Genomic DNA, 115343 nt, shown 5'->3' with positions numbered 1-115343 from the left:
GGCTGGGTGTCGTTGAGGGCCAGGATGCCCTGCACGCGCTGCGGCAGCACCCCGAGGGTGGTGTCCACGTCCCAGTGCAGCTCGATGTCGAATCCCTCGTCGGTCGGCGCGATGAGGGAGCGTGAACGGCTGCCCCGGTTGGGCGGGTTGAGGTTCAGCCGGTCGAGCGTGACCCACAGCTCCTCGCAGTCCCACACGTCGGCGAAGGCGTCGTGGACCCGCTGTGTCTGCCGGTTGTCCCACATCAGCTGATGGTGGTAGGCCTCGACGAAGCCGTAGACGTGCAGGTCGCGGTCGAGGTCCGAGCGGAACTCGCGTTCGCGGTACCAGGTCTCGGGCCGGTCGGGGTCGAGCCCCGCGAACTCCCAGGCGAACTCGTACAGGCTCTTCGCCGCGCCCGGCGAGACGGCGTTGCGCACCACGACATAGCCGTACGTCTGCCAGAAGGCGAAATCCTGTTCCGACAGGACGCGCAGCGACCGTGGCTTCTCGATCTCTATGTCTCTCAGCTGGGTCTGGGCGAGGTACGTCTCGCCGTCGGCGCTGAAATACGGGCGCCGTGTCGGGGCGCGGTACAAGTAGGGGTCGGGCGTCGGCATGCGATCACTCCAAGGCGCGATTCCTCAGTGACCCAGGGGAACTCAAGGCCGTCACTGATCGAACTGAGGTTCCTGCCAAAGTGGACTGGACCAATTCGCGGCGTCAATCGCGGCCCGGTGAAGTTGCCGAGAGTTGCCTGCCAGTTGCCTGTTACCCGCCGGACCGGCCCCGGTGATCGCGGGCTGGGGAGTTCGACTGGTTCGCCGGCGGTGCACCTCGGGGACGCAGGCCACATCCAGTCGACCCGGGCGGCCGGGTGAGGCGAGGGTGCCGGTCCGCAGCGCGCTGAACTGGACCCTTCTCGGCCCGGGGACAGTCCGGACCATCACCCTGCCCCACCCGGCCGGTCGCGGGGCCGCTCCCGGCTCGCCCACACACTCCCTGGATGGACTAGACCAACGGCGAGTTCGCGGGCTATAACGAAGCACCTGCGAGTGCGCCCGGAAGGCGGGTCATGACCACCGACGTGAGCGTCGTCCGAGACGGCACCGGAATGCCCGGTGCCGTCGCACGGGTGCCGAAGTACCACCGAGTGAAGCAACAGGTCGTCGAGATCACCGAGTCGCTGACGCCGGGTGAACGCCTGCCCGCGGAGCGACTGCTCGCGCTCCGGCTCGACACCTCGCGCACCACGGTCCTGCAGGCCCTGCAACAGCTCGTGGGCGAAGGCAGGTCGGACCGGATCCAGGGAAAGGGCACGTTCATTGCACGGCCGAAGCTCCACCGCACGGCTGCACCTCACCTCCTGCACCGAGGCCCTGCTCGCTCAGGGACTGCAGCCTGCCTCACGCATCATCGACACGCGTCACATCAACGCCGACGAGGAGTTGTCGAGACGGCTCACCATCGGCATCGGTGAGGAGGTCGTGCTCATCGGGCGACTTCGGCTGACCGATGACGAGCCCATGGCCATCGAGTCGACCCACCCGCGCGGCGCTTCCCCGGTCCGCTCGAAGCGCCGGCCAGGTACAGCTCTTTGTACACGGCACTCGCCGAGGTGTACGGAGTTCGCCTCTCGGATGCCGAGGAGGGCGTCGAGACCACGCTCGCGAACCCGTGCGAGGCCGAGCTGCTCTCGACGGTCGCCTGTCTGCCCATGACGCAGCTGTCCCGGCGCTCCCACGACACGGACGGCAGACCGGTGGAGTGGATCGGCTCGGTCCACCACGGCTCGCGCCACAAGTTCGCGGCGACCCTCCCCACCGCGGATCGGCCCTCCGGCTGAACCCTCGTCCACCCCGGCCGCCCCGCTCTCGATGCTCTGGGCGGCCCTCACGCCCACGCTGCCGACCGCCGATCGCGCCACCGGTTCCCGGCGGCCTTCATTCCCTTGCGGTCCACCCTCACCGTACGCAAAGAGCTGGTCCCTCCAGGCCGGTCGCCCGGCCCGATTCCCGCGGACCAGTCCCGCCCCCGCCAAACCTGGGAAAGTCGTGACACGACAGGGTGTTCTTACCAACCGAAACGAAACCTTCCCGACGTCGCCCGGAGCCGGCCGACCACCGGTCGCCGAGACATGTGGAGGCGGGGACCGGCTTCGGGTTCCGGACCGCTCGCCGTCCGCGCCCCCGCCAGGGGAAGTTTCCCGTCCGATGCCCCTGACATCGTTATCGTCAACGCTCGCGGAAACACTGACCACTGCACGCGAGGCCGCCTGTCTGACCCAGGAAGATCTCGCGGAACGCTCCGGGGTGAGCGTGAGAGCCATCCGCAACCTCGAAACCGGCCATACCGCCCGCCCCCGCAAGCAGTCGCTCCTGCTGATCGCCAAGGCCCTCGGACTGCCGTCGGGCGAGATCGGCCGGCTGATGCGCCGGCCGGGCGCCGGACATCACCCCGCACCGCCCGGCCTCGCACCCGCCGAGCTGCCGGCGGCTCCTCACCACAGGCTGGTCGGGCGGTCCACGCACCTGCGGTCCCTGCAAGCGCACCTCTCGGCCGCGCAGGACGGCTCCACAGGCCGGCCCGCGGTCGTCGTCGGACCGCCCGGTGCGGGGAAGACCGCGCTGGTTCTCAAGGCGGCACACGGTGTGCGTGACCGGTTCCCCGACGGTCAGGTCTTCGTGGATCTCCATCCGAACATGTCCACCGCGCCGTTGACGCCGGACGAGATCGTCCCCCGGGTCCTGCGCTCGCTCGGCGCCGGCCCGGTGGCGGTCCACCCGGAGGAGGCGGCCGCCCGGCTACGGGACGCGCTGAGCAGGCGGTGTGTCCTCGTCGTCCTGGACAACGTCGACAGCGAGGCGCAGGTACGGCCCCTGCTGATGGACGGATCCTGCAACGCCGTGCTGGTGGCTGCCCGCCGTGAACTCTCGGCCCTCACAGGGCAGTTCCGTCAGCACATCGACGTTCTCGATGACGGGGAGGCCCTTCGGATGCTGGAGGACCTGCTCGGCGCGGCGCGCACGGCCGCGGAGCGGCCGGCCGCGTCCAGGGTCCTGCGCCTCTGCGGGGGTCTGCCGCTGGCGCTGCACATCGCCGGGCTGTGGTTGTCGGGGCGCCCCCACCGGTCGCTGCGTGATCTCGCCGACCGGTTGACGAACGAGCAGGACCGGCTCCGCTTCCTGCGCGTCGGCGACCTGTCGCTGGAGGCCAGTGTGGCGGCCTGCTACAGCTCCCTGCCCTCTTCGGTCAGGGCCGCACTGCTGCGGCTCAGGAGGATGAGCGGCGACTTCGGTGTGGACGACATGCTGCCCGAGGTGACCGCGTCACCGGGAATGGCCGCGGATCTCCTCGATGAACTGATCGACCGCCAACTGGCGCACGCGGTCGGAACGGTCACGGACGGCCGGCGGCTGTACCGGCTCCACGACCCCGTGCGTCAGTACGTGACGTACGGCCCGGTCGGGTCCTGGCACCCGGAGCGCATCACGGGCCAGGTCTGGCTCCCCCGGCAGGCTGCCCACAGCGGTTGAGCAAAACCTGACGAATCCGTGGCGGCCGGTCGGTCCAGGCCTCACGCCGACTGGATAGATCGTTTGGTCGTCCGCCGCTGTCCCCACTGGTATCGGCACATCACCCTGGCCAGGGACTGCTGCATGATCGGGTGACAGCGGGGTTGACGCAGCAAAGGCTGCGGGTGGGGTCACGATGGTCTCGCACTCAACGGGGGGGCAATCGGGCCCGGCGTTTCTGCCTCCGGCGTCGGTGGTAGGTGCGCTCGATCCAGGTGATGATCGCGATCCGCAGCTCCTGGCGGGTGGCCCAGGTACGGCGGTCGAGGACGTTCTTCTGCAGCAGCCCGAAGAAGCTCTCCATGGCCGCGTTGTCGCCGGCCGCACCGACCCGGCCCGTGGAGCCGACCAGGTCATGACGTGCGAGCACGGACACGAACTTCAGCACGGGCACCCCGGGCACGACCGGCGGCACCGGCTCCTCGACCACGGGCGGCACGTCGACGGACCTCGACAGCGGCAGCCTCGCCTCGACCGGCACCGGTGGCATCGGCCTCCTCCTCGCCGCGGCCGCGGCCCTGGCCGCGGTGAGCTTCGCGACGTTCCGCCCCGCCTTGCGCCTGAAGCCCCGCTCGCGCGACAGCGCATGACGTGGCGTCACCGCGACTGACACCAGACGTCACCGCGACTGACGCCACGCGTCACCGCGACTGCCCGTACCCGATCACCGGGTGCGGGCAATCGCCGTTTCGCGCGCCGGAGAAACAGGTGATGAGAGAGGTGCGCGTTTTACGGAACCTTTGCCCGGGGGCGGGCGTTGGGCCAGTGAGCGCGCGGGAGCGGGTTCGCGAGATGACTTCCGACGATTACCGAGGTGACTCAATGGCAGTCTGGGACAAGCTCAAGGACCAGGCCAAGGCTCTCCAGCAGAATCAGGGCGGGCGTGGCGCCACCAGTGCGCAGAGCGGGGGGACGAGGTCCGGCGGTGGCAGCAAGGCCCAGCTGATCGGTGTGCTGAAGACGCAGCTCGGCTCCTTGAAGACCGAGTTGAAGAGCGGTGCCTACCGGGACGCGAGCATGGCGGTGTGCGCGCTGGTCGCGGCGGCCGACGGGCAGGTGGATCCGGCCGAGCGGCAGCAGGTCGAGTCGATGATCCTCAGCAACGACGTGCTCCAGAACTTCCCGCCGGAGCAGCTGCGGCAGCGTTTCAACAAGCACGTCGACCAGCTCACGATGAACTTCCAGCACGGCAAGGCCGAGGCCATGCAGGAGATCGCCAAGGCCGCCAAGAAGCCCACCGAGGCCCGCGCCGTGATCCAGACCGGCATGGTCATCGCCGGTGCCGACGGCCACTTCTCCCAGGCAGAGGCGACGGCCCTGCGTGAGGCCTGCGCGACGCTGGGGCTGTCGCCGGCCGAATTCCAGCTCTGAGTCCCGGCTCCGATTCGACCCCGCGCAGGCAACGGCGGCTCCAGGGCATCCGTGCGGTGCCCCACCGCGCTGTACTCAGCTGGGGGGAGAGTCCGCACACCACCACACGGGGCCGCCTGCGGCATAGTCGCGCACGTGTCTACCCTCATCACGGCGTACGCCGGCGTTGGAGCCGTTCTCGCATGCGCCGTCGTATGCCGTCATCGCCCTGGGCGGTCGGCACCGGAGGCGCCGGCCTACTTGGCTGGGCTCGGAGCTGGGCACCGTAGTGGCCGGATTGCCTGTGGATCTGGTCCGGTTGACGATCTGTCGGCCAGACGATGAGCAAGTATTCCTCGACGGGTTCGTCAACAGCTCCATCGGGGACGGTGTCGCGGCCTCGCGCATGCACCCGGACCCGGTAGGTCCCTGGCCCCTGCGGTGTAAGTACAGGCAGGTCCGGGGTATCGCTCATGACGCTTGCGACACGTAGGGCACCATTGGTCGTCTCTACGCTGCGGTCGACGATCTCGTCCCATGCGTCGGTGTCCACCCGCTCGGGTGGATACCGACGCACCTCAACACTGACAGTGACCCAGCCTGCGCTGATGCCAGTACAGATCACAACCTGGCCGGGCAGAGAAAAGACCAGCCCGTTCGACGTGTCGAACCCGGTCGGGACGCGCTTGTCGGAGTCGGCCAGTTCGAACGTGTGGTAGTCCACGCGGACGAGACTGGAGGCCGTTGTGGGCGCTGGCTCCGTCATGCGCCCACGTTAGAGGCTGTTACTGGACGATCCACACGTGAAACTTGTCATCCTTCAGGACGCGGTTCTCGTTGTAGAAAATGCGTAGATCGTCACGCGCGGCGGCGGTGTTTTCATCACCGGGGATCGTGCATGCGCTCCAGCCGGGGCCGGTGCGGCGGGTGAGGGAATTGATCTGGCACCAGCTGAACGTTCGTCCGAGCTGAGGGTTGCTGGTGGCGCCCTCATTGGTCGAGGCGAAACCGACCGCATCGCCGCCGACGAGCCGTACTACTCGATGAAGCACCGCAAGCACGGCATGAACGTGCAGGTCATCACCCGCCCCGACGGCACACCGCTCTGGTTCTCCCGCGCGACACCCGGCCGCACCCATGACCTGACCGCAGCCCGCGCCCACGGCATCGTCCAAGCCTGTCTCACCCGGCAGATCCTCGTCCTCGCCGACCGCGCCTACCAGGGCGCCGGCGCCACCTTCCGCACCCCCTACTACCACCACCGCGAACAGCCGCCCCACTACGAGCAGTTCAACCGCGACCACGCCAGACTCCGGGCACCTGGCGAACGCGCCTTCGCTCAGCTCAAGTCCTGGCGCGTCATGCGCAGAGCACGCTGCTCGACCCGACGCATCAGCCGCACCGTCCGAGCCATCCACACCCTGCTGACCTGGAACTATTCAAGATGAAAGAGGCTCACTCATGAGACTAGGGGGCCTGCGACGCCCCGGCGTGGGCGAGGGCGCTGGGGGTCAGGCAGCCGACGATCGCCGGGGCTTCCCGGACGAGCGTGTCGTCGGTGAGCGCTTCCACCATGAACAGCGCGAAGTCCACCCGCCGCGTCAGGTTGCCGGCAAGTACCGGGTCGCCCACGTGCCGGCTCCACACGGGCAGGCCCTGGCTCTCGCCCTCCTCCAGGGAGCTGCCGCGCACCACGGTCCACCGGGTGTCGCTGGCGAACACCCGTCGGCACGCCTCGACCTGGTCGTCGATCTCGACAGCGCGGACGAGCTTGCCCAGCACGGCGGCGATCCGGACGCCCAAGGTGAACAGCCGTGAGTACCTGTCCTTGCCGTCGCGCGTGATATGCCAGCCGCAGGAGAAGACCAGGCGCGCTCCCGGCCGTGCGTGGTCGAGCACCGCCTGCGCGGTGCCCGACGCGTACTGCCGGACCCCCCACGGCACCAGCACCGTCAGCACGCCGTCGCATCCGGCGACCGCCCGCCGGATCACCTCCGGGTCGTTGGTGGCTCCGGGGACGACGGTCATCCGGCCCTCGAACGCGGCCAGCTTCGGCACGCTGCGCTCCCGGCACACCCCCACCACCTCGTAGCCGCGCTCCAGCGCGTGCCCGACCATGTACTGCCCGAGCTTCCCCGAGGCCCCGATGATGCAGACCTTCTTCACGCGATCCGTGCCCATGGTGCGGCCCCTTTCAACGGGATGCCTACCTTATGTTGTAAGGCAAGCTAGCCTTATGCTGTAAGACAGTCAAGGGAAGCACCGAGGGACGCCAGAAGGAGGGCCTGGATGCGCGAGAGAAACACGGGCCGGCGGGGGGCGTCGGCGCGCACTCCGCTCAGTCGCGAGCGCGTGATCGGCACGGCGATGGCAGTGGCGGACGAGAAAGGAGCGGCCGCGCTCACCATGCGGGCCATCGCCGAACCGCTGGGCGTCGAGGCCATGTCGCTCTACCACCACGTCGCGAGCCGGGAGGACATCCTCGACGGCATGGTGGACGCGGTGTTCGGCGAGATCGACCTACCGCCGCGCGGCACGGACTGGAAGAGTGCCCTGCGCCACCGCGCGGACTCCGCACGCGCCGTCCTCCTGCGCCACCCTTGGGCCGTCGGCCTCATGGATTCCCGATCCCAGCCCGGCCCGGCGACCCTGCGCCATCACGACGCCGTCATCGGAACGCTGCGCGCCGGAGGGTTCTCCGTCCCCATGACCGCGCACGCCGTCTCGCTGATCGACAGCTATCTGTACGGGTTCGTGCTCCAGGAGCTGAGCCTGCCGTTCAGGGGCGCGTCGGAGCTGGACGAGGTAGCGGGTGCCATCCTGCGCGACATGCCCGCCGACACCTACCCCCACCTCACCGAACTGGCCACCGAGCACGTCCTCAAGCCCGGCTACGACTACGCCGGCGAGTTCGCCTTCGGGCTCACCCTCATCCTCGACGCCCTCCACCCGGACGAGGCCGCGAGCGCATGACGAGTAGAACGAGTACGCGGGATGGGATTCGAAAGTCCCGCACAGCACCCACGGCGCCCGGCACGCACTCTCGCCGCACCGGCCAAAACCCCAAGTACGTCCCGTACGATGGCTTTCATCCGGCACTCCCCCAGCCTTCGGCCGAGGGGGGGACAGAACACGCACCGGACACCGCGGGCACCGCACAGGACTTTCGAAACACCCCCTAAGTCCCGCTGGATCAGCGCTGCCCGGATACGGTGAGCGCCGTATCCGGGCAGCTATGCCTGAAGGCGTATCCTTCTGATCGTTTGTCTTGGCTTGCCGGTTTCAGCTGGTCGGTCCACGCCGGTTGGCGGGGAGCCGATGCCACTGTGCCGCGGCGGGGTAGGCGAGCGCCCCGACCACTGCTCCCCATATGACGAGCCAGAGCGTGCCAGCCGTGCCCCAGTCCACCCGAGGTAGTTCGAAGGGTCCTGTGAGGACCAGGAGAATGAGGCCGACTACCAGCCTGGTCTGGGCCTTGCTGTCCAGCACTACGTCACTCCTCACGGCTGCGCGTCATTGCAGCTCCTCGTAGGTCCCTTGCACAGCTCCGCCTACAGCACCGGCGAAACCTCCGATCGTCGCCCCCGCGACACAACCGGTGGCCAAGGACGCGATGCATCCGGTTACGCCTCCGCCGACGGCGGTCGCCATGGACTTCTTCCCGACCCTCTTGACTGCGTTCAAGAAGAAGGCGCCTGGCGTGTGGGCGCGTCAGGAGCGTTGACGAGAATTGAGGTCAGTGCGCAGGGGGATGGGCCGGAGCGAGTCGCCCCAGCTGAGAACGCTGACCGGTGTGAGCGTGCTGCGTCTACTACAGTGCGGTGTGGGCCGTGACTGGCGCTGAGGTGGAGCACCACCGGGGAGCGGTCTGACGAGACGTCGTTGCCGTGCGCCTGGGCGAGTGGTCGGCAACGCCTGGAGGCAACGATGTCCGCGGCTCAGACTGCCCAGCTCATGGATGGCACCGGCCTCGCCCATCGCATCATCGAAGAGGCTGCTGCCAAGGCGGCAGAGATTTCACGGCGTGGGGGGACCAGTCCCTGTCTGGCGACGGTGCTGGTGGGAGAGGACCCGGCGTCGGTCACGTATGTCCGCATGAAGCGGGCGCGGTGCGCGAAGGCGGGCATCCAGTCCCGGCACATCGCTTTGCCCGCCACCACCACGACCGCCGAACTGATCGACACCCTCGCCGGCCTGTCCGGCGATCCGGACGTGCACGGCATCCTGCTCCAGCACCCCTGCGGCCCGCATATCGACGAGCGGCGGCGTTCGAGGCCATCGCCCCGGAGAAGGACGTCGACGGGGTCACGACGCATTCGTTCGCCGCGATGAGCTTCGCACTGCCGGGCTTCGTGTCCTGCACTCCAGGCGGAATCATGCGGCTGCTGGAAGCGTACGACGTCGACCTCGCCGGCAAGCACGCCGTCGTGGTGGGTCGCAGCGCGATTCTCGGCAAGCCGGCCGGGATGCTCCTGCTCGCCAGGAACGCAACGGTGACGTACTGCCACTCGCGCACGGCGGACTTGTCGGCGGTCGTCCGGGAAGCAGACGTCGTGGTAGCGGCCGTTGGACGGCCTCGGCTGATCCGGGGTGAGGACGTCAAGCCCGGCGCGGTGGTGATCGACGCCGGATACAACCCGGGCAACGTCGGCGACGTGGACTTCGATACCGCCCGCACCCGTGCCCGTTTGATCACTCCGGTGCCTGGCGGCGTCGGGCCAATGACCATCGCCGTCCTGCTGGCGCAGACCGTGGACGCCGCAGCGAACCAGCTCGGATTCCAGCACCACTGACGTCCTGACCAGCAGCCCCTCGGCACCAAGCCAGAAAGATTCCCGCTCAGAACGGGGACCCCGTATCGGGCTGGCTGGCAGTTCGTTCTGATAGCGGGCCGCGGCCGGGCGGGCTGGTCACCATGTCGCCTTGCGGTCGGGTGCCCACGATCTGGAACTGGTGGCCGGTCGCGCGCGGGACCAGGTCCAGGACGTCCAACCGATCGTTTCAGAATGGGCCCGGCCGAGAACAGCACTCCCGTTGGCACAGGTGCAGCTGAGCTGGAGCCTTGGCCCATGGCCTGGCGCATGCGGCCTGAGCAGCAGAAGCAGATTCGGACCGGTCGGACGTAGGAGTGGGTGGATGGGCGGGGACGCGGAGCGGGAGCGCTGGGAGCTGCGGCCGGGAGTCGGTGTGGGGCCGTTGCAGTTCGGGATGTCTCCGGCCGAGGTCGCACGGGCGCTTTCGGTCCCTGGACCGCAGGTACAGGTTGGCGGTCCGTATGCGCAGGAGGACTTCCAGGATGGGGTGAAAGCGTTCTACGACGTGGGCGAACTGGCCTGCGTTGCGCTGGATGCGGTCACCGGTCCGCAGGTCTTTTTGTCCGGCTTCCCGCTGGCGGGCAGCGATCCGGAGCAGGGCCAGCAGTTTCTGCTGGACCACGCTGCGGAGCATGGGAACTGCCTGCTCTACACGTCTGATGACTCGCTTTCCCTGGCTGATCTCGGGGTTCTTCTCCGCTCTCAGCAGGTTGGGGCAGCGCGCCTGACCCGTCCGCTCTTCGTGAAGGAGGAGTGGTTGGACTCGGAGTGCTTCCGAGACCGACTTCCGCTGGAGGGCGCCTCAGGTTGAGCGCTCGATCTGGCGAACTGACGCCAGAGTCTGCTTGCAAGTCGCGATGAGATGCCGCGGGTCTTGTACTCGACGATCTCGGTCGGCAAGGTGTCCCGGTGCATGCTGGTCTTGTACTCGACGACCTGGGAGCGGGTGGCCCCGTTGCTGCCACATCCGTGGACGGGGCGGATGTTCTCCGCCTTGTGGGGACCAGCGAGACGCTGCACGCGACCCTCGTGGAACCGGAGCTGGTGGTGGAGGTCGGCGTCGACGTGGCCCGCGAAACCGCGGACGGTGGAGGCACGCCGCGCGTCGGCATCGGCATCGGCATCGGCATCAAATCCGAGCGGAGTTGCACCCGGTGCAAGTGCCGAAGTTCGACGGAGGGGGCGAACCACCCGCTGACGGCAATCGGCACGAGCAGCCCTGGACCAGGTCAGGCGCCCGGTCCGGGGTCCGGCTCCACCGGCGTACGGATGCCCGCCCGGGCCGCCTCCAACTGGGCCGCGAACGCGATGCCGAGGAAGAGCGCCACGGCGGTCAGGTTGGCCCACAGCAGCAGGGCGATGAAGGCCGTGAGCGGACCGTACACGGCGCCGAAGGCCCCGCTCCGTCCGACGTACAGCGCGAGCAGCCAGGTCGCCGAGATCCACAGCACCAGGTGGACCGCCGAGCCGAAGGCCAGCCACGTGTAGCCGGGCTGGTCGCGGCGGGGCGACCAGCGCAGGATCACCGCCGACGCCATCCAGGCCAGCAGCAGTCCGGCCGGTACGTCCAGCACGGCCCACCACGCGGCCCCGCCCGTCCCGTGGCCGAGGGTGCGGGCCACGGCGTCGCCGACCGTCTCACCCGCGACGAGCACCAGGAACCCCAGGACCATCGGCAGGCCGGCCGTGAAGGCGAGCGCCAGGGCCCGGCCGTACTTGCGGACGAAGGGGCGGTCGCGCTCGATGCCGTAGATGCGGTTGGCGCCCCGCTCGATCTGCGCCATGGCCGAGGCGAGGTTCAGCACCGCGAACCCGAGGCCCAGCCAGAGCGCGACCGTGCTCCACACGTCGCTGCCGGCGCTGCGCCGGGTGCCCTCGAAGGCCTCCTCGACGACGTCCGCGCTTGCGCCCGGCACGATCCGGCCGAGGGTCAGCTCGATGACCCGGCCCACGCTCTCCGTGTGCACCGACGTGGCGAGACCCACGAGCACGACGGTGAAGGGGACCAGGCCGAGCACGACCTGGAAGGCGAGGGCCCGGGCGTTGGTGAAGCCGTCCGCGTAGCGGAACCGGGTGAAGGAGTCGGCCAGCAGCCTGAGGCCCCCGTACCGCCGCAGGGCGGTGAAAGCTTCGTCGCCGGAGAGTTCGTCTCCGAGCATGTCCCGGGTCTGCGGAACGTGGACGGCGGTTCCCACGATGCGGCTGCTCCTCGTGTCGGGGCGGGCGAGGACGTCGTCCTCCACCCGTGCGCATGCCCCGTGAACGGGACCGCAGCGCGCAGGGGACGGCCTTGTGAGCCGGGGCGTGCCAAGCCGGCAAGGCGACGCCACGATGTTGCACCGGATGCGGCACATGCAGGAGCGAGTCGACCTGTCGGGGCACACGCGACTGGAACGCCTGCTTCACCAGCAGGTCCGCGAGACCACCGAGGCCATCGTCGGCGCGGTCACCGGTTCGCTCACCACGCCGCGCAGTCTGCTGCTCGGCAGGTACGACGACCATGGCCGCCTGCAGTACACCGGCCGCACCACCACTCTCGCCCGGGCGGCGAGCAGCGCGGTCGCCGGGCTGCTCGCTTCCGCTCGGCGCGGTCATCCGTGGACAGGCCGGCCGTTCTGCGGCCGGGAGACACTGGACGTCACGCTGGTGGAACCCGAGCTGGTGGTGGAAGTAGGCGTCGGTGTCGTCCGCGACACCTCCGGCCGGTGGCGCCACCCCGCACGCCTGCACCGTGCCCGCCTTTACCTCTCCCCCGGCGGTGTCCCCCGCATAACGGCGCTGCCGCGCCGACACCCGAGCTCGACTGCGTCCACGTCGCCCGGCTGACTGCCGGCGAGGCTTCAGCGGGTCTGCGGTGAGTGAGCCTGCGGTGGGCCCTGGGACGGTGCACGGCGATCGGGCGCGTCGGGCGCGCGGGCGCGTCGTGGGCAGGCGCACCGGGCGTCGGCCGTCGGGCGGGCCTGTGTCCGCGCGGGGGCCGCAGGCCCGCTGGTGGAGGGTGAGGGCGGGTGGGGCGTGGCTCAGGCGGCGCCGTCCGAGGTCGTCCCGGACGTGAGGTGCTCGGGCTCGGTGCGCTCGGGCTTGGTGTAGAGGACGTCGCGGGCCTGTTCCGCGGCGCGGGCGGTGCTCTCGGAGACGAAGTCCAGGAAGCGGGCGATGTTCTCCAGGCGGGCGCCGGCCGGGGTGTGGGAGCCGAGGACGCCGACGCCCTGCCGTGCGGTCTCGACGACCTGGGCGATGGACCGGGCGCTGGCCATCATCGACTGGTACCAGACGTCGTCGTCGACGACGTAGCGCTCGCGGCGGCGTTCGTCGCGTTCGCGGCGGACGAAGCCCTGACTCTCCAGGAACGCGATCGCCTTGGACACGGACGCCGGGCTGACCTGGAGGCGCTGGGCGAGGTCGGAGGCGGTGAGGCTGCCCGAGTCGGTGAGGCAGAGGCAGGCCAGCACGCGGGCCATCATCTTGGGCATGCCCGAGGCCATGACGACGGTGGTGAACACCTCCTCGTACTCGCGCACCGCCTCGGCGTCGCGCCCGTGGGGCTGCGCGGGCGTCCTGGGGTCGCGGGGCGCGGTCTGCCGGCGGCGGTGGGCGCGGTGTTCGGCGGCGCGGTGGGCCAGGTCGGCGCGGTAGGAGGTGGGGCCGCCGTTGCGCATCACCTCGCGCGTGATCGTCGAGGTGGGGCGGTCCAGGCGCCTGGCGATCTCGGCGTAGGCGAGGCCGTCGGCCAGTCCCAGCGCGATCTGCTGGCGTTCCTGCTGGGTGAGCCTGCCTCCCGGCATCGCGGTCTCCTCACGTGGTTCGGGGTGCGGTTGGTGGTGTCTGCCGCCGTCGCGGTTTCCATCATAGCGTTCAATCTCAATCCATTGCAACGAAGGATGGAGAGTTGGTTGCATTAGCTTTGTAGTCATTGCAACGTTTTCTAGCCTTGCACCTGCACTAATGCCAGCTCCATGCGACGAACGAGTTGCCAGAACCATGAACGCAACGTAGCGTTTCCATCATCAGAAACAACGGGACGAAGGACGAAGGAGCGCACCATGCGACTGGACAAGAACGCGACACGGAAGTTCGACACCCCCGCCCCCGTCGCGGCCGTCCTCGACGTCCCCGCCGGGCACCTGCGGTTCATCGCCGCCGACCGGACCGACACCACCGTCGAGATCCTGCCCGCCAACGCCTCCAAGAGCCGCGACGTGAAGGCGGCGGAGCAGACCACGGTCACCTACGCCGACGGTGTCCTGCGCATCGACGCCCCGCCGGCCAAGAACCGGCTCCTCGGCGCTACGGGTGCCCTCGAGGTGACCGTCCAGCTGCCCGTCGGCTCCCGCGTCGAGGCGAAGGCCGCCAGCGCCGAACTCAGGGGCGTCGGACGCCTCGGCGACGTGGTCTTCGAGGGGGCGCAGGGCGCGGTCAAGCTCGACGAGGCCGCGACCGTCCGCCTCTCCCTCCTCGCCGGCGACATCACCGTCCACCGCCTCAACGGCCCCGCCGAAATCACCACCCAGAAGGGCGACCTCCGCGTCACCGAGGCCGTCAGCGGCAGCGTCACCCTGCGCACCGAGCACGGCGACATCACCGTCGGCGCCGCCCGCGGCACCTCCGCCACCCTCGACGCCGGCACCGCCTACGGACGCATCGACAACACCCTCACCAACACCGACGGCCCCGACGCCGCACTCACCCTCCACGCCACCACCGGCTACGGCGACGTCACCGCCCGCAGCCTGTAGCAGCCCTCGACACCAGGAAGGACACCGCCATGAAGCCGCTGCCCGGAAAGAGGTGCGAGGTGGCGGCTTCGGCCGGTCCCGGGCCGGTCACCTCGTTCGTACGGTTCGTGCTCTCCGGCGGCGGTGTCGGAGTCCTCTCCAGCTTCGCGGTACCGCTGCTGGCCGTGACGATGCCCTGGGCGGTCTCGAACGCCATCGTCACCATCGTCTCCACCCTGCTGTGCACGGAGCTCCACGCCCGCTTCACCTTCGCCAAGGGGCGCGGCGCCGGATGGCGGGAGCACTGGCAGTCGGCGGGCTCGGCGACCGCCGCCTTCCTCGCGACCGGCATCGCCGTTCACGTCCTGCACCTGGTGCAGCCCTCCGCCGGCCCGCCGGCCGAGCAGCTCGTCTATCTCGGCGCCGCGGGCCTCGCCGGCGCGGGCCGCTTCCTCGTCCTGCGCCTGTACGTCTTCGCCGGCCGCCCCGCCCGTGCCGTACACCCCTCGGCGCCGCAGGCGTCGGCCTCCCGCGTCCTCGCGGCGGCGTAGGCGCGTACGCCCCCCTCCCCCGTACGGCGGGCCTCCCCCGTACGGCGGGCCGGCCCCGTACGGCGGGCCCCGTACCGCGGAGCCGCGTACCGCGAAGTCCCGTGCGGCGGACGGCCGGAACCGGTTCGTCCGCTCGGCGTCCGCTCGAGGATCAGTCCTTCTTCCGTGGAGGATCCAGCCTCGCGGTTCCCGGCTGGGTCAACGTGTCCGTGTGGCGGAGCCGTCCGCCCGGTCGTCATGTCCGTACGACAAAACGGCCGGCCGCACGCGTTCCCCGTCACGCTCCTCATCACCCTGCTCATCACCCCCCTCATCCGATGGAAGTGCGGTTTCCCGTGGCTACCTTCCTGTACGCACTCGGCCGCTTCGCCTTCCGGCGTCGCGGCCTCGTCACCCTGCTGTGGGTACTGATCGTCTGCGGCGTCGGTGCCGCGGCCGCGTCCGCGCCCGCACCGCCCACCGACCGGTTCTCGATGCCGGGCACCGAGTCGCAGAGGGCGTTCGACCTGCTCGAGGAGAAGTTCCCGGACTCCGGTACCGACGGTGCCACCGCCCGTGTGGTGCTCCGCGTGCCCGAGGGCGGGAGCGTCGACGCCGAGAAGGCGGCGATCGGCGCGCTCGTCGGCGAACTCGGCAAGGCCCCCCAGGTGGCGGGCGTCGCCGACCCGTTCACGGCCGGCTCGGTCAGCGAGGACGGTCGTACCGCCTACACCGTGGTGACCTACGAGGTCGCCGCGCCCGACCTCACCGACGAGGCCCGTGACGCGCTCACCGCGGCCACCGACCGGGCCCGCGAGGGCGGTCTGACCGTCGAGGCGGGCGGGGACGCGGTGATGGTCGAGCAGACCATGTCCGGCACCGGCGAGCAGATCGGCGTGCTGATCTCCGCCGTCGTCCTGTTCCTCACCTTCGGCTCGCTGATCGCCGCCGGCATGCCGCTGCTCACGGCACTGATCGGCGTCGCCGTCGGCACCTCCGCCATCGCCGCGCTCGGCAGCGCCCTCGGGCTGTCCGCCACGACCGGGACGCTGGCGATGATGATCGGCCTCGCGGTCGGCATCGACTACGCGCTGTTCGTCGTCTCCCGCTACCGGGCCGAGATCGCCGAGGGCCGCGCCCCCCAGGAGGCGGCGGGCGTCGCGACCGGCACGGCCGGTTCCGCTGTCGTCTTCGCCGGGCTCACGGTCATCATCGCGCTGGCCGGCCTCGCGGTCGTCGACATCCCGATCCTCACCAAGATGGGCCTCGCCGCGGCGGGTACGGTCGCCGTCGCCGTACTGATCGCGGTCACCTTCGTGCCCGCCCTGCTCGGCTTCGCGCCGCGCCGGGTCCTGCGGGTGGCGGACCGGCGGCTCGTGCAGACCAGGAAGCCGCTGTCGGCGCGCAAGCTGCGCAGGAGTGAGAAGAAGGCCGCGAAGCTGGCCGCGCGGACCAGCCCGAACCTGTCCACCCGCTGGGCCTCGTTCGTGGTGCGCCGCCCGGTGGTCGTGCTCGTCGTCGCGGTGGCCGGCCTCGGCGCGCTCGCCCTGCCCGCCACCAAGCTGGAGCTCGGCCTGCCCGGCGAGGGCACGATGGCGGCCGACACCACCCAGCGCAAGGCGTACGACTTGCTGTCCGACTCCTTCGGCCCCGGCTTCAACGGCCCGCTGACGGTGACCGTCGAGGGCGCGGACGCGGCCGCCGCCGGCGACAAGGTCGGCGCGGCGCTGAAGAAGACCCCGGGCGTCGCCTCGGTCTCCAAGGCCAACCCCAACGAGGCGGGCGACACCGCCATCCTCAGCGTCGTCCCCGAGACCGGCCCGACCGACGCCCGGACCGAACAGCTCGTCAAGGACATCCGTGCGCGGGCCGCTTCGCTCGGGGCGTCCGCGGGGGCCACCGAAATCCTGGTGACCGGCCAGACCGCGCTGTTCATCGACTTCTCGCAGACCCTGTCCGACGCGCTGCTGCCCTACCTGGCCCTGGTGGTCGGCCTGGCCTTCCTGCTGCTGCTCCTGGTGTTCCGTTCGCTCCTGGTCCCGCTGAAGGCCGCGCTCGGCTTCCTGCTCTCGGTGAGCGCGGCCCTGGGCGCGCTGGTCGCGGTGTTCCAGTGGGGGTGGGCCGCCGACTTCTTCGGCATCGAGCAGACCGGCCCCATCATGACGACGATGCCGATCTTCATGATCGGTGTGGTCTTCGGCCTCGCCATGGACTACGAGGTCTTCCTGGTCACGCGGATGCGTGAGGCCTACGTCCACGGCGTCCGGGCCAAGGAGGCCGTGGTCTCCGGCTTCCACCACAGCGGGCGGGTGGTCGCCGCCGCCGCGGTCATCATGATCAGCGTCTTCTCGGGCTTCGTCGTGGAGGACGAGGACCTGGTCGCGATGATGGGCTTCGGTCTCGCCTCGGCCGTCCTGTTCGACGCCTTCGTGGTCCGGATGGCGATCGTGCCCGCCGTGCACTCACTGCTCGGCGACGCCGCCTGGTGGCTGCCGAAGTGGCTCGGCCGGGTGCTGCCCAACGTGGATGTCGAGGGCGAGCGGCTGCAGCGGCGGCTGCCGTCCGGTCCGCCGCCGCCCGCTCCGCGGATCGCGCCGGAACAGGAGAGGGACCTCGTGCACTGACGCGGTGCGCGGGGGTGAACGGCGGCGGCCCGGTGCGACCTGTCGAGGACGCACCGGGCCGCAGCCGTCCGTGTGAGGGCCTCGCGGGACGCCGCGGTGTCGCGGACGCCGGGGGCCATGAACGCCGTTGCGCGCAAGGCCGCTTGAGAGTCGGTCGAGGTCCGGCCGAGGTGGATGGTCCCGGGAGCGGGCCTCCGGTTCACTGATCGCATGGCGACCCTGACTTCCGGCACCGGTCGCGTCCCGCGGCCGTGGCGGCGCGAAGGCCCGCGCCGCGCGGTACCGCCCCCCACCGGTACGCCGGTCCCCCCACCGCCCGGCCGCCCGGCGTCCTCACTCCGTGCCGGTACCTGCCCTACGCCGTCCGTGCCCTGCCGCACGCGGCGCGCGGCGACGCGCTGCGCGGGCTTCACGGCCCCCCTCCCCCGGTCCGGCTCCCACCGGGTGGGTCCTTCTGCCTGCATGGCGGTCCCCTGCACGCTCACGGAGGCCCCCGCATAGCATTCGCCCTCAATCTGTTGCAACGAAAGCAGGAGATGTCGTTGCATTAAGTTCCGCCTCATTGCAATGATTTACTTGCGTTCACCTGCACTTACTATCGCTTGAGGCAACAACTGCGTTGCCTATTTAGTGAATGCAACGTAGCGTTTCTGTCATCAGAAACATCAGTCCGCAGGAGCGCACGATGCAGAAGAAGGAGTGCACGATGCAGAGGTTCGACACCCCCGCCCCCGTCGCGGCCGTCCTCGACATCCCGGCCGGACGCATCCGGTTCACCGCGACGGACCGGACGGACACCACCGTCGAGGTCCTGGCCGCCGATGCCTCCAAGAACCTCGACATGCAGGCGGCGGAGAAGACCACGGTCGCCTTCGCCGACGGCGTCCTGCGCATCGACGCCCCCGCGGTCAGGAATCGGATCCTCGGTTCCTACGGCATCGTCGAGGTGACCGTCCACCTGCCCGCCGGCTCCCGCGTCGAGGCCAAGGCCACCGACGCCGAACTGAAGGGCCACGGGCGCCTCGGCGAGGTCACCCTCGACAGCACCCAGGGCACGGTCGAACTCGACGAGACCGAAGGCGCCCGCATCGCCCTCGTCGCAGGCGACGTCACCGTCCACCGCCTGAACGGCACCGCCGAGATCGTCACCCGGAAGGGCAACCTCCGTGTCACCGAAGCGGTGCGCGGCACGGTCGCACTCCGCACGGAGCAGGGCGACATCACCATCGGTGCCGCCCCCACGACCTCCGCCACCCTCAACGCCGGCACCAGCCATGGCCGGATCGACAACACCCTCACCAACACCGAGGGACCCGCCGCCGGGCTCATCATCCACGCCACCACCTCCTACGGCGACATCACCGCCCGCAGCCTCTGACCCGCACCCAACAAGGAGCCCTCTCATGACCAAGCCGGCCATCGCAGCGAACGGGCTGCGCAAGTCGTACGGCGACAAGACCGTGCTCGACGGCATCGACCTGACAGTTCCCGAAGGGACGGTCTTCTCCCTGCTCGGTCCGAACGGGGCCGGCAAGACCACCACCGTGCAGATCCTCTCCACCCTCATCTCCGCCGGCGGCGGACAGGCCCAGGTCGCGGGCCACGACCTCGCCACGGACCCGCAGGCGGTGCGTGCCGCGATCGGTGTCACGGGGCAGTTCTCCGCGGTCGACGGTCTGATCACCGGTGAGGAGAACATGCTCCTCATGGCCGACCTGCACCACCTGTCGAAGCAGGAAGGGCGGCGGGTGACGGCCGAGCTGCTGGAGCGCTTCGACCTGGTGGAGGCGGCGAAGAAGCCCGCCTCGACCTACTCGGGCGGTATGAAGCGCCGTCTGGACATCGCGATGACGCTGGTCGGCGGCCCGCGGATCATCTTCCTGGACGAGCCCACCACCGGCCTGGACCCGCGGTCCCGGCACAACATGTGGGGCATCATCCGCGAACTGGTCTCCGGCGGCGTGACCGTCTTCCTCACCACGCAGTACCTGGAGGAGGCCGACGAACTCGCCGACCGCATCGCCGTGCTGAACGACGGAAAGATCGCCGCCGAGGGCACCGCCGCCGAACTCAAGCGCCTCGTCCCCGGCGGCCACGTCCGGCTCCGCTTCACCGACCCCGCCGACTACCAGGCCGCCGCCCTCGCGCTGAACCCGGCAACCCGCGACGACGACGCCCTCGCCCTCCAGGTCCCCTCGGGGGGCAGCCAGCGCGAGCTGCGTTCCATCCTCGACTGGCTGGACTCCGCCGGCATCGAGGCCAGCGAACTCACCGTGCACACCCCCGACCTCGACGACGTGTTCTTCGCCCTGACCGGCGGCGCCGGCGTCCCCACCCAGCCCAAGGAGGCTGTCCGATGAGCTCCCTCTCCCTCGCCGTGCGTGACTCGAACACGATGCTGCGCCGCAACCTGCTGCACGCGCGCCGCTACCCGTCGCTGACCCTGAACCTGCTGCTCACGCCGATCATGCTGCTCCTGCTGTTCGTCTACATCTTCGGCGACACCATGAGCGCGGGCATCGGCGGCGGAGGGCGCTCCGCCTACATCGCCTACATCATCCCCGGCCTGCTGCTGATGACCGTCGGTTCCACCGTCATCGGCACCGCGGTCTCCGTCTCCATGGACATGAGCGAGGGCATCATCGCCCGCTTCCGCACCATGGCCATCCACCGGCCCTCGGTCCTCGTCGGACACGTCGCCGGCAGCGTCCTGCAGTCGATCCTGAGCGTGGTCCTCGTCGGCGCCGTCGGCGTGGCCATCGGCTTCCGGTCCACGGACGCCACCGCCCTGGAGTGGCTGGCCGCCTTCGGTCTGCTCGCCCTCTTCACGCTGGCGCTCACCTGGATCGCGGTGGGCATGGGTCTGGTCAGCCCCAACGCCGAGGCCGCCAGCAACAACGCCATGCCCTTGATCCTGCTGCCGCTGCTGTCCAGCGCCTTCGTGCCGGTCGACTCGATGCCGGGCTGGTTCCAGCCGATCGCCGAGTACCAGCCCTTCACGCCGGCCATCGAGACCCTGCGCGGTCTGCTCCTGGGCACCGAGATCGGCCACAACGGCTGGCTCGCCGTCGTCTGGTGCCTGGCCCTGTCCGTCCTCGGCTACTTCTGGTCCACCTCGACCTTCAACCGCGACGGGAAGTAGGTCCGCCCCGCGACAGCGCGGGGCACCGCCCGCGCCCCCGGCCGACGACCGACACACGACAGGCGCACACGACGCGCACCCCGCTCCACGATCCGCGAAGGCCCGCCGCCGCTGTCTCCGGACAGCCGCGACGGGCCTTCGCCCCGTGTCGTCAGTAGCGGTAGTGGTCCGGCTTGTAGGGGCCCTCGGGCGCGACGCCGATGTACGCCGCCTGCTCCGGGCGGAGCGTGGTGAGCTTGACGCCGAGGGCGTCCAGGTGGAGGCGGGCGACCTTCTCGTCGAGGTGCTTGGGCAGCACGTGGACGCCGGTCGGGTACTCGTCGGGCTTGGTGAACAGCTCGATCTGGGCCAGGGTCTGGTCCGCGAAGGAGTTGGACATCACGAACGACGGGTGGCCGGTGGCGTTGCCCAGGTTCAGCAGACGGCCCTCGGACAGCACGATGATCTTCTTGCCGTCGGGGAACGTCCAGGTGTGGACCTGCGGCTTGATCTCGTCCTTGACGATGCCCGGGACCTTCGCCAGGCCGGCCATGTCGATCTCGTTGTCGAAGTGGCCGATGTTCCCCACGATCGCCTGGTGCTTCATCCTGGCCATGTCGCCGGCCATGATGACGTCCTTGTTGCCGGTCGTGGTGACGAAGATGTCGGCCGTCTCGACGACCTCGTCGAGCGTGGTGACCTGGTAGCCGTCCATCGCCGCCTGCAGCGCGCAGATCGGGTCGATCTCGGTGACGATCACGCGGGCGCCCTGGCCGCGCAGCGACTCCGCGCAGCCCTTGCCGACGTCGCCGTAGCCGCACACCACGGCGGTCTTGCCGCCGATCAGCGTGTCGGTGGCGCGGTTGATGCCGTCGACCAGGGAGTGGCGGCAGCCGTACTTGTTGTCGAACTTCGACTTCGTCACGGCGTCGTTCACGTTGATCACCGGGAACAGCAGGGAGCCGTCACGCTGCATCTCGTACAGGCGGTGGACGCCGGTCGTGGTCTCCTCCGTCACACCGCGGATCTGCGCGGCGATGCCGGTCCAGTCGAGTGTGCTCGCCTTCAGCAAGGCGGCCACGGCCGCCAGTTCCTCGTTGTCGGCCGGGGGCAGCTCGCCGGTCTTGAGGTACTCCACGCCCTGGTGGACGAGGGTGGTGGCGTCGCCGCCGTCGTCCAGGATCATGTTCGGGCCGCCGGTGGGGCTGTCCGGCCAGGTCAGCGCCTGCTCCGTGCACCACCAGTACTCCTCCAGCGTCTCGCCCTTCCAGGCGAAGACCGGGACGCCCTGCGGGTTGTCGGGCGTGCCGTTCGGACCGACGGCGATGGCGGCCGCCGCGTGGTCCTGGGTGGAGAAGATGTTGCAGGACGCCCAGCGGACCTCCGCGCCGAGCGCGACCAGGGTCTCGATGAGGACGGCGGTCTGCACCGTCATGTGCAGGGAGCCGGTGATCCGGGCGCCGGCCAGCGGCCGGGCGTCGGCGTACTCCTCGCGGATCGCCATCAGGCCGGGCATCTCGTGCTCGGCGAGGCTGATCTCCTTGCGGCCGAACTCGGCCAGCGACAGGTCGGCGACCTTGAAATCCTCGAACTCAGGCGACACGAATGCTCCTTGAACTGATGACGTTACGGTGGATGTCCAGGGCCGCGGTGGACCTGTTCAGGGTGATGTAGTGCAGTCCGGGCGCGCCCTCCGTGAGGAGGCGTTCCGCCATGGCGGTGGCGTACTCGACGCCGATGCGGTGGCCCGCGGCGCGATCGTCGCGGGCGGCTTCCAGACGGTGGGCCAGGTCCTCGGGGAAGGCGGCGTCGCTCAGTTCGGCGAAGCGGCGGATCTGGCGCACGTCGGTGGCGGGCATGATCTCGGGGACGATCGGGATGTCGCAGCCGGCCGCGGCCACCCGGTCACGCAGCCGCAGGTAGTCCTCGACGTGGAAGAACATCTGCGTGATGGCGTAGTCGGCGCCGGCGCGGCACTTGGCCACGAAGTGCCGGATGTCGGTGTCCCAGTCGGGCGAGCGGGGGTGCCGCTCGGGGAAGGCGGCGACGCCGATGGTGAAGTCGCCCAGGGAGCGGACGAGTTCGACCAGCTGGTAGGCGTGGGTGAAGCCGTCCGGGTGAGCCGCCCACGGTCCTCGGGGGTCGCCGGGGGGATCGCCGCGCAGGACGAGGACGTCCTTGATGCCGGCGTCCGCGTAGGCGCCGATGATCTGCCGCAGCTCGGCGACCGAGTGGCCCACGGCGGTGAGGTGCGCGACGGGGCGCAGGGTCGTCTCCGCCGCGATGCGCCGGGTGACCTCGATGGTGCGGGTCCGAAAGGAGCCGCCGGCGCCGTAGGTCACGGAGACGAAGTCCGGGCGCAGGGGCTCCACCTGGCGGATCGCCTGCCACAGGGTCCGCTCGCCGGCGGCGGTCTTCGGCGGGAAGAACTCGAAGGAGAAGGTCGTCACGCGCGGCCTCCCGCGTTGAAGTAGTTCGCCTCGGGGTGGTGGACGACGAGGGCGTCGGTGGACTGCTCGGGGTGGAGCTGGAACTCCTCGGACAGGTGGACGCCGATGCGTTGCGGACGGAGCAGATGGGCGATCTTCGCGCGGTCCGCCAGGTCGGGGCAGGCCGGGTAGCCCAGCGAGTAGCGGCAGCCCTGGTACTCGGTGCGCAGCATGCCGTCCAGCGAGCGCGGGTCGTCCGCCGCGATGCCGAGTTCGGTGCGGACGCGGGCGTGCCAGTACTCGGCGAGGGCCTCGGCGAGCTGGACGGACAGGCCGTGCAGTTCGAGGTAGTCGCGGTAGGCGTCGGCCTCGAAGAGGCGGGCGGTCTCCTCGCCGATGCGGGCGCCGACGGTGACGACCTGGAGGCCGACGACATCGGTCTCGCCGGACTCCTCGGGGCGGAAGAAGTCCGCCAGGCACAGCCGTCGCCCGCGGCGCTGGCGCGGGAAGGTGAAGCGGGTGCGTTCGTTGCCGGCCTCGTCGAGAAGGATCAGGTCGTCGTCCTTGGACACGCACGGGAAGTAGCCGTGGACCACGGCCGCCTCCAGCAGGTTCTCCGTCTGGAGCCGGTCCAGCAGGCCACGCAACCGGGGCCGTCCCTCGGTCTCGAGCAGCTCCTCGTAGGTGGGGCCGTCGCCGGTGCGGGCCTGCTTCAGACCCCACTGGCCCTTGAACAGCGCGCCCTCGTCCAGCCAGGACGCGTACTCCTTGAGCTGGATGCCCTTCACGACCCGCGTGCCCCAGAACGGCGGGGCGGGGACCGGGACGTCCGTGGCGACCTCGGAGCGGACGTGGCCCGTCTCGGGCCGTTCCTCGATCTCGACGGTGGCGGCACGGACCCGGCGCTGTTTGAGTCCGGGCAGCTGTGCGCCGGGGACGCCGCGCTTGATGCCGATCAGGGCGTCCATCAGGCGCAGGCCCTCGAAGGCGTCGCGGGCGTAGCGGACTTCGCCGTCGTAGATCTCGTGGAGGTCCTGCTCGACGTAGGCGCGGGTGAGGGCGGCGCCGCCGAGGATGACGGGGTAGTCGGCGGCCAGACCCCGCTGGTTGAGCTCCTCCAGGTTCTCCTTCATGATCACTGTGGACTTCACCAGGAGTCCGGACATGCCGATGACGTCGGCCCGGTGCTCTTCGGCAGCCTCCAGGATCGCGGAGACCGGCTGCTTGATGCCGAGGTTGACGACGGTGTAGCCGTTGTTGGACAGGATGATGTCGACGAGGTTCTTGCCGATGTCGTGGACGTCGCCCCGGACGGTGGCCAGGACGATGGTGCCCTTGCCGTCGTCGTCGGTCTTCTCCATGTGCGGTTCCAGATGCGCCACCGCGGTCTTCATGACCTCGGCGGACTGGAGCACGAACGGCAGTTGCATCTGGCCGGAGCCGAACAGCTCCCCGACCGCCTTCATCCCGTCCAGCAGCGTCTCGTTGACGATGTCCAGAGCGGGGCGCCGGGTCAGGGCCTCGTCCAGGTCGGCCTCCAGGCCGTTCTTCTCGCCGTCGACGATGCGGCGTTTGAGCCGCTCGTCCAGCGGGAGGGCGGCCAGCTCGTCCGCCCTGGACGCCCGCAGCGACTTCGCGGTGGCGCCCTCGAACAGCTGCATCAGCCTCTGCAGCGGGTCGTAGCCCTCACGGCGCCGGTCGTAGATCAGGTCGAGGGCCGTGGTGACCTGCTCCTCGTCGAAGCGGGCGATCGGGAGGATCTTCGACGCGTGCACGATCGCCGAGTCCAGGCCCGCCTTCACACACTCGTCCAGGAACACGGAGTTCAGCAGGATGCGGGCGGCCGGGTTCAGGCCGAAGGAGATGTTCGACAACCCCAGCGTGGTCTGCACGTCCGGATGGCGGCGCTTCAGCTCACGGATGCCCTCGATCGTGGCGATGCCGTCCTTGCGGGACTCCTCCTGACCCGTGCAGATCGTGAACGTCAGACAGTCCACGAGGATGTCCTCCTCACGGATGCCCCAGTTCCCGGTCAGATCCTCGATCAGGCGTTCGGCGATCTCGACCTTCTTCTCCGCCGTGCGCGCCTGGCCCTCCTCGTCGATCGTCAGCGCGATCAGCGCCGCACCGTGCTCCCGGGCCAACTGCGTGACCTTCGCGAAGCGGGACTCCGGGCCGTCGCCGTCCTCGTAGTTCACCGAGTTGATCACCGCGCGGCCGCCGAGCTTCTCCAGCCCGGCCCGGATCACGTCGACCTCGGTGGAGTCCAGCACCACCGGCAGCGTCGACGCGGTCGCGAACCGCCCCGCCAGCTCCTCCATGTCCGCCACGCCGTCCCGGCCCACGTAGTCGACGCACAGGTCCAGCAGGTGCGCGCCCTCGCGGATCTGCTCCCGCGCCATCTCCACGCAGTCGTCCCAGCGGCCCTCCAGCATCGCCTCACGGAACTTCTTCGACCCGTTGGCGTTCGTCCGCTCACCGATCGCCAGGTACGAGGTGTCCTGCCGGAACGGCACCGTCTGGTACAACGACGCCGCACCCGGCTCGGGCCGGGGGGCGCGCTCGGCGGGGGTCAGGCCGCGCACGCGCTCGACGAGCCGGCGCAGGTGCTCGGGCGTGGTGCCGCAGCAGCCGCCGACCAGGCAGACGCCGTACTCGCGGACGAACGTCTCCTGCGCGTCGGCCAGGCCTTCCGGGCCGAGCGGGAAGTGTGCGCCGTCCTTGGTGAGGACGGGGAGGCCCGCGTTGGGCATGCACAGCAGGGGGATGCGGGAGTGGCGGGCGAGGTGGCGCAGGTGCTCGGTCATCTCGGCGGGGCCGGTGGAGCAGTTCAGGCCGAGCATGTCGATGCCGAGCGGCTCGAGCGCGGTGAGCGCGGCGCCGATCTCGGAGCCGAGCAGCATGGTGCCGGTCGTCTCGAAGGCCATGGAGACCAGGAGCGGAACGTCGGTGCCGAGGGTGTCCATGGCGCGGCGGGCGCCCAGGACGGCGGCCTTGGTCTGCAGCAGGTCCTGCGTGGTCTCCACCAGCAGCGCGTCCGCGCCGCCGGTGAGCAGGCCCTCGGCGTTGGCCTGGAAGCCGTCTCGGACGGTGGCGTAGTCGATGTGGCCGAGGGTGGGGAGTTTGGTGCCGGGGCCCATGGAGCCGAGGACCCAGTGTCGCTGTCCGTTGCGTCGGGTGGCCGCGTCGGCCGCCTGACGGGCGATGCGGGCGCCCGCTTCCGACAGTTCGTGCGCGCGGTCGGCGATGTCGTACTCGGTCAGTGCCGTGTGGTTCGCGCCGAAGGTGTTGGTCTCCACGCAGTCCACGCCGGTCGCGAGGTAGGCGTCGTGGACGGAGCGCACGATGTCCGGACGGGTGGCGTTGAGGACCTCGTTGCAGCCCTCCAGCTGCTGGAAGTCCTCCATGCTCGGGTCGTGGGACTGGAGCATGGTGCCCATCGCGCCGTCGGCCACCACCACACGGGTGGCGAGCGCCTCGCGGAGGGTCTCGGCGCCTGTCGTCACCGTCGGCATGGTGCGCCTCCCAGGTGTGCCGCGATGGTCTCCGCCGCTGCCGTGCCGTAGGTCTCGGTGATGACGGCGGTGAGCCGGGCGGGGTCGGGCGTGTAGGCCTGGGAGCCCACCTCGGCGAGGGCCAGGGAGGCCAGCGCGCAGCCGAGCCGGGCCGCGTGCGGGCTGTCCAGGTCCCAGGCGAGGGCCGCGAGGAAGCCCGCGCGGAAGGCGTCGCCGGCTCCGGTCGGGTCGGCGGTGCGCACGCCGGCGACGGCCGGGACGGTGAGCGCCGGGTGGCCGGCGGTCTCGATCCGGACGCCGTCGGCGCCGAGCGTGGTGATCCACGCGCCGGCCTGGTGCAGGACGTCGTCGCGGCTCCAGCCGGTGCGTTCCAGCAGCAGGGTCGCCTCGTACTCGTTGGTGAACAGCCAGCGTGCCCCGGTGAGCAGGGTGCGGGCCTGGTGGCCGTCGAGGCGGGCGAGCTGCTGGGAGGGGTCGGCGGCGAAGGGGATGCCGAGTGCCCGGCAGCGCGCGGTGTGGCGCAGCATGGCCTCGGGGTCGTCGGGTGCCACGACCACGAGGCCGGGCAGCGGGTCGAGGCGCCCGAGATCGATGTCGCGGGCCTCGGTCATGGCGCCGGCGTAGAACGCGGCGATCTGGTTGGCGTCCTGGTCCGTGAGGCACACGAACCGGGCCGTCTGCCGCCGGGCGGAGACGTGTACGGCCCCGGTGTCGACGCCGTGTTCCTTCAGCCAGACCTCGTACTCGCCGAAGTCGCTGCCGACCGCGCCGACGAGCACGGGGTCGAGTCCCAGTCCGCCGAGCCCGTAGGAGATGTTGGCGGCGACCCCGCCGCGGCGTATCTCCAGGTCGTCGGCGAGGAACGACAGCGACACCTGGTCGAGCCGGTCGGGGATCAGCTGGTCCACGATCCGGCCGGGGAACGTCATGAGGTGGTCGGTGGCGATGGAACCGGTCACGGCGATGCGCATGGCGACTCCCGTCCCTGTCGGCGCGGCCGGTTCAGTGGCCCGCGGCGGCGCGGAGGCGGTCGGCCCGGTCGGTGCGCTCCCAGGTGAAGTCGGGCAGCTCACGTCCGAAGTGCCCGTACGCCGCGGTGCGGGCGTAGATGGGGCGCAGCAGGTCGAGGTCGCGGATGACGGCGGCGGGGCGCAGGTCGAACACCTCGTGGATGGCCCGCTCGATCGCGGCGCGCGGGACGTGCTCGGTGCCGAAGGTCTCGACGAACAGGCCGACCGGTTCGGCCTTGCCGATGGCGTAGGCGACCTGGACCTCGCAGCGTTCGGCGAGTTCGGCGGCGACGACGGTCTTGGCGACCCAGCGCATGGCGTAGGCGGCCGAGCGGTCGACCTTGGAGGGGTCCTTGCCGGAGAAGGCGCCACCGCCGTGGCGGGCCATGCCGCCGTACGTGTCGATGATGATCTTGCGGCCGGTGAGGCCGGCGTCGCCCATCGGGCCGCCGGTCTCGAACTTGCCGGTGGGGTTGACCAGCAGGCGGTGGCCTTCGGTCTCCAGCTTGATGCCGTCCTCGGCCAGCCCTGCCAGTACGTGGTCCACGACCTGGCGGCGGATGTCCGGGGTCAGCATGTGGTCGAGGTCGATGCCGGCCGCGTGCTGCGAGGAGACGACGACCGTGTCCAGGCGTACCGGGAGGTCGTCGCGGTACTCGATGGTGACCTGGGTCTTGCCGTCGGGGCGCAGGTAGGGCATCTGCCCGTCCTTGCGGACCTCGGCCAGCCGGCGCGACAGCCGGTGCGCGAGTTCGATGGGCAGGGGCATGAGGGTGGGCGTCTCGCGGGTGGCGTACCCGAACATGAGCCCCTGGTCGCCGGCGCCCTGGGCGGCGAGGTCGTCGTCGGTGCCGCCGAGCCGCTTCTCGTAGGCGGTGTCGACGCCCTGGGCGATGTCGGGTGACTGGGCGCCGAGGGACACGGACACCCCGCAGGAGGCGCCGTCGAAGCCCTTGGCCGACGAGTCGTAGCCGATGCCGAGGACGGTCTCGCGGACGATGCCGGGGATGTCGGCGTAGGCGGAGGTGGTCACCTCGCCGGCGACGTGGACCTGACCGGTGGTGATCAGGGTCTCCACCGCCACCCGGGAGGCCGGGTCCTGGCTCAGGAGGGCGTCCAGGACGGCGTCGCTGATCTGGTCGGCGATCTTGTCGGGATGGCCCTCGGTGACGGACTCCGAGGTGAACAGCCGGGTTGCCATGTCTCTCCTAGGCGTGAGCGGTCGTGGTCCAGCGTGCCGCCCGTGCCCCGGTGTCCGGCGTCGGTCGCCGGGCCGGCGGGGTGGGTGGCCGGCGGGCCGTGCCGCCCGGTGCGTGCCCGGCGGCCCGGTCGTCGCGCGGCACCGGGACCACCGCGCACCGGGCGGCATCGCGCGGTGGCGGGGTGGGCCCGGTCCGCGCCGGGCGGCAGGACGTGGTGCGAGGAGCGGGACGGGTGGTTCGCCGTCGGGGGGTCTGCGTCTTCCCTGGCGGTCTGCGGCGCCACCAGGGTGGTTCTCGCCCGTCGAGGGCGGGTGGAGGACCGCTCGCGCACTCCGGCGGCGCCCCGCGGGCCGTCGTGGGGCGGCGGTTCGGCGGGGTGTTCTTCGGCTGGGTTCCCTTTCCTTTCCGGGCCGGTCGCGAGGCGGACTTGAGCCGGTCCCGAGCGGGCCTGCCCATGCTGTCCGGCGAAGCTGGGCGGGAACCGGTACGGGCGACTGGCCGGGGCCTGGGTTCCGCCGCCGCTGGGCGACATGTACGCGCGACTCCCGTGTCCGGGCCGGCTCACCGGGCTGAGGATCACCGGGCCGAAGAGGCGAACGCGGGCCGCGGTCGCCGGGCCCTCGGGGAGCGACCGGGCCGAAGGGTGGAGGGAAACATGGGCGGGCTGGCAGGACTTGCGGTGCTCGGATCGGCCGCATCCCGCACCACGGGCCGTGAGACGGCCGCGGTGGGCTCGATGCTCGACGCGCTGGAGGACGAAGGGCACGGCGGACGCGCCGTGGTGCGGGACGGCTCGGCGGTGATGGGGTGCGCCTGGCCGGCGTCGGCCGCCCCCGGGGACGGCACCCACACCTTCGTCTCGGCGGACGGGAAGATCGTGCTGCTGGCGAGCGGCCGGGTGCGCAACCACCGGGAGCTGGCCGCCGCGCTGCCCGGAGTGCGGCTGCGGACCCAGTCGGACCGCGAGATCCTGCTGCACCTGTACGAGGCCGAAGGGCTCGCCTTCCTCGACGCCGTGCGCGGGACGTTCGCGCTGGTCGTCCTCGACCGGCGGCGCGACGAGGTCCTCTTCGCGCAGGACGGGTCCGGCGCCGACGCGGTGTACCACGCGGTGGCGGACGGACGGCTGGTGTTCGCCTCGGCACCGGAAGCGCTCGCCCGCTGCGGTCTGGTGGACGCGGGGGCCGGCCGTGCCACGCCCGCCGCGACGATCGAGCGGGTCGACCTGCGCGAGGGGACGACGTCGTCCCGGCGCTGCCGGGACGGGTCCGCCGTCGGCGGTGCGGACAGGCGTCCGGAACGGGGCGCCGTCGTCGAGCGGCCCGAGCGCCCTGCCGTACGGCAGTGACCTTGTCCACCGAGCCCGAGGTGTCGCCCCCGTGACCGAGAACAGCCCCGCCGCGCCGCCCTGCAGCCCCACGCAGCCGTACAGCGCCCCTGCCGTCCTGGACCCGCACCGCGCCCGGTACGCGGCGCGCACCGCGGGCATGACGGCCTCCGAGATCCGGGCGTTGTTCTCGGTCGCGAGCAGACCGGAGGTGGTCTCGCTGGCCGGCGGCATGCCGAACCTGGCCGCGCTGCCGCTCCAGTCGCTCGCGGAGCAGACCGCGCGGATCATCGAGGAGGACGGCCTGACGGCGCTCCAGTACGCGTCGGCGCACGGCTCGCCGCTGCTGCGGGAGCAGATCTGCGACGTGACGGCGCTGGAGGGCATCGCGGCGCACCCGGACGACGTGGTGGTGACCGTCGGCTCGCAGATGGGCCTCGACCTGGTGACCCGGCTGTTCTGCGACCCGGGTGACGTGGTGGCCGCCGAGGGCCCGTCGTACGTCGGCGCGCTGGGCTCGTTCACCGCGTACCAGGCGCGGGTGGTGCACGTGGCGATGGACGGGCACGGTCTGGTGCCGGAGGCGCTGCGGGCCGCGCTGCGGCAGGCCGCGGACGCCGGGCAGCGCGTGAAACTGCTCTACACGATCCCGAACTTCCACAACCCGGCCGGCGTGACGCTGGCGGTCGGGCGGCGGGCGGAGATCCTGGAGATCTGCCGCGCGTACGACGTGCTGGTGGTCGAGGACAACCCGTACGGCCTGCTCGGCTTCGACGGGCAGACCTACCCGGCGCTGCGCTCGCTGGACCCGGACAACGTGGTGTATCTGGGCTCGTTCTCGAAGACGTTCGCGTCCGGGCTGCGGGTCGGCTGGGTGCTGGCGCCGCCCGGGGTGCGGGAGAAGCTGGTGCTGGCCACGGAGTCGGCGACGCTGTGCCCGCCCACGCTGAACCAGGCGATCGTCTCGCGCTATCTGGCCACACACGACTGGCAGTCCCGGATCGAGTCGTTCCGGGAGAACTACCGCGAGCGGCGCGACGCGATGCTGTCCGCGCTGGAGCGGTACCTGCCGCAGGGCTGTACGTGGACGACGCCGGACGGCGGGTTCTACGTGTGGGTGACGGTGCCGGAGGGCGTGGACACCAAGGCGATGCTGCCGCGCGCGGTGGCCGCCCAGGTGGCGTACGCCTCGGGCACCGGGTTCCACACGGACGGGTCCGGCGGCCGCCAGATGCGGCTGTCGTTCTGCTACCGGATCTATTCGCAGGGCGCCGGGCTTCAGCCTGGTGGTGAAGCGAATCTGCGGTTTGCTCTGGCCTCAGCTGTGGGCGCGGATCTGCACTGTTCACCTCGGTCCGGGTCGGAGCGGCCGGTTCTGCTGTTCGATGTAGTGGCTCACGCTGCTGAGTGGTGCGCCGCCGACGGACCCGGCGAAGTACGAGCCGGACCACAGGCGTTGTGCCCGCCAGTAGTGGCGGACGAGGTCGGGGAACTCCTGGCGCAGCCGCCGGGAAGAGACGCCCTTGAGGCTGTTGACCAGCTTGGACACGGCGACCTTTGGCGGGAAGTTCACGAGCAGGTGGACGTGGTTGTTGCCGCCGTTGAACTCGACCAGCTCGGCCTCGAAGTCCTCGCACACGGCCCGCATGATCTCCTCGCACCGCGTCAGGTGTCGGTCGGCGAAGACCTTGTGCCGGTACTTCGTCACGAAAACCAAGTGGACGTGCATGCGGAAGACACAGTGACGACCAGTACGAATGTTCTCATCGATACCCATAAACCAACTGTGTACCGTGATCCGTGTGCAGCTCAGGTACTCGTTCCGGGTGTACCCGAGCGCCGGTCAGCGCACGGCGCTGGCGAGGGCGTTCGGGTGCGCGCGGGTGGTCTACAACGACGCGCTGCGCGCTCGGGAGACCGCCCGCAGCGAGGGGCTGCCGTTCCCGAAGACCGGCGATCTGTCCAAGACGCTGATCACCGAGGCCAAGCAGACGCCCGAGCGGGCGTGGCTCGGCGAGGTGTCGGCGGTCGTGCTCCAGCAGTCCCTCAGAGACCTGGACACCGCGTACCGGAACTTCTTCGACGGCCTGAAGGGCAAGCGCCCGCGTATGGGCGCGCCCCGGTACAAATTCCGCAAGGACACCCGGCGGGCCGTCCGGTTCACGGCGAACGCCCGCTGGTCGATCACGGCCGGCGGGAAGCTGCGCCTGCCGAAGATCGGCGACCTGAAGGTGACGTGGTCCCGTCCCCTGCCCTCGACGCCGTCCACGGTGACGGTCGTTAAGGACAGCGCGGGCCGGTACTTCGCGAGCTTCGTCGTGGAGACCGGCCCGGAGGAGATCCTGCCGCAGACCACTCCCGGGGTGGGCATCGACCTCGGCCTCGGGCACTTCGCCGTCCTCTCCGACGGCACGAAGATCGACAGCCCGCGCTTCCTGCGCCGGGCCGAGAAGCGCCTGAAGAAGGCACAGCGCGCCCTCTTGCGCAAGGAGAAGGGCAGCAAGAACCGGGACAAGGCCAGGATCCGTGTCGCACGGGCACACGCCCGTGTCGCGGACGCCCGCCGCGAGTTCCATCACCAGCTCTCCACGATGCTGATCCGCGAGAGCCAAGCGGTCGCCGTGGAGGACCTGGCGGTGAAGGGACTCGCCCGCACGCGCCTGGCCAAGTCCGTCCACGACGCCGGATGGTCGGCGTTCGTGAGCATGCTGGAGTACAAGGCCGCCCGGTACGGGCGCGCATTCCACCGGATCGGCCGCTTCGAGCCCACCAGTCAGGTGTGCTCGCAGTGCGGCGTCAAGGACGGTCCCAAGCCGCTGAACGTCCGCGTGTGGACGTGTCAGGCGTGCGGGGCGGTCCTTGACCGGGACATCAACGCGGCGGTCAACGTCGCCAAGGCCGCCGGACTGGCGGTATCAGCCTGTGGAGCGCAGGTAAGACCGGGACTCCTCCCGGCACCGCGCAGCGAAGCAGGAACCCACCCGACACCGCAGCCTTCAACGGCGCGGTAGGCGGGAATCGCCGTCCTTCAGAGCGGCGAGGATGTCAACCGGAGCCGGACCGGATCCGCGAGGGCGTGCGCCGGCTGGCGGGGGTGCTGGAGGCCGAGCTGGCGGCCGGGAGGGACGCCGGGGGGAACGCCGGGCGCGCCCTGGCCGGTGTGGGCGCGCACCGGGCGCGGGCACGGTGCGCGCCCGCGCCGGAGGTGGCCTGACCGTGCCCGGGCGGCCCTCGGTCAGTAGGCGTCCGTGGGCACGTAGGTGCCCCAGATCTCGCGCAGGGCGTTGCAGACCTCGCCGACCGTGGCGCGGGCCTTCAGGGCGTCCTTCATCGGGTAGAGGACGTTGTCCTCGCCCTCGGCGGCCTTCCTCAGCGCGGCCAGCGCCGTGTCGACGGCCATCTGGTCGCGTTCGGCGCGGAGCCTGGTGAGGCGTTCGGCCTGCTGGGCCTCGATGGCCGGGTCGACGCGGAGGGGCTCGTAGGGCTCCTCCTCGTCGAGCTGGAAGCGGTTGACGCCGACCACGACGCGCTCGCCGGAGTCGGTCTCCTGGGCGATGCGGTAGGCGTTGCGCTCGATCTCGGCCTTCTGGAAGCCGTGCTCGATGGCCCGTACGGCTCCGCCGAGCTGCTCCGTCTTGTCGATGAGCGCGACGATCTCCGCCTCCAGGTCGTCGGTCATCTTCTCGATGACGTAGGAGCCGGCGAACGGGTCGACCGTGGCGGTGACGTCGGTCTCGTAGGCGAGGACCTGCTGGGTACGCAGCGCCAGCCGGGCGGACTTGTCCGTCGGCAACGCGATCGCCTCGTCGAAGGAGTTCGTGTGCAGCGACTGCGTGCCGCCCAGCACCGCCGCCAGGCCCTGCACGGCGACGCGCACCAGGTTCACCTCGGGCTGCTGGGCCGTCAGCTGCACCCCGGCCGTCTGCGTGTGGAAGCGCAGCATCAGCGACTTGGGGTTCTTCGCCCCGAACTCCTCCTTCATCACCCGCGCCCAGATCCGGCGCGCGGCACGGAACTTCGCGACCTCCTCCAGGATCGTGGTGCGGGCCACGAAGAAGAACGACAGACGCGGGGCGAAGTCGTCCACGTCCATGCCCGCCGCCACCGCGGTGCGTACGTACTCGATGCCGTCGGCGAGGGTGAACGCGATCTCCTGCGCGGGCGAGGCACCCGCCTCCGCCATGTGGTAGCCGGAGATCGAGATCGTGTTCCACCTCGGGATCTCGGCCCTGCAGTACTTGAAGATGTCGGCGATCAGCCGCAGCGACGGCTTCGGCGGGAAGATGTACGTACCGCGGGCGATGTACTCCTTCAGCACGTCGTTCTGGATCGTGCCGGTCAGCTTGTCCGCCGGGACGCCCTGCTCCTCGGCGACCAGCTGGTACAGCAGCAGCAGAAGCGCGGCCGGCGCGTTGATCGTCATCGACGTGGACACCTTGTCCAGCGGGATCCCGCCGAACAGCACCCGCATGTCGTCGATCGAGTCGATCGCCACACCCACCTTGCCGACCTCACCGCTCGCGATCGGCGCGTCCGAGTCATGGCCCATCTGGGTCGGCAGGTCGAACGCGACCGACAACCCCATCGTGCCGTTCGCGATCAGCTGCTTGTACCGGGCGTTGGACTCCGTCGCCGTGCCGAAACCCGCGTACTGACGCATCGTCCAGGGACGGCCCGTGTACATCGTCGGGTACACGCCCCGCGTGAACGGATACGCGCCCGGCTCACCCAGCTTCCCGGCCGGGTCCCAGCCCTCGAGGGTCCCCGGCCCATAGACCGGTTCGATGGGCAGCCCGGACTCGCCTGTTCTGGTGTTGTCCTTCATCGTCTTCCTTCCGGAGGCCCGACGTCAGCCGGCGACGGTCCAGGTGTCGTTGCCGGCGAGGAGGGCGGCGAGGTCGCCCTTGCCGTGCTGGTCGACGGCGGTGTCGAGCTGGTCGGCCATGAGGGTGTCGTAGACGGGCCGGTCGACGGAGCGGAACACGCCGATGGGGGTGTGGTGCAGGGTGTCGGGGTCGGCGAGCCGGGACAGCGCGAACGCGGTCGTCGGGGAGGCGATGTGGGCGTCGTGGACGAGGATGTCCGCCTCGTTGCCGGGGGTGACGGCGACGGCCTTCAGGTCACCGGTGGCCGGGTCGCGGACGACGCCCTTGCCGTTGTCGGCGCCGAAGCGGATCGGCTGCCCGTGTTCCAGGCGGATGACGGCTTCCTCGGCCTGTCGGCGGTCCTTGAGGACCTCGAAGGCGCCGTCGTTGAAGATGTTGCAGTTCTGGTAGATCTCCACCAGGGCGGTGCCGGGGTGGTCGGCGGCCTGGCGCAGGACCTCGGTGAGGTGTTTGCGGTCGGAGTCGACGGTGCGGGCGACGAAGGACGCCTCCGCGCCGATCGCGAGCGAGACCGGGTTGAAGGGCGCGTCCAGCGATCCCATGGGGGTCGACTTGGTGATCTTGCCGACCTCGGAGGTGGGGCTGTACTGGCCCTTGGTGAGTCCGTAGATGCGGTTGTTGAACAGCAGGATCTTGAGGTTGACGTTGCGGCGCAGGGCGTGGATGAGGTGGTTGCCGCCGATGGACAGCGCGTCGCCGTCGCCGGTGACGACCCACACGGACAGGTCCCGGCGGGAGGTGGCGAGGCCGGTGGCGATGGCGGGGGCGCGGCCGTGGATGGAGTGCATCCCGTAGGTGTTCATGTAGTACGGGAAGCGGGAGGAGCAGCCGATGCCGGAGACGAAGACGATGTTCTCGCGGGCCAGGCCCAGCTCCGGCATGAAGCCCTGCACGGCGGCCAGCACGGCGTAGTCACCGCAGCCCGGGCACCAGCGCACCTCCTGATCAGACTTGAAGTCCTTCGCCGTGAGAGTGAGTTCAGTGGCCATCGATGGCCTCCTCGAGCGCGGTGGCGAGCTGTTCCGCCTTGAACGGCATGCCGTTGACCTGGGTGTAGGAGAGGGCGTCGATGAGGTACTCGGCGCGGATGAGGGTGGCGAGCTGGCCGAGGTTCATCTCCGGGATGACGACGCGTTCGTACCGGGTGAGTACCTCGCCGAGGTTGGGCGGGAAGGGGTTGAGGTGGCGCAGATGCGCCTGGGCGATGTGGCCGCCCTGGGCGCGGATACGGCGCACGGCCGCGGTGATCGGTCCGTAGGTCGAGCCCCAGCCCAGGACCAGGGTGCGGGCGCCGTCCGGGTCGTCGGCCTGGAGGTCGGGCACGTCGATGCCGTCGATCTTGGCCTGGCGGGTGCGGACCATGAAGTCGTGGTTGGCGGGGTCGTAGGAGATGTTGCCGGTGCCGTCCTGCTTCTCGATCCCGCCGATGCGGTGCTCCAGACCCGGCGTGCCCGGGATCGCCCACGGACGGGCCAGCGTGTGCGGGTCCCGCTTGTAGGGCCAGAACACCTCGGTCCCGTCGTCCAGGGTGTGGTTGGGGCCCTGCGCGAACCGCACCGTCAGGTCCGGCAGCTCGTCGATCTCGGGCACACGCCACGGCTCGCTGCCGTTGGCCAGATACCCGTCGGACAGCAGGAACACCGGGGTGCGGTAGGCCAGCGCGATGCGGGCCGCCTCCAGGGCGGCGTCGAAGCAGTCCGCCGGCGTCCTCGGCGCCACCACCGGCACCGGCGCCTCACCGTTGCGGCCGTACATCGCCTGCAGCAGATCCGCCTGCTCCGTCTTCGTCGGCAGCCCCGTCGACGGCCCGCCCCGCTGGATGTCCACCACCAGCAGCGGCAGCTCCAGCGACACCGCCAGCCCGATCGTCTCGGACTTCAGCGCCACCCCCGGCCCGGACGTCGTCGTCACCGCCAGGGACCCGCCGAACGCCGCGCCCAGCGCCGCACCGATCCCCGCGATCTCGTCCTCCGCCTGGAACGTGCGCACACCGAAGTTCTTGTGCTTGCTCAACTCGTGCAGGATGTCCGAGGCCGGGGTGATCGGGTACGAGCCCAGGAACAGCGGCAGATCCGCCTGACGAGAGGCGGCGACCAGCCCGTAGGACAGCGCCAGGTTGCCGGAGATGTTGCGGTAGACACCCGGCGGGAACGCCGTCGCCGCCGGCGCCACCTCGTAGGAGACCGCGAAGTCCTCCGTGGTCTCCCCGAAGTTCCAGCCCGCCCGGAACGCCGCGATGTTCGCCGCCGCGATGTCCGGCTTCTTCGCGAACTTCGACCGCAGGAACGTCTCCGTCCCCTCCGTGGGCCGGTGATACATCCACGACAGCAGACCCAGCGCGAACATGTTCTTGCTCCGCTCGGCCTCCTTGCGCGTGAGGTCGAACTCCTTGAGCGCCTCCACCGTCAGCGTCGTCAGCGGCACCGGATGCACATGGAAGCCGTCCAGCGAACCGTCCTCCAGCGGACTGGCGGCGTAGCCGACCTTCTGCATCGCCCGCTTGGTGAACTCGTCGGTGTTGACGATGATCTCCGCACCCCGCGGCAGATCACCCACGTTCGCCTTCAACGCCGCCGGGTTCATCGCCACCAGCACGTTCGGCGCGTCACCGGGGGTGAGGATGTCGTGGTCGGCGAAGTGCAGCTGGAACGACGACACCCCCGGCAGCGTCCCGGCCGGGGCACGGATCTCGGCCGGGAAGTTCGGCAGCGTGGAGAGGTCGTTGCCGAAGGACGCGGTCTCCGAGGTGAACCGGTCACCGGTGAGCTGCATCCCGTCACCCGAGTCCCCCGCGAACCTGATGATCACTCGGTCGAGCTGGCGGACTTCCTTGTCGACCGCCCCCGCGACGGCGGGGGCGGTGGTTTCCACGGACATGAGTGTGTGGGCTCCTGTCGTTGCTGGACCGCGGGCGCGGGCCAGGCGCGTCACTGGGGCTGGTTGCCGTGCTTGCGTGAGGGGTGTGCCACGTGCTTGGTACGCAGCACGGCGAGCGCGTCGATCAGTCGGACCCGGGTCTCGGCGGGGTCGATGACGTCGTCCACCAGGCCGCGTTCGGCGGCGTGGTAGGGGTGCATGAGCCGGTCCCGGTACTCCTTGATGTACTGCTCGCGGGCGGCCTCGGGGTCGTCGGCGGCGGCGATCTCGCGCCGGAAGACGACGCCCGCGGCGCCCTCCGCGCCCATCACCGCGATCTCGTTGCCGGGCCAGGCCAGCGACAGGTCCGAGCCGATGGAGCGGGAGTCCATGACGATGTAGGCGCCCCCGTAGGCCTTGCGCAGGATCAGTTGGACGCGGGGGACGGTGGCGTCGCAGTACGCGTAGAGGAGTTTCGCGCCGTGCCGGATGATGCCGCCGTGCTCCTGGTCGACGCCGGGCAGGAAGCCCGGGACGTCCACCAGGGTCACGAGCGGGATGTTGAAGGAGTCGCACATCTGCACGAAGCGGGCCGCCTTCTCGCTGCCCTTGATGTCGAGGACCCCGGCGAGGGAGGCGGGCTGGTTGGCGACGATGCCGACGGTGTGGCCGTCCAGGCGGGCCAGGGCGCACACCATGTTGGGCGCCCAGGCCTCGTGGACCTCGAAGTAGTCGCCGGCGTCGACGAACTCCTCGATGACGCCGCGCATGTCGTAGGCGTGTTTCGGCTCGGCCGGCACCAGGTCGTACAGGGCCGGGGTGAGCCGGTCGGGCCGGTCGGCGCAGGGCTGTACGGGGGGCAGCTCGCGGTTGTTGGCGGGCAGGTAGGACAGCAGGTGCCGGACGTCGGCGAGGCAGCTCTCCTCGTCGTCGTAGGCGAAGTGGGCGACTCCGGAGGTGGCGGCGTGGGCGTCGGCGCCGCCCAGGTCGTCCTGGCTGATCCGTTCTCCGGTGACGGCCTTGACCACGTCCGGTCCCGTGATGAACATCTGCGAGGTGCCGCGCACCATGAACACGAAGTCGGTCAGGGCCGGGGAGTAGGCCGCTCCGCCCGCGCAGGGTCCCAGCATGACGCTGATCTGCGGGACGACCCCGGAGTTGCGGACGTTGCGCTGGAAGATGCCGCCGTAGCCGGCGAGCGCGCTCACGCCTTCCTGGATGCGCGCCCCGGCGCCGTCGCACAGGCCCACGATGGGGGCGCCGGCGGTGGCGGCCATGTCCATGATCTTGTGGATCTTCTCGGCGTGCGCCTCTCCGAGGGAGCCTCCGAAGATCCTGAAGTCGTGGGCGTAGGCGAAGACGGTACGTCCCCACACCCGGCCCCAGCCGGTGATCACACCGTCGGTGTGGGGGCGCCGGTCCTCCAGGCCGAAGCCGGTCGCCCGGTGCCGGCGCAGCCCCTCGACCTCGGTGAAGCGGCCGTCGTCGAAGAGGAGGGAGAGCCGTTCCCGGGCGGTGAGCTTGCCCTTGGCGTGCTGGGCCGCGGTGGCCTTCTCCCCGGGCCCCTCGCGCACGGCGTCCCGTACGGCCCGTAGCTCGGCGACCGTGCCGCGCCGCAGCCCGACCGGCTTGTCGTCCAAGGCGGTCATGCGCTCCTTCTTCCGGTCGTCGTGATGAACCACCGGCCAGCCTCCGCCACGGCGCTCGAAGCCGGTTGGAGCGCCGAACGCGCGGGGTCCTCCAGCGGGGGGCGAGCGGGGGTCGAGGGCGGGAGCGGACGCTGACGTCATGAGCTCCGGCACGGACGGGCGCCAGGAGGTGTCGTCTGGATCAGGCCGGCACCCCCTAGCCCTCACGGGGCATCTGAAGGCCCGTCGGCGCCCTACATTCCCCCGGGGGCACCGGCGGGCTTCTTCATGGCCCGGTCCGTCCGGTGATCGCCGCAACGGCCGGCACAGACGAAGGGACACCAACTGTGAACAGCACCTGGTTCCGGCGTTTCACCAGGGCGGCGGGGGACGGGCCGCGGCTCGTGTGCTTCCCGCACGCGGGGGGCTCGGCGACGGCGTACAGCCAGCTGGCGCGTACGCTGCCCGCGGACTTCGACGTGGTGGCGGTGCAGTACCCGGGGCGGCAGGACCGGTTCAACGAGGCGCCGCTGACGACCCTGGACGGGCTCGTCGAGGCGGTGGCCGGGGTACTGGCCCCCGAGCTGGCCGCGGACCCCGGACGGCCGTACGCCCTGTTCGGGCACAGTATGGGCGCGCTCGTCGCGTTCGAGACGGCCCGGCTGCTGCGGGAGGAGGGACTGCCCGGTCCCCAGCGGCTGTTCCTGTCCGGACGGGGCGCGCCGGACCTGCGGGAGAGCGCCCACTACCTGCTGTACGACGACGCCGACGTGCTGGCCGAGGTGCGCCGGCTGGGCGGTACCGATCAGACCATGCTGGACAACCCGGACCTCCTGGAGTTGGTGTTGCCGGCGCTGCGGGCCGACTACCGGGCCCTGGCCACCTACCGCTGGCGGGCGGGGGAGCCGCTGGCCGCTCCGGTGACCGCGCTGGTCGGGGACAGCGATCCGATGGTGACGGTCCGGGACGCGCGGACGTGGCGGGAGCACACGCGTGGCGACTTCGCCCTGAAGGTGTTCTCCGGCGGTCACTTCTACCTCGCCGACCACCTCCACCGGATAGCGGCGGTCGTCACCGAAGGGTTGCTCGCCGGTACCGCCGCCTCCTGAGCGCGCGGGGCGGCGGCCGGGCCCGGGGGCCCTGGCCGGATGTCGTCGGTTGACCCTGACCCGGGGTCAGGGTGGACGCTGACGTACATGACCACTTCCACCGCATCGTTCCGGACCGGCATGCTCCCCGTCGACGACACGGCCCTGTCCCTCACCGACACGCGCGGCGCGGGCATTCCCGTCGTCTACCTGAACGGCTCGTACTGCGGCCACCGGCCCTGGCGGCCCGTGATCTCCGAACTCGGCTCCGGCTGGCGGCACATCACGTACGACGAGCGGGCCCGCGGCCGGTCCAGGCGGTCGGCGGACTACTCCTTCGAAGCGTGTCTCCGCGACCTCGACGCCGTTGTCGAAGCGACCGGTGTGGAGCGTCCGCTGCTCGTCGGGTGGTCCTACGGCGCGGCGCTGGCCGTCCACTGGGCGGACCGGAACCCCGACCGCGTCCTGGGGGTGGTGTCTGTGGACGGCGCCGTTCCGTACGGCATCACCGGCGAGGAGGCCCGTGCGCGGATCCGGCGCCTGTTCGGCCGGATGCGGCCGCTGCTGCCGCTGCTGCGTCCGTTCGGCCTGTCCGCGCGGATGAGCGCCGACCAGCATGCCGAGATCAACATCGAGATCAACGAGATCTGCGCCGCCCTCGGGCCGGTCCTCGACCGCGCGACCTACCCGGTACGGTACGTGCTGGCCACGGGCGGCAACCTCGGCGGGGGCCGGGAGGAGATGGAGCGGATGCGGACCTCGCTCGACCCGGTGCTCGCCCGGAACCCGCACCTGCGGGTCAGCGCGAAGGTCGCGAGCAACCACTCCCGCATTCTGCGCAAGGACTTCCGGGCCGTCGCCGAGGCGGTGCGCGAGATCGCGGCCACGCCCGGCCGAGGGGCCCGCTGAGCGGATGGTGTACGGACTGACGATCGGTCAGGCGGCGGCGTTCGCCGGCGTCACGGTGAAGGCTGTGCGGCACTATCACCGGCTCGGCCTGGTCGACGAACCGGACCGCGACAGCTCCGGATACCGCCGGTACGGATCGTCCGACATGCTGCGGCTGGTCCAGGTCCGCACGCTCGCCGGCGCGGGGGTGCCGCTGGCCGAGGTCAGGGATCTGCTCGACGCCGGCCCCGAGCGGTTCGCCTCCGCCCTGGAGGACGTGGAGCGGCGGCTCAACGACCGGATCGAGGAGCTGATCGCGCGGCGGGCGGCGCTGCACCGGCTCGCCTCCGGCGACCGGCTCCTGCTGCCCGAGCGCGCCTGCACCGCCCTGGACCGGCTCGCCGAACTCGGCTTCAGCGCCGGCTACGTGGCCCTCCAGCGGGAAGCCCTGGTCCTGGCCCGGGCCCTGGTCCCGGAGATCTTCGACAGCCTCGTGGTCCAGCTCGAACGCCAGCTCGCCCATCCTCGGTACATCGAGCTGATGAAGCTCTGCCAGGACGTCGAGTCCTGGGACCCGGACGATCCGCGGCTCGAGGGGCTGGCGGCCGAACTGGCGACGGAACTGCTGGCCGACCGCGAACTGCTGACGATGCCGGCCGAGTTCCGGGCCAGGCCCGACGCCGCCACCCGCTACGGGCTGATCAACCACCACCGGGAGGACCAGGCGCCGGCGGCTGCCCGGCTGACCGAGCTGCTCGAGGCGAACCTGCGCGCGGCCGGCGTCGACATCCCGTACCAGTGACGGGCCGCCCGGGCGGGGCGACCGGGCAGGCCGGCGGGCGGGCGGCCGGGATCTCCCGGCGCCGGAGACTCCCGGGCGCCTGGTCCCCCGGCACCGGTGGCGACCCGCGCCGCCGGGGCCCGGGGGGTGCGGCGCGGCCGGCGGTCAGAGGACCGCGCCCGCCTTCGTCCTCCTGCGCAGGGCCGGCTTGCGGGACTGGGCGAGGTCGCGCCACATGTCGGACAGGCCGGTGACGGTGCGCGCCGCGAACAGCCTGCGGATGGACACCTCCTGGTCCAGCTCGGCCCGGATCAGGCCGACCAGGCGGATCGCCCGCAGCGAGTTGCCGCCGAGGTCGAAGAAGTCGTCGTCGATGCCCACCCGGTCCAGTTCGAGCACCTCGGCAAAAGCCTTGGCCAGGGCTCGTTCGGTGTCGTTGCGCGGTGCGCGGTACGTCCCGTCGTCGAACCGGGGCTCGGGCAGCGCCGCCCGGTCGATCCTGCCCCCGGCGGTCTCCGGCAGACGCTCCAGCACCATGAACAGGGACGGCACCATGGACTCCGGCAGCCATCCCGCGGCGAACCGCCGCAGTTCGTCGGCGGTGACGGTCCGGCCGGCCGCCGGGACGACGTAGGCGACCAGGCGCTGCTGGCCGGTGGCGTCCTCCCGGACGACCACGACGGACCGGGCGAGGCCGCTGTACTCGGACAGCACCTCCTCGACCTCGGCCAGCTCGACCCGCACGCCGCGCACGTCGGCCTGGGCGTCGGCGCGGGCCACGTAGTCGAGGCGGCCGCCGCTGCCCCAGCGCACCCGGTCCCCGGTCCGGTACATGAGCGCGCCGGGCGGGCCGAACGGGCAGGGCACGAAACGCTCGGCGGTCCGCCGGGGGCGTCCGGCGTAGCCGCGTGCCAGGCCGGGCCCGGCCACGTACAGCTCACCGGTCACGCCGGCGGGGACGGGTGCCAGTCCCGGTCCCAGGACGTAGAGAGCGGTGTGGTCCATCGGGCGGCCGACCGCGTCCGCGTGGCGCACCGGTTCGCCGGCGGGCAGGCGGTGGCGGGCGGCGAACACGGTCGTCTCGCTCGGGCCGTGGCCGTGGACGATGGTCAGCTCGGGGCATGCCTCGCGGACCCGGCGCAGCGCCGCCGCGGACACGCGGTCGCCGCCGGTCCAGACCTCGCGCAGTCCGGCGAGGCGCTCGGGGTGTCCCGCCGCGATCTGTGAGAAGAGGCCGGCGGGCAGCCACACGGTGGTGATGCCGTGCGCGGCTCGCGCCTCGGTCAGCGTGTCGGCGTCGAGCTGTCCCTGGGGGGCGACGACCACGCGGCCGCCGTTGAGCAGCGGGGCCCACACCTCGAGGGCGAGGGCGTCGCAGGTGTGCGGCGCGTGCCACAGGACGGTGCCGCGGCCGCCGTCCTTCCAGTGCCGGTCCAGGACGAAGCGGAGCAGGTTCCGGTGGGTCAGCGCGACCGCCGTGCCCGCGTCGGTCGATCCGGAGCCGTACAGCACGGCCAGCAGGGTGTCCGGGTGGGCGGGCGAGGGGGCCGGGGCCTGGGAGGCGGCGCTGTCGGCGGTCTCCGGGCGGAGGTCGTCGCACACGAGGGCGGGTACGTCGAGGCCGGTGGGGAGGGTGCCGGCGGTCGCCGTGTCGGTGAGCAGGAGGCGTGCCGTGCCGGTCTGGGAGCGGATCCGGTCGGCCGGGGACGCCGGGTCGACGGGCAGGTAGGCTCCGCCGGCCTTCACGACGGCCAGCAGGGCGGTGACCAGGCCGGCCGAGCGGGGCATCGCCACCGCCACGGCCGACTCGGGGCCCACGCCCCGCCGGCGCAGTTCCCCGGCGAGGCGGGCCGACCGCTCGTCCAGGTCCCGGTAGGTGAGGGCCGTGTCGCCTTCGACCAGGGCGACGGCGTCGGGGTTCCGCTCCGTCTGCCGGGCGAACAGGTCCGTGACCGTCGCCTCGGGCAGCGGGGCCAGGGTGTCGTTGGGCGCCCGGAGCACCTGGTGCCGTTCGGCGCCGGCGACGACGTCCAGCGCGCCGGCCGGCTGGGCGCCGGCGGTGACGGTGGCGCGGATGTGGGCGATCAGCTCCTCGCCGATGAAGCGCAGTTCGGCGCGGTGGTAGAGGTTGGCGGGGGCGTCGAGGCGGATGTAGAGGTCGCTGTCGGCGCTGCCGTCGGTGTAGACGCCGATCGACAGTTCCTCGAAGGTGCCGGTCGTCGCGCCGAAGTAGCGGGCCGGGCTGTCGCCGAAGCGGAGCGGCTCCACGAACTCGACGACGTTGATGACGGTGCCGAAGCTGCCGCGGCCGCTCAGGACGGTGCCGGCGGCGCGCTGGATGTCCGAGTAGTGGCAGGCGGCGTGGTCGAAGATCTCGTACGTCTCGTCGACGAGGGTGTCGGCGATGTCGGTGAAGGTCGCGCCGAGAGGGACGGCGACGCGTACGGGCACCACGTTGACGGCCAGGCCGGGGGTCCTGCTGGCCACGCCGACGCGGTTGCCGACGGCGAGCGACAGGAGGAACTCGGGGCGGTCGCAGCGGTGGCGGAAGTAGACCGCGGCGGAGGCGGTGAGCAGCTGCGACATCCACAGGCCCATGGACTTGGCGGTCTCGGTCCACGTGTCGGCCTCGGCCCGCGGGACGGTCAGGGTGCGGCTGACCATGCCGATGGTCTCGGCCACCTCCGACCAGCGGTCGGCGCTGCTGAGCGGTTCGGACAGCGCGGAGCGCCGCTCGTCGGACAGGGCGACGCGGGGGACCTGCGCGGGCGCCGGCGCGTCCTTGAGGTAGTCCCGCCAGAAAGCCGTGTCCTCGGTGTACCGCTGCGATCCTCGGTACTCGACGGCCTCGGCCGCGAAGGACTCGGCGTCCCACGGGTGGGGCAGCTCGGGGACCGGCTCGCCGCGCACCAGGGCGGTGTAGACCTCGGCGAGGCGCCGGGAGAGCAGGCCGCCCGCGCCGAACCCGTCGGATATGAGGTGGTGGTAGGCGATCACCAGGAGGGAGCGGTCGGCGGCGAGCCGGACCACGCCCAGCCGGAACAGCAGGTCCCGGCCCAGGTCGAACGGCTCGCGCACCAGGTCGGCGAGCGCGTCGCGGGCCGCCTGCTCGGGGTCGGCCTCGGCGCTCAGGTCGAGGTGGAAGGGCCGCCACTCCCCCAGTTCCCGGGGTACGAGCCGCAGTTCGCCGTCGTGCTCGGCGAAGTTGACGCGGAGCACTTCCGCCTCGCCCATGACGTGCCGGAACGCGGACCCCATGACGGCCGTGTCCAGTTCCCCGGCCACATCCCACAGGGTCAGCGCGTGATTCGGCGTGTCGGGAGCCATGTGCTGCGCCCGCCACATCCCCTCATGCGCAGACGACGCACCGAACGAAGGCACACAGATCAACCCCTCAGCAGACAGGCCCGGGTAACGGAAGAATTCACAGATCGCCCCCATCTTCCGGGGGGTGTCGCGGCCGTACAAGACAACTCGGTGCCCGGCGGGACGGGCCGCCCGGGGCCTCGCGTGTCCCGCCGGCGGGACACGCGAGGCCGGCGGTCCGGCGCCCCCGGGGTGCGGGGTTCACCGTGTGGCGCGGTCGTTCAGCGGGTGCCGCGGCCCGCCAGCGAGGTCGTGACGTGCTCGGCGATCAGGCGGGGGGTCGGGTGCCGCAGCACCATGTTCGCCCGCAGTCTGAGCCCGGTGGACGCGGTGAGCCGTTTGCTCAGCTCCGCCGAGAGCATCGAGTCGAAGCCGATCTTCAGGACCTCCTCGTCGGGGTCGACGGCCTGGTCGGCGGAGCGGCCGAGGACGACGGCGACCCGCTCCAGGACGTGGTCGAGGACGAGGGCGCGCGCGTCCTCCTCGCCCAGGCCGGCGATCCGCTCCGACAGGGGGACGAGGGTGTCGTCGGCGGCGGGGGGCTGCTCCGTCGCGGGCAGCTGCGCGGTGGGCGCGGTGTGCGCGGGGTTCAGCCAGTACCGGCGCCGCTGGAACGCGTACGTCGGCAGGTCCACGCGCCTGCGGGTGGTGAACAGGGCGGACCAGTCGACGGACCCGCCGTGGACGTGGAACTGGGCCAGCGAGCCCAGGACGGTCTCCACCTCGTCACGGTCCCGGCGCGTGGACGACAGGACCAGCGCGTCGGCCGCGTCCTCGACGGTCTCCTGCACCGGGACGGTCAGCACGGGGTGCGGGCTCATCTCCACGAACACCCGGAAGCCGTCCTCGGCCAGCCGCCGCACGGACGTCTCGAAGACGACCTTCCCGCGCAGGTTGTCGTACCAGTAGCCGGCGTCCAGCCGCGCGGTGTCGGTCTTCTCGCCGTACAGGGTCGAGTAGAAGGGCAGCTTCGAGGTGCTGGGGCTGACGCCGGACAGCGCGGCGGTCACCTGGTCGCGGACCCGGGCCACGTGGTGGGAGTGGGAGGCGTAGTCGACGGATATCCGCCGGGCCTGCGCGCCGTCGGCCTTCATCTTCTCGACGAACTCGTCGAGCGCGTCCGGTTCGCCGGACACCACCACCGAGCGGGGGCCGTTGACGACGGCGACGCTGATCCTCCCCTCCCACGGGGCGAGGCGCTGCTCCACGACGTCGGCGGACTCGGCGACCGAGGCCATGCCGCCGTGGCCGTTCAGATCCACGAGGGCCTTGCTGCGCAGCGCGACGACCCGGGTGGCGTCCCGCAGGGACAGCGCGCCGCTCACGTACGCGGCGGCGATCTCGCCCTGGCTGTGGCCGACCACCGCGGCCGGCTCCACGCCCCAGGACCGCCACAGGGCGGCCATGGACACCATCACGGAGAACAGCGCCGGCTGGACCACGTCCACCCGGTCCAGGCCCGGCGCCCCTGCCGTGCCGCGCACCACGTCGAGCAACGACCAGTCGACCCATTCGGCCAGGGCGTCGGCGCACGCGTCGAGGGACTCGGCGAAGACCGGGAAGGCGTCGTACAGCTGCCGTCCCATGCCCGCCCACTGCGAGCCCTGGCCGGGGAACACGAAGGCGACCGGGCCCGTCCCGGCGGCGGCGACGCCGCTCACCACGGCGGTGGACTCCGCGCCGTCGCCGAGCGCCGTCAGACCGTTCAGCAGTTCGTCCTGGTCCCGGCCGAGCACCACCGCGCGGTGTTCGAACGCCGTCCGGCCCGACACCAGGGACCAGCCGGCGCCGGCGAGGTCCAGGTCCGTGCCGGCGGCGACGTCGCGGAGCCGGCCCGCCTGTGCGCGCAGGGCCGCCGCGCTCCGGCCCGACAGCACCCACGGCACGAGTCCGCCGCGGACGCCCGCCCCGGGCCCGTCCGCGTCCGCCCGCTCCTCGTCCGCCCGCTCCTCGGGAGGTGGCTCCTCCAGGACGACGTGCGCGTTGGTGCCGCTGACGCCGAAGGAGGACACACCGGCCCGCCGGGGAGCGTCGGCGCGGGTCCACTCACGGCCCTCGACGAGCAGTTCGACGTCGCCGGAGGACCAGTCGACGTGCGAGGTGGGCGCGTCCACGTGCAGGGTCTTGGGGAGGTATCCGTGGCGCAGGGCCATCACGGTCTTGATGACGCCGCCGACTCCGGCGGCGGCCATGGCATGCCCGAGGTTCGACTTCAGGGAGCCCAGCCACAGCGGCCGGTCCTCGGACCGGCCCTGCCCGTAGGCGGCGAGCACCGCGCCCGCCTCGATGGGATCGCCGAGGACGGTCCCGGTGCCGTGGGCCTCGACCAGGTCGACCTCGCAGGGGGCGACGCCGGCGCTGGCCAGTGCCTTGCGGATCACCGCCTCCTGGGCGCGGCCGTTGGGGGCGGTCAGGCCGTTGCTGGCCCCGTCCTGGTTGACGGCGCTGCCGCGGACGACGGCCAGCACCGGGTGCCCGTTGCGGCGGGCGTCGGACAGCCGCTCCAGCAGCAGGACGCCCACGCCCTCGGCCCAGCCGGTGCCGTCGGCGCCGTCCGCGAAGGCCTTGCACCGGCCGCCCGCCGACAGGGCGCCGAGCCGGGAGAACTCCACGAACATCGCGGGCGTCGAGATGACCGACGCCCCGCCGGCCAGCGCGAGGGAGCACTCCCCCGAGCGCAGGGACTGCACCGCCATGTGCAGGGCCACCAGGGACGACGAGCACGCCGTGTCCACGGACACCGCGGGTCCCGTCAGGCCCAGTTGGTAGGCGACCCTGCCGGAGGCGACGCTGAGCGCGCTGCCGTACAGCAGGTAGCCCTCCAGCTCCTCGGGGCTGTTGTCCAGGAAGCGCCAGCCGTACTCGGAGGAGCTGACGCCGGAGAAGACGCCGACGTCGGAGCCGCGCACCTCGGCGGGGACGATGCCGGCCCGTTCGAAGACCTCCCAGGACGTCTCCAGCAGCAGGCGGTGGTGCGGGTCGACCGCCAGCGCCTCGCGGGGGCTGATGCCGAAGAACTCGGCGTCGAAGCCCGCCACGTCGCTCAGGAACCCGCCCTGGCGGGTGTGCGAGTGGCCGGCGGTGCCGGGGTCGGGGTCGTACACGTCGCGCCAGCCGCGGTCCTTGGGGAAGTCGTCCACGACGTCCAGGCCGCCGCGCACCACGCCCCACAGGTCCTCGGGCGAGGACACGCCGCCCGGGTAGCGGCACGCCATGGCGACCACGGCGACGGGCTCGCCGCGGCCGGCCTTCATGGCCTCGTTCTCCTGCCGGAGGCGGTCGCGCTCCTCCAGCAGTGTGCGGAGCGCCCGCTGGACCCGGTCCGCGCCGTCCGCTGTGCGATCCGCGGAGTTGGTCATGTCTCTTACCTCTTCTCGTCCAAGGCCAGGTCGACCAGTGCTTCCAGATCCAGGTCGGTCAGTACGTCCACGCCCGCGTCCGCCGCGGGCGTGCCGTCGTCCGCCGGGTGCGGGGTGTCCGCGCAGGCCAGGACCAGGTCCAGGAGGCCGGCGGCGCGCAGGCCGGCGACCGACACGTTCCGCAGCGCGTCCCGGATCCGCGCGTCCTCGTCCCCGTCCGCGTCCGTGCCGGTGTCCGCGGCCGGGCGCAGCAGGCCGTGCAGGTGCTCGCTCAGCTCGCGCGGGGTCGGGTAGCTGAAGACGAGGGTGGTCGGCAGGCGCAGGCCGGTCGAGGTGGCCAGGCGGTTGCACAGTTCGACCGAGGTCAGCGAGTCGAATCCGAGCTGGGTGAAGGCCTGGTCGACGTTGACGGCGGCGCCGGAGGGGTGTCCGAGCACGACGGCGACCTGGTCGCGGACCCAGTCGAGGACGGCGGCCAGGGCCTCGTCGGCGGGCAGGGCGGCCAGCCTGGCGACCAAGCCCTGGGAGCCGCCGTCCCCGGCGGTGTTCGCCCGGTCGCGGCGCGGACGGCCGCCGCCGGCGAGGTCGCGCAGCAGCGGCGGCACGTCGCCGCCGGTCCTGCCGCGCAGCGCGGCGACGTCCACCCGGGCCGGCACGAGGACCGGCTTGTCGAGGGCGCACGCGGCGTCGAACAGGGCCAGTGCCTCGGGGGCCGGCATCGGGGCGATGCCCATCCGGCGCAGGCGGGAGAGGTCGGCCTGGTCCAGGTCCCCGGTCATGCCGCGGCTCTGTTCCCACCAGCCCCAGCACAGTGAGGTGCCGGGCAGGCCGGACGCCCTGCGGCGTGCCGCCAGAGCGTCCAGGAAGGCGTTGGCGGCGGCGTAGTTGGCCTGTCCGGCGGTGCCGAGGGTGCCGGCGAGGGCGGAGAACTGCACGAACGCCGACAAAGGGCGGTCCCGGGTCAGTTCGTGCAGGTTGAGCGCGCCGCGGGCCTTGGCGGCCAGGACGTGGTCGAGGCTCTCGGCGGTCAGCGACTCCACGGTGCCGTCGGCCAGGGTGCCGGCCGCGTGGACGACGGCCGTCAGCGGGTGGCGGGGCGGCATGTCCGCGAGCAGGGCGGCCACGGCGGCCCGGTCCGCGACGTCGCAGGCCACGACGCGGACGGTGGCGCCCGCGCCCTCCAGGTCCGCGACCAGTTCGGTGACGCCGTCGGCCGCCGTGCCGCGACGGCCGGCCAGGACGAGGCTGCGTACGCCGCGTTCGGCGACGAGGTGCCGCGCCACGACCGAGCCGACCCCGCCGGTTCCGCCGGTGACCAGCACGGTGCCGCCGCCGAGGGTGTCGCCGGTCTCCAGGACCAGCTTGCCGACGTGCCGGCCCTGGCTCATCTCGCGGAACGTCCTGCGCGCGTCACGCACGTGGCGCACGGTGATCGGGCTCAGTCGTATCCGTCCGTCGGCGAACAGCGCCATGACCTCCTGGAACATGGCGTGGATGGTGTCCGGGCCGGATGCGTAGAGGTCGAAGGCCCGGTACGTCACTCCGGGGTGGTCGGCCGCCACCCGCCGGGGATCGCGGATGTCGGTCTTGCCCATCTCCAGGAACGTGCCGCCGCCGGGCAGCAGGGTCAGGGAGGCGTCGACGAACTCGTGCGCGAGGGAGTTGAGGACGACGTCCACGCCGCGCCCGCCGGTGGAGTCCAGGAACTTCCCGGCGAACTCCAGGTCGCGGGAGGACGCCAGATGCGCGTCGTCGATGCCCAGGGCGCGCAGGGCGGGCCACTTGGCCGGGCCGGCGGTGGCGTAGACCTCGGCGCCGACGTGCCGGGCGAGCTGGACGGCGGCCATGCCGACCCCGCCGGCCGCGGCGTGGACGAGGATCCGCTGTCCCTTCCTCAGCTCGGTGGCACGGAAGAGCGCGTAGTAGGCGGTGAGGAAGGTGCACGGCATGGACGCGGCCTCGGCGTAGCTCCAGCCGTCGGGGACGGGGACGAGCATGCGGTGGTCGGCGACGGCCACGGGGCCGAAGGCGCCGGAGAAGATGCCGGTCACCCGGTCGCCCGGCGCGAAGCCGGTCACGTCGTCGGCGACGTCGAGGACGACTCCGGCGCCTTCGCTGCCGAGCCCGGCGTCGATGGCCGTCCGGTCGATCAGCCCCAGGGCGATGGTGACGTCGCGGAAGTTGAGCCCGGCGGCGTGCACGGCGATGCGGACCTGCCCGCTGCTCAGGGGCTCGTCCACCTCGGGGCAGGGCACCCAGGTCAGGTTCTCCAGGGTTCCCCTGTCCGGGATGCCGAGGCGGTGGGCGCCGTCCGCCGGCGGCTCGATGCGGTGGTCCGCGGGCGCGGCCGGCGCGAGGCGGGGGACGAGGGCCGTGCCGTCGCGCAGGGCGAGCTGGTCCTCGGGGAGGGCGAGGGCGTCCGCGAGGCGGGAGCGGGAGGTCTCCTCGTCGTCGATGTCCAGCAGCCGGAACCTGCCGGGGTGCTCGGTCTGGGCGGAGCGGACCAGGCCCCACACGGACGCGCCGGGCAGGCTCTCGACGCTCTCGCCCGTGCCGGTGTCCTGGGCCAGGCGGGTGAGGACGACCAGGGTGGAGTCGGCGAGCGGTTCCTCGGCGAGGAAGCGCTGGAGGAGGGCGAGGACGTGCTTGTCGGCGTCCGCGGCCGCGGTGAGCGGGTCGGGGCCGTCGGTGACGATGTCGTCCAGGCACAGGACGAGGTGCCCGGGCGCCTGCCCCGTCAGGACTTCGCCGAGGGACTGGTGGAGGGGGACGCGTTCGTCGCCGGCCGCCACGAGGCGGGCGGCCTGTCCGTCCTTCGCGCCGAGTACGCCCCAGGTCCCGCGTAGGGTCTCGCCCTCGCCCTGCCGGGCGGGCCGCCAGAGCAGTTCGTACAGCGACCGCTGCTGTCCGCCGTGCGCCGCGTGCACCTGCTCGGGGCCGGCGGGGCGGAACGTCAGCGCCTCGACGCGCGCGACGCGGCGGCCGCGCTCGTCGGCGAGCGTCAGGGACACGACGCCCTCGGCGGCGGCGGTCAGATGGACGCGTACGGTCGCGCCGCACGCGCCGGGCGCGTGGACGCCGGACCAGGAGAAGGGCATCCAGCCCTGTCCGCCGGTGACCGGGACGGCTCCGCCGGCCACGGCCGCGTGCAGGACGGTGTCCATCAGCGCCGGGTGCAGGGTGAACCCGGCGCCGGCCGCCTCGGCGCTCTCGGGCAGGGTGGCGAGGGCGAACAGGTCGTCGCCGCGGCGCCACACCTCGCGCAGTCCGCGGAACGCCGGGCCGTAGTCGAAGCCGGCGTCGGTGAAGCAGTCGTAGAGGTCCTCGGTGCCGATGCGCTCCGCTCCGGCCGGGGGCCAGGCGGCGGGCGCGGGTCCCTCCTCGGCCCCGGCGGCCGGCGTGTCCGGTGACAGGGTGCCCGCCGCGTGGCGGGTCCAGCCGCCCTCCGCCGGGCCGTCCTCGCCGGGACGCGCGTACACCTCCAGCGAGCGGCGGCCGGCCTCGTCCACCGCGCCGACGACGACCCGTACGCGCACGTCGCCGGTGTCGGGCAGGACAAGGGGTACGGCCAGGGTCAGTTCCTCGACCGTGGCGCACCCCACGTGCTCGCCCGCCGACAGCGCCAGGTCCAGGTAGGCGGTGGCCGGGACGACGACCGCGCTGAACACGGCGTGGTCGGCGATCCAGTCGTGGGTCCGCAGGGACCACAGGTCGGTGAAGACCACCTCGTCGGTGCCGGGGTGCTCCACCACGGCGCTCAGGAGGGGGTGGCCGGGGGCCGACAGGCCGGCCGAGGTGACGTCCGCGGAGCGCTGTCCGGCGAGGAAGTCCATCCAGTACCGCTGCCGCTGGAACGCGTACGTCGGGAGGTCGACCGGCGGGCGCGGCCCGAACAGGGCGGTCCAGTCCACCGGCACGCCCCGCACATGGAGCCCGGCGAGCGCGCCGGTCAGCGCGTCGGCCGCCCCACGGCCCTTGCGCGAGGTGGAGAGGACCACCGCGTCGTCGACGCCCTGGCCGGCGAAGGCGTCCTTGAGGAGGCCGGCGAGCGTGGAGCCCGGACCGACCTCGACGAAGACGTCCGCTCCCGCCTCGCGGGCCCGCTCCACCGCGTCGTGGAAGCGCACGGGCTCACGCACGTGCCGCACCCAGTGTTCGACGGACGTCAGCTCCTCGAGCGTGGCCTCGCGGCCCAGGCGCGTCGACACGATCGGGACCGACAGCTCGCCGTCGGCGGGCAGCGCGCCGAGGGTCTGGGCGAACTCGTCCAGGACCGCATCCATGAGCGGGGAGTGGAAGGCGTGGTCGACCGGGAGCAGCTTCGCGGACCTGCCGTCGGCGACGAGCCGGTCGCGCAGGTCGTGGACCTGGTCGCGCAGGCCCGCGAGCACCACCGACTCGGGTCCGTTGACGACGGCGAGACCGACCCGGGTGTACGGGGCGAGCAGCGTCTCGGCCTCGGCGAGCGGGGCGCGTACGGCGAGCATGGCGCCGGGCTCGGTGACGGCCTGCATGACGCGTCCGCGGGCGGCGACGAGCCGGGTCGCGGTGCCGAGGTCGAGGACGCCGCAGACGTGGGCGGCGGCGATCTCGCCGACGGAGTGGCCGATCAGGCGGTCGGGCCGGGGGGTGTACCGGGTGAGGAGGCGGTACAGGGAGACCTGGAGGGCGAACAGCGCGGGCTGCATGACGTCGGTGCGTCCGCGTCCCTCGGGCTCGTCGGCGAGGAGCAGGGGCTTCAGGGCGAAGGGGAGGTGGGCGTCGAAGTGCCGGCAGACCTCGTCGAGGGTCCGCGCGAAGACGGGGAAGGTGTCGTACAGCTCCCGCGCGACGCCGGTCCACTGGGCGCCCTGGCCCGGGAACAGGAAGACGCGCTCGCCGGGTTCGCCGGCCTCGCCCCGTACGACGGCGGGGGATTCGTCGCCGTCGCCGAGCGCCGTGAGGGCGTTCAGCAGGTCGTCGCGGTCGCGGCCCACGGCCACCGCACGGTGCTCGAACGACGTCCGGGTGGTGACCAGGGACGCGCCGATGTCGGCGAGGTCCGCGTCGGGGTCGGCGGCGGCGAACGCGCGCAGCTTGTCCGCCTGCGCGCGCAGCGCCTGCGGCGAGCGCGCGGACAGCACCCACGGCACGGGGCCGCCGGTGGCGGCCGGGGCGGGGCCGGCGGTGGCGGAGCGCTGCCCGGGCCCGTCGGTGTCGGCGGCCGGTTCGGGCTCCGGCTCGGGGGCCTCCTCGAGGATGAGGTGGGCGTTGGTGCCACTGGCCCCGAAGCTGGAGACGCCGGCCCGGCGGGGGCGGCCGGGTGTGCCGGGCCACTGCCTTGCCTCGGTCAGCAGTTCCACCGCGCCGGCCGTCCAGTCCACGTGGGTGGAGGGGCGGTCCACGTGCAGCGTGCGGGGCAGGACACCGTGCCGCATCGCCATGATCATCTTGATGATGCCGCCGACACCGGCGGCGGCCTGCGTGTGACCGATGTTCGACTTCAGCGAGCCCAGCCACAGCGGTTTGTCCGGCTCGCGGTCCTGTCCGTAGGTGGCCAGCAGCGCCTGCGCCTCGATGGGGTCGCCGAGCGTCGTGCCGGTGCCGTGGGCCTCCACCGCGTCCACGTCGGCCGCCTGGAGCCGGGCGTTGGCGAGGGCGGCCCGGATGACGCGCTGCTGGGCGGGTCCGTTCGGCGCGGTGAGGCCGTTGGAGGCGCCGTCCTGGTTGACGGCCGAGCCGCGGATGACGGCCCAGATCCGGCGTCCGTTGCGACGGGCGTCCGACAGCCGCTCCAGGACCAGCATGCCGACGCCCTCGGCGAAGCCGGTGCCGTCGGCGGCGTCGGCGAACGCCTTGCAGCGCCCGTCGGCGGACAGGCCCCGCTGCCGCGAGAACTCCCGGAACACCTGCGGCATGCCGACGACGGTCACCCCGCCGGCCAGGGCCAGGCCGCACTCGCCCTGCCGCAGCGACTGCACCGCCTGGTGCACCGCGACCAGCGACGACGAGCACGCGGTGTCGGTGGACACCGCCGGACCTTCCAGGCCCAGCGTGTAGGACACCCGGCCCGAGGCGACGCTCAGCAGGGAACCGGTCTGCGCGTAGCCCGAGATGGCCTCGGGGGTCGTGAAGTGGTTGCCGTAGCCGAAGTAGGCGAGGCCCGCGAACACACCGGTGTCGCTGCCGCGCAGCTTCTCCGGGTCGATGCCGGCCCGCTCCAGGGACTCCCAGGAGGTCTCCAGGAGCAGCCGCTGCTGCGGGTCGGCGGCCAGCGCCTCGCGCGGGTTGATGCCGAAGAAGTCGGCGTCGAAGTCGCCCGCGTCGTGGAGGAAGCCGCCCGAGCGCGCGTAGCAGCTGTTCGGCCGGTCGGGGTCCGGGTCGTAGAGGTTCTCCAGGTCCCAGTTACGGTCGTCGGGGAAGTCCGACATGACGTCCGCGCCCGCCCGCACCAGTTCCCACAGCGCCTCGGGGGACGCGGCGCCGCCCGGGAAGCGGCAGGCGACGCCCACGACGGCGACGGGTTCGGCGGCGGCCTCCGTCACCTCCTTGAGGCGCTTGCGCGTTTCGAGCAGCTCGATCGATGTCCGCTTCAGGTACTCGAGAACATCGGCGTTGTTGTCGTTGGTCATCGTTCTCCCCTAGCCGAGCTCTTGGTCCAGCAGCGCGAGAAGCTCGCCCGCCGATGCCGAGGTGATCTGGTCGGCGATGCCGGCCGGTGCCGCGGCGCTCGCCATCGAGCGGACCCGTCCCTGCAGTTCGCCGAGCAGCGTGGAGATGGCCGCCTGGTCCGCGCCCTCCAGGTCGAGGAACGCGTCCTCCAGACGGGCGCCCAGTCCTTCGATCTCCTTGGCCAGGAGGCCGGCCGGTGACGGGGGGCCGGCCGCCGGGCCGGGGGCGAGGCTCTCGCTCAGGAACCCTGCGAGGGCGCTCGGGGTGGGGTGATCGAAGACGAGGGTGGTGGGCAGCTTCAGGCCGGTCACCGACACCAGCTTGTTGCGCAGCTCCAGCGCGGTGAGCGAGTCGATGCCCAGTTGCCTGAAGGCGGCGGTGGGGCTGATCCGCCCGGTGTCGGGGTGGCCGAGGACGAGGGCGGTCTGCTCGCGGACGGCGGTGAGCAGCGCCGCCCGGGCCTCGTGGGGCGGCAGGGACACCAGCCGCTGGGCGAGTGGGCCGGCGGCGGCGTTCGGGTCCGCGGGGCCGCCGGGTGCGCCCGGCGCGCCGGACAGGCCGCGCAGGAGCGGCGACGCCGCGTCGGACGCCGGCAGGCTCAGCCGGGCGGGCACGAGCACCGGTTCGTCCAGGGTGAGCGCCGCGTCGAAGAGGGCCAGTCCCTCCTGCGACGACATCGGCAGTACGCCCTGGCGGCGCAGGCGGGCGAGGTCCGTGTCGACGAGGCCGGCGACCATCTCGCTGCGTTCGGCCCAAAAGCCCCAGCACAGCGCGGTGGCCGCGAGTCCGGCGGCGCGGCGGGTCTCGGCGAGGCCGTCGAGGAAGGCGTTGGCCGCCGCGTAGTTGGCCTGTCCGGCCGTGCCGAGCACGCTCGCGACGGAGGAGAACAGCACGAACGCGGACAGGTCGAGGTGCGCGGTCAGCTCGTGCAGGTGCCAGGCGCCGCGGACCTTCGGCGCGAGGACCAGGTTCACGCGGTCCTCGGTGAGCGTCTGGACGACGCCGTCGTCGAGTACGCCCGCGCAGTGGATCACCGCGGTGAGCGGGTGCTCGGCCGGGACGGCGCCGATCAGTGCGGCGACGGAGTCACGGCTGGTGACGTCGCAGGCGACGACGTCGACGTGGGCGCCGGCGTCGGTGAGTTCGTCCCGCAGCGCCGCCGCTTCCGGGGCCGCCGGTCCGCGCCGGCTGGTGAGCAGCAGCCGGCGTGTGCCGTGCCGGGCGACGAGGTGCCGTGCCAGCTTGGCGCCCAGGCCGCCGGTGCCGCCGGTGATCAGGACCGTGCCGGTGCCGAGCGCGGACGGCGTGCCGTCGGCGTCGTGGCCCGGGGCCGGGGCGGGGTCGGGGGCGTGGACCAGGTGCGGGACGCTGACCTGGCCGTCGCGGATCTTGAGCTGGGCCTCACCGGTGGCGGCCGCGGCCGCCACGCGGGCCAGGGAGGCGGGCACTCCGTCGGTGTCCACGAGGGTGAAGCGGCCGGGGTTCTCGGTCTGCGCGGTGCGCACGAATCCCCAGACGGCGGCCGCCGCCGGGTCGGTGCGGGGGTGCCGGCCGTCGTGGACCGCGTCCCGCGTCACGACGACCAGGCGCGCCTGGGAGAACCGGTCCTCGGTGAGCCACTCCCGCGTCCAGCGCAGCACGCGGTGGAGGGTCTGCTCGACGGCGGCGGGCGTGTCGTCGCCGTCCGCGCCGGCCCCGTCGAGGGCGGCGATGACGAGGGGGGGTGTCTCCCCGCCGGACGCGGCGAGTTCCGCGAGGCCGGTGAAGACCGCCGCCTCCCGGCCCAGGGCCGCGGCGACCGTGCCGGGCTCCCCGAGGGGAGCGCCCAAGGTGCCCTCGCCCAGCACCGCGTACGGGCTGCCGTCCCCGCCGGACGGGACCGGGACGGGGACCCAGTCCAGCCGGAACAGGGAGTCCTGGCGGTCGAAGCCCAGCTCGGTCAGCCGCGCGACGTCGGCGGGCGCCAGGGTCAGCGACGCGACACCGCCGACCGGGGTGCCGTTGCGGTCGGCGAGGGTGAGGGACAGGGCGTTCTGCCCGGCGGGCGCGAGGCGCACGCGCAGCGCGGCCGGCCCGGTGGAGCCGACGCGCAGACCCGTGCAGCGGTACGGCAGCCAGCCCTCGGGCCGGTCACCGTCGACGATCTGCCCGAGGCCGAGCGGGAGCAGCGCGGCGTGGAGCAGGGCCGGGTGGATCCGGAACGCGCCGTGGTCGGCGCCGTCGGACATGGGCAGTTCCACCTCCGCGTACAGGACGTCGTCGCGGCGCCAGACCTGCTTGAGGCCGCGCAGCAGGGGTCCGTGGGTGAATCCGAGGGCGGACAGCCTGGCGTACTCGTCCTCGAAGGGGACGCCGACCGCGCCCGTGGGAGGCCACGCGGCGAGGCTCTCCTCCTCGCCGGTGTCCGGGCCGCCGGTTCCGGCGACGCCGACGGCGTTGCGCGTCCATCCGGTGTCGCCCTCGCCGCGCGAGTGCACGCTGATCCTGCGCCGGGCGTCCACGACGACGCGGATCTCGCGGTCGGCCGTCCGGGACAGCACCAGCGGGGTCTCCAGGGTCAGTTCGTCGACGGTGTCGCAGCCCGCCTTGTGCGCCGCCCACACCGCCAGCTCCGCCGGCACCGCCGCCGGTACCAGGACGGCGCCGTGGACGACGTGGTCGGCGAGCCAGGGGTGGCGCTCCGCCGACAGGCGTCCGCTGCCCACGATCCCGCCGTGCTCCGCGTCGTCGGGCAGGTCGATCACGGCGTCGAGCAGCGGGTGGTCCGACGTGCCGGCGGCGGTGGTCTCGGCGGGTGCGTCCATCCAGTAGCGCTGCCGCTGGAAGGCGTACGTGGGCAGGTCGACGAACCGGCCGCCGGTGCCCGGGAAGGCCGCCTCCCACGACACCGCGACGCCCGCCGTGAAGGCCTCGGCCGCCGAGCGGTGGAAGCGGGCGAGGCCGCCCTCGGTGCGGCGCAGGGTGCCCGTGACGACGGCCTCGGCGCCCGCGCTGTCCAGAGTCTGCTCCACACCGACGGTCAGGACGGGGTGGGGGGACGCCTCGACGAAGCACCCGAAGCCCTGTGCGGCCAGGGACCTGACCGCCTCCTCGAAGCGGACCGTGCGGCGCAGGTTGGTGTACCAGTACTCGGCGTCGAGCGTCGTCGTGTCCAGCCAGTCGGCCGTCACCGTGGAGAAGAACGGCACCTTCGCCGGGCGCGGCCGCAGTCCTGTCAGCACGCGCCCCAGTTCCTCGTGGATCGTCTCCACGTGCGCCGAGTGCGAGGCGTAGTCCACCGGGACCTTGCGGGCCCGGACGTCGTCCTTCTCGCAGGCGGCGAGCAGCGCGTCGAGTTCGGCGACGTCGCCCGAGACCACCACGGACGAGGGTCCGTTGACCGTCGCGATCGACAGGCCGTCCGTGAGACGCTCCGCGACCTCCTCGGCGGGCAGCGCGACCGACACCATGCCGCCGCGTCCCGACAGCGCCAGAATCGTCTTCGACCGCAGCGCCACCACCTTCGCGGCGTCCTCGACGGACAGGGCGCCGGCGACACAGGCGGCGGCGATCTCCCCCTGCGAGTGGCCGACGACGGCCTCGGGCTCCACGCCGTAGGAGCGCCACAGCTCGGCCAGCGACACCATCACCGCCCACAGCGCGGGCTGGACGACGTCGACGCGCTCGAGTGCCCCGGCGTCGCCGAGCACGTCGGGCAGGGACCAGTCCACGTACGGTGCCAGCGCGTCGGCGCACTCCCGCATCCGCCGGGCGAACACCGGGGAGGACTCCCACAGTTCGCGCCCCATGCCGGCCCACTGCGAGCCCTGGCCGGGGAAGACGAACACGGTGCGGCCGACCGGACCGGCGAGCGCGCGGACCGCGCCGTTCTCGTCGCCGGCGGCGACGGCGGACAGGGTGGCGAGCAGGTCGTCCCGGCCGGTGCCGAGCACGACCTGGCGGTGCTCGAACAGCGAGCGGGTCGTCACCAGCGAACGTCCCACGTCGGCCGCCGACAGCGACGGGTCGGCGGCGACGAGGTCCCGCAGCCGCGCCGCCTGTTCCCGCAGCGCCGGCTGTGAGCGCGCCGACAGCACCCACGGCACCGGACCGGCGGCGTCGGCGGGCTCCTGCTCGGCGGGCTCGGGGGCCTGCTCCAGGATGAGGTGGGCGTTGGTGCCGCTGATGCCGAAGCCGGAGACGCCGGCCCGGCGGGGGCGCTCCGGTGTGCCGGGCCACTGTCTGGCCTCGGTCAGCAGCTCGACCGCGCCGGCCGTCCAGTCCACGTGGGTGGAGGGGCGGTCCACGTGCAGCGTGCGGGGCAGGACACCGTGCCGCATCGCCATGATCATCTTGATGATGCCGCCGACCCCCGCGGCGGCCTGCGTGTGACCGATGTTCGACTTCAGCGAACCCAGCCACAGCGGCTTGTCCGCGTCCCGGTCCTGCCCGTAGGTGGCCAGCAGCGCCTCGGCCTCCATCGGGTCGCCCAGCCTGGTGCCGGTGCCGTGGGCCTCCACCACGTCCACGTCGGCCGCCTGGAGTCCGGCGTCGGCCAGGGCCGCCCGGATCACCCCGCGCTGCGCCAGTTCGTTCGGCGCGGTGAGGCCGTTGGACGCGCCGTCCTGGTTGACGGCCGAACCGCGGATGACCGCCAGGATCCGGCGTCCGTTGCGACGGGCGTCCGACAGGCGCTCCAGGACCAGCATCCCGGCGCCCTCGGAGAAGCCGGTGCCGTCGGCGGCGTCGGCGAACGCCCGGCACCGTCCGTCGGCCGACAGGCCCCGCTGCCGGCCCAGTTCCACGAGCAGACCGGGCGTGGACAGCGTCGACACTCCGCCGGCCAGCGCCAGCGTGCACTCCCCGGACCGCAGGGACCGCATGGCCTGGTGGACGGCGACCAGCGACGACGAGCACGCGGTGTCGGTGGACACCGCCGGGCCGTGCAGACCCAGCGTGTACGCCACCCGGCCCGAGGCCACGCTGGTGTACGTGCCGGTGGCCGCGAAGCCCTCCACCTCGCCGCCCGCGCCGCCGCCCGTGCGGGGGCCGTAGTCGACGCCGTAGAGCCCGGTGAACACGCCGGTGGCCGACCCCCGCAGCGCGGCCGGGTCGATGCCCGCCCGCTCCAGGGCCTCCCACGACGTCTCCAGCACCAGCCGCTGCTGCGGGTCCATCGCCAGCGCCTCGCGCGGGCTGATGCCGAAGAACGGCGCGTCGAACTCCGGCAGGTCGTACAGGAACCCGCCCGAGCGGGTGTAGGTCGTCCCGGGCGTCTCCGGGTCCGGGGAGTACAGCGCCTCCAGGTCCCACCCGCGGTCCGACGGGAAGCCGCCGATGGCGTCCACCTCGCCGGACACGACCGACCAGAGCCCTTCGGGGGTCGTCGCCCCACCGGGGAAGCGGCACCCGGCGCCCACGACCGCGATGGGCTCGCGGGCGGACTCCTCCAGCTCGCGGACCCGCTCCCGCAGCCGCTGCGCGTCGCCTACGGCGCGTCGCAGGTAGGAACGGAGCTTGTCGACGTCCTCCACCAGGGCCTCCCCCAAGGGTGATTCAGGGTGCTTCAGGGCAATTCAGGGTGATGCAGAAGAGCAGGCGCGGTTACACGTATCCGCGGTCGATCAGTGCGTACAGATCGTCGTCGGGCGCCTCGGACGCATCACGCGCCTCCGCGGCCTCAACGGTCTCGGGCACCTCGGATGTCTCAGGCGCCTCAGACGTCCGGGGCTCCTGCGGTGCGAGGAGGGCGAAGACGCGGGCGGCGAGCGCGCGCGGGCTGGGATAGGTGAACGCGACGGTGGCCGGCAGGCGCACCCCGGTCGCCGCGGTGAGCCGGTTGCGCAGTGCCACGGCCGACGAGGAGTCGAAGCCCAGGTCCTTGAAGGTCTCGGCCGACCGCGCCACCAGAGCGGGGCCCGTCACGTCCGGGTCCTTCACGCTCAGCAGGGCCGCCGTCTCGGCGCACACCAGGTCGAGGACCGAGGACTCCGTGTCCGGGCGGGCCGTCCCGGTGGGCGTGCCCGGTCCGCCGGCCCGCGCGGCGGGGTCCGGGTGTGTGACGCCGGGTGCGGTCAGCCAGTACCGCCGGCGCTGGAACGGGTAGGTCGGCAGGCCGATCCGGCGCGGCCGGTGCCCGGCGAACACCGGCTCCCAGTCCACCGGCGCCCCGCGCACGTGCAGTTCGGCCAGCGACGTGAGGATGTTGCCGGCGCTCCCGTCGTCCCGGTGCAGGGTGCCGGCGACGACCGGCGGGGCGGCCAGCGCGTCGGCGGTCTCCTCCATCGCCACCCGGAGCACGGGGTGCGGGCTGACCTCCACGTACACGCCGCCGCGCTCGCGCATCAGCCGTTCGACGACCTCGCCGAACCGCACCGTCGAGCGCAGGTTGTCGTACCAGTACGAGCCGCCGAGCAGGCGGGTGTCGAGCCGCTGCGCGGTGACCGTGGAGTGGAACTCCACCGCCGTCTTCCGCGGCGTGACACCCGAGGTGGCCTCCAGCACCTGGTCGCGGATGCGTTCGACCTGGTGGGAGTGGGAGGCGTAGGCGACCTTGAGCCGCCGTACCCGCACGCCGTCGGCGGCCGCCGACGCGGCGAACGCGTCCAGGGCTTCAAGGTCCCCGGAGACGACCACGGAGGCCGGTCCGTTGACCGTGGCGACCGAGAGCCGCCCGGGCCACTGCCGCAGCCGGTCCTCGACCCGGGCGAGGGGTTCGGCCACCGCGCTCATCCCGCCCTGTCCGGCCAGCGCGGCCAGGGCCCGGCTGCGCAGGGCGACGACCCGCGCCGCGTCCTGCAGGGACAGTGCGCCCGATGCGCACGCCGCGGCGATCTCTCCCTGCGAGTGGCCCACCACCGCGTCGGGGACCACGCCCAGCGACTCCCAGACCCGGGCCAGGGACACCATCATCGCGAACAGCGCCGGCTGCACCACGCTGTCGCCGCCGTCCAGCGACGGCGCCGTGTCCGCGCCGGTGATCAGGTCCAGGAGGGACCAGTCCAGCCACGGCTGAAGGGCGCGCACACAGGCGTCGACCGAGCGCGCGAAGACGTCCGACTCGGCGTACAGCCGCCGGCCCATGCCGAGCCACTGCGAGCCCTGGCCGGGGAAGACGAAGACGATCGGGCCGGTGGGCGCCGTGGCCGTCCCGCGCACCGCGCGTGCCGGCTCCTCGCCCGCCGCCAGTGCCGCGAGATTGGCCAGTGCCTCGTCACGGCTCCCGCCCAGCAGCACCGCCCGGTGTTCGAACGTCGACCGTGCCGACACCAGCGCGTGCCCCACGTCGGCCGCCGACAGGGACGCGTCGGCGGCTACGAGGTCCCGCAGCCGCGCCGCCTGTTCCCGCAGCGCCGGCTCCGAGCGCGCCGACAGCACCCACGGCACCACGCCGGGCACGGCGGTCAGGGCGCGGCTCTCGTCCGTGGCGGGGGGTTCGTCGCGGGCGGGTGTCCCGGGGGCCTGCTCGAGGATGACGTGCGCGTTGGTGCCGCCCATGCCGATCGACGTCACGCCCGCCCGCCGGGGCCGCCCGGGCGTGCCCGGCCAGGGCCGCGCGGTGCGGACCACGTCGAAGTACTCGTCGAAGTCGGGGACGGCCGGGTTCGGGGACCGGAAGTTCACCTGCGGGACCAGTCGGGCGCGGTCCAGGCAGAGCGCGGTCTTCACGAAGCCGGTGATGCCGGCGGCCGGCTCCAGGTGCCCGACGTTCGCCTTCACCGAGCCGACCGTCAGGGGGCGCTCGCGGCCGGTCTCCCGGAACACCTCGCGCAGTCCGGCGAGTTCCGCCGGGTCGCCGAGCCGGGTGCCGGTGCCGTGGGCCTCGACGTAGTCGACACCGTCGAAGGGGACCGCCGAACGCGTCAGCGCGGTCCGTACGGCCGCCGCCTGTCCGGCGGGGCTGGGGTCGGGCATCCGGGAGGAGGCGCCGCCGCTGCCGACGCCCCAGCCGCGCACCACCGCGTAGACGTGGTCGCCGTCGGCGACGGCGAGGTCGAGCCGCTTGAGCAGGACGAACGCCCCGCCCTCGCCGCGGACGAAGCCGCCCGCCCGCTCGTCGAAGGGGAAGCAGTCGCCGGCGGGTGACAGGGCGCCGAGGTTGGCGAGGCCGAGGCCCGACTCCGGGTCGGTGACGAGGTGCACGCCGCCGGCGAGCGCCAGGTCGACGGCGCCGGCGCGGATCCGGTCGCAGGCCAGGGCGAGCGAGACGAGGGAGGAGGACTGGCCGGAGTCGGCGCACAGGCTCATGCCGCGGACGTCGAAGAGGTTCGAGATGCGGTTGGCGATCAGCGCGCCGGCCGAGCCGAGCGCGGCGTAGTGGTCGTCCTGGTCGCTGCCGGACAGCTTGCGCAGCAGGTCGTACCCGGAAGGGGCGGCGCCGACCACGACGTCGATGTCGCGGCCCGCGAGCGTGGACGCCGGGAGCCCGGCGTCCTCGACGGCCTCCCAGGCGAGTTCCAGGCCCAGCCGCTGCACGGGGTCCATCGCGGCCGCCTCGGCGGGGGGCGTGCCGAAGAACTCCGCGTCGAACCCGTCGATCGCCTCCAGGAACGATCCCGCGTTCACCGTGTCGGCGTCCGGGTGGGGCGGAGACGTGCGGCGGGTGTCGGCCGCCCGGTGCGCGGGGAAGCGGCCGACGGTCGAGCGCCCGTCGAGCAGCAGGCGCCAGAAGGCGTCCAGGTCGTGCACCCCGGGGAAGCGGCACGACATCCCGATGACAGCGATATCGGCGGCTGCGCCACTCATGTGAAGTCCTTCCGGTTCCCTCGGCGTACGGCTCTCACGGGCTGCGCTGCTCCTCACCACCGGCGGGTCAGGGTCTTCAGCAGTTCGTCCGGCGCGTCCATGAAGTCGTGGTGGCCGCCGTCGAGGACGCGGAACTCGACGGAGTCGGCGTACGCGAGCCAGCCCTGGAGGTCGTCGAGGCTGACGTCGGGGTCGTCCCGCCAGTGCAGGACGACGACGGGGCACGGCAGCGGGGCCGGCTCCTGTCTGCGGTAGGCGCCCGCCGCGGCGTGGTCACGCAGCAGCACCATGAGGCCCAGTTCGACCATGTCCGGCCGCGGTTCGATGCCCCGGCCGCGGATGAACGCCTCGACCTCGGCGCGCAGTTCGTCCTCGGTCATGGTGAGCATCCGGTCGCGCGAGGCGTCGTGCGGCGCGGGCTGGCCGGACACGAAGAGGCACTCGGGTGCGGGCAGCCCGAGGGCGGTGAGCCGGAGCACGGTCTCGTAGGCGGGCAGGGCGCCCGCGCAGTGCCCGAAGAACGCGTACGGCCTCTCCAGCAGGGGGGAGAGCGCTTCGGTGAGGTCGGCGGCGAGGTTGTCGTAGGTGCCGTAGTGGGGGTGGGCGAGCCGGTTCTCGCGGCCGGGGAACTGCACCGGGCAGACCTCGACGTCGTCGAGGGCGGCGGGCCAGGCGCTGAAGGCCGACGCCCCGGAACCGGAGAAGGGGAAGCAGAAGAGCCGGGCCGTGGCCTCGGGGGACGGCGGACGCACGAACCACGGCGACGCGGTGGCGGTGGTGGGACCGGAGGTCATGGCGTGTGCCGTTTCTGCGCGGCGACGGGGAGGTGGGTCATCCCGGCGATGAAGTACGACCGCAGGTGCTCCGGTTCGCCGGCGAGCTCGATCGACGCGCATCCGTCGAGGAGTTCCTCGAAGAAGATGCGCAGCGTCATCCGGGCCAGGGGCGCCCCGATGCAGAAGTGCGGTCCGAAGCCGAACGCGCCGTGGCGCTTGGCGCCGTCGCGCGTGATGTCGAAGGTGTGCGGGTCGGGGAAGACGGACGCGTCCCGGTTGGCCGAGCCGATCCAGGCGACGACCGCCCCGCGGGCCGGGATGGTGCCCCCGCCGATCTGGACGTCGTCGACCGCGTACCGCATGAAGTTGCAGGCGGCCGAGGTCCAGCGCAGTCCTTCCTCGACCAGGCCCGGGATCAGCGTCGGGTCGGCCTGGGCCTTGGCGTACTGCTCGGGCCGTTCGACGAGCGCCTGCACGGTGCCGGAGACGGTGTGCGGGGTCGTGACGTTGGCGCCCAGGAGGATGCTGTAGCCGTCGAGGGCGATCTCCTCGTCGCTCAGCGGGGCGCCTCCGGGGCGGACGCTCATGAGGTGGTGCAGGAGGCTGTCGTCCTCGCCGCCGTCCGCCCGCCGGGTGGTGGCCCAGTCCCGGACGTAGTTGAGGAGTTCGTGGTGGGAGATGGCCAGGGTCGCCGCCTCGCTGCCCACCAGGAAGTGCGGGTCGCAGGGGGCGGTGACCATCGCGGTGAGCTGGACGAGTTCCGCCCAGTCCTTCTCGGGGATGCCGAGGAGCGGGCCGGTGACCAGCGCGGGGAGCAGCAGTGCCTGCTCGGCCAGGTCGAAGGTCTCGCCGTCGAGCGCCGGTTGCAGGAAGCGGCGGACCGTCGCGCGGATCTTGTCCTCCCAGGACCGTACGGCCCGGGCGGTGAGCTTGGCGTTGAGCGGCCGGCGGACCTCGGTGTGCCGGGGCGGGTCGGTGGACGTCATCAGGACGCCGGCGGCGGCGTCGTCCGTGCCGAGGTGGGTGGGCACCGTGCCGCGTTCCGAGGTGAACTCCCGGTGGTCGCCGAGCACCCGGCGGACGTCCTCGTAGCGGGTGACCGACCAGAACTCCCGGCCGTCGGGGAGGACCTGGTGGTGCAGGGGCGCACGCTCGCGCATCACGTCCCAGATCGGGTGCGGGTCGCCCGTGGAGTAGAGGTCCAGGTCGAACAGGTCGAGGGTGTCGAGGTCGACGTCGCGCGCGGGACCCGGCGTGAGCCTCACGTCCCGGCCCTCCCCTGCTCGATCAGCTCGGCGACCTTGGCGGGGGTCCCCGCGAGGTAGAAGTCGCGCACGGACAGGCGGACGCCGTGGTCCAGCAGCACCCGTTCGATGATCTTGATTCCGGCCAGCGAGTTGCCGCCGAGCGCGAAGAAGTCGTCCTCCGGCCCCACTCCGGGGCTGCCGAGGTGTTCCCCCCACAGCTCGGCGATCTCCTGCGCCAGGGCCGCCGACGCGCCCGAAGGCCCGGCCTGCGGCTGCGGCGTCTCTTCCTGCCCACCTCGCTCGTGGACCATCTGCGGTGAGGATTCCATTTCCAGCCCTTCCTTCGCACTGTCCCGCCGGCGAGACACATTCTTCGAATGGCCGAATCGAGTGTCGCGTGCGTCCGCCTTTCCGCACACCGCTGCCGGCGGTGTGCGGCACCCGCCGGCCGGTGGGGTTGAGAGCGCACCGGTACGCCCGCACGCTGACACTTCCGGAACATCCGCTCCCCGGACAGCCGTCCCGCCGGCGGGACAGGGGAAGCGGGAAATCGGCTCGCTTTTCACGCAACGGGGAAATGGCCCGACGCCGGCACAGGCTCGGTGAAGCGGCACTGGAATTTCAGTGGAGCAGCACTGGAAACAAGGGGGCAACGACGTGGAACACACCGGCATGGACGCGGACGTGGTGGTCGCGGGCGCCGGGCCGACCGGTCTGATGCTCGCCTGTGAGCTGCGGCTGGCCGGCGTCGACGTGGTGGTGGCCGAGCGCCTCGCCGGGCCCACGGGCGAGTCCCGGGCCGGCGGGATCCACTCCCGCACCCTGGAGGTGCTGGACCAGCGCGGGATCCTGGACCGCTTCCTGGCGGAGGGCGAGCTGCAGCCGGTGGGCCACTTCGCGGGCCTGTACCTGGAGTTCGACGAGTCCGAGTCCCGGCATCCCTACCCGCTGATGATCCTCCAGTCCGCCATCGAGCGGCTGTTGGAGGAGTGGGCCGCCGAACTCGGCGTGCGGGTGCTCAGGTCGGCCGGGGTCAGCGGTCTGCGCCAGGACGAGCACGGCGTGACGGTCGAGCTGGACAGGCCGAAGGCCGGGCCCGCGACGCTGCGCGCCCGCTACCTGGTGGGTTGCGACGGCGGGCGCAGTACGGTGCGCAAGCTGGCGGGCATCGACTTCCCCGGCACCGAGGCGACGATGACCGCGCTGATCGGCGACGTGGAACTCCCGGAGCTCACCGAGGACTACGTGTGGGTGCGGCGCACCCCGGCCGGCGACTACTCGGCGATCGCCTTCGAGCCGGGCTGGTTCCGGGTGATCACCTCCGAGTTCGACCGGGTCGCGGGCCGCGACGACGCCGTGACGTTCGAGCAGCTCCGCGCATCCCTGGTGCGGGTGGCGGGGACCGACTTCGGGATGCGCAACCCCCGGTGGGTGTCCCGGTTCAGCGACGCCGCGCGGCAGGCCGCCGAGTACCGCAGGGGCCGGGTGCTGCTCGCGGGCGACGCGGCCCACATCCACTTCCCGGCCGGCGGGCAGGGCCTGAACATGGGCGTGCAGGACGCGGTCAATCTCGGCTGGAAGCTCGCCTCGGTGGTGCGCGGCCGGGCGCCTCAGAGCCTGCTGGACACCTATCACGCCGAGCGCCATCCGGTCGCGGCGCGCGTGCTGCACAACACGCGGGCGCAGTCGGCCCTGGTGCGGCCCGGCCCGCAGACGGACGCGCTGCGCGAGGTGTTCGGCTCGCTCATGGTGTCCGACGACGTCAACCGGTACTTGCGTCACCTGCTGAACGCGCTGGACATCCGGTATCCGGTCGACGGCGACCATCCGCTGGAGGGACGCCGGGTCCCCGACGCCGACCTGAAGACGGCCGAGGGGGTCATCGGCGTGCACGAGTTGCTGCACGCCGGCCGCCCCGTCCTGTTGGACCTGCACGGCAGCCCGGAGGTGGCGGCGGTCGCCGGCGGCTGGGCCGGCCGCGTGGACCTGGTGGAGGCGCGCGGCGAGGACGACCACTGGACCGTCCCGGTCATCGGGGAGGTCGCCGCTCCGGCCGCGCTGCTGATCCGTCCCGACGGCCATGTCGCCTGGGCGGCCGACGAGGGCGGCGCGGGCGGCGGCGACGCGCTGCGGACCGCCCTCACCACCTGGTGCGGGCCGGCCGCCCACGGCTGACCGGGCACTCCTGACAACCGGCCGCCGGGACCACATCGTGGTCCCGGCGGCTTTCGCCGTACCCGGGGGCGACGCACTCCGGCGTCAGCCCGAGGTGCCGGCGGACAGCGCGGCGCCGCCCCGGCGACCGGTGGGTCGCCGGGGCGGCGCGGGAGAGGAGGGAGGTGCCCGTCAGCGCCCGCGGGCGGACTCCGCCTCGATCACGTCGAGCACCTCACGGCCGAGATCGACCAGGTACATGTGGTCGCCCGGGAACTCGGCGTAGCCGAAACCTGCCGTGGTCGCGTCCCGCCACTGCCGGGCCTCCTCCGCGGTGACCAGGCCGTCCCGGTCGCCGCGCAGCGAGGTGACCGGCACCGGCACCGGTACGTCGGTGCTCGGGACGTACGCCTCGTGCATCTCGCAGTCTGCCTGGAGGGTGGGCAGGATCAGTTCCCGCATCTCCGGGTGGTCGAGGGCCTCGTGCCGGAACCCGGCGAACTCCTCGACCCGGGCGAGGAACTCGTCGCCCTCCAGCCCCGCCGCACGCCGCTCGCGCTGCGTCCACGGCCCGGGCGAGCCGCTGACGACCAGCCGCTCGACGTGCACGCCGCGCGCGCCCAGCAGGTGTGTCAGCTCGTAGGCGAGGACCGCGCCCAGGCTGTGCCCGAACAGCACGGTCCGCGCTCCCTCGCCGAGGTCCGCGGCGACGGCGTCGATCTCGCCCTTGGCCGCCTCGACGACGTTGCGGTACGGCGGGTCCAGGAACCGCCGCTCCCTGCCGGGCAGTTCGACCGACGTCACCCGCCACCGGTCCCCCGCCAGCTGCTGCCACGGGTGGAAGAAGGACGGACCCGCGCCGGCGAACGGCACGCACAGCAGCGTGGTCCGCTCCTGGCCTGGTGTGGACGTACCGGGTGCGCTCATCGGGACCAACCCCCGTCCTCACTGTGACGGTCCGCCGATCCGGCTCCGGGAAGGCGCCGGCCGGTCATGCCGGCTCCGCCAGCTTGCGGTTGACGACCTCGAAGACCTCGGCCACCGGCGCGGGCAGATTCATCTCGTGGTGCGTGGCGTGCACGTCGTGCACCTCCAGGTCACCGAGGACGTAGGGCCGCCACATGTGGTCGTACATCTCGTCCTTGAGGGTGGCGCTGAAGAACAGCACGTCGCCGCGGTAGACCGGCGATTCGTACTTCATCATGATGGACATGTCGTTGGCCAGGACCTTCGACATGTTGTCCAGCAGTTCGTCCTGGTTGTCGGTGTTGATGTAGTAACCGAAGAACTCCTCCAGTTCCTCCCGGTAGTCCGACAGCTTCTTACCGGCGTGCATCTCCGTGAATCCGTGCCCGCCCGGGTGGGAGTCCAGGATGGCCATCAGGGCGACCTCGTGCCCGCGCCGGTCGAGCACGTCGGCGACGGCGTGCCCGATCGTGCCGCCGTAGGACCAGCCGATCAGGTGGTAGGGCCCTTCCGGCTGAATTGCGAGGATCTGGGTGACGTAGTCCTCCACCATCTCCTCCACCGACGCCGCCGGCGATTCGGTGCCGTCGAAGCCGCGGGCCTGCAGGGCGTAGGCCGGCCGGTCCTGCACGTGCGTCGCGAAGCTGAAGTACGCCCAGCCCAGCCCGCCCCCTCCGTGGAAGAACCACACCGGCGGCTTGTCCGTGTCGGTGACGTTGTTCACCGGCAGGACGACCCCGAACGGATCGGCCTGGCCCTCGGGGATGCTGCCGGTGAGCAGCAGCGCGGCCAGCTCGCCCGCCCTGGGGTACTTGATGATCGTCCTGAGGGGCATGGTGACGCCGAACTCGGTGCGGATGCGTGCGCCGAGGCGGGTGGCCAGGAGCGAGTGACCGCCGAGCGCGAAGAAGTCCTCGTCGATGCCCACCTTTTCCAGGCCGAGCAACTCTCCGAAGATGGCGCACAGTTTCTCTTCGTGGGAGTTGCGCGGCGCCTGGCCGCCGGTGGTGTTCATGTCCGGCGACGGCAGTGCTCGCCGGTCGAGCTTGCCGTTCGGGGTCAGAGGGATCTCCGGCAGCAAGACCAGCGCGGAAGGCGCCATGTAGTCCGGCAGGCGCCCGCGCAGGTACTCGGACAGCTCGGCCGGCAGCCGGCCGTCCTCGGCCGCCGCGGCATCGGAGGCGGGCACCACGTACCCCACGATGTGCTTGTCGCCCTCCTGGTCCTCGCGTACCACGACCGCCGTCTGCGCCACCGCGGGGTGTCCGGCCAGTACGCTCTCGATCTCGCCCAGCTCGATCCGGAAGCCCCGGACCTTCACCTGGAAGTCGCTGCGCGCGATGTACACCAGCCGACCGTCCCTGTCCCACCGCACCAGGTCCCCGGTGCGGTACATCCGCGCACCGGCGGGGCCGAACGGGCAGGCCACGAAGCGCTCCGCGGTCAGCTCCGGCCGGCCCTGGTATCCCCGGGCCAGCCCGTCGCCGGCGATGTAGAGGTCGCCCTCCACCCCGTGCGGGACCGGGCGCAGTCGCGAGTCGAGCACGTACACCTGGGTGTTCCCGATCGGCGTCCCGATGGGCGGCGCGCCCTCGCCGGCCCGCACGGGTGCCGTGGTGGACCAGATCGTCGTCTCGGTCGGGCCGTACCAGTTGCCGACTTCGGCGGCCCGGGCCGCCAGCGTCTCGGCCAGCCGGGCCGGCAGAGCCTCCCCGCCGACCATGATCCGCAGCCCTTCCGCGGCGTCCGGCGAGCCCGTCAGCAGCATCTGCCAGAAAGCGGGCGTGGCCTGCACCGCGGTGACCTCGTGGCGGCGCAGCAGGGCCGCCACGGCCGACGCGTCGGTGACGGTGTCCTTCCCCGCCACCACCATGGCCGCCCCGGAGAGCAGCGGCAGGTACAGCTCGGTACCCGCGATGTCGAACGACACCGTCGTGGCGAACAGCATCCGGTCCGCGGACGACAGAGGGAACCGCCGCCGCGTCGTGGCGAGGTAGTTCGCCAGCGCGCCCCGCGAGACCGACACCCCCTTCGGGGTCCCCGTCGACCCCGACGTGTAGATCACGTACGCGGCGTTGTCCGGCCGGACGGCCACCTCGGGTCCGGAGTCCGGGTACCCCGAGCCGTCCGCCCCGGCCAGTGTTTCGGAGTCGAGCACCAGGACCGGGTCCGAGTGCTGAAGGACGTAGTCGATGCGGGACTGCGGGTAGTCCGGATCGATCGGGACGTAGGCTCCGCCGGACTTGAGCACGGCCAGCAGCGCCACCACGAGATCCACGGACCGGGGCAGACACACGGCGACCAGCGACTCGGCCCGTACACCGCGGTCGACCAGCCAGTGCGCCAGCTTGTCCGACCGGGCGTCGAGCTCCTGGTAGGTGAGCGACTCGTCCTCGCCGATGAGGGCGAGTGCCTCCGGTGTCGCCCGCACCTGCCCGCGTACCGCCTCCACGAGGCCCTGCTCCAGGGTCGGCTCGGCGGTGTCGTTGACCTCCACCAGCAGCCGCTCCCGCTCCTCGGCGGTCAGCACGTCGACATCCCCGACGCGCATGTCCGCGTCGGCGACCATCTGCTCCATCACCCGCGCGAACCGCGCGGCCATCGCCTCGACCGTCTCCCGGTCGAAGAGCCCGGTGGCGTACTGGATGTCGCCGTACAGCGCCCCCGAGTCGTCCGTGGACATGCTGAAGAAGAGGTCGACCATGGTCTTCGTGGTGAGAGCCTGCTGGAACTCCACGTCGAGGCCGGGGAAGTCGAGGACCGGCTTCGCGAAGTTCTGCCAGCCGCACATCACCTGGAACAGCGGCCGGTACGCCGCGGAGCGGTCCGGGTTGATCGACTCGACCAGTACGTCGAACGGCGCGTCCTGGTGCTCGTAGGCCGCCAGCGCCTTGCCGCGCACCTGCGTGAGCAGGTCGGTGAACGACGGGTCACCGGAGAGGTCCACGCGCAGCACCAGGTTGTTGACGAAGCACCCGATCAGGTCGGCCAGCGCTTCGTCGGTCCGTCCGGCGATCGGGCTGCCGATCGGCAGATCGTCCCCGCCGCCGAGCTTGGACAGCAGCACCGCCAGGGCGGTCTGCACGACCATCGACATGGTCATCGAGCGCTCGGCGGCCAGCTTCTCGAGGCCGGCCGTCACCTCCGGCCGCACGGCGAAGCCGACCGTGTCGCCGTCCGTCGAGAACTCCGCGGTCCGCGGGCGGTCCAGCGGCAGCTTCAGCGGCTGCGGCACCCCGGCCAGTTCCTTGCGCCAGTACTCGAGCTGCGCCGCGCCGAGACTCTCCGGGTCCGCCAGGTCGCCGAGCACCTCCCGCTGCCACATCGTGTAGTCCTTGTACTGCACCGGCAACGGCTCCCACCCGGGTGCGCGGCCGGCCCGGCGGGCGCCGTACGCCTCGGCGAGGTCCCGGGCCATCGGCCCGGAGGAGCTGCCGTCCGTGGCGATGTGGTGAATGACCAGGACGAGGACGTGCTCCTCGGGCGAGCAGCGCAGCAGGTGCGCCCGGAAGGGAATCTCGGCCGCCAGGTCGAATCCGTGCGCGACGACTTCGTCGACCACGCTGGAGACGCGTTCGGATGCCGTTTCGACCACCGGCACCTTCAGCTGCGCCAGCGCGTCCGCCATCGGCAGGATCCGCTGGGAGGGCCGGCCGTTGTCGTCCACCACGTACGTGGTGCGCAGGCTCTCGTGCCGCTCGACCACGTCGCGGATCGCCGCGACGAGGGCGGCCTCGTCCAGTGCCCCGGTCAGCCGCAGGGCCGACGACATGTTCCAGGTCTCCTCACCGTCCAGTTGGTGCAGGAACCAGTAGCGGCGTTGCACATACGACAGCGGAATCATTGCTCAGTCCTCCACGAACATCTGGCGCAGGCTGGGGCGGCGGGGAGCGGCCGGTTCCTCCGACCACTGGGCGAGCGCGGCCACCGTCGGCAGGTCGAAGATCTTGCGGATGGGCATCTCGATCCCCAGCTCGGCGCGGACCCGGCTGATCAGCCGGGTGGCGAGCAGGGAGTGCCCTCCGAGCTCGAAGAAGCCGTCGTCGACACCGACCCGGTCCACGCCGAGCACCTCGGCGAACAGCTCGGCCAGGGCCTTCTCACGGGGGGTGCGGGGCGCCCGGTAGAGGGCGGTGGCGAACTCCGGTTCGGGCAGCGCGGCCCGGTCCAGCTTGCCGTTGGGCATGAGGGGCAGCCGGTCCAGGAGCACGAAGGCGGACGGCACCATGAACTCGGGCAGCCGCTCGGTGACGAACCGGCGGATCTCCTCGGAGCCGGTCGCTCCCGACGCCACCACGTACGCGACGAGCTGCTTGCCGGTGCCCGTCGACTGCCGGGCGTCGACGACGGCCTGGGCGACCTCGGGGTGCGCGACGAGTGCGGCCTCGACCTCGCCGGGCTCGACGCGGAAGCCGCGCACCTTGACCTGCGCGTCCCCGCGGCCCATGTACTCCAGCCGGCCCTCGCCGGTGAAGCGGGCCAGGTCACCGGTGCGGTACATGCGCGAGCCGGACGCGCCGAACGGGTCGGCGACGAAGCGCTCGGCGGTCAGTACGGCGCGGCCGTGGTACCCGCGGGCCACCTTCCCGCCGACGTACAGCTCTCCGACCGCGCCCGGCGGCACCGGAGTGAGGCCGGGGCCGAGGACGTAGGCCCGCATGTTGCCGAGCGGGGTGCCGAGGGGCGCGTTGCCGGCCTGGCCCGGCATCTGACCGGAGACGGTGGCGGTGGTGGCGTAGAACGACTCGCTCTGCCCGTAGGCGTTGACGATGCGGACCCCGGGGAAGGCTTTGCGCACCTTGTCGACGAGCGACGAGGGCAGTGCTTCTCCGGCGAAGACGACCGTCTCCACGGTGGTGCGGTCGGCGATGTCGTCGGCCAGTTCGGCGAAGGCCGACGGCACGGTGGAGATGACGCCGCCGTTCCAGCCCTTGCGCTCGCCCAGGACCAGGACGTCCCGGACCAGTTCGACGACGCCGCCGGCGGCGAGGGTCGTGAAGATCTCGAACACGGAGACGTCGAAGTTGACCGACGTGCCCGCCAGGAGCCGCTTGCCCGGCTCCATGCCCACGCGGGAGGCGAGCTCCAGCACGCCGTTGACCACGGTCCGGTGGGTGATGGCGACGCCCTTGGGCCGGCCTGTGGAGCCGGAGGTGTACATCACGTACGCCAGTTGACGCGGGTCGGGCTGCAGTCGCGGGCCGGTGTCGTCGCCGGACAGGTCGAGCCTGTCGAGAAGGACGTCCGGGGCTTCGTGCCCGGGCAGCACCGTGGCCGTCGTGGAGTCCGTCAGGACCAGGTGCGGCCGCGCCTGGCCGAAGATGGCCTCGATGCGGTGGCTGGGGTACTTGGGGTCGACCGGCAGGTACGCGCCGCCCGCCTTCAGGACCGCGAGCAGGGCGACCACCAGGTCCGCCGAGCGCGGCAGCGACACCGCGACCACCGACTCCGGTTCCACGCCACGGCCGGCCAGTTCGCGCGCCAGGCTGTCGGCCCGTGCGTTGACCTCGCGGTACGTGAGCGACTCGCCCTCGACGATCAGGGCGGTTGCGTCCGGGGTGCGGGCCGCCTGTGCCTCGACGAGCCCGGTGACCGTGACGTCCGGGATCGGGACGGCGGTGTCGTTGAACTCGACGAGCAGGCGGTCGTGTTCGGCCGGCTCCAGGGCCGCGATCTGGGCGACCCTCAGCTCGGGAGTGGCCGCCAGCTGTTCCAGGACGCGCACGAACCGGGCCGCGTACCCCTCCACCGTGCTCCGGTCGAAGGCACCGGGCGTGTACTGGAGGAGGAACTGGACGTTCCCTTCCACCGCCGCCATGAGAGCCAGCGGGTAGTGCGTGCCGTTGGAGGGGCGCAGCCCGGTGATGGCGATGCCGCCCGCGGCCTCGGTGGCGGCGCCGATGCCCTCCTGGTCGACCGGGTACGACTCGAAGACGACCAGCGTGTCGAAGAGGGACTGCAGGCCGGCGGCCTGCTGGATCTCCGTGAGGCCGTAGTGGTGGTGTTCCAGGAGTTCGGCCTGCCGGCCCTGCAGCCGGGTGACGACCTCGGCGAGGGTGTCGCCGGGGGCGTACCGCACCCGTACGGGGAGGGTGTTGATGAACATCCCGACCATCGACTCGACACCCGGCACCGCGGCCGGGCGGCCGGAAACGGTGGCGCCGAACACCAGGTCCTGGCGGCCCGTGAGCTGGCCGAGCAGCAGCGCCCATGCACCCTGGACCATGGTGTTGACGGTGACGCCCAGCTCGGAGGCGCGCCGGTTGAGCCGGCCGGACACCTCGGGCGTGAGGGCGAAGTCGACCTGGTCGAGGCCGTCGTCGTGCGTGGCCGCCGGGGCGAGCAGGGTCGGTTCCTCGACCCCGTCGAGCTCGGCCGCCCACGCCCGTGCCGCCGCGTCCTGGTCCTGCCGTGCGCGCCAGGCCAGGAACTCGCCGTAGCTGCGCGTGGCGGGCAGAGAGGCTTCGTCACCGGGGGACGCGTAGAACAGCAGCAGGGACTGCAGCAGCAGAGGGGTCGACCAGCCGTCGTACAACGCGTGGTGGGTGGTCATCACGAGTTCGGCCCGGCCGGGCTCGAGGTGGACGAGCGCCAGCCGCATCAGCGGCGGGGTGTCCACGTCGAAGTGGGCGGCCCGGTCCTCGGTGAGGAACTGCTCGAGCCTGTCGGTTCGCTCCGCCTCGCCGTGACCGGTCAGATCCAGGTACTGCCAGGGCAGGGTCACCCCGTCCGCCGGCACCACCTGTACGAAGTCGCCGTCGGCCCGGTCGGCGAACGCCGCGCGGAGGTTGGCGTAGCGCCCCAGCAGGGCCTGCCCGGCCCGGCGCATCCGCTCCGGGTCCACGTCACCGGAGAGGTGGAACACCAGCTGCACGTGGTAGGCGTCGAAGGAGGACCCGGCCAGCATCGAGTGGAAGAGGATCCCGGACTGCGCCGGGGTGACCGGCCACACCTCGGCCAGGTGGCCGAAGCGGGACTCCCAGGTGTCGATCTCCTCCTGGCTCACGTCGACCAGGGGCGCGTCCGCCGGGGTCATGCCGCCGGCCTCGGGGGTCGCGGCGTGCCGGGCCAGGGCGGTGAGCGCCTGGACCCAGAGCCCGGTCAGCTCGGTCACCTCGTCCCTGGAGAGAACACCGGTGGGGAAGCCGAAGTAGGCGGTCAGCTGCTCGCCTTCGGCCGTGCTGGTGGCCACGGCGTTGATCTCCAGCGCCGACAGCACCGGCATGTCGGCGTCGGGCGCGGCTATCAGGTCCCGTTGCGTGGTGTCCGGTGCCCAGCCCAGGCCGCGCAGTTCCTCGGGGATGTCCGCGCCGGAGGTCCGGCCGAGGTAGTTGAACCCGATCTGTGGTTCGCGGCCCTGGGCCAGCGCGGCGGCGGTGTCCGGGTTGAGGTGGCGTAGCAGGCCATAGCCGATTCCGTTGTCCGGAGCCGCCCGCAGCTGCTCCTTGACCGCCTTGACCGCCCGGCCGGCGGCCGGGCCGCCGGCGAACGCGTCCGCCACGTCGACGCCGGCCAGGTCGAGGCGCACCGGATACATCGCGGTGAACCACCCGAGGGTGCCGGTCAGATCCGCGCCGGGCACCACGTACTCTTCCCGGCCGTGCCCTTCGAGACGGACCAGTGTCGAGGATGCGGGGGTGCCGCGGCTGTGGCGCCAGCGGGCCAGAGCCAGGGCCAGAGCGGCCAGCAGCCCGTCGTCGACCCCGCCGCGGAAGACCGTGGGCACCGTGTTCAGCAGGGCGTCGGTGACATCGGCCGGGATCTGGATGCGCACCGTGTCCACGGTGGCGGCGACATCCCGCGCGGGGTCCAGCGCCCGTGCGCCCAGCACGGGCTCGTCCGTGCGCACCGTCTCCTGCCACAGGGGCAGTTCCGCCACCCGCTCCGGGGCGGCCGCCTCCTCGGCCAGGGCGTGCGCCCAACGGCGCAGCGACGTGCCCACCGCGGCCTGCGCCGTCGTGCGGCCGTCCCGGACCCGCTGCCAGGCCGACACCAGATCCGGTACGAGGATCCGCCAGGACACCCCGTCGACGACCAGGTGGTGCAGCACGATCAACAGCCAGCCCGCCCCGGTGTCGGAGGTGAACCACACGAACTGCGCCATCACACCGGTGTCGGGGTCCAGCCGGTCCGCGGCCGCGTCCAGCTCGGCGTGCACATCGGTGCCGTGGGGGACCTCCCGCAGCAGCGTGCCGGCGTCCACGCTTCCGGCCGGCCCGATCCACAGGCCCGGCTGCGTCCGGTCGAGCCGGGAACGCAGCACGTCGTGCCGGTCCAGCACGGTCTGCACCGTCGCTGTCAGTCCCGCGCGGTCGATGTCCTCGGGCAGGGTCAGCATCCCGGACATGCAGAACCGGCCGAGGCCCCCGCCGAGTTCGAGCACATGCTTCGCCGTCGGCATCAGCGGAGCGAATCCGGCGCCGCCGCCCGGCAGCTCGGCCAGGGTCACGCGTTCCTCCGCGCGTCCTTCGACCAGTTCCGCGAGCTGGGCGACCGTGGGGTGCTCGAAGATCTCGCGCGTGCTGATCTCTATGCCACGCGCCCTGGCCCGCGCGACGACCTGGATGGAGCGGATGCTGTCCCCGCCGCTGACGAAGAAGTCGTTGTCGATGCCGACGCTGTCCACGCCGAGCACCTCGGCGAACAGCGCGCCGAGGGTCTCCTCGATCTGATTGCGCGGTGCCCGGCCGGTCGTTGCCTGCGCGTCGTCCGGCGGCGGCAGCAGCCGGTGGTTCAGCTTCCCGCTCGGAGTCAGCGGCAGTTCCGTGAGGGGCACGAAGGCGGGAGGGACCATGTAGTCGGGCAGTCGCCCGCGCAGGTACTCGGGCAGCTCGACGAGCAGCGGGCCGAGCGACCTGGCCAGCGCCGGGGCGTTCGCCCGGGCCCGCCCGCCCGCTCCGCCGGCGACGAATGTGCCCGCGACGTTTCCCTGCGCGGTCTGCGGCCCGGGCAGCACCACCGCTTCGTAGCACCGCAGGTCCTCGCCCGACCAGGTGAGGACCGCGTCCCGGCCGTGCTCGCGCGCCCACTGGAGCAGTTCCTGCGGGTCGGCCGGTCTGCCGGGCAGGGGCGCCGGGTCGAGGAGGCCTGTCGACACGGTCAGGGCGACTTCCACGAGCAGGCGCGCGTTGGGTATCCCGGCCACCCGGACGGGGCCGCCCGCCCGGTCCGCGTAAGCGCCCAGGTCGTCCAGGTCCGCCACCTCCCGGCCCCACCGCACCGACGGCACGCCGGTCAGGTCGAGCGCGTCGGCCGGCTGCTTGTGCAGGACCACCTCGTAGCGGTGCCGGGTCAGCTCGTTGTGCGCCTGCCCGGGCTTCAGCCGGATGTCGACGGCCGCGCCGGTGTCCGCCGCCAGCTCGGTGAACCACTCCGGGGCGATCACCAGCTCCTGCTCGGCGAGCATCTCCTTCTCCACCAGCGTGCGCAGCTCCTCGTGCGAGGCATGCGGGTGCGCGGCACGCTGCACCGCGGTCTGGAAGAGACGGAGTGTCGTGGCGTTGCGGACGTCGCCGACGACGATGCGGCCGCCCGGCACGAGGAGGTCCATCGCCTGGCGCAGGACCTGGTCCAGGTACTCGATGCCCGGGAAGTACTGCACGACCGAGTTGAGGAAGACGGTGTCGAACCGGCCGCGGGGCAGCCCGGACACGTCGTCGGCCGGCTGGGCGCTCAAGTGGATGCGGTCGCCGTATCCGGCCTGTTCGGCCTGGGCCCTGACCCGGTCCACCACCGGCGCCGAGATGTCGGTTCCCCAGTACTCCTCGACCTCACCGATGATCTTCCCCAGGAGCAGACCGGAACCGATGCCGATCTCCAGCACCCGACGCGGCGCGTACCGCAGCACCTGTGCCACGGCCCCGTCCTGCCATTCCAGCATCTGCTCGCGCGGGATCGGCTCACCGGTGTAGCTGGAGTTCCAGCCCCGGAAGTCGTCGCCCAGTCCGTCGTCGAACTCGGAGTAGTTGTCGTCGTAGATCTCGCGCCACTCGTCCACCTGGGCATCGGCGTCAGCCACGGCGGCGTCGTACGGCTTGGGCACCAGGTACCCGACGAGCTGCTTGTCACCCTGCTGGGTCTCACGCACCACGACCGCCGCCTGCGCCACACCGGGGTGCGTCGTCAGCGCGTGCTCGATCTCACCGAGCTCGATGCGGAAGCCGCGGAGCTTGACCTGGAAGTCGCTTCGCCCGAGGTACTCGACCTGGCCGTCCCTGTTCCACCGCACCAGGTCTCCGGTGCGGTACATCCGGCTGCCCGGCGCCCCGAACGGGCAGGCCACGAACCGGCCCGCGGTCAGCCCCGTCTGCCCGAGATAGCCCCGGGCGAGGTTGGTGCCGGCCAGGTAGAGCTCGCCGGCGACTCCGGGCGCGACCGGACGCAGCGCCGAGTCCAGCACGTACACCTGGGTGTTCCAGATCGGTGCGCCGATCGGCAGCCGGTCGGCGCCCGGTACGTGCTTGCACGCGGTGACTTCGACCGCCGCCTCGGTGGGGCCGTAGAGGTTGTGCGCGGCGCATCCCGGCAGCAGGTCCACGACCCTGTCGGCCAGCGCGGCCGGGAACGCCTCGCCTCCCGCCTCCACCCAGCGCAGGCTGGAGCACTTTGAGGCCGTCGGCTCGGCGACGAACACCTCCAGCAGCGAGGGGACGAAGAAGGCACCTGTCACACCCTCCCGCCGGATCAGCTCGGCCAGGTACGCCGGGTCCCGCTGTCCGTCGGGACGTGCGATCACCAGGGCCGCGCCGGCCTGCAGGGGCGTGAACGTCTCCGGCACCGACGCGTCGAAGCTCGCCGACGAGCTCACCAGCACCCGGTCCTCGGCACCGATCCCGAAGTACGACCGGCGCCACGTCAGCATGTTCATGACCGCGCGGTGTTCCACCTGCACACCCTTGGGGGCGCCGGTGGACCCGGAGGTGTAGATGACGTACGCGGTGTTGTCCGGCGACAGCTCCCGCTCCGGGTTCGTCTCCGGGTACCCGGACACGTCCGGAAGCTCCTCGTCGAGCACCAGCAGCGGCTTCGCGTCGTCCAGCAGGTAGCGCACCCGGTCCTCGGGCAGCTCGGTGCCCACCGGCAGGTAGGCCGCGCCCGCCTTGAGCGCCGCGTGGACCGCCACGATCAGGTCCACGGAGCGGGGGATCCGCACCGCGACCAGCCGCTCGGGACCAGCGCCCTGTTCGACCAGCCAGTGCGCCAGCCGGTTCGCACGCCGGTTGAGCTCCCCGTAGGTCAGCGACTCCTTCTCGCCGATCAGGGCGAGCCGGTCGGGCGCACGCTCCACCTGGGCCTCGAACGCGCCCGGCAGGGTGTCCGCGGCCACCGGACGCACCGTGTCGTTGAGCCGGCGCACCAGCAGGTCCCGCTCGTCCGGCGCCAGCACGTCGACGGCACCGACCGGCAGCGACGGGTCCTCGAGCACCTGCTCCAGGACGCGCACGAACCGGTCGACGACGGAGACGGCCGTGGTGTGGTCGAACAGATCCGTCGCGTACTCCAGCAGCCCGTGCGCGCCGCCGGACGCCTTCGGGACGACGTTGAAGAACAGGTCGAACTTCGCGGTGCCGGTGACCGCCGGGAGCGGGGTGACCTGCAGATCCGGCATCTCCAGGTCCGGCCATACGAACTGCCAGCCCAACACCGTCTGGAACAGCGCCTGGTAGGCGGTGGAGCGCTCCGGATTGAGCACTTCCACCAGCCGCTCGAAGGGTATGTCCTGGTTGTCGTACGCGGCGAGGGCCTTGTCCCGCACCTGTTCCAGGAGATCGGCGAACGACGGGTTCTTCGACAGGTCGGCGCGCAGCACCCAGGTGTTGACGAAGAACCCGATCAGGTCGTCGAGCTGCTCGTCGGCGCGTCCCTCGATCGGGCTGCCGATCGGCAGGTCCTCTCCCGCGCCCAGTTTGTTCAGCAGCACCGCCAGCGCGGCCTGGGCCACCATCGGTCCCGTGGCGCCGTGGTCCACGGCCAGCTTCTGCAGCCGGCTCACCAGCTCGGGTGCCAGCTCGAAGGGGACCTCGCCGCCGCGGTGGCTGGCCGTCGACGGCCGCGGTCTGTCCAGCGGCAGCTGCAGCGGCTGCGGTATCGCGGCAAGCTCCTTGCGCCAGTAGGCGAGTTGCTGGGCGACGACGCTCTCCGGGTCGTCCTCGTCGCCCAGGAGCTGCTGCTGCCACAGCGTGTAGTCCTTGTACTGCACCGCCAGCGGCTCCCACTCCGGCGCGTTCCCTTGATGGCGAGCCGCGTACGCCGACATGAGATCCCGCAGGAACGGCGCCATCGACGCTCCGTCCGCGGCGATGTGGTGGAAGGAGAAGACCAGGACGTGCTCCTGCGGGGCGACCTGGACCACGGTCGTCCGCAGGGGAAGGTCCGTGCCCAGGTCGAACGGCTCGCAGGTGGCCTCACGCACCGCGGCGTCCGCCGCGTCCGCGGTCACCTCGACCACCCGGAAGACGAGGTCCGCCTGTTCCGGAGGAACGATCCGCTGCTCGAGCGTGCCGTCCGCGTTCTCCTGGACCAGGGTGCGCAGGCTCTCGTGCCGGGTGACGACATCCGCGACCGCCGCGGCCAGGGCCGTCGTGTCCAGCGTCCCTTGCAGGCGCAGTACGAACGGGACGTTGTACGTGGCGGAGGGGCCTTCCAGCTTGTGGAGGAACCACATCCGGCTCTGGGCAAAGGACAACGGAATCATCGACGGTTCTCCTGTACGCTCATCTGTCGCAGCTGGGGACGTTTCGACGGCGCCAGCTGCTTGATCTGCTCCGCGAGCTGGGCGACGGTCGGATTGCGGAACACCGTCGTGACCTTCACGTCGGCTTTGAGTTCGCTGCGGATGCGGCCGGTCAGCCGGGTGGCCAGCAGCGAATGCCCACCGTGGTCGAAGAAGTCGACGTCGATGCCGACCTCCTCCAGTCCGAGCAGCTCGGCGAACAGCCGGCAGAGGACTTCCTCCTTGGGGTCGCGCGGCCCTCGTCCGGCCGCGGCCTCGGTGTGGTCCGGTGCGGGGAGCGCCCTGCGGTCGAGCTTCCCGCTCGGTGTCGTGGGCAGCTCGGCGAGCGGCACGATCGCCGAGGGGACCATGTACTCCGGCAGGTTCTCCCGGGTCCGGTCGGCGAGGGCCGTCAGGTCCAGGTCGGTGTGCGCCGTGCCGTTGCCCGGCACCACGTAGGCGACCAGGCGCTGGACGTCGGCGCTGTCCTCGCGTACGACGACGACCGCGTTGTCGACGTCCGGGTGGGCGGTCAGGGCCTGCTCGATCTCACCGAGTTCGATGCGGAAGCCGCGGACCTTGACCTGGAAGTCGGTGCGGCCGAGGTACTCGACCTGGCCGTCCTCGCTCCAGCGGACCAGGTCGCCGGTGCGGTACATGCGGGCGCCTGGCTCACCGAAGGGGCAGGCCACGAACCGGCCCGCGGTCAGCCCCGTCTGCCCCAGGTAGCCGCGGGCCAGGCCGGTGCCGGCGAGGTACAGCTCGCCGGCGACCCCCGGCGCGACCGGACGCAGCGCCGAGTCCAGGACGTACACCTGCGTGTTCCAGACCGGCGCGCCGATCGGCACCCGGTCCGCGCCCGGCACGTGCTGCCAGGCGGTGACCTCCACCGACGCCTCGGTGGGCCCGTAGAGGTTGTACACCCCGCAGTTCGGCAGCAGGTCGGCCGCCTTGTTGGCCAGGGAGGGCGGGAACGCCTCGCCGGCGACCTCGATCCAGCGCAGGCTGGTGCACTCCTTCGCCGAGGGCTCGATGACGAACGCCTCCAGGAGCGAGGGCACGAAGTCGGCGCCGGTCACGCCCTCGCGCCGGATCAGTTCGGCGAGGTAGGAGGGGTCCCGGCGGCCGTCGGGACGCGCGATCACGATCGCCGCACCGACCTGGAGCGGCGCGAACAGCTCCGGCACCGACACGTCGAAGCTCGCCGTCGTGCTCAGCAGCACCCGGTCCTCGGGGCCGACGTCGAAGTGCGACAGACCCCACGCGAGCCGGTTCATGATCGACCGGTGGGCGACCTGCACGCCCTTGGGGCCGCCGGTGGAGCCGGAGGTGTAGATGACGTACGCCGCGTGGTCCGGCGACAGCCCGCGCTCCGGGTTGCTCTCCGGACAGCCGGTGACGTCCGGGAGGGCCTCGTCCAGGACCAGCAGCGGCCGGGCGCTGTCCAGCACGTGCCGCACCCGGTCCTCGGGCAGTTCGGGGTCGATCGGCAGATAGGCCGCGCCGGCCTTGACCACCGCGTAGATCGCCACCAGGAGGTCGACGGAGCGCGGGATCTTCACCGCTACCAGCCGCTCCGGGCCCGCGCCCCGCTCCACCAGCCAGTGCGCCAGCCGGTTCGCCCGCCGGTTGAACTCCCCGTAGGTCAGCGACTCCTCCTCGCCGACCAGCGCCACCCGCTCCGGATCCCGCGCCGCCTGCGCCTCGAACGCGCCCGGCAGGGTTTCCGGGGCCACCTCGCGCGCCGTGTCGTTGACCTGGCGCACCAGCCGGTCCCGCTCGTCGTCCGCGAGGACGTCGACGGCGCCGACCGGCACGTTGGGGTCCTGGAGGACCTGCTCCAGCACCCGGACCAGCCGGGCAGCGATCACCTCGGCCTTCTCGCGGTCGTAGATGTTGCGCTGGTAGTCGAGGGAGAGCCGCAGGTAGGGGTCCGAGGAGTTGAGGGTGAGCGGGTAGTGCGAGCCGGCGAACGGCCGGATGGCGTCGATCGTGAAGCCCGCCGAGGCGTTGGCGTCGACGATGCCCTCGCGGTCGATCGGGTAGTTCTCGAACACGACGATGGTGTCGAAGAGGGAGGGCAGCCCGACGCCGCGCTGGATGTCGGCAAGGCCGTAGTAGTGGTGGTCGAGCAGGGTGATCTGCCGGTCCTGCAGATCGGTGACGACCTCCGCGAGGCTGCGGTCCGGCCGGCACGACGCCCTGGTGGGCAGGGTGTTGATGAAGAGTCCGACCATCTCGTCCGAGCCGGTCAGCTCCGCCGGGCGGCCGTTGACTGCGGCGCCGAACACCACGTCCTGCTGCCCGGTCAGCTTCGAGAGCACGATCGCCCAGGCTCCTTGCAGGAGCGTGTTCAGGGTGACCCCGAGTTCCGCGGCACGCCGGGCCAGCTCCCGCCCCTTGTCGATCGACAGCGGCACCTCGACCCGGCCGAGGGCGGTCGCCTCTCCCTCGGAGCGGAGCCCGGCGGCCACGAGGGTGGGCTCGTCGAATCCGTCGAGCTCGGCCTGCCAGCGGGCCGCCGACGCCTTGCGGTCCTGCTGGGACAGCCAGGCCAGGTAGTCGCCGTAGCCGCGGACCGGGGCGAGGCCGTCGGTCCCGGCGTACAGGCGGATCAGGTCCTTGATGACCAGCGGGGAGGACCAGCCGTCGAAGAGGGTGTGGTGGGCCGTGATGATGAGCTTCGCCCGCTGCGGCCCGCACGTGAGCAGGGCCAGACGGAACAGCGGCGGCCGGGCGGGGTCGAGGCGGTCGGCCCGGTCGTCGGCGAGGGCCTGGTCGAGCGCCGCGTCCTGCTCGGCCTCGTCGCGGCCGGTCAGGTCGAGGTGCCGCCAGGGCACGGCGACGTGCTCCGCCACGACCTGCACCGGGTCGCCGTCGGCCGCGGTGAGGAACGCGGAGCGCAGGTTCGGGTAGCGCTCCAGGAGCGCCTGCCCGGCCGCCCGCATGCGGTCCGGCTCCACGTGCCCGGACAGGTGCAGTACGAACTGCATGTGGTAGACGTCGAAGGAGTCCTCGGCGAACGCGGCCTGGAACTGGATGCCGGACTGCCCCGGGGCCTGCGGCCACACCTGCTCCAGCCGGCCGTAGCGCTCCTCCCAGGTGTGGATCTCCTCCTGCCGCACCGAGACCAGCGGGGCGTCCGAGGGGGTGAGGCCGCCGGCGTCCGGGCGGGCGGCGTGCGCGGCCATGCCGTGCAGCACCTCGGCCCACAGCCGGGCCAGTTCCTCGGTCCGCTCCCGGCTCAGGACGCCGGTGGCGAACATGAGGGCGGCCTGGAGCCGGGTGCCGTCGGGGGCGTCCGTGGCGACCGAGTTGACCTCCAGCGCGGACAGCGCGGGCAGGTCCGGGTCGGGCGCCGCGACCAGCTCGGAGGACCAGGACGCCGGTCCCCAGCCCTGCGCGCGCAGGTGCTCGGGCACGTCGGACCCGGAGATCCTGCCGAGGTAGTTGAAGCCGATCTGCGGCGCCGGGTGGTCGGCGAGCTGCTCGGCGGTCTCCGGGTTCAGGTGGCGCAGCAGCCCGTAGCCGATCCCCTTGTCCGGGACCGTGCGGAGCTGTTCCTTGACCAGCTTGATCGCCTGGCCGGCGGCGGGGCCGCCGGCCAGGACGCCGGCCGGGTCCACCCCGCGCACGTCGACGCGGGCCGGGTACATGCTGGTGAACCAGCCGGCGGTACGGGAGAGGTCGGCGCCGGGGACGAGGTCCTCCTCGCGGCCGTGTCCCTCCAGGCGGACCAGGGTCGAGCGGTCCGTGCCGCGCCACCGGCCGACGGCGCACGCGAGCGCGGCGAGCAGGACGTCGGTCGCGGTGCCCCGGTACGCCGCGGGGAGCCTGGTGAGGACCGCCTCGGTGACGTCGGCGGGCAGTTCCAGGCGCACGGTGTCGACCGTGGACCACGTGTCCAGCGCCGGGTCGAAGGCCCGCGCGCCGAGCGGCGGGTCGGACGCCTCCAGCAGGTCGCGCCAGTACTCCAGTTCGGCCTCGCGCTTGTCGGAGAGCGCCTCGTCCTTGAGCGCCAGGGCCCAGCGCCGGGCCGAGGTGCCGACCGCGGGCAGTTCGGGTGCCTTGCCGGAGCTGACCTGCTGCCACGCCTCGGCGAGGTCCGACATGAGGATGCGCCAGGTGACGCCGTCCACCACGAGGTGGTGCAGCACCACGAGCAGCCGTCCCTCACCCGAGCCGGCGGCGAACCAGACGAAGTCCGCCATGGTCCCGGCCTCGGGGTCGAGCCGTCCGACCGCGTCGTGCAGCTCCGCCTTCGCCGCCCGGAGCGCCGCCGGCTCCTCCCACCGTCCGTCGCAGTCGACCCGGCGGATCAGGTCCGCCGCCCGTACGGCGCCCGGCTCGCGGACGACGAGGGCGGGCTCGTCGCCGCGGACCAGGCGGGCGCGCAGCAGGTCGTGCCGGTCGAGCACGGCGTCGAGCGTGGCGGCGAGGCCGTCCGCGTCGATGCCCCCGGGCAGTTCCAGCACCATCGACATAGCGAAACGGTTCGTCCCGCCGCCGTGCTCGAACACGTGCCGGGCCACCGGCTGGAGCGGCATCGGTCCGACGCCGCCGCCCTCCAGTTCCGCGAGCACGGGCGCCCGGCCCTGGCGGTCGGCGGCCGCCTCGGCCAGCCGGGCCGCCGTGCGGCACTCGAAGATCTCCCGCGTGGTCAGGTCCAGGCCCCGGGCGCGGGCCCGCGCCACCACCTGGATCGAACGCAGGCTGTCGCCGCCGACGGCGAAGAAGTCGTCGTCGGCCCCGACCCGCTCCACACCGAGGACGTCCGCGTAGGCGGCGGTGATGATCCGCTCGGTCTCGGTGCGCGGCTCCCGGTAGGCCTCGCCCAGGAACTCCGGCTCGGGCAGCGCCTTGCGGTCCAGCTTGCCGGTCGGGCCCAGCGGCAGCCGGCCGAGGGCCACGAACGCGGAGGGGACCATGTAGTCGGGCAGGCGGGCGGCGACGTACTTGCGCAGTTCGGCGGCCGAGGCGCCGGCCTGCACGTCCACGTCGCCGATGCCGCCGGCGCCGTCGTCGCCGACGGCGCCTTCGCCGGTGTGGACGACGTAGGCGACGAGCTGCCTGCCGCCCGAGGGTGCCTCGCGGCCGATCACCACGGCCTCGCTGATGCCGGGGTGCTGGGTGATCGCGGCCTCGACCTCGGCGGTCTCGATGCGGAAGCCGCGCACCTTCACCTGGCCGTCGCCGCGGCCCACGCACTCCAGGCGTCCCTCGGCGTTCCAGCGGGCCAGGTCGCCGGTGCGGTACATGCGTTCGCCGGCGGGGCCGAAGGGGCTGGCCACGTAGCGTTCGGCGGTCAGGCCGGGCCGGTCGTGGTAACCGCGGCCCAGGCAGGTGCCGGCGACGTACAGCTCGCCGATGACGCCCTGCGGGACCGGGGCGAGGCCCGGGCCGAGGACGTAGGCCCGCATGTTGCCGAGCGGGGTGCCGATGGGTGCGACGTCGCCCTGCGTCCACTCCTCGGCAGGGTCGAGGCAGAAGGTGGTGGCGTAGAAGCTTTCGCTCTGGCCGTAGGAGTTGACGATCCGCGCGCCGGGCAGCGTCTCGCGCACCTGGCGCACCAGCCGGGCCGGGAGGACGTCACCGGCGAAGACGACGGTGCGCACGTCGGGGGTCTTGTCCAGGTGTCCGACCAGTTCGCCGAGCACGGAGGGGACGCCGCTGACGACCTGGCCCCTCCAGCCGTCCCGCTCGCCGAGCGCCAGCGCGTTGGGGACCAGTTCGGCGGTGCCGCCGGTGGTGAGGGCGGTGAGCAGTTCGAAGACGGAGACGTCGAAGTTGACGGAGGTGCCGGCCAGCATCCGCCACCCGGGCGCCGGGTCGAGGACGCGGGCCAGTTCGCGTATGCCGTTGACGACGCCCCGGTGGGTGAGGGCGGCGCCCTTGGGCTTGCCGGTGGAGCCGGAGGTGTACATCACGTAGGCGAGGTTGTCCGGGCCGAGCGGCGCGCGGCGGCCCGCGTCGCCGGGGTCCCCGCGGGGGGTGTCCCACTGCGCGCGCAGGTCGACGTCGACGGTCTGGTAGTCGCCGGGCGGCAGCTCGCGCGCGGTGGCCGTGTCGGTGACGGCGAACCGCGGGCGGGCCTCGGCCAGCACGGTGTGCGCCCGCCCGCCGAGGTACTGCGGGTCCATCGGCACGTAGCCGGCGCCGGACTTGAGGATGCCGAGCAGGCCGGCCACCAGGTCCTGCGTGCGCGGCAGGGCGAGGGCCACCAGGTCCTCCGGCCCTGCGCCGCGCCGGACCAGCTCCCGGGCGATGCCGTTCGCCCGGTGGTCGAGTTCTCGGTAGGTCAGGGTCCGGCCGTCGCACTCGAGCGCCGGGGCGTGGGGGGTGCGGGCGACCTGGTACTCGAAGAGCTGCGGGACGGTCAGGTCGGGCACCTCGGTGGCGCGGTCGCCGGACCGGGTGAGCCAGCGCTCACGCTCGGTCTCGTCGAGCACGTCGACGGTGGCGACCGCGCGTTCGGGGTCGGCCACGAGCCGGCCCAGGACGCGGACGAAGCGCTGCGCGAGGGCCTCGGCGGTGTCCTGGTCGAAGAGGCTGGTGGCGTACTCCAGCCGGCACCGCGCCCCGCCGTCGTTGTCCGGGAGCAGGTCGAAGAACAGGTCGAACTTGGCCGTGCGGGTCTCCAGCCGCTCGACCTCGACGCCGAGGCCGGGCAGTTGGAGCGGCGGCACGGGCGGCTGCCAGGAGAGCATGACCTGGAAGAACGGGTTGTAGGCGGTCGACCGGTGCGGGTTGAGCCGCTCCACCAGCCGCTCGAAGGGCATGTCCTGGTTGTCGTAGGCGGCCAGCGACCGCTCGCGGACCCGCGCGAGCACGTCGTGGAAGGTCGGGTTGCCGGAGAGGTCGGCGCGCAGCACCCAGGTGTTGACGAAGAAGCCGACGAGGTCGCGCAGTTCCTCGTCGGTGCGGTCGGTGATGGGCGCGCCGATGGGCAGGTCGTCGCCGCAGCCGAGGTGGTGCAGGAGCACCGCCAGCGCCGAGTGCATGACCATCGACACGGTGGCGTCCCGTTCGACGGCCAGCTTCTCCACGGACCGCAGCAGGCCGGGGTCGATGTCGAAGCGGACCCGGTCGCCCTCGGAGCGCATCACCCGGGGGCGGGGGCGGTCCGTGGGCAGGGGCAGCGGCTGCGGCAGGCCGGCCAGCGCCTCGCGCCAGTACGCCAGCTGACGGGCCGACAGGCTCTCGGGGTCGTCCTCGTCACCGAGCACGTCCAGCTGCCACAGCGTGTAGTCCGCGTACTGCACCGGCAGCGGCTCCCACGCGGGGGCGCCGCCCTCGGCGCGGGCCGCGTAGGCCGTGGTGAGGTCGCGGAACAGCGGCCCGAAGGACTCGCCGTCCACGGCGATGTGGTGGGCCACGACGACGAGGGTGTGGTCGCGCGGTCCGCAGCGCAGCAGGGCGGCGCGCACCGGCACGTCGGCGGCCAGGTCGAAGGTCTCGGTGGCCGTCCGGTCGACCGCCGCCGCCAGTTCCTCCTCGGTGACCTCGACGACCGGCAGGCGGAACGGCTTCTGCCCGGAGGCCAGCACCCGCTGGTGCGGGACGCCGTCGTCGTCCTCGACGATCACCGTGCGCAGGGCCTCGTGGCGGTCGAGGACGTCGCCGAGGGCCGCCTGGAGCGCTGCCACGTCCAGGTCGCCGGTCAGGCGCAGGGCGAAGGCGCCGTTGTAGGTCGGTGAAGGTCCCTCGAACCGGTCCACGAACCACAGCCGGCGCTGCGCGAACGACAACGGGATCATTGTGTCTCCAAAATCGGCGGACCGGTCAGCGGTCGTCAGTTGTCAGTCGGCGGTCGGCGGTCGGCGGTCAGCTCTGGTCGAGCAGGGTCAGGAGCTCGTCGTTGTAGAAGTCGTCGATGGAGATCGCGCCCGACAGCGTCGAGAAGTACCGGTCGATCTGCTCCTGGTGGCCGACCAGCTTGCGCAGCATCTCCGTGCGTCCCTCGGGCTTCAGCTCGGCCACGTTGAGCGCGCCCTGGTACTGGCTGAGGGCCTCGTTGTCGAGGTTGCTCTCGTAGCGGCGCAGCGCCCGCCTGAGCACGGCGTCGTCGTGCAGGCCGTCCCCGATGAGGTCGGTGAGCGACTGGGCCTGGACCCACGCCTCGGTGATGCCGCGGGCGGTGATGGAGTCCTTGTGGGTCACCGCGTCGCCGACCAGGACCCAGCCGGGCCCGTAGGCCTTGCGGAAGAAGTTCTCCTGGTGTCCCGTGCCGTACATCTGCTCCGCGCGCTCGCCTCCCTGCATCCGCTCGTACAGGTCGGGAGCCGTGGTGCGGACGGCTTCCAGGTAGGCGGGCTCCACCGCCTTGCGGATTTCGTTGTACTCGCCCTGCGGGAAGTAGGTCATGATGAGCTTGAGGTCGTCGTTGGTGGGGATGGCGGCGACCCAGCGCCCCGGCCGCTCGTACAGCTCGAAGATCGAGGGGACCCCGGCCCAGTAGCTGTAGTAGACACAGGTCGCCCGTGTGTGCTCGACGACCTTCGGCGCCCCCACCTTGCGGGCCACCGTGGACCGCATGCCGTCCGCGCCGACGACGAGCCGCGCCCGGTCCGTCGCCTCGGCCCCGCCGGGCGTCGTGTACCGCACGCCGACGACCCGGTCGTCCTCCCACACCAGGTCGTTGACCGCGCAGCCCTCGCGGAACTCCACGCCGGCGGCCACGGCGCCCTCCGCGAGCAGCGGGTCGAGCACGTATCGCCTCGGAGCGTAGGTGGTCGTCAGGCCGTCGATGGGGAGGGAGAAGCCGTCGATACGGACACCGGGCGCCTCGTAGCTCTCGCGGGTGATCGGCGTGCAGCCGGTGTCCCGGACCTTCTCCAGCAGCCCCCACCGGTTGAGCAGCGCCACGCCCTGCATGTGGAGGTAGTGCGAGGACAGCGTGTCCTGCGGAAATCGCGCTTTCTCCAGCAGCAGGACTCGATATCCCTGCTGCGCGAAAAGCATGGCCGTCGGCGACCCCGCACAACGGGCACCTATGACAATCACGTCGTACATGGCGCACCTCTCTTACCGGGTAGTTTTTGACACAACACGGCTGCAGCCGGAAAAGTAATTGTGATGGTGCGCGCTATCGACACATCGAATGAAATGCACTGTCGAGCACGAACATGATGCTAGCCGGTCGGACGAACGACAGAAACAGAACCGGCGGCGGGATGCCGCAGACCGTCGCGTGCCGTGTATGTCCCGCCGGCGGGACATACACGGCACGCGACGGACGTTACGGGGCCACCGCTTCCAGGGATTCGATGTACGCGGAGATCGATGCCACCGTCGGGTTGAGGAACATCTGGTCCATCGGGACCTCGACGCCCAGCTCCGTGAGGAAGGCGTCCTGAATTTTGAACATGATCACGGACTGGCCGCCCAGAGTGAAGAAGTCATCGTCGGCGGTTATGTCGTCACACTTCAGTTCCCGGCACCAAATGGCGCGCACACTGTCGGCAATCATCATGTGTCCTCTCTGGTTCACCGGCAAGGATCCGTCGGCTGTTGCGCCGTGCCGCTCATCGCGTACTGCTTCTCGAGCGAGTCGGCCAGCGCCGCGCGGTCGACTTTCCCGTGAGGGCTCAGCGGAAGCCGCAGAACGTTCACGAACCTGGCCGGGACCATGCTGCGCGGCAGGGTCTGCAGGAGACGGATGCGCACGTCGTCCTCGGTGAGCTCGTCCCGCGTCGGAACGATGAACGCGGTCAGCTCCGTCTCGCCGGCGGCGGTGGACGCCACCACCACGGCGGCCTCCCGGACCCCGGCCAGGCGGCCGAGCGCGCGCTCGATGTCGGTGGGGTCGATGCGCATGCCCCGCACCTTGACCTGCGCGTCCATCCGGCCGGCGACGACGAGGTCACCGGCCTGGTCGATCCGGCCGCGATCGCCCGTCCGGTACACCCGCACCGGCGCCCCGTCGACCTCGATCGTGGTGAACCTGGCGTTCTCGGGGCCCGAGCCGCCCAGGTAGCCGGCGCCGACGCTCGCGCCGGAGACACAGATCTCGCCGTACTGCCCGGGGCCGACGCCGCGCAGCTCCTCGTCGAGGAGGTGGATGTCGGTGTTGTAGGCCGGCCGGCCCACCGGGGTGATGTCGTGTCCGCCGCGCCAGTACCCGGCGAGGTCGTAGGAGGTGGCGACGTCCGTGCACTCGGCGACGCCGTACTGGTGCAGGAGGGTGCAGGCGTTGCCCTCGCGCCGCGCCCAGGCGGCGAGCCGTTGCGTCTTCAGAGGCTCGCCGCCGAAGAGCACGTAGTCGAGCCGGGTGAGCGCGTCGCCGCCGCGCGCGGTCTCCCAGTCCACGAGCAGGTACAGGGTGCTGGAGGCGCAGTGCACGACGCGTATCTCGTGCTGGGTGAGGATGCGGTAGGCCATCATCGCGTCGAAGTTGCGGGAGGCCATGAAGTACTGGGTGGCCCCGCAGAACAGCGGAGTCATCAGGGCCCGCTGGGAGAGGTCGAACCCGAAGGCGCTGACGACCAGGTTGTGCGAGCCGCTGTGCAGGCCGTACTCGAGCTTCAGCCAGTTCATCAGGTTGAACCAGCCCTCGTGCCGCACCGCGGTCAGCTTCGGCGTCCCGGTCGAACCGGACGTGAAGACCGCGTAGCACACGTCGTCGCCGGTCACATGGACGTCGGGGGCGGTCGCCGGGAGCCGCGCGAGGTGGTCGGTGAGCTGCTCCAGGTCGACGACGTCGACACCCGCCGAGTCGACCATGCCCCGTGTCCCGGGGGAGGCGACGATCAGGGCGAGGGAGGGGACCTGGCCCAGCAGCAGCTGGAGCCGGGCCGCCGGGTAGGCGGGGTCGAACGGCACGTAGGCCGCGCCTGCCTTCAGTGTGCCGAGGATGGCGACGAGCATGTCGGCCGAGTAGTCGAGGCAGACGCCGACCTGCGCTGCGCGGCCGACTCCGCGCGCGGTGAGGAAGTGCGCGAAACGATTCGCCCGCGCGTCCAGCTCGGCGTACGTCACCTGCCGGCCGGCCCGGACGACGGCCACGGCGTCGGGGGTGGCCGCCGCGTTGGCCTCGAACTGCTGGTGGACGACGGGCGCCGGGGGCAGGGCGACCCGCTTTCCCTGAAGGATCATCAACTGGCTCCGATGTGAGAGAAGTCCGGTCGGACGAGTCGCCCGCGCGCTGAGGGAGGGGCAGGACCGGGCGGCACGTGCGGCGCTGCGCGCACGCCCTCAGGCGGTACCGCTCTCGGCGGTGTGGCGGTCGGCGGTCGCGAGCACCTGGGTCACCCATTCGCCGACGGGCAGACCGTGCGCGGCCGCCGCCTTGGAGTAGTGCTCCAGCTGGTCGGCGGAGAGTTCGATGGTGAGCGTGGTGACCTTCCGCCGGCCTCGTCCGGCGGCCGCCGGCTGCGCCGGATCCGACGCGGCCCGCTCCTCGCCGTCGCCGTCCCCGGGGATCGCGGCGGCGTCGCCGCTCTGCGCGGCGAGGCTCGCGCGCAACGCCCTGCGCAGCTCGTTGCGCGACCATTTCTGCTGCTCGGCCTTGCGCAGCCAGTAGTCCTGCTCCGGCGGCGACAGCCGGGCCACCTCCGCGTGGTGGGCGAAGCTGAGACCGTCCCGCCGGCGGTCGTGCTCGAACCTGCGGGCCACCCAGGCGTAGTTGCGCAGGGTCTGGTAGTCGAGGCCGGTGCGCTCGATGGCTTCCTTGTACCGCCGCCAGCCGTAGGTGGCCTCACCGAAGATCAGCCAGTCGGCCAGCCACCACGCCGAGGAGTTCACCAGCTCGCGCAAGTTGGCCCCGATCTGCTCCCAGGACCGCTCCGGCAGGTTCTGCGGGAAGACCATCCCCGACTTCTGCACCTTGGCCTGTGTCCCCACGAAGGACAGGACCACGTCGTGCTGCGCCGTCTCACCGCCGGTGTCCACCGGCCTCGCCTTGTACCTGCTCGCCGTTCTCACAGCCCCCGTCACAACCTTCATCTCCCAACTCAGAGTGTCTTCCTGGGTGTCGGCCGGTCAGTGGGCCGGGCGCCCGGGCGGCATGTACTGCGTGAGCGCCGGCGGGACACAGGTGTGCGGGCCCGCGAAGCCGGGTCGCGTGCGTCGCGGGCCGCGGCGCCTTCCACCGGAATCCATCGGTTCACGCGACCGGGACGGCGCCGTCCCGGTCGGGTCCGCCGGCCCGTCGGCGGGCGGCCGGGGGGACCGGGACGGCGCACGCGGGTTTCCGCCGCGTCGGCTCGACGAGAGCGCGAGCGCGGGTTCAGTCCGCCGCCATGGCCTCCCTCAGGCTCCTGGGGCGCAGGTCCGTCCAGTTCCGCTCGACGTACTCCAGGCACTCGGCCCTGGCCGCCTCGCCGAAGACCACCCGCCAGCCCGCGGGCACCTCGGCGAACACCGGCCACAGGGAGTGCTGGTCCTCGTCGTTGACCACGACGTGGAAGCGGCCGTCCTCGTCATCGAAGGGGTTCGTGCTCAACTGGCACCGTCCTTAACCGTCACGGGTGACTCGGGATGGGAGAACGCCGGCCCACCGGCCCCGGCCTCAGGCCCGGGCCGCCGGTCCTCGGCGTACACACGAAAGATCGGCCGCCCGCGTTCCTGGGACCGGACCGCGGTTGTCGTACGGGCTTGGCTGCCCGCGTCGCCGGTAGCCGACTCGCCGACCACCATAGCCACGGCACCGCTCGGATCCGGTCGAGTTCCGCTCGAGACGGCGGACGCCCGGCCGAGCCCGGACGCGTGGTCGTCCGGGCACGGAGAGTGCCGTTCCCACGTCGTCGGCGCGCCGGACGAGATTCGCTAGAGGGTTCTTACACCGGCGGCGGAGTACGCCTGGTGCCCGCTCCTTTCCGGCCACGGCCGTTCTATGGTGCGGAAAGTGCGCGGCCCGATCCGAGGGGGAGCGATGGACAGCACACCACCTGCCTTGCGCCTGTTCGTCCTGCACCACGCGGGCGGCTCGCACGTGCTGTACCGCCACTGGCCGGCCGGGCTGCCGGACACGTGGGACGTGCGGCTGCTCGACGCCCCGGGGCACGGCTTCCTCCTCGACCAGCCGCAGATCGCGGACGCCGGCCTCCTCGCCGACTTCCTGCTGCGCCACATCGAGCCCGAACTGAACCGGCCCTACGCCTTGTTCGGGCACAGCATGGGCGCCCTGCTGGCGTACGAGATCACCCGGCGGGCCGTCGACCGGGGCCTGCCTTGGCCGGTGTGGGTCGGTGTCTCGGCCCGCCCCGCGCCGCAGCTGGTGGTACCGGGGCGGCGGTACCACGCGCTGCCCGGCGGCGAGCTGCGGGACCGGCTGAAGGACCTCGGGGGCACGCCCGACAGCGTCTTCGACGACCCCGGGCTGTGGGACCTGTTCGAGCCGGTCATCCGGGGCGACCTGCGTCTGGTGGAGACCTGGCGCCACACCGCCGGCGCCGGCCCGCTGCCCGTGGCACTGTCCGCCTACGCGGGCGCCGAGGACCGCCACGCCTCGCCGGCGCGGATGGCCGGCTGGGACGAGCACAGCGAGCACTTCCTGGGCCTGCGGTCCTTCGACGGCGGTCACTTCTACTTCCAGGACGATCCGCGGCCGCTGCTGCGCAGGATCGAACAGGACGCGACCACGGCGCTCGACGCGGTGACCGTGACGCGCTCTTCCTGAACGACCCCGCACGGCGCCGGCCCACGGCACGCACGTACGGCATCCACCACCTACGAACGAATCTTCTGAAACGGGGAATCACGATGCGGACCACGACGACACGGAAGAGACCGGCGACCGGCCTGGTCGCGCTGGTGGCGGCCGCCCTCACCGCCACCGTCCTCACGCACCCGGCCCACGCGGCCGGGGACACCGCCGGCGCGCCGGCCGCTCACCGGGCGACGCAGCGCGCGATCGACGCGGCCGTCGCGGCCGGTGTCCCCGGCGTCACCGCCGAGGCACGGGACGCGGACGGGGTCTGGAAGTCGGCGTCGGGCGTGGCCGACCTGACGACGGGCGCTCCGCGCGGAGTGAAGGACCGCTTCCGGGTCGGCAGCATCACCAACACGTTCGTGGCGGTCGTCCTGCTCCAGATGGAGGCCGAGCGCAAGCTCAGCCTCGACGACACCGTGGAGCATCACCTGCCCGGCCTGGTGACGGGCAACGGCAACGACGGCCGCCGGATCACCGTACGGCAGCTCCTCAACCACACCAGCGGTCTGCCCGACTACCTCGCCGACCCGCGTTACGGCGAGACGTACGTGCTGGGTGACGGCTACCTCCAGCACCGGTACGACACCCTGACGCCCGAGACACGCCTGCGGGTTGCGTTCTCCCACCCGCCGCTGTTCGAACCCGGTGCCAGGCACGCGTTCTCCCATACCAACGACATTCTGGCCGCGCTGATCGTCGAGAAGGCCGGCGGCCGGCCGTACGAGAACGAGGTACGCGACCGCATCGTCGAGCCGCTGCGGCTGGGCGCGACGTCCCACCCCGGCACGAGTGCCGGCCTGCCCCGGCCGAGCGGCCGTGACTACGGCAAGCTCTTCCTCTCGCAGCCGGAGCGGATACTCGACGTCACCGAGGTGAACGGGTCGCAGGGCTGGGGCGACGGCGACATCATCTCCAGCGCGAGGGACCTGAATCGGTTCTACGGGGCCCTGCTGCGGGGGAAGCTGCTGCCGCCACGGCAGCTGGAGAAGATGAAGTCGACCGTGGCCAACCCCGATGCCCCCGGCTCGTCCTACGGGCTCGGCATCGAACGGCTCACGCTGGGCTGCGGCACCACCCTCTGGTACCACGACGGAGGAACGCTGGGGTCGCTCTCCATGGTCGCCATGACCGCCGACGGCCGGCACCGGCTCGCGTTCAACTACAACGGCAGCTGGGGAGGAGAGACCCTCCTGCCCATCCTGGACGCCGAGTTCTGCGAGGCACCCGCCCGCTCGCACTGAGGCGGCGGGCCGCGAGGACCGACGAAACGCGTCCGTCGACGGGGAGAGACTCATGACAGTGCGAGCGGCCGTGGCCGGAGCGAGCGGCTACGCGGGGGGCGAACTCCTGCGTCTGCTCCTGGCCCACCCCGAAGCAGAGATCGGTGCCCTGACCGGGCACTCCAGCGCGGGACAGCGGCTGGGCGCGCTGCAACCGCACCTGGCGCCGCTGGCCGGGCGGGAGGTGCTGCCCACCACCGCGGACGCCCTCGCGGGGCACGACGTCGTCTTCCTCGCCCTGCCGCACGGGCAGTCCGCCGCGGTGGCGGAGCAGCTGGGCGAGGAGATGCTGGTCGTCGACTGCGGCGCGGACTTCCGCCTCGCGGACGCGGCCGACTGGGAGGCGTTCTACGGCTCCCCGCACGCGGGGACCTGGCCCTACGGCCTGCCCGAGCTGCCCGGCGCCCGCGCCGCCCTGGCGGGCACCCGGCGCATCGCGGTGCCGGGCTGCTACCCGACCGCGGCGCTGCTGGCCCTCTTCCCCGCGTACGCGGCGGGGCTGGCGCAACCCGAGGCGGTGGTCGTCGCGGCGTCGGGCACGTCCGGCGCCGGCAAGGCGGCCCGGGCGGACCTGCTGGGCAGCGAGGTCATGGGCTCGATGCGGCCCTACGGCGTGGGCGGCGGCCACCGGCACACGCCCGAGATGAAGCAGCACCTCGCCGCCGCGGCGGGCCACCCGGTCACCGTCTCCTTCACCCCCACCCTGGCCCCGATGCCGCGCGGCATCCTCGCCACCTGCTCGGCCGCCGCGCGGCCCGGGGTGGGCGCGGCGGACGTACGGGCCGCGTACGAGAAGGCGTACGGCGACGAGCCGTTCGTGCGGCTGCTGCCCGAGGGGCGGTGGCCCGCCACCGGAGCCGTCTACGGGTCGAACTGCGGGCAGGTCCAGGTGGTCCTCGACCCGGAGGCCGGCCGGATCGTCGCGATCAGCGCCGTCGACAACCTCACCAAGGGCACCGCGGGCGGCGCCGTGCAGAGCATGAACGTCGCCCTCGGCCTGCCCGAGTCACTGGGGCTTTCCACGATCGGAGTCGCACCGTGAGCGTCACCGCAGCACGAGGCTTCAGGGCGGCGGGCATCGCCGCGGGAATCAAGCAGAACGGCAGCCCGGACCTGGCGCTCGTCGTGAACGACGGGCCGGGCGATGCCGCGGCGGGCGTCTTCACCGCCAACCGCGTGCAGGCCGCCCCCGTCCAGTGGTCCCGGCGGATCCTCGCGGACGGCACGGCCCGCGCGGTCGTGCTCAACTCCGGCGGCGCCAACGCCTGCACCGGACCGCAAGGCCTGGCCGACACCCGCGCCACCGCCGAGAAGGCAGCCGGGCGGCTCGGCCTGGACCCCGGGCAGGTCGCGGTCTGCTCCACCGGGCTCATCGGGGTGTTGCTGCCCATGGACCGGTTGCTGCCCGGCGTCGACGCCGCCGCCGGACGGCTGTCGCAGGACGGCGGCGAGGACGCCGCGCGCGCCGTCATGACCACCGACACCGTGCACAAGACGGCCGCCGTGTCCCAGGACGGCTGGACGGTCGGCGGCATGGCCAAGGGCGCCGGGATGCTCGCGCCGGGCCTGGCCACGATGCTCGTCGTCCTCACCACCGACGCCGACGTCGACGCCCGGGCGCTGGAGGGCGCCCTGCGCGCCGCCACCCGGGTCACCTTCGACCGGGTCGACTCCGACGGCTGCATGTCCACCAACGACACCGTGCTGCTGCTCGCCTCCGGTGCCGCCGGTGTCACCCCTGCCTACGCCGAGTTCGCCGAGGCCGTCCGCGCCGTCTGCGCCGATCTGGCCCGGCAGCTCGTCTCGGACGCCGAGGGCGCCTCCAAGGAGATCCGCGTCGAGGTCGTGGGCGCCGCGAGCGAGGACGACGCCGTCGAGGTGGGCCGCTCGGTGGCCCGCAACAACCTCCTCAAGTGCGCCGTCCACGGCGAGGACCCCAACTGGGGCCGGGTGCTGTCCGCCGTCGGCACCACCTCCGCCGCGTTCGCGCCCGACCGGCTGAGCGTCGCCGTCAACGACGTGTGGGTGTGCAAGGACGGCTCGGTGGGCGAGGACCGCGCGCTGGTCGACATGACCGGCCGCGAGGTCCGGATCACCGTGGACCTCGCCGAAGGCGCGGACCACGCCGTCGTCTGGACCAACGACCTGACCGCCGACTACGTCCACGAGAACAGCGAGTATTCCTCATGAGTGCTTCACCGTCTCCTCGGCCGCTCCCCCACTCCCCCGGCCGCGACGGCTCGGCCGGGCACGCGGCCGGGCCCGAGGCGCGCGCCCTCGTCGCGGCGCTGCCGTGGGTGGCGCGCCACCACGGCCAGACCGTCGTCATCAAGTTCGGCGGGCACGCCATGGTCGACGACGACCTCAAGGCCGCCTTCGCCATGGACATCCTCTATCTGCGGCACGCGGGCCTGAACCCGGTCGTGGTGCACGGCGGCGGCCCGCAGATCAGCGCGCAGCTCGGACGGCTGGGCCTGGAGTCCCGGTTCGAGAGCGGGCTGAGGGTCACCACGGACGAGGCCATGGAGGTCGTCCGCATGGTCCTGGCCGGGCAGGTGCAGCGCGAACTGGTGGGGCTGCTCAACGCGCACGGCCCGCACGCGGTGGGCCTCACGGGTGAGGACGCCCGCCTGATGACCGCCGTCAAGCACTACGCCGACAAGGACGGCACACCCGTCGACATCGGCCGCGTCGGCGAGATCGCCCACGTCGACGCCGGGATCGTGCAGGGCCTCATCGACAACGGGCGCATCCCCGTCGTCTCCCCCATCGCCCGGCCCGAGGACGACAAGGACGCCGCCGAGGGCGGTGTGTTCAACGTCAACGCCGACACCGCGGCCGCGGCCCTCGCCGTCGCGCTCGGCGCGCAGACGCTGCTGATCCTGACCGACGTCGAGGGCCTGTACCGGAACTGGCCGGACAGCGACGAGGTGATCCCCCGCCTGACCGCCGGCGAACTGACCGGTCTGCTGCCTCGGTTGTCGTCCGGGATGATCCCGAAGATGGAGAGCTGCCTGCACGCCGTGAACAACGGCGTGCGCTCCGCCCGCGTCATCGACGGCCGGGTCCGCAACTCCATCCTGCTGCAGATGTTCACCGACGACGGGGCGGGCACGGTGGTCGTGCCGGACGACGAGAGCGACGTCCGGGAGACGACGGCATGAGCGGCGGCGCGGACCTCGCCGGCCCGGGTGCGGGCAACGCGGCGCTGGCCCGGCGCTGGCAGGGCGCCATGATGGACAACTTCGGCACGCCGCGGCTGCCCCTGGTGCGGGGCCGGGGCACCCGGGTCTGGGACGCGGAGGGCAACGAGTACCTCGACTTCGTCGGCGGCATCGCGGTCAACTCGCTCGGCCACGCCCACCCCGCGCTCGTGCGGGCCGTCTGCGAGCAGGTCGCCTCGCTCGGCCATGTGTCGAACCTGTTCATGGCCGAGCCGACCGTGCGGCTCGCCGAGCGCCTGCTGCGGCTCGCCGGGCGTCCGGGCGGCCGGGTCTACTTCTCCAACTCCGGGGCCGAGGCCAACGAGGCGGCGTTCAAGATCGGCCGCCTCACCGGCCGTACGCACATGGTGTCGGCGTCCGGCGGATTCCACGGCCGCACGATGGGCGCTCTGGCCCTCACCGGCCAGAGCGCCAAGCAGCTGCCCTTCCGGCCGCTGCCGGGTGACGTCACCCATGTGCCGTACGGGGACGTCGAGGCCCTGCGCGATGCCGTCACCTCCGGCACCGCGCTGCTGGTGCTGGAGCCCGTGCAGGGGGAGAACGGCGTGGTCGTGCCGCCGCCGGGCTATCTGCGGGCCGCCCGCGAGATCACCGAGGCGACCGGTGCCCTTCTGGTGCTGGACGAGATCCAGACCGGCATCGGGCGCACGGGCCGCTGGTTCGCGGCCGAGTCCGAGGGCGTCGAGGCGGACGTCGTGACCCTCGCCAAGGGTTTGGGCGGGGGTCTGCCCATCGGGGCGACGCTCGCCTTCGGCCGGGCCGCCCAGCTGCTCACGCCCGGCGCGCACGGCTCCACCTTCGGCGGGAACCCGGTGGTGTGCGCGGCCGCCCTCGCCGTACTGGACACCATCGAGCGGGCGGGACTGCTCGACCACGTGGCACGGGCGGGGCAGCGGTTGCGGCACGGCCTGGAGCACCCGCGCCACCCGCTGGTGCGCGAAGTGCGCGGCGCCGGGCTGCTGCTGGGCGTCGTGCTCGACGGGAACGCGGCGGCGCGCGTGCAGCGGGCGGCCGAGGACCGGGGTCTCCTGGTGAACGCGGTGATGCCGGACGTCGTCCGGCTCGCCCCGCCGCTGATCGTGTCGGACCGCGAGGTGGACACGTTCCTGGGCCGCTTCCGGGCGGCCCTGGGCGAGGTCCTCGACGAGACGCCGGCGGCGGCCTGAGCCGGTCGCGGGCCAGGGGTGCCGTTCGGAGGCCGGCTTTCGGGTCACGGCGCCTGTGGCCGGCCCGAGCCGGGGGCGATGGGGGCCCCTCCCGCGCGAGCGCAGCCGAGCGTGGGGAGTGTGCGGCTGCGAGGCGGGAGACGAGACCGCGGCAGACGGCGTGCCGGCCCCCGCGACCCCGGCATGATCCCAACGACACCCCTGGAGGCCCCACGATGAAGCGCTCTTTACCTGGAGGCATGATGACGCGTCAGGCCGGCCGGACCGCGGGGCCGCCCGGCGTCCCGCCGAACGCCCGCCCCCCGGCCCTCGGGGGCCAGGTGCTGACGACGAGGGTGGGCCTGCGGATGCCGGCCCGGATGGCGTACGACGAGTGGGAGCGGGCCGGGCACCAGCTCGCCGGCGTCCTCGACTCGTCCTCATGGTGGCTGGGCGACTGGCTCGTCTACGGCAAGGACCACTACACCGACCGCTACCAGCGCGGGATCCGCGCAGCCGGCCTCTCCTACCAGACGCTGCGCAACTACGCGTGGGTCGCCCGGCGCTTCGACCTCGCCCGGCGCCGTCCGGCCCTGAGCTTCCAGCACCACGCGGAACTGGCCTCCGTGCGGACCGAGGATCAGGACCGCTGGCTCGACCGCGCCGAGGAGGCGCGGTGGACCACCAAGCAGTTGCGCGCCGCCCTGCGCGCCTCCCGCCAGGACCGGCGCCGGCCGCGCACCCCCGCCGAGCCGAGCGGCCGCCTGGAGGTGCCCGGCAGCCGGCTGCGACGGTGGCACGAGGCGGCGGAGCAGCTGGGCGTCGACTTCGAGACGTGGGTGACGGCGACGCTGGACAGCGCGGCCGCGAGCGCCCTGGAGGACGCTCGAGACCCCGGCCGGCCGGTGGCCGTCACCGCGTGAGCCCCGGCACGGGGACCGTTGGCGCCGGGGCCCGCGGGGCGGGTCACGGCAGGCGGCTCATCAGCCCGGCGGTCTCGCGCTTGTACCGGCACGCGCTCTGCTCGAACGACTCCCGTACCCGCTCGCGCACCTCGGCCGGCTGTTCCTGGCTGAGTTTGAACATGCCCTCGGCCCGGGTCACCGTGAGCCGGAACGCGCCCACGGCGGGAAGGATCTTGCGGAAGTAGCCGAGCGACTCGGTCATGTCCCAGCCGTCGCCGAACTCCCCCTCGTAGGCGCGCACGGTGGCCTTCACCACGTCCAGCGTCTCCTCCGTGGAGTCGATCTTCTCCACCACGCCCCGGGCGTGCACCGCCGTGAAGTTCCAGGTGGGGGCGGCGGGGGTCGTCCCGTACGCCGTGGGCGACACGTAGGAGTGCGGCCCGGTGAACGTCAGCAGCAGGATGCCGCCCGTCTGGAGGGCCGGCCAGTGCGGGTTGGCCCGGTTCATGTGCCCGAGCAGCGTGGCCCCCGCCAGCTCGCCGGGCAGGTCGCCGTACCTTGCGGGGTCGAATATGACCGGCAGATGCGTGGCGAAAGGACCGTCCTCGGGGCAGCCGTTGGACACGGCGAGCGCCAATGGATTACCACGGACCAGATCCACCATCCATGAAGCGTCCGGTTCGCGATAGAAGCTGGGCACGAACATCCGGGTTCACCCTCTCGGCAATTGACTCAAGGCACGGATCAGGCTCAGAGTGTGACTGACCGCATTACTCCGGACGCTTACTCCGTCGGCCGTGTCACGCGGAGTTGCCGGGAATCTTCGCCGACCATACCGGTGTCCTGTCGACAGGACAACGTTTTCGAATATCGCGCACCTCGAGAAGCTCTCGAATGGCCTTCATGCCGTCTTCAAGTTGCCTTTGAGATGCTCCTCGTGCTCCTCGGAGCAACAGTACGGAACGGTCTCTCGGGCCACCGGCCGAGTTTTCCAGACGTAAGCGGGAGAATTTTCCATGGGCATAACGGGCAGGCGCCACCAGGAGATCTACGACGTGATCGGTATCGGGTTCGGCCCGTCCAACATGTCGCTCGCGATCGCTTTGGAGGAGCACGAGGCGAGCGCTCCGCAGCAGCCGCTCAGGTATCACTTCTTCGAGCGGCAGCCCACCTTCGGCTGGCACCGGAACATGCTGCTGCCGTCGACGACCATGCAGATCTCGTTCCTCAAGGACCTGGCGACCTTCAGGAACCCGCTGTCCCGGTTCAGCTTCATCTCCTTCCTGCACTCCTCGAACCGGCTGGTGCAGTTCGTGAACAACCAGGACTTCTTCCCGACCCGGCAGGAGTTCCACCAGTACCTGGAGTGGGCGGCCGCCGGTCTGAGCGACCGGGTCACCTACGGCACCGAGGTCGTCTCGATCCGCCCGGGCACCGAGGGCGGGGCCCTCACGCCCGACCTGCTGGAGATCGAGGTGCGCGACGGCGACGGCACCACCAGCGTGGTCATCACCCGCAACGTGGTCATCTCCACGGGTCTGGTGCCGCGCCTGCCGGAGGGCGTGACGGCCGGCGAACGGGTGTGGCACAGCTCGCAGTTCCTCAGCGAGTTCCACGCGCGCGACCCGCGGGAGCTCAAGCGCGTGGCGGTGGTCGGCGCCGGCCAGAGCGCGGCGGAGATCACCCGGTTCTTCTACGACTCGCTGCCGCACGCCGAGGTCTCCGCGGTCATCCCGTCCTACGGCTACTCCGTTGCCGACGACACCCCCTTCGCCAACCAGGTCTTCGACCCCGGCGCGGTCGACGAGTACTACTACGGCACCGACCGGGCCCGGGACGCGTTCTGGCGCTACCACCGCAATACCAACTACTCGGTGGTCGACACCGACGTCATCCGGGCGCTGTACCAGCGGTCGTACGACGAGCAGGTGCGCGGCGCCCAGCGGCTGCACTTCCGCAACCTCACCCGGGTCGTCGAGGTCGGGAGCACCGGCGAGGGCACGCGGGTGGTGCTGCGTTCGCTGCTCGACGACCGGACGGAGGACCTGGCCGTGGACGCGCTGGTGTTCGCCACCGGCTACGACGGGGTGGACCCGGCCCGCCTGCTCGGCGACGGCTTCGACGCCCACTTCGAGCGCGACGCGGCAGGCCGGCACCGGGTGGAACGCGACTACCGCCTCGTCTCCTCGTCGGGACTGACCTGCGGTGTCTACCTCCAGGGCGGCACCGAGCACAGCCACGGACTGACGTCGTCCCTGCTGTCGAACATGGCGGTACGCAGCGGCGAGATCGCCGACTCGATCGTGCTGGGGCGCACCGGGCGGGAGCTTGACCGTACCCACTCGGTGGAGGAGGCGTCCTCGGCCGCCTGAGGCCGTCGGGCGCCCGCCGCACGTGCGCGGGGCGAGTCGCCCTGGGGTGTATCGCCTCGGGGCGCCGTGTCAGGCCGCCTCGCCGAGTCCGTGCTCGTCCCGCCGCACCAACGTCTCCTGCCGCTCCCGCAGTTCCCGCTGCTGCCTCTGCGCCCGCTCGTGCCGCTCCCGCTGGACGGCGTACACGGCGACGAAGGCGGCGAGTCCTCGCGGCGCACCGTCCGGTCCCAGGGCCGTGACCGGCACGCTCCGCCCGAAGTCCCGCGACAGGGTGCGGTGGGCCGACAGCGCGGCGGCCACCAGTTCGCCCCGGGAGCGGTGTGCGGCATCGGTGTCTTCGCGGGTCGTCGCGAGCGCCTCGGACCAGGCGCGGGAGGCGGTCGTGCCGTCGTCGGGCGCGTGCGGTACCGGGATCGGACGTGGCTGCGGCATGGCTGTCTCCTGTGCGTCTTGAGGCTCACGGTCGAGGGGTCAGGCCAGGTCGTCGCGGGTCACCCGGCGGTGCGCGGTGCGCCACTCGTCCCCGGTGCGGACCAGGACGTCCTCCATGACGCACACGCGCAGGCCCTTGGGGCTTTCCCCGCCCGGTGTGACGTACACCAGGGCCGAGCAGCGGGTGTGCAGCGTTCCGTCGGGCTGGGGCCGCACGTCGAGCATGCCGACCCAGTGGTCGAGGCGGCCGCCGGCCCGCCGCTGCCGGTCCGCGCCGGCCCGTACGTAGCGGGCGAGCCCGTCGAGGGCGCGCACCGGCTCGGGGAGGGTGGGCAGTTCGAGGACGGCGTCCTCGGTGAAGGTGAGCGCCCAGCGCTCGGCGTCGTGCGCGTCCAGGATCCGCATCTGGTGCGCGTAGAAGTCCTGCACCTGCGCGTACAGCGCGGCGAACGTCCCGGTCGGGAGCGTGCGTTCGGCGGTGTCCACCAGCTCGACGGTCATGATCTCGGCCTCCGCTTCCGTCCGTGTCCCCGGAGGGGGCGCCGGGGGTGTCCCGGCGTCCCCTCCGAGGCAGCCGCACTCGGTACGGACAGTTTCTGAGGCTCGGATCGAGCATCCGTCAAATACTCCTCAAGGCTCCCGCCGAGGGCGGACGCCGGGTCACCCCAGGCAAGCGGAGGCACCTCCTCCGCTGCACGCTCACGCTCTTCCCGCCTGCGGTTCCACCGCCCTTCGACCGTTGCGAGACATCACCTCAAGACGGTGTCGCCAGGCTTCAGGCAACGTTTTGCCAAGCCGGGCCGGCCCGGGCCCGAGCCGGAAGGCGCTGTCCTAAGGAGCGGGTGCTGATGTTCGACTCCGGCCTCAACGAGCAGCGGGACGCCCTCGCCACCGTGCCGGGCGACGGACCGGCCGGCCCGGCCGGCCCGGTCAGCAGTTACGACGCCCTGCCGATACCGCCGGCGCACCTGCGGGAGTGGCGGGACGCCACCCTGGGCCGGATCCGCGGGCTGCCGCGCCGCCGGGTCCTGGAGATCGGCGCCGGCACCGGGACGCTGCTGCCCCGCCTCGCCCGCGACGCGGAGGTCGGGGAGTACTCCGCCACCGGCTCCGCCGCCGCCGTCGCCGCGCTCACCGCGCGGGTGGAGGCCGACCCGGTCCTGCGGGAGAAGGTGCGGCTGGAGTGCCGCGGCGCCGAGGACACCCACGGGCTGCCCGCCGGGCACTTCGACACGATCGTCGTCGACTCGGTGGTCCCCTCCTTCCCCGGCCTCGCCCACCTGCGCACCGTCGTCGAGCGCCTGCTGCCGCTGCTCGCCCCGGGCGGCTCGCTGTTCCTGGGCGGCCTGCGCAACCTCGACCTCGCCCACTGCTTCAGGACCGGCACCGCGCTGGCCCGGCCGGGCGCCGCCCGGGGCGACCGGGAGGCGCTGTGCCGCCGCATCGACCGCGAGGTCGCCCAGGAGCGGGAACTGCTGCTCTCCCCCGCCCTGTTCGACGCCCTCGCCCGGGACCTGCCCACGGTGCGCGCGGTGGACGTACGCGTCCAGCGCGGCGTCCAGCACAACGAGCTGACCCGCTACCGCTACGACGCGGTCCTGAGCACCGCCGAACCCGCCGCCGACCTCACCGCCGCGCCCCGCGCCCGCTGGGGCGAGGAGATCACCACCGCCGCCACGCTGGCCGGCCACCTGCGTGCCCGGCGCCCCGCCGTGCTGCGCCTGGCCGCCTTGCCCAACCGGCGGGTGCACGACGAGTACGCGGCCATGCAGTCCCTGTTCCACCCCCTGGAGAGCATCGACCTGGCTCCGCAGGACGCCCCCGCCCCCGCCCCGGAGGTGCTGTGCCGGGCCGCCGAGCGCCTCGGCTACCGCGCCCTTCCCACCTGGGGCGAGCGCCCCGACCTCCTGGACATCGTCCTGCTCGACCCCGAGCAGGTGCCCGCGGGCCCCCTCACCGGTGTGTACGCGGCACCCGTCGTCGAGGCGGCGGGCTGCGCCAACACCCCGGCGACGGACCACCGTCCCGCCGGCCCGGACGCCGGCCCGACGGTGCGGCCGCCGAAGGGCGCGGCCCCCTCCGCGCGGACGGCACCGGCCGCCCTGCCGTCGCACACGGTCCGCGCCGCCGCCCCCGCGCCGCACGCCCTGTCCGCGCCCACCGCCACCGCCGGCCGCCCGGCCACGCGCGCCCGCCCGGCCACGGGGATCTGGGCGGGCGCGGACACGGACGCGCCGCCCCCCGGGGCGAACGTGGCCTCGCTGTTCGCGGCCCAGGTGGCACGGGCACCCGAGACACCCGCCCTGCCCGGCCTCGCCTACGCCGAACTCGACGCCCGCTCCGACCTGCTGGCGCACGCGCTTCTGGAGCACCGGGCCGGCCCCGGCACCTGTGTGCTCACCGCGCTGTCCTCGCCGGCCGGGTTCGCGGTGGCCGCGCTGGCCGTGGTGAAGACGGGAGCCGCGCTGCTGCCCGTCGACCCGGCGCTGGACCTCGCCGAGGCGCCGCACCCCGCGGTGCTGCTCCTCGACGAGACGGCGGACCTGCTGCTGCCCGCCGTGCCCGGCGCGGCCCGGCTGGTCCGCGACGCCGCCGCCGGCCCGCTGCCGCCGGCCGGGCACTGGCCGGTGACGGACGCCGACCGGCTCCGGCCGCCGTGCCCCGGCGACCCGCTGCTGGTGGTGCCCGGCGAGGACGGCACGGTCGCGGTGGGCGGCGAGGCCGTCGCCGCGGCTGCCCAGGCGGCGCCGGCGGACACGGCCTGGCTGGTGCGCGGCTACCCGGACGGGGACGCGGCGATCGGGCTGCTGAGCGCCCTGGTGTGCGGGGCGCGCGTCCACGTCCCGGACGGCTCGGTCTCCCGGGACGTGCCGCACGAGGTGCTGGGCTGGCTGCGCCGGCGGGGCGCCCGGATGGTGCTGGGCGGCGCCGACGACGTGCTGGGAGCGCTGCTGGCGCTCGCCCGGGCCGAGGGCGCCGGACTGAGCGTCAGCGGCGGCTGGGCCGAGGGCAGGCTGGTCGTCGAGCAGATGCCCGGCTCCCCGCCCCGGCCCGCCCCCGGCTACCGGGCCTACCTCCTCGATGCCCTGCTGCGTCCGGTCGGCCCGGGAGAGACCGGGTCCCTGTACATCGCGGGCGCGGGCGTGGCCCAGGGGTACGCCGGGAGGCCCGGGTCCGACGGCGAACGGTTCCTGCCCGACCCGTTCGGCGGCCCGGGAGGCGGCACCGCCCGCATGTGGCGCACCGGCCGTGCCGCCCGCCTCGACGAGGACGGCAGCCTGCGGGTGCTGGACGCTCCGGCCCACGACGACCCGTTCACCGACGAGCACGCCACCTTCGTGGTCCTCGCCGACACCGCCGGCCACCGCGCCCTGTGGCCGGCGACGGCCGCGATCCCCGAGGGCTGGTACGAGACCCACGGCGAGGACGCCTGCGCCCCCTGCCTCGACCACCTCCACAGCCCTCTCGACGACGACCTCGACGACCTGTTCTAGACCTCTCCCCACGCCTGCGCCTCACTGACGACGAGCCCTTCTGGAGGACCCCGTGAAGGTCACCGGCAACCGCCCCGCGTTCTCGCCCCCGGCCCCGTCCCCCGCGCGCCGCCCGTGGCCCGCCCGTCCTCGCGCCGGCGGGCGGGCGACCCGCGGAACCTGGACGGGACGCCGGCCCTCGCGCGCGAACCGCGGCCGGACGTACGCCGCCGCCGCGGCCGGGCGCGGCGGACGGCGGGCCCTCACGGCGCGCCGGACGGCGGTGTTGTGGGCGGGGCGGCACCCGGCACGGGACGTCGGGCCTCCGGCGTCCGGCGAGCACCGGCACACGTCGGGTGCGCGGCCGTCCGCCCGCCCTTGCCACGCCGGCCGCGGCTTTGTCCGGACCGCGGACGGCCCGGAGGGCGGCCCGCACGCGGGCGGGGAAGCCGGCGGGGAGGCAGGCGGGGCCGGCCAGGGGCCGGGTCCGGAGCCGGATGCGGCCCCTGGCCGGCCGGGTGGTCAGGCCCCGGACGCGGCCGTGCCCCGCTGTCCGGTGGACTCGGCCAGGGACTCGGCGAGGATGCGCCAGATGTCGGCGGCCAGGTCGATGTTGGCGTCGGCCTGGGCCTGTTCGGCCAGGGCGCGCAGGCCCTGGATCCCGTCGGCGTCGCCGGAGCGGATGCGCAACTGGTGGCGCAGGATGTCCAGGCGCATCCGGTCCCGGTAGGTCATCATGGGCTGCGCCTGGGCGAGTTCGCCGAGCAGGTGGCGGGCGTCGTCGTACCGGGCGGTGAGGAAGGCGAGGTCGGCCTTGAGCGCGGTCAGCTCCTGGCGCAGGCCGGGCGTCCCGGCGAACGCGAGCGCCGACTCGGCCTGCGTGACGCAGCGTTCGGCGGCCTCGGGGTCCGGGGGCCGCTTCTGGAGGTGCAGCCGGCCGGTCGCGGTCCGGAGCCTGAGCCACAGCACCAGGTCCTCACCGCTGTCGAACTTCTCCAGCGCCTCCTCCAGACGGGCCTGCGCGGTGGCGAAGTCGCCCTGCCGGACCAGCACCGCCGCCGCGGTCCACATCGCCTCGGCCCACACCGCGTCCGACCGGCCGGCGACCAGTTCGACCAGCTCGTCCGCGTGGGCCCGGGCGTCGGGCATCCGGCCCGCCTCGGCCTCCACGGAGACCAGGGCGAGCAGCACCGCCGCACGGTCGTCCGCCTCCAGGCCGTCGTCCTCCTGCCCGAGACGGTGGGCGGTCGTCGCGGCCTCACGGGCGTCGGTGATCTCGCCGAGCGCGCGCAGGCAGCGGGCGTACCGGGTCAGCCCGCGCACCCGCAGTGCGGTCAGCCCGACCTGGTCGCCGAGCCGTACCAGTTCCTCCAGGTACTCCCGTTCGCCGGTGTGGTCACCCTGGACGCGCCGCTGCCGGGCCAGAAGCCACAGGGCCTGCCAGCGCAGCACCGGTGTCTCGTGCCCCTCGGCGGCGAGGGCCTCGCGGAGGGTTTCGGTCGCCGTGTCGGAGCCGGTGGAGGCGGCCAGGGTGAGCGCGTGGGCGAGCGAACCGCCCGCGGGTTCCTCGAAGTCCGCCGCTTGCAGGCCGAGTCGCCCGGCGAGGTAGGCGACGGCGCGTTCCGTGGGCTGGCGGGCGCCGGACTCCAGCCGGGAGAGGTATCCGGTGGACATGCCGTCACCGGCCAGCGCGGTCTGGGACAGCCCGCGGGCCTGGCGCAGTTTCCTCAGACGTCGGCCGAAAGCCGGCTGCTGCAGCATGTGACCATTCCCTGGGGCAGGCGGGTGGGGGGGGTGGCCACGAGGCAGAAGGGACGAGCGCCATCCGAAGCCGCAACGAGCCTAGGGCGACGGGAAACAGCCGGGCAATGTTTTGCCAGACACCGTGGCATCGTCTCGTGCGGACCTCACGTGTTCCTCGTGCGTTCCTCGAGCGGGCGGTCCGGAACTCGGCGGGCGAGGCGTGCCGGCTTCTGCCCGCCGGGGTTCAGGCCGTGCCGTCCGGCGCGGGGGCGGAGACCAGCGCCAGGTGCCGCCGCCCGGCCGTACGCCGCGGACGCGGGACGCCTGCCGCCGGGACCGCGCCCGCCCCGGCCGCCGAGCCGGCACACACGGCACGCAGGCCCGCCGCCGGGGCCGCCACCGCCCCACCGCCCGCCGCCGCAGGAGCGGGCGGTGCCGCCCGGACGGCCGTCGGCACGGCGTGGCACCCGCGCCCGCGCCCGGCCAGGGCCTCCCGGAGCGCCTCCGTGAACCGCGCGGCGTCCCACGCCGAGTTGTCGTGGTGGACCGAGACGCGCACCGCGGCGGTGGCTTTGCGCCCCGGCGAGTACAGCGGGGTCTGCTGCGCGACCGTCTTGCCCACGACGACTCCGCGGGCGGCGAGCGCGCGGCGCAGCGAACCGGCGGGCATCTCGGCGTGCCGGAAGGTGACGATGCCGCACTGGACCCGCCCGGGGGCGATCAGCTCGGCTCCGGGCGTCTCCTGCACGACGGTGCGCACCACGGCGGCGAGGCCCCCGGCGGGGCCGGCGTCCTGCGGCACGGCCAGGGCGGCGTTCAGCGCGACGACGCTCGCGCCCTCCGGCAAAGCCGGGAGCGCCGTGCCGCAGGGGGCCAGTGCCTGCCGCAGCTCGGGTGCCAGGTAGGCGAACCCGACCGACTCCGGGCCGCGCAGGAACCGCCAGCCGTCCCCGGTGAGCAGCTGGCAGCCGATGCGTCCCGCGTCCACGGGGAGCTGACCGACGGCGTACGAGGCGTCGACGGCGTAGAGGCACCGGTGCGGGGCGAGGATGCGGCCGATGTCCTCCACCGGGGTGACGATGCCGCAGCCGGCCGGGACGTGGGCCACCGACACCAGGGCGACGTCGTCGTCGATGTGCGCCGCCATCCACTCCAGGTCCAGGTCGCCGTCCGGGCGCAGCGGTACGACCTCCAGCCGGCAGCGGGCGCGGTCGCGCAGGGCGGTCAGGACGGTCAGGTTGGCGACGCCCTCGTAGGGGGTCGTCCAGATGCGGTCGCCCGGGCCGAGCGCAAGGCGCGGCACCAGGGCGGCGAAGGCGTCGGCCGCGCCGGTGGCCAGGACGGTGTCACCGGCCGGCGCGCCCAGCAGGGCAGCCAGGCGCGCGTCGAGTTCGGGGCGTACGACGTGATGGACGTGCTCGTCCACCTCGTACGGACCGTGGCGGTCCTCGTGCCGTGTCCACTCGGTGAGTTGCGCGCGGGCGGCGGCCGGCATCCGGCCCAGGCCGGCGGTGTCCAGGTGGACCCTTCGGCCACGGTCACCGTGAGGCATCGCTTCCACTTCCGACCTCCCCGATCACGGACAACCATTGGCAATTGCTTGCCTCTTGCTTGGCAATAAGTTGTCAGAATTCAGGGCGGGTTGGCAACGCCGGCTCCAGCGGCGCTCCAGTTCCGGGGCCGCGGTCGGGGTTCGGCAGGGGCGTTCCCGGGTTCGGTCCCCAGAGTTTTCCTAGCGTTGCCAGGTCATTTCCCGTTCTGCCAGGACTTCACGTTCTCGCTGGTCAAAGGTTCTTCTCGTGGGCAAGGCAGGCGCCTTCCCCTGAGCCGGGGAATGCCTCCGGTGCCCTGCTCCAGCGTCCGTCAACCGATCTCCGAGCGATTCCCGAGACCTCCTTGCCAATCTTCTTGGCAGAAGGTTGCCAAGCATCGAACGTGAAATTGACACCGAGGAGCCCGCCATGAAGCGCATCGCCACCGCCGCCGTCACCGTCGCCGCCGCCATCGCCGCCACCGTGCTCTCGGCCGGGGTCGCCGGCGCGAGCGACATCGGCTGGCCGGCCGCCCCGAAGACCACCGCCACCACCACGGACGACATCGGCTGGCCCGTCCCCCCGAAGACCAGCTTTGAGGACCTCGCCTGAGCGCTCGCCGGGCCACCGGGCCACCGGGTCCGCCCACCGATACGCCCCCGCCGGCCACAGGCCGCCTCGGGGGCTTCGGTTGTTGCCGGACCGGGGGTCCTTTACGGACGCGCCTTCGCACACCCCTGTATCCGCGCTCCGCGTCCGCACGGCTCTCACGTGTTCCTCGAGCGCCCCTTTAGCGGATCAGGTCAGGATTTCCAGCGCCATACGCCGCAAGCGCCTGCGCGCTGTCCCGCCCCCGCCCGGGAGTCGTCCATGAAGCATCCGGTTCCTGCACGGCGTGCTGCCCCCGGGAGCGGATGCGTACCGCGGGGGCCGAACCGGGACGTGCCGTCCGACGACGACATCGGATGGCCCAAGCGCTGACGCACGACCGCGCCGTCCCGCCCGCACGACGGCCTGCCCGGACTCGCGGGCAAGGGCGTGCCGCGCCGCCGCGCGGCCTCTCCGGCGGCGGAGGCCTCTTCGGTGGGACGCGCCGCCGCTGCGTCGCCCGGCGAGTCGTCAGTGGCCGTCCGGTCGGCTCTGCTGACCCTCTCGCCCGTGCGTCCACGCAGGTGCGGCCGCGGTACGCCGGCGGCGGCCCGACGGCTGACCGCCGCCCGTCCTCAGGCCGCTTCCAGCACCCGCCGGAGCACGGCGTGCACGTCGGCGCGGTGGCGGGCCCACCACAGCGCCTCCCAGTCGATGCGCGGGCCGGAGAGCCGCAGGTGCGCCATGGCGGCCAGCAGCGCCGGCACCTCGCCGGCCGCGACGGCCGTCTCCGCGTCCTCCCGCGGGCCGGGCCCGCACGCCAGCACCCGCCTGAAGCCCGCCGCGCGCAGCGCCGACAGGCCCTGAGCGTCACCGTGTCCGGCCACCGGTGCACGAGGGGCACCACGGCCGGGGCGGTCATGACGACCGGTCAGGACGTGCCGCGCGGCCTTCTCCAGGCCCAGGCCCCCCGCCACGTGCGCCGCGGCCACCGTGCCGGAACCGGCCCCGGCGACCGCGCCGATGCGCATCCCCCAGTCCTGCCACGTCCGGTACAGGGCCACTTGGTAGGCGAACAGCGCGGCCCGGCCGAAGTCCGCTCGGTCGAGCAGTGCGGCGTCGGCGCCGTGCTCGGGTGCGAAGACCGCCGCCGCCAGGGGCAGCGGCAGGCGCACGTCGAGCCCTCGGCACCCGGTGTCGAACTGCGTGCGGAAGACGGGGAACGTCCCGTACAGGGCCCGCACCATGGCGGGCCGCACCCGCCGTGCGGCGCCGAACAGCACCGCCGTCTCGCCCTCCCCCGTCACCAGCACCGGTGTACGTGCCGCTGAGGTGTGCGGCCCGTTGCGGCCGCGGCCTGGGGTCATCGGGGCGCCTCCTCCCGCGCGTCGGCCGCCGGGCGCCCCGGCCGCCGTACCTGGCCCACGGGTCCGCTCAGGCGGCGAACAGGTCGAAGGTGGAGGTGTTGCGCGGCCCCGCCAGGACGTCGAGCTGGGGGTCGACGGACAGCATGGCCTGGTGCATGCGCTGCAGTTGGGGAGAGGGCTCGACCCCGAGGTCGTCGATGAGCCGCATCCGCAGCCGGCGGTAGACCTCGAGGGCGGACGCCTGCCGGCCCGACCGGTACAGGGCCACCATGGCCTGCGAGTGCAGCCCCTCGTGCTGAGGGTGGCGTGCCGTCAGGTCGGCCAGTTCGGCGATGAGTTCGGTGTGCCGGCCCAGCCGGAGATCGGCGTCTATGCGCCGCTCGACGGTGACCAGGCGGCTCTCCTGCAGCCGTACGACCTCGATGTCGAGCACCGGACCGACCCGCACGTCCACCAGGGGCGCGCCGCTCCACAGGTCCAGGGCCGCGCGGAGGCGGGCGGCGGAGACCTCGTTGTCCCCGGCCCCGAAGGCGGTCCGTCCCTCACGTACCAGCTTCTCGTACTGGTGGACGTCGACGCAGTCGCCGTCGATCTGGAGCAGGTAGCCGCCGTGCCGGGTGGCGAGCACGTCTTTGGCGCCCGCCGGTGAGCCGGGTCCCATCGCCGTGCCGAGTTTTCTGCGCAGTTGCAGGATGTACGTCTGGAGGGTCGTCAGCGCGCTCGCCGGGGGCGTGGTGCCCCACAGCTCCTCCATGAGGGTGGGCACGGGCATGACCCGTCCCGGGTACAGCGCCAGAAGCGCCAGCACCTGCCGCGGCTTCCCGGCCGTCGGAACGATCGAACCCCCGTTGACCTCGGCACTCAACGGACCCAGGATTTGAATCTTCACGGTGTCTCCGCTCGTCGAGTTCGTCGAGTCCTCTGTCCAGTTCCTTTCGATGGCCAGAAAACTGCGTCACGTGCACGCTAGCCGCGTCCGTGTCCCCCGGCGCTTTTCTGCAGCCGCCCTCTAGCGGAGTTCCATATACGGTGTGGCGGCGGGTGCGGGACCGGCCCGTCCGGGCGCAGGCCGCCGTCCCGTCGCCGGGGCGCCTGTGCGCCCTCGCCTGCGCGTTGTCACACGGCCCCGCCCACCGGTTCGGGCAGCGGGATGTCCCGCGGGGCCGCGCGGGCCCAGGGGAAGCCGTGGTGGAACTGGAGCACGCCCGGCTGTCCGTCACCGGCCGGCACGGCGACCGCGACCAGGACGCCGGGGACCGGCTCCAGTTCCAGGAAGCACCACCGCCCGAACCGGTCCTGATCCGGCGGCCGGAAGGCTCTCACGCCCCGGTCGTCGTCCAGGGTGAAGGCGAACTCGT

At 72.5% G+C, this 115343-nt stretch carries 68 protein-coding genes, 5 pseudogenes and 1 riboswitch (2 of these 74 only partly in view); of the genes and pseudogenes, 31 read left to right on the top strand and 42 right to left on the bottom strand.

Going from position 1 to position 115343, the window contains the following annotated elements:
• Positions 1-599: the 5' portion of a phytanoyl-CoA dioxygenase family protein gene (locus MTR79_RS16415; RefSeq protein WP_189365375.1), read on the bottom strand. It extends 439 nt beyond the left edge of the window; the window shows 599 of its 1038 coding nt (coding positions 1-599); its start codon is at positions 597-599; its stop codon lies beyond the left edge, outside the window.
• Positions 600-1054: 455 nt separating this feature from the next.
• Between MTR79_RS16415 and MTR79_RS16410 the strand changes: the two are divergent.
• Together MTR79_RS16410 and MTR79_RS16405 are read left to right on the top strand one after the other, a co-directional pair.
• Positions 1055-1825 (top strand): annotated as a pseudogene (locus MTR79_RS16410) (GntR family transcriptional regulator).
• 367 nt (positions 1826-2192) lie between these two features.
• Positions 2193-3515 (top strand): helix-turn-helix domain-containing protein, encoded by a 1323-nt coding sequence (locus MTR79_RS16405; RefSeq protein ID WP_244790909.1) that lies wholly within the window; start codon positions 2193-2195, stop codon positions 3513-3515.
• Between the two features lie 180 nt (positions 3516-3695).
• Here MTR79_RS16405 and MTR79_RS16400 read toward each other — a convergent pair.
• Positions 3696-3915 (bottom strand): annotated as a pseudogene (locus tag MTR79_RS16400) (IS3 family transposase); the annotation flags it as partial.
• Between the two features lie 461 nt (positions 3916-4376).
• On the opposite strand from MTR79_RS16400, the gene MTR79_RS16395 reads away from it, so the two are divergent.
• On the top strand, positions 4377-4925 hold the full coding sequence (locus MTR79_RS16395; RefSeq protein ID WP_244790907.1) for a TerB family tellurite resistance protein: 549 nt from the start codon (positions 4377-4379) through the stop codon (positions 4923-4925).
• Between the two features lie 148 nt (positions 4926-5073).
• Here the strand turns inward: MTR79_RS16395 and MTR79_RS16390 are convergent, their stop codons facing one another.
• Positions 5074-5628, bottom strand: a complete 555-nt coding sequence (locus MTR79_RS16390) for a hypothetical protein (protein ID WP_189463190.1) — start codon at positions 5626-5628, stop codon at positions 5074-5076.
• Positions 5629-5689: 61 nt separating this feature from the next.
• Positions 5690-5965, bottom strand: a complete 276-nt coding sequence (locus MTR79_RS16385) for a hypothetical protein (RefSeq protein WP_244790905.1) — start codon at positions 5963-5965, stop codon at positions 5690-5692.
• Here MTR79_RS16385 and MTR79_RS16380 point away from each other — a divergent pair.
• Positions 5918-6352: pseudogene (locus MTR79_RS16380) on the top strand (transposase family protein); the annotation flags it as partial. The gene MTR79_RS16385 and the pseudogene MTR79_RS16380 overlap by 48 nt on opposite strands.
• A 19-nt stretch (positions 6353-6371) precedes the next feature.
• Here MTR79_RS16380 and MTR79_RS16375 read toward each other — a convergent pair.
• On the bottom strand, positions 6372-7085 hold the full coding sequence (locus tag MTR79_RS16375) for an NAD(P)H-binding protein (protein WP_122216678.1): 714 nt from the start codon (positions 7083-7085) through the stop codon (positions 6372-6374).
• 108 nt (positions 7086-7193) lie between these two features.
• On the opposite strand from MTR79_RS16375, the gene MTR79_RS16370 reads away from it, so the two are divergent.
• The 3 genes and pseudogenes from MTR79_RS16370 to MTR79_RS16360 all read left to right on the top strand — a co-directional run bounded on the left by MTR79_RS16370 (position 7194) and on the right by MTR79_RS16360 (position 10529).
• Positions 7194-7877 (top strand): TetR/AcrR family transcriptional regulator, encoded by a 684-nt coding sequence (locus tag MTR79_RS16370; protein ID WP_244790903.1) that lies wholly within the window; start codon positions 7194-7196, stop codon positions 7875-7877.
• Positions 7878-8724: 847 nt separating this feature from the next.
• Positions 8725-8810: riboswitch (ZMP/ZTP riboswitch) on the top strand.
• 21 nt (positions 8811-8831) lie between these two features.
• A pseudogene (locus MTR79_RS16365) lies at positions 8832-9697 on the top strand (bifunctional 5,10-methylenetetrahydrofolate dehydrogenase/5,10-methenyltetrahydrofolate cyclohydrolase).
• A 343-nt stretch (positions 9698-10040) separates the two neighbouring features.
• Positions 10041-10529 carry a hypothetical protein gene (locus MTR79_RS16360; protein ID WP_244790901.1) on the top strand — a complete coding sequence of 163 codons (489 nt, stop codon included), beginning with the start codon at positions 10041-10043 and terminating at the stop codon, positions 10527-10529.
• Between the two features lie 418 nt (positions 10530-10947).
• Here MTR79_RS16360 and MTR79_RS16355 read toward each other — a convergent pair whose 3' ends face one another.
• A complete protein-coding gene (locus tag MTR79_RS16355; RefSeq protein ID WP_189365382.1) occupies positions 10948-11913 on the bottom strand; it encodes a YihY/virulence factor BrkB family protein in 966 nt (321 codons plus the stop codon).
• Positions 11914-12070: 157 nt separating this feature from the next.
• Here MTR79_RS16355 and MTR79_RS16350 point away from each other — a divergent pair, with 157 nt between their 5' ends.
• Positions 12071-12544 (top strand): hypothetical protein, encoded by a 474-nt coding sequence (locus tag MTR79_RS16350; RefSeq protein ID WP_244790899.1) that lies wholly within the window; start codon positions 12071-12073, stop codon positions 12542-12544.
• A gap of 194 nt (positions 12545-12738) precedes the next feature.
• Here MTR79_RS16350 and MTR79_RS16345 read toward each other — a convergent pair whose 3' ends face one another.
• Positions 12739-13503 carry a helix-turn-helix domain-containing protein gene (locus MTR79_RS16345; RefSeq protein WP_048458645.1) on the bottom strand — a complete coding sequence of 255 codons (765 nt, stop codon included), beginning with the start codon at positions 13501-13503 and terminating at the stop codon, positions 12739-12741.
• Between the two features lie 258 nt (positions 13504-13761).
• Here MTR79_RS16345 and MTR79_RS16340 point away from each other — a divergent pair, with 258 nt between their 5' ends.
• The 6 genes from MTR79_RS16340 (at position 13762) to MTR79_RS16315 (ending at position 20729) form a co-directional block, all read left to right on the top strand.
• On the top strand, positions 13762-14454 hold the full coding sequence (locus MTR79_RS16340; protein ID WP_189365384.1) for a DUF4097 family beta strand repeat-containing protein: 693 nt from the start codon (positions 13762-13764) through the stop codon (positions 14452-14454).
• A gap of 29 nt (positions 14455-14483) precedes the next feature.
• Positions 14484-14984, top strand: a complete 501-nt coding sequence (locus tag MTR79_RS16335) for a GtrA family protein (protein WP_086704655.1) — start codon at positions 14484-14486, stop codon at positions 14982-14984.
• Positions 14985-15319: 335 nt separating this feature from the next.
• Positions 15320-17587 (top strand): MMPL family transporter, encoded by a 2268-nt coding sequence (locus MTR79_RS16330; protein ID WP_189365385.1) that lies wholly within the window; start codon positions 15320-15322, stop codon positions 17585-17587.
• Positions 17588-18293: 706 nt separating this feature from the next.
• Complete coding sequence (locus MTR79_RS16325; protein ID WP_189365409.1) at positions 18294-18965, top strand: DUF4097 family beta strand repeat-containing protein; 672 nt, start codon at positions 18294-18296, stop codon at positions 18963-18965.
• 25 nt (positions 18966-18990) lie between these two features.
• Positions 18991-19947 carry an ATP-binding cassette domain-containing protein gene (locus MTR79_RS16320; protein WP_189365386.1) on the top strand — a complete coding sequence of 319 codons (957 nt, stop codon included), beginning with the start codon at positions 18991-18993 and terminating at the stop codon, positions 19945-19947.
• The gene (locus tag MTR79_RS16315; protein WP_121718784.1) at positions 19944-20729 is read left to right on the top strand and encodes an ABC transporter permease; all 786 of its coding nucleotides are present in this window, start codon (positions 19944-19946) and stop codon (positions 20727-20729) included. Before MTR79_RS16320 ends, MTR79_RS16315 begins: the two co-directional genes overlap by 4 nt.
• A gap of 151 nt (positions 20730-20880) precedes the next feature.
• Here the strand turns inward: MTR79_RS16315 and ahcY are convergent, their stop codons facing one another.
• Genes ahcY through metK form a run of 5 tightly spaced genes read right to left on the bottom strand, consistent with a single transcriptional unit; the run spans position 20881 to position 28863 of the window.
• Positions 20881-22311 carry an adenosylhomocysteinase gene (ahcY, locus tag MTR79_RS16310; protein ID WP_244790897.1) on the bottom strand — a complete coding sequence of 477 codons (1431 nt, stop codon included), beginning with the start codon at positions 22309-22311 and terminating at the stop codon, positions 20881-20883.
• Positions 22301-23158: a methylenetetrahydrofolate reductase [NAD(P)H] gene (gene metF, locus MTR79_RS16305; protein ID WP_244790895.1), complete on the bottom strand. Its 858-nt coding sequence runs from the start codon at positions 23156-23158 to the stop codon at positions 22301-22303. Before metF ends, ahcY begins: the two co-directional genes overlap by 11 nt.
• Complete coding sequence (gene metH / locus MTR79_RS16300) at positions 23155-26643, bottom strand: methionine synthase (protein ID WP_280518332.1); 3489 nt, start codon at positions 26641-26643, stop codon at positions 23155-23157. The genes metF and metH overlap by 4 nt, the downstream gene beginning before the upstream one ends.
• Positions 26640-27623, bottom strand: coding sequence for a carbohydrate kinase family protein (locus tag MTR79_RS16295; RefSeq protein WP_244790893.1), 984 nt, complete (start codon positions 27621-27623; stop codon positions 26640-26642). The genes metH and MTR79_RS16295 overlap by 4 nt, the downstream gene beginning before the upstream one ends.
• Positions 27624-27654: 31 nt before the next feature.
• Positions 27655-28863 (bottom strand): methionine adenosyltransferase, encoded by a 1209-nt coding sequence (gene metK / locus MTR79_RS16290; RefSeq protein WP_189366863.1) that lies wholly within the window; start codon positions 28861-28863, stop codon positions 27655-27657.
• Positions 28864-29519: 656 nt separating this feature from the next.
• Between metK and MTR79_RS16285 the strand changes: the two genes are divergently transcribed.
• Positions 29520-30212, top strand: coding sequence for a hypothetical protein (locus MTR79_RS16285; protein ID WP_244790891.1), 693 nt, complete (start codon positions 29520-29522; stop codon positions 30210-30212).
• A 139-nt stretch (positions 30213-30351) separates the two neighbouring features.
• Positions 30352-31323 (top strand): annotated as a pseudogene (locus MTR79_RS16280) (PLP-dependent aminotransferase family protein); the annotation flags it as partial.
• Positions 31324-31536: 213 nt separating this feature from the next.
• Here MTR79_RS16280 and tnpA read toward each other — a convergent pair.
• On the bottom strand, positions 31537-31968 hold the full coding sequence (gene tnpA / locus MTR79_RS16275; protein WP_244790889.1) for an IS200/IS605 family transposase: 432 nt from the start codon (positions 31966-31968) through the stop codon (positions 31537-31539).
• A gap of 25 nt (positions 31969-31993) precedes the next feature.
• Between tnpA and MTR79_RS16270 the strand changes: the two genes are divergently transcribed.
• Positions 31994-33202, top strand: coding sequence for a transposase (locus tag MTR79_RS16270; RefSeq protein ID WP_244790887.1), 1209 nt, complete (start codon positions 31994-31996; stop codon positions 33200-33202).
• Positions 33203-33426: 224 nt separating this feature from the next.
• Here MTR79_RS16270 and MTR79_RS16265 read toward each other — a convergent pair whose 3' ends face one another.
• The 4 genes from MTR79_RS16265 to MTR79_RS16250 are packed head-to-tail and all read right to left on the bottom strand — an operon-like array spanning position 33427 to position 39582.
• Positions 33427-35016: a methylmalonyl-CoA mutase family protein gene (locus MTR79_RS16265; protein ID WP_244790885.1), complete on the bottom strand. Its 1590-nt coding sequence runs from the start codon at positions 35014-35016 to the stop codon at positions 33427-33429.
• A 24-nt stretch (positions 35017-35040) separates the two neighbouring features.
• Complete coding sequence (locus tag MTR79_RS16260; protein ID WP_244790883.1) at positions 35041-36066, bottom strand: 2-oxoacid:ferredoxin oxidoreductase subunit beta; 1026 nt, start codon at positions 36064-36066, stop codon at positions 35041-35043.
• Positions 36056-37954, bottom strand: a complete 1899-nt coding sequence (locus MTR79_RS16255) for a 2-oxoacid:acceptor oxidoreductase subunit alpha (protein WP_244790881.1) — start codon at positions 37952-37954, stop codon at positions 36056-36058. The genes MTR79_RS16260 and MTR79_RS16255 overlap by 11 nt, the downstream gene beginning before the upstream one ends.
• A gap of 50 nt (positions 37955-38004) precedes the next feature.
• Positions 38005-39582, bottom strand: a complete 1578-nt coding sequence (locus tag MTR79_RS16250; RefSeq protein WP_244790879.1) for an acyl-CoA carboxylase subunit beta — start codon at positions 39580-39582, stop codon at positions 38005-38007.
• A gap of 326 nt (positions 39583-39908) precedes the next feature.
• Between MTR79_RS16250 and MTR79_RS16245 the strand changes: the two genes are divergently transcribed.
• From MTR79_RS16245 to MTR79_RS16235, 3 genes are all read left to right on the top strand, one after another.
• Positions 39909-40670 (top strand): alpha/beta fold hydrolase, encoded by a 762-nt coding sequence (locus tag MTR79_RS16245; RefSeq protein ID WP_189366368.1) that lies wholly within the window; start codon positions 39909-39911, stop codon positions 40668-40670.
• An 87-nt stretch (positions 40671-40757) separates the two neighbouring features.
• Positions 40758-41558, top strand: a complete 801-nt coding sequence (locus tag MTR79_RS16240) for an alpha/beta fold hydrolase (protein ID WP_244790878.1) — start codon at positions 40758-40760, stop codon at positions 41556-41558.
• Between the two features lie 4 nt (positions 41559-41562).
• Entirely contained in the window at positions 41563-42339 is a 777-nt protein-coding gene (locus MTR79_RS16235) for a MerR family transcriptional regulator (RefSeq protein ID WP_244790877.1), read from the top strand.
• A gap of 144 nt (positions 42340-42483) precedes the next feature.
• Here MTR79_RS16235 and MTR79_RS16230 read toward each other — a convergent pair whose 3' ends face one another.
• From MTR79_RS16230 to MTR79_RS16195, 8 genes are all read right to left on the bottom strand, one after another.
• Positions 42484-45759 carry a non-ribosomal peptide synthetase gene (locus tag MTR79_RS16230; protein ID WP_189366369.1) on the bottom strand — a complete coding sequence of 1092 codons (3276 nt, stop codon included), beginning with the start codon at positions 45757-45759 and terminating at the stop codon, positions 42484-42486.
• 146 nt (positions 45760-45905) lie between these two features.
• Positions 45906-49043 carry a type I polyketide synthase gene (locus MTR79_RS16225; RefSeq protein WP_244790875.1) on the bottom strand — a complete coding sequence of 1046 codons (3138 nt, stop codon included), beginning with the start codon at positions 49041-49043 and terminating at the stop codon, positions 45906-45908.
• Positions 49044-49048: 5 nt separating this feature from the next.
• On the bottom strand, positions 49049-55654 hold the full coding sequence (locus MTR79_RS16220) for a type I polyketide synthase (protein ID WP_244790873.1): 6606 nt from the start codon (positions 55652-55654) through the stop codon (positions 49049-49051).
• 9 nt (positions 55655-55663) lie between these two features.
• The gene (locus tag MTR79_RS16215; protein ID WP_244790871.1) at positions 55664-61207 is read right to left on the bottom strand and encodes a type I polyketide synthase; all 5544 of its coding nucleotides are present in this window, start codon (positions 61205-61207) and stop codon (positions 55664-55666) included.
• Positions 61208-61277: 70 nt separating this feature from the next.
• Positions 61278-64418 carry a type I polyketide synthase gene (locus tag MTR79_RS16210; RefSeq protein WP_244790869.1) on the bottom strand — a complete coding sequence of 1047 codons (3141 nt, stop codon included), beginning with the start codon at positions 64416-64418 and terminating at the stop codon, positions 61278-61280.
• 53 nt (positions 64419-64471) lie between these two features.
• Positions 64472-65212 (bottom strand): alpha/beta fold hydrolase, encoded by a 741-nt coding sequence (locus MTR79_RS16205; protein ID WP_244790867.1) that lies wholly within the window; start codon positions 65210-65212, stop codon positions 64472-64474.
• Positions 65209-66459, bottom strand: a complete 1251-nt coding sequence (locus MTR79_RS16200; protein WP_189366375.1) for a cytochrome P450 — start codon at positions 66457-66459, stop codon at positions 65209-65211. Before MTR79_RS16200 ends, MTR79_RS16205 begins: the two co-directional genes overlap by 4 nt.
• Entirely contained in the window at positions 66456-66770 is a 315-nt protein-coding gene (locus MTR79_RS16195; RefSeq protein ID WP_189366376.1) for a phosphopantetheine-binding protein, read from the bottom strand. Before MTR79_RS16195 ends, MTR79_RS16200 begins: the two co-directional genes overlap by 4 nt.
• Before the next feature lie 328 nt (positions 66771-67098).
• Here MTR79_RS16195 and MTR79_RS16190 point away from each other — a divergent pair, with 328 nt between their 5' ends.
• Positions 67099-68616 carry an FAD-dependent monooxygenase gene (locus tag MTR79_RS16190; protein ID WP_348538699.1) on the top strand — a complete coding sequence of 506 codons (1518 nt, stop codon included), beginning with the start codon at positions 67099-67101 and terminating at the stop codon, positions 68614-68616.
• 171 nt (positions 68617-68787) lie between these two features.
• Here MTR79_RS16190 and MTR79_RS16185 read toward each other — a convergent pair whose 3' ends face one another.
• From MTR79_RS16185 to MTR79_RS16145, 9 genes are all read right to left on the bottom strand, one after another.
• Positions 68788-69522 carry an alpha/beta fold hydrolase gene (locus tag MTR79_RS16185; protein ID WP_244790865.1) on the bottom strand — a complete coding sequence of 245 codons (735 nt, stop codon included), beginning with the start codon at positions 69520-69522 and terminating at the stop codon, positions 68788-68790.
• A 64-nt stretch (positions 69523-69586) separates the two neighbouring features.
• Entirely contained in the window at positions 69587-73405 is a 3819-nt protein-coding gene (locus tag MTR79_RS16180) for a non-ribosomal peptide synthetase (protein WP_244790863.1), read from the bottom strand.
• 3 nt (positions 73406-73408) lie between these two features.
• Positions 73409-82255: a non-ribosomal peptide synthetase gene (locus MTR79_RS16175; RefSeq protein ID WP_244790861.1), complete on the bottom strand. Its 8847-nt coding sequence runs from the start codon at positions 82253-82255 to the stop codon at positions 73409-73411.
• The gene (locus MTR79_RS16170) at positions 82252-90030 is read right to left on the bottom strand and encodes a non-ribosomal peptide synthetase (RefSeq protein WP_244790859.1); all 7779 of its coding nucleotides are present in this window, start codon (positions 90028-90030) and stop codon (positions 82252-82254) included. The genes MTR79_RS16175 and MTR79_RS16170 overlap by 4 nt, the downstream gene beginning before the upstream one ends.
• Positions 90031-90097: 67 nt before the next feature.
• Positions 90098-91285 carry an NAD(P)/FAD-dependent oxidoreductase gene (locus MTR79_RS16165; RefSeq protein ID WP_244790857.1) on the bottom strand — a complete coding sequence of 396 codons (1188 nt, stop codon included), beginning with the start codon at positions 91283-91285 and terminating at the stop codon, positions 90098-90100.
• 226 nt (positions 91286-91511) lie between these two features.
• Positions 91512-91745 carry a phosphopantetheine-binding protein gene (locus MTR79_RS16160; RefSeq protein ID WP_244790854.1) on the bottom strand — a complete coding sequence of 78 codons (234 nt, stop codon included), beginning with the start codon at positions 91743-91745 and terminating at the stop codon, positions 91512-91514.
• Between the two features lie 14 nt (positions 91746-91759).
• The gene (locus MTR79_RS16155; protein WP_244790852.1) at positions 91760-93367 is read right to left on the bottom strand and encodes an amino acid adenylation domain-containing protein; all 1608 of its coding nucleotides are present in this window, start codon (positions 93365-93367) and stop codon (positions 91760-91762) included.
• Between the two features lie 99 nt (positions 93368-93466).
• Entirely contained in the window at positions 93467-94162 is a 696-nt protein-coding gene (locus tag MTR79_RS16150) for an LmbU family transcriptional regulator (protein ID WP_244790850.1), read from the bottom strand.
• A gap of 337 nt (positions 94163-94499) precedes the next feature.
• Positions 94500-94715 carry an MbtH family protein gene (locus MTR79_RS16145; protein WP_048460347.1) on the bottom strand — a complete coding sequence of 72 codons (216 nt, stop codon included), beginning with the start codon at positions 94713-94715 and terminating at the stop codon, positions 94500-94502.
• A 429-nt stretch (positions 94716-95144) separates the two neighbouring features.
• Here MTR79_RS16145 and MTR79_RS16140 point away from each other — a divergent pair, with 429 nt between their 5' ends.
• From MTR79_RS16140 to MTR79_RS16110, 7 genes are all read left to right on the top strand, one after another.
• The gene (locus MTR79_RS16140; RefSeq protein ID WP_244790848.1) at positions 95145-95891 is read left to right on the top strand and encodes a thioesterase domain-containing protein; all 747 of its coding nucleotides are present in this window, start codon (positions 95145-95147) and stop codon (positions 95889-95891) included.
• An 83-nt stretch (positions 95892-95974) separates the two neighbouring features.
• On the top strand, positions 95975-97165 hold the full coding sequence (locus MTR79_RS16135) for a serine hydrolase domain-containing protein (protein WP_189366384.1): 1191 nt from the start codon (positions 95975-95977) through the stop codon (positions 97163-97165).
• Between the two features lie 52 nt (positions 97166-97217).
• On the top strand, positions 97218-98246 hold the full coding sequence (gene argC / locus MTR79_RS16130; RefSeq protein WP_244790846.1) for an N-acetyl-gamma-glutamyl-phosphate reductase: 1029 nt from the start codon (positions 97218-97220) through the stop codon (positions 98244-98246).
• Entirely contained in the window at positions 98243-99394 is a 1152-nt protein-coding gene (gene argJ / locus MTR79_RS16125; protein WP_189366385.1) for a bifunctional glutamate N-acetyltransferase/amino-acid acetyltransferase ArgJ, read from the top strand. Before argC ends, argJ begins: the two co-directional genes overlap by 4 nt.
• On the top strand, positions 99391-100368 hold the full coding sequence (gene argB / locus MTR79_RS16120; RefSeq protein WP_189366386.1) for an acetylglutamate kinase: 978 nt from the start codon (positions 99391-99393) through the stop codon (positions 100366-100368). Before argJ ends, argB begins: the two co-directional genes overlap by 4 nt.
• A complete protein-coding gene (locus tag MTR79_RS16115) occupies positions 100365-101594 on the top strand; it encodes an acetylornithine transaminase (protein WP_189366387.1) in 1230 nt (409 codons plus the stop codon). Before argB ends, MTR79_RS16115 begins: the two co-directional genes overlap by 4 nt.
• Before the next feature lie 239 nt (positions 101595-101833).
• Complete coding sequence (locus tag MTR79_RS16110) at positions 101834-102496, top strand: LmbU family transcriptional regulator (protein ID WP_244790844.1); 663 nt, start codon at positions 101834-101836, stop codon at positions 102494-102496.
• Between the two features lie 43 nt (positions 102497-102539).
• On the opposite strand, the gene MTR79_RS16105 is transcribed toward MTR79_RS16110, so the two are convergent.
• Positions 102540-103184 carry an FMN-binding negative transcriptional regulator gene (locus MTR79_RS16105; protein ID WP_189366389.1) on the bottom strand — a complete coding sequence of 215 codons (645 nt, stop codon included), beginning with the start codon at positions 103182-103184 and terminating at the stop codon, positions 102540-102542.
• Positions 103185-103494: 310 nt separating this feature from the next.
• On the opposite strand from MTR79_RS16105, the gene MTR79_RS16100 reads away from it, so the two are divergent.
• Positions 103495-104850, top strand: a complete 1356-nt coding sequence (locus MTR79_RS16100; RefSeq protein ID WP_244790840.1) for a lysine N(6)-hydroxylase/L-ornithine N(5)-oxygenase family protein — start codon at positions 103495-103497, stop codon at positions 104848-104850.
• 69 nt (positions 104851-104919) lie between these two features.
• Here MTR79_RS16100 and MTR79_RS16095 read toward each other — a convergent pair whose 3' ends face one another.
• Positions 104920-105282 carry a hypothetical protein gene (locus tag MTR79_RS16095; protein ID WP_244790838.1) on the bottom strand — a complete coding sequence of 121 codons (363 nt, stop codon included), beginning with the start codon at positions 105280-105282 and terminating at the stop codon, positions 104920-104922.
• A 39-nt stretch (positions 105283-105321) separates the two neighbouring features.
• On the bottom strand, positions 105322-105783 hold the full coding sequence (locus MTR79_RS16090) for a nuclear transport factor 2 family protein (RefSeq protein ID WP_114872571.1): 462 nt from the start codon (positions 105781-105783) through the stop codon (positions 105322-105324).
• A 347-nt stretch (positions 105784-106130) separates the two neighbouring features.
• On the opposite strand from MTR79_RS16090, the gene MTR79_RS16085 reads away from it, so the two are divergent.
• Positions 106131-108776 carry an AMP-binding protein gene (locus MTR79_RS16085; protein ID WP_244790836.1) on the top strand — a complete coding sequence of 882 codons (2646 nt, stop codon included), beginning with the start codon at positions 106131-106133 and terminating at the stop codon, positions 108774-108776.
• 501 nt (positions 108777-109277) lie between these two features.
• Here the strand turns inward: MTR79_RS16085 and MTR79_RS16080 are convergent.
• The gene (locus MTR79_RS16080) at positions 109278-110516 is read right to left on the bottom strand and encodes a helix-turn-helix domain-containing protein (RefSeq protein WP_189366392.1); all 1239 of its coding nucleotides are present in this window, start codon (positions 110514-110516) and stop codon (positions 109278-109280) included.
• 226 nt (positions 110517-110742) lie between these two features.
• Positions 110743-112050: an aminotransferase class V-fold PLP-dependent enzyme gene (locus tag MTR79_RS16075; RefSeq protein WP_244793191.1), complete on the bottom strand. Its 1308-nt coding sequence runs from the start codon at positions 112048-112050 to the stop codon at positions 110743-110745.
• A 409-nt stretch (positions 112051-112459) separates the two neighbouring features.
• Between MTR79_RS16075 and MTR79_RS16070 the strand changes: the two genes are divergently transcribed.
• A complete protein-coding gene (locus tag MTR79_RS16070) occupies positions 112460-112642 on the top strand; it encodes a hypothetical protein (RefSeq protein ID WP_244790834.1) in 183 nt (60 codons plus the stop codon).
• A 611-nt stretch (positions 112643-113253) separates the two neighbouring features.
• Here the strand turns inward: MTR79_RS16070 and MTR79_RS16065 are convergent.
• The 3 genes from MTR79_RS16065 to MTR79_RS16055 form a co-directional block, all read right to left on the bottom strand.
• Positions 113254-113985, bottom strand: coding sequence for an acyltransferase domain-containing protein (locus MTR79_RS16065; RefSeq protein WP_244790832.1), 732 nt, complete (start codon positions 113983-113985; stop codon positions 113254-113256).
• A 67-nt stretch (positions 113986-114052) separates the two neighbouring features.
• The gene (locus tag MTR79_RS16060; RefSeq protein WP_189366395.1) at positions 114053-114874 is read right to left on the bottom strand and encodes an AfsR/SARP family transcriptional regulator; all 822 of its coding nucleotides are present in this window, start codon (positions 114872-114874) and stop codon (positions 114053-114055) included.
• A 227-nt stretch (positions 114875-115101) separates the two neighbouring features.
• Positions 115102-115343: the end of a 4'-phosphopantetheinyl transferase superfamily protein gene (locus tag MTR79_RS16055; protein ID WP_244790830.1), read on the bottom strand. 628 nt of this gene lie beyond the right edge of the window; 242 of the gene's 870 nt are visible here — the last part of the coding sequence; its start codon lies beyond the right edge, outside the window; its stop codon occupies positions 115102-115104.

Source organism: Streptomyces sp. BJ20 (genome assembly GCF_022869105.1).
Classification (GTDB): domain Bacteria; phylum Actinomycetota; class Actinomycetes; order Streptomycetales; family Streptomycetaceae; genus Streptomyces; species Streptomyces griseoincarnatus.
This window is presented reverse-complemented; position numbering and strand designations above follow the sequence as displayed.

Coding starts and splice junctions, on each gene's coding strand:
- MTR79_RS16115 (WP_189366387.1), top strand. CDS start 100,365: ATGAGCGGCGGCGCGGACCTCGCCGGCCCGGGTGCGGGCAACGCGGCG.
- MTR79_RS16170 (WP_244790859.1), bottom strand. CDS start 90,030: ATGATCCCGTTGTCGTTCGCGCAGCGCCGGCTGTGGTTCGTGGACCGG.
- MTR79_RS16230 (WP_189366369.1), bottom strand. CDS start 45,759: ATGGGGGCGATCTGTGAATTCTTCCGTTACCCGGGCCTGTCTGCTGAG.
- MTR79_RS16140 (WP_244790848.1), top strand. CDS start 95,145: ATGGACAGCACACCACCTGCCTTGCGCCTGTTCGTCCTGCACCACGCG.
- argB (WP_189366386.1), top strand. CDS start 99,391: ATGAGTGCTTCACCGTCTCCTCGGCCGCTCCCCCACTCCCCCGGCCGC.
- MTR79_RS16315 (WP_121718784.1), top strand. CDS start 19,944: ATGAGCTCCCTCTCCCTCGCCGTGCGTGACTCGAACACGATGCTGCGC.
- tnpA (WP_244790889.1), bottom strand. CDS start 31,968: ATGGGTATCGATGAGAACATTCGTACTGGTCGTCACTGTGTCTTCCGC.
- MTR79_RS16260 (WP_244790883.1), bottom strand. CDS start 36,066: ATGGCCACTGAACTCACTCTCACGGCGAAGGACTTCAAGTCTGATCAG.
- MTR79_RS16160 (WP_244790854.1), bottom strand. CDS start 91,745: ATGATGATTGCCGACAGTGTGCGCGCCATTTGGTGCCGGGAACTGAAG.
- MTR79_RS16265 (WP_244790885.1), bottom strand. CDS start 35,016: ATGAAGGACAACACCAGAACAGGCGAGTCCGGGCTGCCCATCGAACCG.
- MTR79_RS16080 (WP_189366392.1), bottom strand. CDS start 110,516: ATGCTGCAGCAGCCGGCTTTCGGCCGACGTCTGAGGAAACTGCGCCAG.
- MTR79_RS16175 (WP_244790861.1), bottom strand. CDS start 82,255: ATGATTCCGTTGTCCTTTGCCCAGAGCCGGATGTGGTTCCTCCACAAG.
- metK (WP_189366863.1), bottom strand. CDS start 28,863: ATGGCAACCCGGCTGTTCACCTCGGAGTCCGTCACCGAGGGCCATCCC.
- MTR79_RS16155 (WP_244790852.1), bottom strand. CDS start 93,367: ATGATCCTTCAGGGAAAGCGGGTCGCCCTGCCCCCGGCGCCCGTCGTC.
- MTR79_RS16100 (WP_244790840.1), top strand. CDS start 103,495: ATGGGCATAACGGGCAGGCGCCACCAGGAGATCTACGACGTGATCGGT.
- MTR79_RS16295 (WP_244790893.1), bottom strand. CDS start 27,623: ATGCGCATCGCCGTGACCGGTTCCATCGCCACCGACCACCTCATGACG.
- MTR79_RS16360 (WP_244790901.1), top strand. CDS start 10,041: ATGGGCGGGGACGCGGAGCGGGAGCGCTGGGAGCTGCGGCCGGGAGTC.
- MTR79_RS16095 (WP_244790838.1), bottom strand. CDS start 105,282: ATGCCGCAGCCACGTCCGATCCCGGTACCGCACGCGCCCGACGACGGC.
- MTR79_RS16135 (WP_189366384.1), top strand. CDS start 95,975: ATGCGGACCACGACGACACGGAAGAGACCGGCGACCGGCCTGGTCGCG.
- MTR79_RS16195 (WP_189366376.1), bottom strand. CDS start 66,770: ATGGAATCCTCACCGCAGATGGTCCACGAGCGAGGTGGGCAGGAAGAG.
- MTR79_RS16110 (WP_244790844.1), top strand. CDS start 101,834: ATGATGACGCGTCAGGCCGGCCGGACCGCGGGGCCGCCCGGCGTCCCG.
- MTR79_RS16335 (WP_086704655.1), top strand. CDS start 14,484: ATGAAGCCGCTGCCCGGAAAGAGGTGCGAGGTGGCGGCTTCGGCCGGT.
- MTR79_RS16105 (WP_189366389.1), bottom strand. CDS start 103,184: ATGTTCGTGCCCAGCTTCTATCGCGAACCGGACGCTTCATGGATGGTG.
- MTR79_RS16405 (WP_244790909.1), top strand. CDS start 2,193: ATGCCCCTGACATCGTTATCGTCAACGCTCGCGGAAACACTGACCACT.
- MTR79_RS16250 (WP_244790879.1), bottom strand. CDS start 39,582: ATGACCGCCTTGGACGACAAGCCGGTCGGGCTGCGGCGCGGCACGGTC.
- MTR79_RS16090 (WP_114872571.1), bottom strand. CDS start 105,783: ATGACCGTCGAGCTGGTGGACACCGCCGAACGCACGCTCCCGACCGGG.
- MTR79_RS16320 (WP_189365386.1), top strand. CDS start 18,991: ATGACCAAGCCGGCCATCGCAGCGAACGGGCTGCGCAAGTCGTACGGC.
- MTR79_RS16240 (WP_244790878.1), top strand. CDS start 40,758: ATGACCACTTCCACCGCATCGTTCCGGACCGGCATGCTCCCCGTCGAC.
- MTR79_RS16285 (WP_244790891.1), top strand. CDS start 29,520: ATGGGCGGGCTGGCAGGACTTGCGGTGCTCGGATCGGCCGCATCCCGC.
- MTR79_RS16375 (WP_122216678.1), bottom strand. CDS start 7,085: ATGGGCACGGATCGCGTGAAGAAGGTCTGCATCATCGGGGCCTCGGGG.
- MTR79_RS16225 (WP_244790875.1), bottom strand. CDS start 49,043: ATGACCAACTCCGCGGATCGCACAGCGGACGGCGCGGACCGGGTCCAG.
- argC (WP_244790846.1), top strand. CDS start 97,218: ATGACAGTGCGAGCGGCCGTGGCCGGAGCGAGCGGCTACGCGGGGGGC.
- MTR79_RS16065 (WP_244790832.1), bottom strand. CDS start 113,985: ATGACCCCAGGCCGCGGCCGCAACGGGCCGCACACCTCAGCGGCACGT.
- MTR79_RS16085 (WP_244790836.1), top strand. CDS start 106,131: ATGTTCGACTCCGGCCTCAACGAGCAGCGGGACGCCCTCGCCACCGTG.
- MTR79_RS16165 (WP_244790857.1), bottom strand. CDS start 91,285: ATGTACGACGTGATTGTCATAGGTGCCCGTTGTGCGGGGTCGCCGACG.
- MTR79_RS16210 (WP_244790869.1), bottom strand. CDS start 64,418: ATGAGTGGCGCAGCCGCCGATATCGCTGTCATCGGGATGTCGTGCCGC.
- MTR79_RS16235 (WP_244790877.1), top strand. CDS start 41,563: ATGGTGTACGGACTGACGATCGGTCAGGCGGCGGCGTTCGCCGGCGTC.
- MTR79_RS16255 (WP_244790881.1), bottom strand. CDS start 37,954: ATGTCCGTGGAAACCACCGCCCCCGCCGTCGCGGGGGCGGTCGACAAG.
- MTR79_RS16395 (WP_244790907.1), top strand. CDS start 4,377: ATGGCAGTCTGGGACAAGCTCAAGGACCAGGCCAAGGCTCTCCAGCAG.
- MTR79_RS16345 (WP_048458645.1), bottom strand. CDS start 13,503: ATGCCGGGAGGCAGGCTCACCCAGCAGGAACGCCAGCAGATCGCGCTG.
- MTR79_RS16185 (WP_244790865.1), bottom strand. CDS start 69,522: ATGAGCGCACCCGGTACGTCCACACCAGGCCAGGAGCGGACCACGCTG.
- MTR79_RS16070 (WP_244790834.1), top strand. CDS start 112,460: ATGAAGCGCATCGCCACCGCCGCCGTCACCGTCGCCGCCGCCATCGCC.
- MTR79_RS16350 (WP_244790899.1), top strand. CDS start 12,071: ATGCAGGAGCGAGTCGACCTGTCGGGGCACACGCGACTGGAACGCCTG.
- MTR79_RS16340 (WP_189365384.1), top strand. CDS start 13,762: ATGCGACTGGACAAGAACGCGACACGGAAGTTCGACACCCCCGCCCCC.
- MTR79_RS16205 (WP_244790867.1), bottom strand. CDS start 65,212: ATGACCTCCGGTCCCACCACCGCCACCGCGTCGCCGTGGTTCGTGCGT.
- MTR79_RS16180 (WP_244790863.1), bottom strand. CDS start 73,405: ATGATTCCGCTGTCGTATGTGCAACGCCGCTACTGGTTCCTGCACCAA.
- MTR79_RS16220 (WP_244790873.1), bottom strand. CDS start 55,654: ATGACCAACGACAACAACGCCGATGTTCTCGAGTACCTGAAGCGGACA.
- MTR79_RS16075 (WP_244793191.1), bottom strand. CDS start 112,050: ATGCCTCACGGTGACCGTGGCCGAAGGGTCCACCTGGACACCGCCGGC.
- MTR79_RS16370 (WP_244790903.1), top strand. CDS start 7,194: ATGCGCGAGAGAAACACGGGCCGGCGGGGGGCGTCGGCGCGCACTCCG.
- MTR79_RS16325 (WP_189365409.1), top strand. CDS start 18,294: ATGCAGAGGTTCGACACCCCCGCCCCCGTCGCGGCCGTCCTCGACATC.